The sequence below is a fragment of the Kaistia geumhonensis genome (assembly GCF_030815145.1).
In the GTDB taxonomy this organism is placed as follows: domain Bacteria; phylum Pseudomonadota; class Alphaproteobacteria; order Rhizobiales; family Kaistiaceae; genus Kaistia; species Kaistia geumhonensis.
In genome coordinates this window covers 109,894-224,513 of sequence record NZ_JAUSWJ010000001.1, presented here as the reverse complement: position 1 = coordinate 224,513, position 114,620 = coordinate 109,894, and the positions used below count along the sequence as shown (strand labels likewise).

The 114,620-nt window shown below is 66.2% G+C and carries 98 protein-coding genes, 2 tRNA genes and 1 pseudogene (2 of these 101 only partly in view); 62 read left to right on the top strand and 39 right to left on the bottom strand.

From position 1 onward, the window contains the following. The 4 genes from QO015_RS01070 to QO015_RS01055 form a co-directional block, all read right to left on the bottom strand. On the bottom strand, window positions 1-38 hold the 5' end (the start) of the coding sequence (locus tag QO015_RS01070) for an ETC complex I subunit (RefSeq protein ID WP_266282048.1). It extends 268 nt beyond the left edge of the window; the window shows 38 of its 306 coding nt (coding positions 1-38); the start codon lies at window positions 36-38; the stop codon falls past the left edge of the window. 38 nt (window positions 39-76) lie between these two features. After that, window positions 77-153, bottom strand: a tRNA-Pro gene (locus QO015_RS01065). Between the two features lie 120 nt (window positions 154-273). Then, window positions 274-750: a DUF192 domain-containing protein gene (locus QO015_RS01060; RefSeq protein WP_266282050.1), complete on the bottom strand. Its 477-nt coding sequence runs from the start codon at window positions 748-750 to the stop codon at window positions 274-276. A gap of 2 nt (window positions 751-752) precedes the next feature. Beyond that, on the bottom strand, window positions 753-1,337 hold the full coding sequence (locus QO015_RS01055) for a cold-shock protein (protein WP_266282052.1): 585 nt from the start codon (window positions 1,335-1,337) through the stop codon (window positions 753-755). A gap of 296 nt (window positions 1,338-1,633) precedes the next feature. Between QO015_RS01055 and QO015_RS01050 the strand changes: the two genes are divergently transcribed. The 6 genes from QO015_RS01050 (at window position 1,634) to QO015_RS01025 (ending at window position 7,214) form a co-directional block, all read left to right on the top strand. Then, entirely contained in the window at window positions 1,634-2,053 is a 420-nt protein-coding gene (locus tag QO015_RS01050; RefSeq protein WP_266282053.1) for a VOC family protein, read from the top strand. A 79-nt stretch (window positions 2,054-2,132) separates the two neighbouring features. Beyond that, a tRNA-Glu gene (locus QO015_RS01045) sits at window positions 2,133-2,207 on the top strand. Window positions 2,208-2,698: 491 nt separating this feature from the next. Next, on the top strand, window positions 2,699-4,177 hold the full coding sequence (locus tag QO015_RS01040; protein ID WP_266282054.1) for an ABC transporter substrate-binding protein: 1,479 nt from the start codon (window positions 2,699-2,701) through the stop codon (window positions 4,175-4,177). A gap of 81 nt (window positions 4,178-4,258) precedes the next feature. Further along, complete coding sequence (locus tag QO015_RS01035; protein WP_266282056.1) at window positions 4,259-5,218, top strand: carbohydrate ABC transporter permease; 960 nt, start codon at window positions 4,259-4,261, stop codon at window positions 5,216-5,218. Beyond that, on the top strand, window positions 5,215-6,102 hold the full coding sequence (locus QO015_RS01030; protein WP_266282057.1) for a carbohydrate ABC transporter permease: 888 nt from the start codon (window positions 5,215-5,217) through the stop codon (window positions 6,100-6,102). Before QO015_RS01035 ends, QO015_RS01030 begins: the two co-directional genes overlap by 4 nt. A gap of 14 nt (window positions 6,103-6,116) precedes the next feature. Beyond that, on the top strand, window positions 6,117-7,214 hold the full coding sequence (locus QO015_RS01025; protein ID WP_266282059.1) for an ABC transporter ATP-binding protein: 1,098 nt from the start codon (window positions 6,117-6,119) through the stop codon (window positions 7,212-7,214). Between the two features lie 10 nt (window positions 7,215-7,224). On the opposite strand, the gene QO015_RS01020 is transcribed toward QO015_RS01025, so the two are convergent. After that, window positions 7,225-7,797, bottom strand: coding sequence for a methylated-DNA--[protein]-cysteine S-methyltransferase (locus tag QO015_RS01020; protein WP_266282061.1), 573 nt, complete (start codon window positions 7,795-7,797; stop codon window positions 7,225-7,227). Window positions 7,798-7,952: 155 nt separating this feature from the next. On the opposite strand from QO015_RS01020, the gene QO015_RS01015 reads away from it, so the two are divergent. From QO015_RS01015 to lexA, 4 genes are all read left to right on the top strand, one after another. After that, window positions 7,953-8,543 carry a hypothetical protein gene (locus QO015_RS01015; RefSeq protein ID WP_266282062.1) on the top strand — a complete coding sequence of 197 codons (591 nt, stop codon included), beginning with the start codon at window positions 7,953-7,955 and terminating at the stop codon, window positions 8,541-8,543. Window positions 8,544-8,577: 34 nt separating this feature from the next. Continuing rightward, window positions 8,578-9,213: a L,D-transpeptidase gene (locus tag QO015_RS01010; protein ID WP_266282063.1), complete on the top strand. Its 636-nt coding sequence runs from the start codon at window positions 8,578-8,580 to the stop codon at window positions 9,211-9,213. Window positions 9,214-9,326: 113 nt separating this feature from the next. Continuing rightward, window positions 9,327-10,349, top strand: coding sequence for an amino acid ABC transporter substrate-binding protein (locus tag QO015_RS01005; protein ID WP_266282064.1), 1,023 nt, complete (start codon window positions 9,327-9,329; stop codon window positions 10,347-10,349). 134 nt (window positions 10,350-10,483) lie between these two features. Then, on the top strand, window positions 10,484-11,188 hold the full coding sequence (gene lexA, locus QO015_RS01000) for a transcriptional repressor LexA (protein WP_266282065.1): 705 nt from the start codon (window positions 10,484-10,486) through the stop codon (window positions 11,186-11,188). Between the two features lie 156 nt (window positions 11,189-11,344). Here the strand turns inward: lexA and QO015_RS00995 are convergent, their stop codons facing one another. Further along, window positions 11,345-12,199: a cell envelope integrity EipB family protein gene (locus QO015_RS00995; protein ID WP_266282067.1), complete on the bottom strand. Its 855-nt coding sequence runs from the start codon at window positions 12,197-12,199 to the stop codon at window positions 11,345-11,347. Between the two features lie 209 nt (window positions 12,200-12,408). Between QO015_RS00995 and QO015_RS00990 the strand changes: the two genes are divergently transcribed. The 5 genes from QO015_RS00990 to QO015_RS00970 all read left to right on the top strand — a co-directional run bounded on the left by QO015_RS00990 (window position 12,409) and on the right by QO015_RS00970 (window position 17,111). Beyond that, a complete protein-coding gene (locus QO015_RS00990) occupies window positions 12,409-12,870 on the top strand; it encodes a RidA family protein (protein WP_266282069.1) in 462 nt (153 codons plus the stop codon). An 11-nt stretch (window positions 12,871-12,881) separates the two neighbouring features. Beyond that, a complete protein-coding gene (locus QO015_RS00985; protein WP_266282071.1) occupies window positions 12,882-13,628 on the top strand; it encodes a glycerophosphodiester phosphodiesterase family protein in 747 nt (248 codons plus the stop codon). Window positions 13,629-13,701: 73 nt separating this feature from the next. Continuing rightward, window positions 13,702-14,952: a GNAT family N-acetyltransferase gene (locus QO015_RS00980; RefSeq protein WP_266282073.1), complete on the top strand. Its 1,251-nt coding sequence runs from the start codon at window positions 13,702-13,704 to the stop codon at window positions 14,950-14,952. Next, window positions 14,949-16,634, top strand: a complete 1,686-nt coding sequence (locus tag QO015_RS00975) for a sulfatase-like hydrolase/transferase (RefSeq protein WP_266282075.1) — start codon at window positions 14,949-14,951, stop codon at window positions 16,632-16,634. Before QO015_RS00980 ends, QO015_RS00975 begins: the two co-directional genes overlap by 4 nt. A gap of 48 nt (window positions 16,635-16,682) precedes the next feature. Then, window positions 16,683-17,111, top strand: coding sequence for an HIT family protein (locus tag QO015_RS00970; protein ID WP_266282076.1), 429 nt, complete (start codon window positions 16,683-16,685; stop codon window positions 17,109-17,111). 4 nt (window positions 17,112-17,115) lie between these two features. On the opposite strand, the gene cobT is transcribed toward QO015_RS00970, so the two are convergent. Then, a complete protein-coding gene (gene cobT, locus QO015_RS00965; protein WP_266282077.1) occupies window positions 17,116-18,147 on the bottom strand; it encodes a nicotinate-nucleotide--dimethylbenzimidazole phosphoribosyltransferase in 1,032 nt (343 codons plus the stop codon). A 93-nt stretch (window positions 18,148-18,240) separates the two neighbouring features. Here cobT and QO015_RS00960 point away from each other — a divergent pair, with 93 nt between their 5' ends. Together QO015_RS00960 and QO015_RS00955 are read left to right on the top strand one after the other, a co-directional pair. Then, window positions 18,241-19,089, top strand: coding sequence for an adenosylcobinamide-GDP ribazoletransferase (locus QO015_RS00960; protein WP_266282078.1), 849 nt, complete (start codon window positions 18,241-18,243; stop codon window positions 19,087-19,089). Then, window positions 19,086-19,307, top strand: coding sequence for a DUF1289 domain-containing protein (locus QO015_RS00955; protein ID WP_266282079.1), 222 nt, complete (start codon window positions 19,086-19,088; stop codon window positions 19,305-19,307). The genes QO015_RS00960 and QO015_RS00955 overlap by 4 nt, the downstream gene beginning before the upstream one ends. On the opposite strand, the gene QO015_RS00950 is transcribed toward QO015_RS00955, so the two are convergent. From QO015_RS00950 to QO015_RS00940, 3 genes are all read right to left on the bottom strand, one after another. Next, window positions 19,258-20,241, bottom strand: a complete 984-nt coding sequence (locus QO015_RS00950) for a bile acid:sodium symporter family protein (RefSeq protein WP_266282080.1) — start codon at window positions 20,239-20,241, stop codon at window positions 19,258-19,260. The two genes, QO015_RS00955 and QO015_RS00950, sit on opposite strands and share 50 nt — an antisense overlap. A gap of 117 nt (window positions 20,242-20,358) precedes the next feature. Next, a complete protein-coding gene (dusA, locus tag QO015_RS00945) occupies window positions 20,359-21,309 on the bottom strand; it encodes a tRNA dihydrouridine(20/20a) synthase DusA (RefSeq protein ID WP_370877380.1) in 951 nt (316 codons plus the stop codon). A 50-nt stretch (window positions 21,310-21,359) separates the two neighbouring features. Beyond that, window positions 21,360-22,280, bottom strand: coding sequence for a DUF4238 domain-containing protein (locus QO015_RS00940; RefSeq protein WP_266282082.1), 921 nt, complete (start codon window positions 22,278-22,280; stop codon window positions 21,360-21,362). Window positions 22,281-22,935: 655 nt separating this feature from the next. Here QO015_RS00940 and QO015_RS00935 point away from each other — a divergent pair. The 8 genes from QO015_RS00935 (at window position 22,936) to QO015_RS00900 (ending at window position 32,283) form a co-directional block, all read left to right on the top strand. Further along, window positions 22,936-23,703: a FadR/GntR family transcriptional regulator gene (locus QO015_RS00935; protein ID WP_266282083.1), complete on the top strand. Its 768-nt coding sequence runs from the start codon at window positions 22,936-22,938 to the stop codon at window positions 23,701-23,703. Window positions 23,704-23,779: 76 nt separating this feature from the next. Then, window positions 23,780-24,763, top strand: coding sequence for a substrate-binding domain-containing protein (locus QO015_RS00930; protein WP_266282084.1), 984 nt, complete (start codon window positions 23,780-23,782; stop codon window positions 24,761-24,763). 83 nt (window positions 24,764-24,846) lie between these two features. Next, window positions 24,847-26,754, top strand: coding sequence for a sugar ABC transporter ATP-binding protein (locus QO015_RS00925; protein ID WP_266282085.1), 1,908 nt, complete (start codon window positions 24,847-24,849; stop codon window positions 26,752-26,754). A gap of 41 nt (window positions 26,755-26,795) precedes the next feature. Next, window positions 26,796-27,773: an ABC transporter permease gene (locus QO015_RS00920; RefSeq protein WP_266282086.1), complete on the top strand. Its 978-nt coding sequence runs from the start codon at window positions 26,796-26,798 to the stop codon at window positions 27,771-27,773. Beyond that, window positions 27,770-29,707: a D-apionate lactonase family protein gene (locus QO015_RS00915; RefSeq protein WP_266282087.1), complete on the top strand. Its 1,938-nt coding sequence runs from the start codon at window positions 27,770-27,772 to the stop codon at window positions 29,705-29,707. Before QO015_RS00920 ends, QO015_RS00915 begins: the two co-directional genes overlap by 4 nt. A 27-nt stretch (window positions 29,708-29,734) precedes the next feature. Then, window positions 29,735-30,724 carry a D-erythronate dehydrogenase gene (gene denD / locus QO015_RS00910; RefSeq protein WP_266282088.1) on the top strand — a complete coding sequence of 330 codons (990 nt, stop codon included), beginning with the start codon at window positions 29,735-29,737 and terminating at the stop codon, window positions 30,722-30,724. A gap of 20 nt (window positions 30,725-30,744) precedes the next feature. Next, on the top strand, window positions 30,745-31,512 hold the full coding sequence (locus QO015_RS00905) for an SDR family NAD(P)-dependent oxidoreductase (RefSeq protein ID WP_266282090.1): 768 nt from the start codon (window positions 30,745-30,747) through the stop codon (window positions 31,510-31,512). A gap of 21 nt (window positions 31,513-31,533) precedes the next feature. Next, a complete protein-coding gene (locus QO015_RS00900) occupies window positions 31,534-32,283 on the top strand; it encodes an SDR family oxidoreductase (RefSeq protein WP_266282092.1) in 750 nt (249 codons plus the stop codon). Between the two features lie 15 nt (window positions 32,284-32,298). Here QO015_RS00900 and otnC read toward each other — a convergent pair whose 3' ends face one another. The 3 genes from otnC to QO015_RS00885 are packed head-to-tail and all read right to left on the bottom strand — an operon-like array spanning window position 32,299 to window position 35,240. Then, window positions 32,299-32,943: a 3-oxo-tetronate 4-phosphate decarboxylase gene (gene otnC / locus QO015_RS00895; protein ID WP_266282093.1), complete on the bottom strand. Its 645-nt coding sequence runs from the start codon at window positions 32,941-32,943 to the stop codon at window positions 32,299-32,301. After that, window positions 32,940-34,205 (bottom strand): 3-oxo-tetronate kinase, encoded by a 1,266-nt coding sequence (gene otnK / locus QO015_RS00890; RefSeq protein WP_266282094.1) that lies wholly within the window; start codon window positions 34,203-34,205, stop codon window positions 32,940-32,942. The genes otnC and otnK overlap by 4 nt, the downstream gene beginning before the upstream one ends. A 15-nt stretch (window positions 34,206-34,220) precedes the next feature. Continuing rightward, window positions 34,221-35,240 (bottom strand): LacI family DNA-binding transcriptional regulator, encoded by a 1,020-nt coding sequence (locus QO015_RS00885; RefSeq protein ID WP_266282095.1) that lies wholly within the window; start codon window positions 35,238-35,240, stop codon window positions 34,221-34,223. A gap of 109 nt (window positions 35,241-35,349) precedes the next feature. Between QO015_RS00885 and ltnD the strand changes: the two genes are divergently transcribed. Continuing rightward, window positions 35,350-36,255, top strand: coding sequence for an L-threonate dehydrogenase (ltnD, locus tag QO015_RS00880; protein ID WP_266282096.1), 906 nt, complete (start codon window positions 35,350-35,352; stop codon window positions 36,253-36,255). Window positions 36,256-36,270: 15 nt separating this feature from the next. Then, entirely contained in the window at window positions 36,271-37,044 is a 774-nt protein-coding gene (otnI, locus tag QO015_RS00875) for a 2-oxo-tetronate isomerase (RefSeq protein ID WP_266282097.1), read from the top strand. A 12-nt stretch (window positions 37,045-37,056) separates the two neighbouring features. Here otnI and QO015_RS00870 read toward each other — a convergent pair whose 3' ends face one another. Both QO015_RS00870 and QO015_RS00865 read right to left on the bottom strand, forming a co-directional pair. Next, window positions 37,057-38,700: an alpha-keto acid decarboxylase family protein gene (locus tag QO015_RS00870; RefSeq protein ID WP_266282098.1), complete on the bottom strand. Its 1,644-nt coding sequence runs from the start codon at window positions 38,698-38,700 to the stop codon at window positions 37,057-37,059. Between the two features lie 135 nt (window positions 38,701-38,835). Beyond that, window positions 38,836-39,738: a DUF72 domain-containing protein gene (locus QO015_RS00865; RefSeq protein WP_266282099.1), complete on the bottom strand. Its 903-nt coding sequence runs from the start codon at window positions 39,736-39,738 to the stop codon at window positions 38,836-38,838. Between the two features lie 199 nt (window positions 39,739-39,937). Between QO015_RS00865 and QO015_RS00860 the strand changes: the two genes are divergently transcribed. Next, window positions 39,938-40,285, top strand: coding sequence for a carboxymuconolactone decarboxylase family protein (locus QO015_RS00860; RefSeq protein WP_266282100.1), 348 nt, complete (start codon window positions 39,938-39,940; stop codon window positions 40,283-40,285). 93 nt (window positions 40,286-40,378) lie between these two features. Here the strand turns inward: QO015_RS00860 and QO015_RS00855 are convergent, their stop codons facing one another. Continuing rightward, window positions 40,379-41,416, bottom strand: a complete 1,038-nt coding sequence (locus QO015_RS00855; protein WP_266282101.1) for a C-terminal binding protein — start codon at window positions 41,414-41,416, stop codon at window positions 40,379-40,381. A 68-nt stretch (window positions 41,417-41,484) separates the two neighbouring features. Here QO015_RS00855 and QO015_RS00850 point away from each other — a divergent pair, with 68 nt between their 5' ends. Both QO015_RS00850 and QO015_RS00845 read left to right on the top strand, forming a co-directional pair. Beyond that, window positions 41,485-42,195 carry a GntR family transcriptional regulator gene (locus QO015_RS00850; protein ID WP_266282103.1) on the top strand — a complete coding sequence of 237 codons (711 nt, stop codon included), beginning with the start codon at window positions 41,485-41,487 and terminating at the stop codon, window positions 42,193-42,195. A 157-nt stretch (window positions 42,196-42,352) separates the two neighbouring features. Then, the gene (locus QO015_RS00845) at window positions 42,353-43,624 is read left to right on the top strand and encodes a mandelate racemase/muconate lactonizing enzyme family protein (RefSeq protein ID WP_266282105.1); all 1,272 of its coding nucleotides are present in this window, start codon (window positions 42,353-42,355) and stop codon (window positions 43,622-43,624) included. A gap of 251 nt (window positions 43,625-43,875) precedes the next feature. On the opposite strand, the gene QO015_RS00840 is transcribed toward QO015_RS00845, so the two are convergent. After that, on the bottom strand, window positions 43,876-44,331 hold the full coding sequence (locus QO015_RS00840) for a carboxymuconolactone decarboxylase family protein (RefSeq protein ID WP_266282107.1): 456 nt from the start codon (window positions 44,329-44,331) through the stop codon (window positions 43,876-43,878). Between the two features lie 186 nt (window positions 44,332-44,517). Between QO015_RS00840 and QO015_RS00835 the strand changes: the two genes are divergently transcribed. Then, a complete protein-coding gene (locus QO015_RS00835) occupies window positions 44,518-45,432 on the top strand; it encodes a sigma-70 family RNA polymerase sigma factor (protein WP_266282526.1) in 915 nt (304 codons plus the stop codon). A gap of 494 nt (window positions 45,433-45,926) precedes the next feature. Here the strand turns inward: QO015_RS00835 and QO015_RS00830 are convergent, their stop codons facing one another. The 7 genes from QO015_RS00830 to QO015_RS00800 form a co-directional block, all read right to left on the bottom strand. Further along, complete coding sequence (locus QO015_RS00830) at window positions 45,927-49,223, bottom strand: DUF499 family protein (protein WP_266282109.1); 3,297 nt, start codon at window positions 49,221-49,223, stop codon at window positions 45,927-45,929. A gap of 14 nt (window positions 49,224-49,237) precedes the next feature. Beyond that, window positions 49,238-52,159: a DUF1156 domain-containing protein gene (locus tag QO015_RS00825; protein WP_266282111.1), complete on the bottom strand. Its 2,922-nt coding sequence runs from the start codon at window positions 52,157-52,159 to the stop codon at window positions 49,238-49,240. Window positions 52,160-52,162: 3 nt separating this feature from the next. Then, complete coding sequence (locus tag QO015_RS00820; RefSeq protein WP_266282112.1) at window positions 52,163-52,645, bottom strand: hypothetical protein; 483 nt, start codon at window positions 52,643-52,645, stop codon at window positions 52,163-52,165. A 14-nt stretch (window positions 52,646-52,659) separates the two neighbouring features. Beyond that, complete coding sequence (locus QO015_RS00815) at window positions 52,660-56,913, bottom strand: sacsin N-terminal ATP-binding-like domain-containing protein (protein WP_266282113.1); 4,254 nt, start codon at window positions 56,911-56,913, stop codon at window positions 52,660-52,662. Further along, window positions 56,910-60,413, bottom strand: coding sequence for a DUF8742 domain-containing protein (locus tag QO015_RS00810; RefSeq protein ID WP_266282115.1), 3,504 nt, complete (start codon window positions 60,411-60,413; stop codon window positions 56,910-56,912). Before QO015_RS00810 ends, QO015_RS00815 begins: the two co-directional genes overlap by 4 nt. 25 nt (window positions 60,414-60,438) lie before the next feature. Further along, window positions 60,439-61,323: a WYL domain-containing transcriptional regulator gene (locus QO015_RS00805; protein ID WP_266282117.1), complete on the bottom strand. Its 885-nt coding sequence runs from the start codon at window positions 61,321-61,323 to the stop codon at window positions 60,439-60,441. A gap of 250 nt (window positions 61,324-61,573) precedes the next feature. Next, a complete protein-coding gene (locus QO015_RS00800; RefSeq protein ID WP_266282118.1) occupies window positions 61,574-61,936 on the bottom strand; it encodes a hypothetical protein in 363 nt (120 codons plus the stop codon). Between the two features lie 132 nt (window positions 61,937-62,068). On the opposite strand from QO015_RS00800, the gene QO015_RS00795 reads away from it, so the two are divergent. The 12 genes and pseudogenes from QO015_RS00795 to QO015_RS00740 all read left to right on the top strand — a co-directional run bounded on the left by QO015_RS00795 (window position 62,069) and on the right by QO015_RS00740 (window position 81,366). After that, window positions 62,069-64,270, top strand: a complete 2,202-nt coding sequence (locus QO015_RS00795) for a PD-(D/E)XK nuclease family protein (protein ID WP_266282120.1) — start codon at window positions 62,069-62,071, stop codon at window positions 64,268-64,270. Then, the gene (locus QO015_RS00790; protein ID WP_266282528.1) at window positions 64,270-67,668 is read left to right on the top strand and encodes a UvrD-helicase domain-containing protein; all 3,399 of its coding nucleotides are present in this window, start codon (window positions 64,270-64,272) and stop codon (window positions 67,666-67,668) included. The genes QO015_RS00795 and QO015_RS00790 overlap by 1 nt, the downstream gene beginning before the upstream one ends. A gap of 4 nt (window positions 67,669-67,672) precedes the next feature. Continuing rightward, window positions 67,673-68,851, top strand: a complete 1,179-nt coding sequence (locus tag QO015_RS00785) for a DUF6361 family protein (RefSeq protein WP_266282122.1) — start codon at window positions 67,673-67,675, stop codon at window positions 68,849-68,851. After that, window positions 68,841-70,697 (top strand): phospholipase D family protein, encoded by a 1,857-nt coding sequence (locus QO015_RS00780; protein ID WP_266282123.1) that lies wholly within the window; start codon window positions 68,841-68,843, stop codon window positions 70,695-70,697. Before QO015_RS00785 ends, QO015_RS00780 begins: the two co-directional genes overlap by 11 nt. Beyond that, window positions 70,687-73,839 (top strand): helicase-related protein, encoded by a 3,153-nt coding sequence (locus tag QO015_RS00775; protein WP_266282124.1) that lies wholly within the window; start codon window positions 70,687-70,689, stop codon window positions 73,837-73,839. Before QO015_RS00780 ends, QO015_RS00775 begins: the two co-directional genes overlap by 11 nt. 399 nt (window positions 73,840-74,238) lie before the next feature. Beyond that, window positions 74,239-75,207, top strand: coding sequence for an ArdC family protein (locus tag QO015_RS00770; protein WP_266282125.1), 969 nt, complete (start codon window positions 74,239-74,241; stop codon window positions 75,205-75,207). A 160-nt stretch (window positions 75,208-75,367) separates the two neighbouring features. After that, complete coding sequence (locus QO015_RS00765) at window positions 75,368-77,512, top strand: ParB/RepB/Spo0J family partition protein (protein WP_266282126.1); 2,145 nt, start codon at window positions 75,368-75,370, stop codon at window positions 77,510-77,512. 105 nt (window positions 77,513-77,617) lie between these two features. Then, window positions 77,618-78,034, top strand: coding sequence for a hypothetical protein (locus QO015_RS00760; protein ID WP_266282127.1), 417 nt, complete (start codon window positions 77,618-77,620; stop codon window positions 78,032-78,034). Further along, window positions 77,988-78,365, top strand: a complete 378-nt coding sequence (locus QO015_RS00755) for a DUF8835 domain-containing pootine (RefSeq protein WP_503128751.1) — start codon at window positions 77,988-77,990, stop codon at window positions 78,363-78,365. The genes QO015_RS00760 and QO015_RS00755 overlap by 47 nt, the downstream gene beginning before the upstream one ends. After that, window positions 78,325-78,918 (top strand): annotated as a pseudogene (locus QO015_RS00750) (DUF3363 domain-containing protein); the annotation flags it as partial. The gene QO015_RS00755 and the pseudogene QO015_RS00750, both read left to right, overlap by 41 nt. A 29-nt stretch (window positions 78,919-78,947) precedes the next feature. Then, window positions 78,948-80,936, top strand: a complete 1,989-nt coding sequence (locus QO015_RS00745) for a conjugal transfer protein TraG (protein ID WP_266282128.1) — start codon at window positions 78,948-78,950, stop codon at window positions 80,934-80,936. A gap of 7 nt (window positions 80,937-80,943) precedes the next feature. After that, the gene (locus QO015_RS00740) at window positions 80,944-81,366 is read left to right on the top strand and encodes a CopG family transcriptional regulator (RefSeq protein ID WP_094472262.1); all 423 of its coding nucleotides are present in this window, start codon (window positions 80,944-80,946) and stop codon (window positions 81,364-81,366) included. A gap of 18 nt (window positions 81,367-81,384) precedes the next feature. Here QO015_RS00740 and QO015_RS00735 read toward each other — a convergent pair whose 3' ends face one another. The 3 genes from QO015_RS00735 to QO015_RS00725 are packed head-to-tail and all read right to left on the bottom strand — an operon-like array spanning window position 81,385 to window position 83,476. After that, on the bottom strand, window positions 81,385-81,921 hold the full coding sequence (locus QO015_RS00735) for a gamma-glutamylcyclotransferase family protein (RefSeq protein ID WP_209351227.1): 537 nt from the start codon (window positions 81,919-81,921) through the stop codon (window positions 81,385-81,387). Next, the gene (locus tag QO015_RS00730) at window positions 81,918-83,237 is read right to left on the bottom strand and encodes a type II toxin-antitoxin system HipA family toxin (RefSeq protein ID WP_266282129.1); all 1,320 of its coding nucleotides are present in this window, start codon (window positions 83,235-83,237) and stop codon (window positions 81,918-81,920) included. The genes QO015_RS00735 and QO015_RS00730 overlap by 4 nt, the downstream gene beginning before the upstream one ends. After that, window positions 83,234-83,476, bottom strand: coding sequence for a helix-turn-helix transcriptional regulator (locus tag QO015_RS00725; RefSeq protein ID WP_094472265.1), 243 nt, complete (start codon window positions 83,474-83,476; stop codon window positions 83,234-83,236). Before QO015_RS00725 ends, QO015_RS00730 begins: the two co-directional genes overlap by 4 nt. 302 nt (window positions 83,477-83,778) lie before the next feature. Here QO015_RS00725 and trbB point away from each other — a divergent pair, with 302 nt between their 5' ends. Genes trbB through QO015_RS00670 form a run of 11 tightly spaced genes read left to right on the top strand, consistent with a single transcriptional unit; the run spans window position 83,779 to window position 93,342 of the window. Then, a complete protein-coding gene (gene trbB, locus QO015_RS00720; RefSeq protein ID WP_266282130.1) occupies window positions 83,779-84,768 on the top strand; it encodes a P-type conjugative transfer ATPase TrbB in 990 nt (329 codons plus the stop codon). Then, window positions 84,765-85,097, top strand: a complete 333-nt coding sequence (locus QO015_RS00715) for a TrbC/VirB2 family type IV secretion system protein (protein ID WP_035599872.1) — start codon at window positions 84,765-84,767, stop codon at window positions 85,095-85,097. The genes trbB and QO015_RS00715 overlap by 4 nt, the downstream gene beginning before the upstream one ends. Continuing rightward, window positions 85,097-85,378, top strand: coding sequence for a VirB3 family type IV secretion system protein (locus QO015_RS00710; protein ID WP_266282132.1), 282 nt, complete (start codon window positions 85,097-85,099; stop codon window positions 85,376-85,378). Before QO015_RS00715 ends, QO015_RS00710 begins: the two co-directional genes overlap by 1 nt. A gap of 9 nt (window positions 85,379-85,387) precedes the next feature. Next, a complete protein-coding gene (gene trbE / locus QO015_RS00705) occupies window positions 85,388-87,826 on the top strand; it encodes a conjugal transfer protein TrbE (protein ID WP_266282530.1) in 2,439 nt (812 codons plus the stop codon). Further along, entirely contained in the window at window positions 87,823-88,584 is a 762-nt protein-coding gene (gene trbJ, locus QO015_RS00700) for a P-type conjugative transfer protein TrbJ (protein WP_266282133.1), read from the top strand. The genes trbE and trbJ overlap by 4 nt, the downstream gene beginning before the upstream one ends. Before the next feature lie 10 nt (window positions 88,585-88,594). Further along, window positions 88,595-88,876, top strand: coding sequence for a putative entry exclusion protein TrbK-alt (trbK-alt, locus tag QO015_RS00695; RefSeq protein ID WP_266282134.1), 282 nt, complete (start codon window positions 88,595-88,597; stop codon window positions 88,874-88,876). A 3-nt stretch (window positions 88,877-88,879) separates the two neighbouring features. After that, a complete protein-coding gene (gene trbL, locus QO015_RS00690; RefSeq protein WP_266282135.1) occupies window positions 88,880-90,229 on the top strand; it encodes a P-type conjugative transfer protein TrbL in 1,350 nt (449 codons plus the stop codon). After that, complete coding sequence (gene trbF, locus QO015_RS00685) at window positions 90,226-90,915, top strand: conjugal transfer protein TrbF (protein ID WP_209351220.1); 690 nt, start codon at window positions 90,226-90,228, stop codon at window positions 90,913-90,915. Before trbL ends, trbF begins: the two co-directional genes overlap by 4 nt. Further along, a complete protein-coding gene (gene trbG, locus QO015_RS00680) occupies window positions 90,912-91,892 on the top strand; it encodes a P-type conjugative transfer protein TrbG (protein WP_266282138.1) in 981 nt (326 codons plus the stop codon). The genes trbF and trbG overlap by 4 nt, the downstream gene beginning before the upstream one ends. Then, window positions 91,889-93,088 carry a TraB/TrbI/VirB10 family type IV secretion system protein gene (locus QO015_RS00675; RefSeq protein WP_266282140.1) on the top strand — a complete coding sequence of 400 codons (1,200 nt, stop codon included), beginning with the start codon at window positions 91,889-91,891 and terminating at the stop codon, window positions 93,086-93,088. The genes trbG and QO015_RS00675 overlap by 4 nt, the downstream gene beginning before the upstream one ends. After that, the gene (locus QO015_RS00670) at window positions 93,088-93,342 is read left to right on the top strand and encodes a DUF2274 domain-containing protein (protein WP_266282142.1); all 255 of its coding nucleotides are present in this window, start codon (window positions 93,088-93,090) and stop codon (window positions 93,340-93,342) included. The genes QO015_RS00675 and QO015_RS00670 overlap by 1 nt, the downstream gene beginning before the upstream one ends. Here the strand turns inward: QO015_RS00670 and QO015_RS00665 are convergent. Further along, window positions 93,260-94,258, bottom strand: coding sequence for a LysR family transcriptional regulator (locus tag QO015_RS00665; RefSeq protein WP_266282143.1), 999 nt, complete (start codon window positions 94,256-94,258; stop codon window positions 93,260-93,262). The two genes, QO015_RS00670 and QO015_RS00665, sit on opposite strands and share 83 nt — an antisense overlap. A gap of 413 nt (window positions 94,259-94,671) precedes the next feature. On the opposite strand from QO015_RS00665, the gene QO015_RS00660 reads away from it, so the two are divergent. Beyond that, a complete protein-coding gene (locus QO015_RS00660; protein ID WP_094475218.1) occupies window positions 94,672-94,947 on the top strand; it encodes a helix-turn-helix transcriptional regulator in 276 nt (91 codons plus the stop codon). Here the strand turns inward: QO015_RS00660 and QO015_RS00655 are convergent. From QO015_RS00655 to QO015_RS00620, 8 genes are all read right to left on the bottom strand, one after another. After that, window positions 94,922-96,178 (bottom strand): tyrosine-type recombinase/integrase, encoded by a 1,257-nt coding sequence (locus QO015_RS00655; RefSeq protein ID WP_266282144.1) that lies wholly within the window; start codon window positions 96,176-96,178, stop codon window positions 94,922-94,924. The two genes, QO015_RS00660 and QO015_RS00655, sit on opposite strands and share 26 nt — an antisense overlap. Before the next feature lie 294 nt (window positions 96,179-96,472). Continuing rightward, window positions 96,473-98,035: a glutamine-hydrolyzing GMP synthase gene (gene guaA / locus QO015_RS00650; protein WP_266282145.1), complete on the bottom strand. Its 1,563-nt coding sequence runs from the start codon at window positions 98,033-98,035 to the stop codon at window positions 96,473-96,475. A gap of 105 nt (window positions 98,036-98,140) precedes the next feature. Continuing rightward, on the bottom strand, window positions 98,141-98,416 hold the full coding sequence (locus tag QO015_RS00645; protein ID WP_266282146.1) for a hypothetical protein: 276 nt from the start codon (window positions 98,414-98,416) through the stop codon (window positions 98,141-98,143). 74 nt (window positions 98,417-98,490) lie between these two features. After that, a complete protein-coding gene (locus QO015_RS00640) occupies window positions 98,491-99,804 on the bottom strand; it encodes an RsmB/NOP family class I SAM-dependent RNA methyltransferase (RefSeq protein ID WP_266282148.1) in 1,314 nt (437 codons plus the stop codon). A gap of 24 nt (window positions 99,805-99,828) precedes the next feature. Continuing rightward, window positions 99,829-100,200 carry a DoxX family membrane protein gene (locus tag QO015_RS00635; RefSeq protein ID WP_266282150.1) on the bottom strand — a complete coding sequence of 124 codons (372 nt, stop codon included), beginning with the start codon at window positions 100,198-100,200 and terminating at the stop codon, window positions 99,829-99,831. Between the two features lie 18 nt (window positions 100,201-100,218). Next, window positions 100,219-100,623 (bottom strand): MAPEG family protein, encoded by a 405-nt coding sequence (locus tag QO015_RS00630; RefSeq protein ID WP_266282152.1) that lies wholly within the window; start codon window positions 100,621-100,623, stop codon window positions 100,219-100,221. Window positions 100,624-100,630: 7 nt separating this feature from the next. Continuing rightward, complete coding sequence (guaB, locus tag QO015_RS00625) at window positions 100,631-102,121, bottom strand: IMP dehydrogenase (RefSeq protein ID WP_266282154.1); 1,491 nt, start codon at window positions 102,119-102,121, stop codon at window positions 100,631-100,633. A gap of 184 nt (window positions 102,122-102,305) precedes the next feature. Further along, complete coding sequence (locus QO015_RS00620) at window positions 102,306-103,400, bottom strand: ATP-dependent DNA helicase (protein ID WP_266282156.1); 1,095 nt, start codon at window positions 103,398-103,400, stop codon at window positions 102,306-102,308. A 489-nt stretch (window positions 103,401-103,889) separates the two neighbouring features. On the opposite strand from QO015_RS00620, the gene QO015_RS00615 reads away from it, so the two are divergent. The 3 genes from QO015_RS00615 (at window position 103,890) to QO015_RS00605 (ending at window position 107,785) form a co-directional block, all read left to right on the top strand. Beyond that, window positions 103,890-104,594, top strand: a complete 705-nt coding sequence (locus QO015_RS00615) for a L,D-transpeptidase (protein WP_307288007.1) — start codon at window positions 103,890-103,892, stop codon at window positions 104,592-104,594. 152 nt (window positions 104,595-104,746) lie between these two features. Next, window positions 104,747-106,501, top strand: coding sequence for a YbaL family putative K(+) efflux transporter (gene ybaL, locus QO015_RS00610; RefSeq protein WP_266282159.1), 1,755 nt, complete (start codon window positions 104,747-104,749; stop codon window positions 106,499-106,501). 99 nt (window positions 106,502-106,600) lie between these two features. Next, a complete protein-coding gene (locus QO015_RS00605; protein ID WP_266282160.1) occupies window positions 106,601-107,785 on the top strand; it encodes an alpha/beta hydrolase in 1,185 nt (394 codons plus the stop codon). A gap of 7 nt (window positions 107,786-107,792) precedes the next feature. Here QO015_RS00605 and QO015_RS00600 read toward each other — a convergent pair whose 3' ends face one another. The 3 genes from QO015_RS00600 to QO015_RS00590 form a co-directional block, all read right to left on the bottom strand. Next, window positions 107,793-108,851: an AI-2E family transporter gene (locus tag QO015_RS00600; protein WP_266282161.1), complete on the bottom strand. Its 1,059-nt coding sequence runs from the start codon at window positions 108,849-108,851 to the stop codon at window positions 107,793-107,795. A gap of 107 nt (window positions 108,852-108,958) precedes the next feature. After that, the gene (locus QO015_RS00595; protein WP_266282162.1) at window positions 108,959-112,054 is read right to left on the bottom strand and encodes an efflux RND transporter permease subunit; all 3,096 of its coding nucleotides are present in this window, start codon (window positions 112,052-112,054) and stop codon (window positions 108,959-108,961) included. Next, complete coding sequence (locus QO015_RS00590) at window positions 112,051-113,166, bottom strand: efflux RND transporter periplasmic adaptor subunit (RefSeq protein WP_266282163.1); 1,116 nt, start codon at window positions 113,164-113,166, stop codon at window positions 112,051-112,053. Before QO015_RS00590 ends, QO015_RS00595 begins: the two co-directional genes overlap by 4 nt. Window positions 113,167-113,533: 367 nt before the next feature. On the opposite strand from QO015_RS00590, the gene QO015_RS00585 reads away from it, so the two are divergent. The 4 genes in view from QO015_RS00585 to QO015_RS00570 are tightly spaced (each overlapping or abutting the next) and all read left to right on the top strand, a layout consistent with a single transcriptional unit that may run on beyond the window. Next, entirely contained in the window at window positions 113,534-114,022 is a 489-nt protein-coding gene (locus QO015_RS00585) for a Na+/H+ antiporter subunit E (RefSeq protein WP_266282164.1), read from the top strand. After that, window positions 114,015-114,296: a monovalent cation/H+ antiporter complex subunit F gene (locus QO015_RS00580; RefSeq protein WP_266282165.1), complete on the top strand. Its 282-nt coding sequence runs from the start codon at window positions 114,015-114,017 to the stop codon at window positions 114,294-114,296. Before QO015_RS00585 ends, QO015_RS00580 begins: the two co-directional genes overlap by 8 nt. Beyond that, window positions 114,293-114,604, top strand: coding sequence for a cation:proton antiporter (locus tag QO015_RS00575; RefSeq protein WP_266282166.1), 312 nt, complete (start codon window positions 114,293-114,295; stop codon window positions 114,602-114,604). The genes QO015_RS00580 and QO015_RS00575 overlap by 4 nt, the downstream gene beginning before the upstream one ends. Next, window positions 114,601-114,620: the 5' portion of a hydrogenase subunit MbhD domain-containing protein gene (locus QO015_RS00570; protein WP_266282167.1), read on the top strand. The gene runs 907 nt beyond the window's last position; the window shows 20 of its 927 coding nt (coding positions 1-20); the start codon lies at window positions 114,601-114,603; the stop codon falls past the right edge of the window. The genes QO015_RS00575 and QO015_RS00570 overlap by 4 nt, the downstream gene beginning before the upstream one ends.

Sequence of the window (114,620 nt, the reverse complement as noted above, 5' to 3'; positions counted from 1 at the left end):
ATGGCGTTGCGCGCCGGCTTGAAGATACGTGCAACCATGTCTTCGCTCTGTTCCCAGCTACCGCCCACACCGTCGATGGTCGGGGCAGCAAGATTCGAACTTGCGACCCTCTGGTCCCAAACCAGATGCGCTACCAGACTGCGCTATGCCCCGCGACCGACGTCGGGCTTCGATTAGCATTTCAACGCCGCGCACCGCAAGCGCGGCAAGGCCGTGCAACGCCGTCGAAGACCAGCGCGACAAGGTCGCGCCGAAGCGCGTTCGCAGCCCCCGTCAGCGCTGCGGGATCGCCACCCGGTCGCCTTCCGAGATTCCGAGCGCGTCGGCCCGCCCGCCGTTGATCTCGAACACATAGCGGACCGGCGCGCCGCTCGGGATGAGCCTGTCGGACAGCGGCGTCGCGTTGTGCTCGATCCGCTTGATGACGCCGGTTGCGTCGATGAACAGCATGTCGAGCGGCAGATAGGTGTTGCGCATCCAGAAGCCGACGGTCTGGTCCGTCTCGAAGTCGAACAGCATGCCGTGATCCTTCGGCATGTCCTTGCGATACATGAGCCCCCGGCTGCGCTCATCCGGCGTCGTGGCCCACTCGATCGAGAAGGAGTGCTTTCCCGCCGGGGTCGTCACGACGAGCTTGTCCCCCGTCGCCGCGGCATGTCCAAGGGATGGCGAGAGGGTAGCGACGAGCGCAAGAAAAGCAGCGAGGACGAGGGCGAACCCGCCCGGCCGGCGAAAGGCGACGGCGATCATCGTCAATGCGACGAAGAGGGGCCGCCCGCGGCGCCGTCCGGCCTGATCTCGGCGGCCATCAGGCCCTTGTCGCCCGGCCCGAAACGCACGAGCACGGTCTGACCCGGGCGAAGCTCCATGAGGCCGAAGCGCCGCAGGGTTTCCATGTGGACGAAGATGTCCTCGGTCCCCTCGCCGCGCGAAACAAAACCGTAGCCCTTCACGCGGTTGAACCATTTGACGACGCAGCGCTCGAGGCCGCTGGTCGCCGTCACCACCTGATGGGTGCGCGGCGGACCGGCCTGGGCCGGGTGCACGGCGGTCGACTCGTCCATCGAGAGGATGCGGAAGGCCTGCAGGCCCCGCGCGCCCTTCACGGCCTCGCAGACGATTCGAGCGCCTTCATAGGCGGTCTGGAAACCGTCGCGCCGGAGGCAGGTGACATGCAGCAGCACGTCCTTGCTGCCATCGTCGGGAACGATGAAGCCGTAGCCCTTGGAGGCGTCGAACCACTTGATCGCTCCGACAACCTCGAAGAGGTCCAGCCCGGCAGCATCCTCGCCCGTATCGAGCGACGCCGACGAACCGGCGTTAATCTTGGACCCCATAGGCTTCGGCCCCCAGTCCGGCCGCTCCTGGCGGCCGCAAGTTTACGCACGCATGTCCGGCAACCACAAAAGCGATTCGCTGTTCGAAGCGCCAGTCACCGATTCCTTGCCAAGAGAATAAGCATGCCCGATTCTCCTGACCAGTGACCTTGAGGCCACAAGCCCGGAAATCCGCGCCGGTTCCCAGAGACCATCCCGTTTGTCGATCGCAACCCTTCGCCATATGGTGCGGGCAGCCGGCAGACGGGATCGTTCACGCCTGCCGGAAAGACCCAACCCCGGGAGGCACGCCGCCGATGAAATACCTTCACACCATGGTCCGCGTCACGAATGTCGACGAATCGCTCGACTTCTACTGCAACAAGTTCGGCCTCAAGGAGGTTCGCCGCATCGAGAACGAGAAGGGCCGCTACACGCTCATCTTCCTCGCCGCCCCCGGCGACGAGAGCGCGCAGGTGGAGCTGACCTACAACTGGGATCCCGAGGTCTACGGCGAAGGGCGCAATTTCGGCCACCTCGCCTACCGCGTCGACAACATCTACGAGCTCTGCGACCGCCTGCTGAAGGCCGGCGTCACCATCAACCGTCCGCCCCGCGACGGCCACATGGCCTTCATCCGCTCGCCCGACAACATCTCGATCGAACTGATCCAGGCCGGCGACGCGCTGCCGCCGCAGGAGCCCTGGGCGTCGATGCCAAACACCGGCAAGTGGTAAGCCTCGTCCACAGGCCCTGTTGAAGGCGCGGCGAGGCTGCTTGTCACCTTCGACAATCGCCTCTATAAGCCGCGCCGACGCGCCCTTCGTCTATCGGTCAGGACGCCACCCTTTCACGGTGGAGAGAGGGGTTCGATTCCCCTAGGGCGCGCCAGCTTCCCCACTTTCGAGCAATCGGCCACCGATCGCCTCCGCGGCGATCCCTGCGTCGATCACCGCCGCCGCCATCGGCTATCGCCGGGCGAGCACACGGCTGCCGCACAATTCGCGCGAGCGTGATCACGCTGCGACAAATTGGTGCGATCAGCGTTTGTCGTCAGACAAGTTTCGTGCATTATCGGCCTCTGTTCGATGTCTTGTCGGACAGGCGCCGCGGTTCGTGGCGTCGACCGTGCCTTGGAGGGGGCACGATCGACCAGGGCCGACGGTTGCCCTGCCCGCCGAGCAAGAGGAAGCGGACAGGACGATCCTGCGCCCGCGCGGCACAGCGTGTGGCTCGAATGCTTCGACGCGAAGCCAAGAACGATAACCGCGAACAAGATCAAGGAGATGGAACAAGGCCGTCACGCGCCGCCCGTCGGCGTCGACAGTTGAGAATGCCGCCACCCCACGAAGGGTCGCGGAACGGGAGAGTGGAGGAAGCCCATGACGAGATCGAAATCCGGCGCCGCCATCCGTGGCGCCGTTGTCACCGCATTCATGACGTCGATGATTTCGCCGGCCTTTGCCGCGCCGCCGGTCGATCTGAGCAAGTGGTCGCCCGACTATGTGAAGTCGGTGGCGGGCACCAAGGAGTTCGATACCGCGGCCGATTGCGCGAAGGTCACGCCGCTCGACTACAAGGGCCGCGTGACGCTCTGGTATCAGGGCGTCTTCGAGGGCGACCCGGATATCCTCAGGCAGAACTACAAGGAATTCTTCGAGGCCTTCCGGAAGACGTATCCGAACATCGTTCTCGAAGAACAGGGCATCACCTACAACGATCTGCTCGACAAGTTCCGCACCGCGCTGATCGGCAATGCGGCGCCGATGGTCGTGCGCCTGCAGATTCTCGGCGGAACGGAATTCGCCTCGAAGGGCTATCTCCAGCCGCTGAAGCCGGAAGACATTGGCTATTCCAGCGAGGACTTCTGGCCGGGCGCGATGAAGGCGGTCACCTGGGACGGCGTGACCTATGGCGTGCCGACCAACAACGAGACGATGGGCTTCATCTGGAACGCCGACATCTTCAAGCGCGCCGGCCTCGATCCCGAGAAGCCGCCGGCGACCTGGGACGACGTCGTCAAATACTCGAAGCAGATTCACGACAAGCTCGGCGTTTCCGGATACGGCCTCGTCGCGCGCAAGAATGCCGGCAACACGCCCTATCGCTTCATGCCGCAGCTCTGGGCCTATGGCGGCGGCGTGTTCGACGAAGCCTCGGCCGATCCGACCTACAAGGAGGTCCAGCTCGGCAGCCCGCAGAGCAAGGCCGCGCTGCAGGCTTCCTACGACATGTATGTCCGCGACAAGTCGGTGCCGGTTTCGGCGCTCACCAACCAGCAGGCCGACAATCAGCCGCTCTTCCTGGCCGGCCAGCTCGCCATGATGATCTCGCATCCCTCCGACTACAACGTCATGCTCGATCTCAAGAAGAAGGCGACGGGAGCGGATGCGGAGAAGGCGCAGACGGTCATCGACAACATGCGCTATGGCCTCATTCCCGCCGGCCCTGACGGCAAGCGCGCCGTCGTCTTCGGCGGCTCGAACATCCACATCCTGAAGCCCGAATATGTCGACGGCGGCAAGGTCGACGAGCCGGCCGCCAAGGCGCTCATCTGCATGTGGACCAGCCCGGAATGGTCGCTGAAGCTCGCCTGGGTCGGCTCCAACCCCGGCAATCTCAACGGCTTCCTGACGGGCTGGATGAAGACCCGCCTCGAGACGACGCCGTTCCTCGACGTCACCACCTCGATGCTGCCCTACGGGATTCCCTTCCCGGCCCTGCCGGAATCGCCCGAGATCATGAACATCATCGTTCCGGACATGCTGCAGAACGCATTGACCGGCGCGATGACAGTCGACCAGGCCGCCGACGACGCGGCCAAGAAGGTCGAGGACCTCAAGGCGGGCGGCGGGCTCTAGGCCCCACGACCGACGCAAGATCGACCGGCCACGCTGACCCAGCGTGGCCGGGCCGTCCCCATCCTGCAGAGGTGCGCCACCGTGACCATCGCGACCGGCCGGGCCCAGCCTTCCCGCCAGACGAGATCAGCCGAGCCCGGAGCGCTGCGGCAGATCTGGCAGCATCGCATCGACTATGCCTATGTGCTGCCGTCGATCGTCGTCATGCTGATCGTCATCGCCTATCCGATCTACTATACGATCGACCTTTCCTTCTTCAAGACGCCGCCCAGCCTCCAGCTCCGCGACAAGATCTTCGTGGGCATGGAGAACTACGGGGCCATCCTGCAGAGCGATGTCTTCTGGCGCGTCACCTGGAATACCGTTGTCTGGACGGTGGCCTCGACGATCATCGCGTTCATTCTTGGATTCGGCGCCGCGCTGGCACTGCATCGCGATTTCATTGGTCGAGGCGTGCTGCGCGCGGTCCTGATCGTCCCTTGGGTGATCAGCGCCGTCGCCGCCTCCTATATCTGGAAGTGGATCTACCACTCCGATTTCGGCGTCATCGGCGCAGTCATGGTCGAACTCGGCCTCGCCGACCGGCCGCCCAACTTCATCGACAACGTCAATACGGTCCTGCCGGCGCTGATCGTCGTCAATATCTGGCGCGAGTTCCCCTTCGCCATGATCATGATGATGGCCGGCCTCCAGACCGTGCCCGACCAGCTGCTGCGCGCCGCCAAGGTCGATGGCGCCAACGCCTGGCAGCGGTTCTGGCACGTGACCTTCCCGCATTTGAGCAATGTCTCGACCGTCACGATCCTTCTGCTCGCGGTCGCGAACTTCAACTCCTTCATCATCCCCTGGATCATGACCGGCGGTGGCCCGTCCAACGCCTCGCATATCTGGATCACCCATATCTACGAGCTCGCCTTCGGGCGGCAGCGCTGGGGCGTCGCGTCCGCCTATTCGGTGCTGCTGTTCATCATCCTGATGACGCTCGGATATTTCTATGTCCGCGCGCTCGGGGGCAACGAATCGAAGGATCGGGGCACATGAGCACGACAAGCGAGACCCTCGCCGCGCCCCGCCGCGGACGGAAGCGCATCGACGGCTGGCGCTGGGCGGGCCGCATCTTCCTCGTGCTGATGCTCGTCTACACCGCGGCGCCCATGGCGTGGATGCTGCTGACCTCGATCAAATCCGGCTTCGCGGCGATGCAGTTTCCCCCGCAATGGTGGCCGGAGGAGCCGACACTGGCCAGCTATGCCAAGCTGCTCGACCCGCAGAACAGCGTCGGCGCGGATTTCCTGCGCTTCTTCTGGAACAGCCTGTTCGTCTCGACCATGACGACCATCCTCGCCGTGATCGTGGCGGTGCCGGCGGCCTATGCCTTCTCGCGCTTCAGCTTTCCGGGCCGCAAGTTCCTGTTCTTCGCCGTGCTGCTTCGGAACATGTTCCCGGCCGTCATCTTCCTGGTGCCGCTCTTCATCCTGATGCGCGTGCTGGGTCTCGTGAATACGCACGGATCGCTGATCCTGACCTATCTCACCTTCGGCTTGCCGCTGGCGATCTGGCTGCTCAAGGGCTTCTACGACAACATCCCGGTGCAGCTGGAGCAGGCGGCGCGGATCGACGGGGCGACGCGCTTCCAGGCCTTCCTGCTCATCGTGATGCCACTCTCCGTCCCCGGCATCATTGCGACGGCGATCTACAGCTTCATCGCCGCCTGGAACGAATACATCTATGCCTACACATTCCTCAGCAAGAACGACCAGCTGACGCTGCCGGTCGGCATCCAGCGGTTCTTCTCCGAGAACACGACCGATTTTCCGGGCCTGATGGCGGCGAGCTTCCTGATGAGCGTGCCGGTGGTCTTGCTCTTCCTCGTCCTCCAGCGTTATTTCGTTCGCGCGCTCACCGAGGGCGCCGTCAAGCACTAGTCGAGGAGTTACCGATGGCCCACGTGGTCCTCAAAGATCTCGTCAAGACCTACGGCAGCTTCCATGCGGTCAACCATGTGTCTCTGACGGTGAACGACGGCGAGTTCGTCGCGCTGGTCGGGCCGTCGGGCTGCGGCAAGACGACGACGCTGAACCTCGTCGCCGGGCTGATCCCGGTGACATCGGGCGAGATCATGATCGGCGACCGCATCGTCAACGATCTCGATCCCAAGGATCGCGACATCGCGATGGTCTTCCAGAACTACGCGCTCTATCCGCAGAAATCCGTCTACAAGAACCTCGCCTTTCCCTTGCAGATGCGGAAGCTGTCGAAGGAGGAGATCGACCGCAAGGTGCGCGACGCGGCGCGCGTGCTCGACATGACGCATCTTCTGGAAAGGAAGCCGCGCGAGCTCTCAGGCGGCCAGCAGCAGCGCGTCGCGCTCGGCCGCGCTCTCGTCCGCGATCCGGCCGTGTTTCTCATGGACGAGCCGCTGTCCAATCTCGACGCCAAGCTTCGCGTGCAGATGCGCTCCGAGATCAAGCGTTTCCATCAGGATCTCAACGCCACCATCATCTATGTGACGCACGACCAGCTGGAAGCCGTGACCATGGCGGACCGGATGGCGGTCATGAATGGCGGCTTCCTGCAGCAATATGATGCGCCGGCCGAGGTGTTCGCCAACCCCGTCAACATGTTCGTCGCGAGCTTCGTCGGCAGCCCGGCGATGAGCCTCGTGCCGCTCGAGGCGTCGGGAGCGGGCGATTCGGCGGTGCTCACCAGCGCCGAAGGGTGGACGCTGCCGCTCTCGGCGGAAAACGCGCGCAAGGTAGAGAGGGCGACGAGCCGCAAGATCGTCCTCGGCGCGCGCCATTCCACGATCCGGCTGCACAAGTCGGCCACGCCGGGCGCGGTTCCCGCCAAGGTCTATACGGTGGAGCCGACCGGCGACATCACCTTCGTCCAGGCCTTCCTCTCCGGCTCGATCGTGAACATCAGCGTGCCCGCCAGCGTTCACGTCGCTCCCGACGAGATGATCTTCCTGGAGTTCGACCAGGGACGCATCCACCTTTTCGACGGCGAGACCGAGATGGCGCTGAAGGCGGCCTGAGCCGCGGCCCTCAGCGCCGGCGCAGCGACAGCGGCAGGCCGAGATCGTCGAAGAGGCCTGCCGTCTCGCCGACCCGTGCGCGCTCCCGCGTCAGGATCTCGAGCTTGGTCACCACCCCGCCCGGCGCGGAGAAGCCGCCCGTGCGGCCGCCAGCGGCGAGCACGCGGTGGCACGGCACGATGATCGGGAACGGGTTGCGCCCGAGGGCCACGCCGACGGCTCGCGCGGCGCCGGGCGCCCCGGCCCGCTCCGCCAGCGCGCCATAGGTGATCGTTTGTCCGGGGCCGACGGTGCGCAGCGCCTGATAGACCGCGACGGAGAACCGGTCGAGACCCGACATGTCGAGCGGCGCTTCTCGCAGATCCTCGCGCCCGCCCTCCAGCAGCGAGCGCATGCCCGCGGCGGCGGCGGCGACCGCGCCTGTCGGCTCGCCGGGCTCGGCCTCGGGGAACATGCGGCGCAGAAGCTGCAGCGTGGTCGCAGGATCGCGCTCCGGCAGCAGCGTCCTCCGAATTCCGTCCGCCCCCCAGACGATGGCGGAGCGGCCGAGCGGCGTATCGAAAAGGGCAAATCGGATTGTCATCGCGGCGATCCTAGCATGATCGGAAATTCTGGCGACCATTTGCGCCGCGAGAGGAGGCGGTTGCGTTTGGGCGGACGGCTCTTCATCATGGCGACGTTCCGGCAAATGCGTCTCAGGCGCGACGCCGGCGCAGGACCAACCGCGGGAGGGAACGGATGGTGCATGCGATCAGGGCTCCGGGCAGCGGCCTGGCACGCCGGCATCTGGGATTCTCGGCCATTCTCGCCGCGGCCGCGGCGCTCGCCGCCTGCACGTCGGAAAATGCCATCGAGAGCGCCGCGGTTCCCGCAGCGCCGGCCGTTCCGATGTTCACCTCCGACGAGCTGGTCGGCAAATGGGGCCTCGGCTCGTTCCGCAACGAGGCCGACCTCGCGCGGACGGCCAACGAGGCGCGCCGCTACTGCTCCAACCCCTATGTCATCACCAAGGGTCCGAATGGCGGCGTGATGATGTATCTCGCCGACCAGACGCAACCGTCGGAAGTGTTCGTGAAGAACGCCGGCGGCCGCATCTATATCGGACCGCCCGGCCCGCCCGGCACGGCCAAGGACCGGCAGGTGACGTCCTTCCAGAACGGCGTGCTTGTCGCTGCCTGGGTCGATCCGACGGTCACGGCGCGCTACGGCACGATGGTCTTCGTGCGCTGCGACGCACCGGCCGCTCCGCTCGCCCCGACCGCATCCGCCGCGCCGGCGGCCGGCTCGGCCTTGACCCTGCCGCCTGCCTCGGCGACCACGACCCGCTGAGCCGACACCGCATTCAGGCATCCACGAGGCACGCATGCGAAAGACGACACGACCCTCCTCGCCCGGATCGCTCGCCAGGACGCTGATCGCCGCCGTCATCGGCACGATCGCCGCGACCGCTGCGGCGCAATCGGCGACGACCGACGCCCGGGCTCCCCTGCAGATCGGCGACCAGCCCGGACTGGTGCCGACGCCGGAGCAGTCCCTGCTGCCGCCCGAATTCCGGATGCAGCCCGTCTATTTCCGTACGACGGAGAAGCCGGGCACCATCATCATCAACACCGACGAGCGGTTCCTCTATCTCGTCCAGGGCGACAACCGCGCGCTGCGCTACGGCGTCGGCGTCGGACGCGACGGGTTCCAGTGGTCTGGCCTGCTGAAGGTCTCGCGCAAGACCGAGTGGCCCGACTGGCGCCCGCCGCCGGAGATGATCAAGCGCCAGCCCTACCTGCCCCGCTTCATGGCCGGCGGCGAGGGCAACCCGATGGGCGCACGCGCACTCTATCTCGGCGACACCGTCTATCGCATCCACGGCACCAACCAGCCGCAGACCATCGGTCATGCGCTGTCGTCGGGCTGCTTCCGCATGGTGAATGCCGACGTGATGGATCTCTACGAGCGGGTGCCGGTCGGCACGAAAGTCGTCGTGCTGCAGCGCGCCAAGCTCTGATCAGCGGTTCGGAAGGGCGCGCGCCGCTGGTGCGCGCCTCTGGCCGGCGCGTCGCGCCCGCCGCAACAGTCAACGGCCCGCCGGCAAGGCGGCGCCGACAACGGGGAACCGACATGTCCATCCGATCCGCCCTGACCCTCTTCGCCTCGGCCGCGGCGCTCGCAGCCGGCATCTCCGCCGCCGGCGCCGCAACGCTCGACGACGTCAAGGCCCGTGGCACGCTCAATTGCGGCGTCAACACCGGCCTTCTCGGTTTCGGCCAGCAGGACGCGAGCGGCGCCTGGTCCGGATTCGACGTCGATTTCTGCAAGGCGGTCGCGGCCGCGATCTTTGGCGATCCCGCCAAGGTCACCTATGTGCCGCTCTCGGCGACCGACCGTTTCGAGGCGCTGAAGTCGGGGAAGATCGATCTTCTGTCGCGCAACTCGACATGGACGCTCGGCCGCGAGGCGGATCTGGACATCGCGTTCGCCGGAGTCACCTATTACGACGGCCAGGGCTTCATGGTGAAGCGCGCGAGCGGCAAGACGTCGGCGCTGGAACTCGACGGCGCGACGGTCTGCGTTCAGACCGGCACGACGACGGAGCCGAATTTCATCGACTTCTTCAACACCAACAACATGAAGTTCACCGCCGTGCCGGCGGCGAGTTCCGACGAGGCTCTCGAGGCCTACAAGGCCGGCAAATGCGACACGATCACCTCCGACGTGTCCCAGCTCTACGCCGAGAAGGCGAGCCTCCAGGATCCCGCCGACAGCATCATCCTGCCCGACGTGATCTCCAAGGAGCCGCTCGGCCCGGCGGTCCGCGAGGGCGATCCCGCATGGCGTCTCTTCATTCAGTGGGTGAACTTCGCCCTCATCAACGCTGAAGAGATTGGGCTTTCGTCGGACCGGATTGACGAGGCCAAGGCCTCGACGAAGCCCGAGGTGAAGCGGCTCGTCGGAACCGAGGGCGATTTCGGCACGAAGCTCGGCGTCCCGAACGACTGGGTCGTCGCCGTCGTCAAGGCCGTCGGAAATTACGGCGAGATCTACGAGCGCAATCTCGGCGTCAATTCGAAGCTCGGCATCCCGCGGGGCCTCAACCAGATCTGGAGCAAGGGCGGCATCCAGTATGCGCCGCCGATCCGCTGACGGCGGGCCAGGCGTATCGCCGCCCAATTCGGACGCGCGCTCTGTGCACTAACGCACGGTCCTTGCGGAACATCAGGGGAACGGATAGGTTGTTCGTGTTTTGTACCGGATGATTCTGGCGCGCGGACCCCGAAATGCTCACGAGAAAACAATATGAGCTTCTCCTCTTCATCCAGGAGCGTCTGAAGGAAGCGGGCGTTCCCCCGTCCTTCGACGAGATGAAGGACGCTCTCGATCTGAGGTCCAAGTCGGGCATCCATCGCCTGATCAAGGCGCTGGAGGAGCGCGGCTTCATCCGCCGCCTGCCCAACAGGGCACGAGCGCTGGAGGTTGTCCGCCTGCCGGAGGCTATGTCGCCCGGCCTTGCTCGCCCGAAGAAAGCCGGCTTCGCGCCGAGCGTCATCGAGGGCAGCCTCGGGCGCATGCGTGGCGTCGAGACGCCGGAAGCCGCCAACGATCCGGTCGTCGTGCCGGTCATGGGCCGCATCGCGGCCGGCGTGCCGATCTCCGCGATCCAGACCCAGAGCCACGCCATCACCGTGCCGCCGGAAATGCTGGGGCCGGGCGAGCATTTCGCGCTCGAAGTGCGCGGCGATTCGATGATCGAGGCCGGCATCCTCGACGGCGATACCGTGCTCATCCGCAAGACGGAGAACGCCGATAGCGGCGACATCATCGTCGCGCTGGTCGACGAGGAAGAGGCGACGCTGAAGCGGCTGCGGCGCCGTGGCGCGTCGGTCGCGCTCGAGGCGGCCAATCCCGCCTATGAGACCCGCATCTTCGGCCCCGACCGCGTCCGCATCCAGGGCCGCCTCGTCGGCCTCATGCGCCGGTACTAGGGCAGAGGGCAGAGCAGCCTTTCGATCGGCGATCCCGGCGCGCGTTGGCCGGGTCGCATCGCTGATCGCGCCGATCGGACGAGCGCGCCCGGCCGTTCGCAGCTGCCATCGGGCTCGGCATGCGCTTTCGTCGGGGCTTGCCCCGACGCCCTGCCCTTACCGGCAGTTCTTCGCCGCGACCTTGGTCGGGCTGAGATCGAGCTGCACCAGCTTTCCCTTGAGCGCGAAGTCGCCATAGTCGAGCTTCATGCGCCGCGTGATGCCGTTCTCGTAGATGATGAAAGACAGCTCGTAGGAGGGCTTCTGCTCGCCGTCCGATTTCTCGTCGGTGAAATAGCTGATCGTCACCGGCCAGGAGCGGATATTGGCGAGGCCGGCGCCCCGCGCCGTCGCCTCGTCGCCCAGATCGTCGGTGCCGGCATTCTCCGCGCCGATCACGGCCGAGGTCGCATAGGACTTCTTGCCCTGGTCCGAGCCGTCATAGAGGTCGATCTGCATGAAATGCTTGCCCGCGCGCGCCGCGTCGATGATCGCGGCGAGATGCTGGTTGGGGAAGCTGAAGTTCTGCGGGATCGTGAAATGCGCCGGCTTCGGCTTCGCGATGGTCACCTGCACGTCGCCGGCGCCGCGCGCGGCCGAACCCGAGCTATCCTCCGAGATCGTGCCGTCGACGAAGCTCTTGGTCGAGAAGTTGAAGGTCTTGCCGGCAACATCCTCGAAGGTCGTCGTCGCAACGTCGGTCAGCCGTGCATTGCCGTCCTCGTCGCTGATGCGCGTCACGAAGCGGAGCCGCGTCGTATAGCCGTCGCAGGCCGAGCCGGCGAAATCATAGACCATGCGTCCTTCGGCGTCGCTCACGGTGTCCGAGGAACTGTCTTGGTCGAGCGTCAGGTCGTAGACGGCGCGGTGGGCGACCATCGCGGTGACGCTGCCCGTCGCGGCGAGCGCCGTGCCGGCCGCGCCCGCGAGGGCCGCGAAAAGGGCGGCGGAGCAAAGGGTCCTGGCCGTCATGCGCTGAAGCACCGAAGCGGGCATCGTCTGGGGCACTCCTCCGTCGTCACCGCGACATCATCCCATTTCAATCTCGAAAGGCTGCAAAGTCCACGACGATTCGCGACGATGCCCGGGATGATGAACCGCTTATTGCCTTGCAGCACGGCCGAAATCGGGCGAAACCAGCGCGGTTCCCTTCTGATCCGTTCCTGCCGGAGTCCGTGCCCATGAGCGCCATCGAAGCCCGCCTCGCCTCGCTCGGCATCACGCTGCCGCAGCCGGCCGCGCCAGCCGCCAACTATGTTCCCTTCGTCGAAAGCCGGGGAATGCTCTACATCTCCGGCCAGATCCCGGTCGGCCCGAACGGTGTCGATTATGTCGGCAAGCTCGGCGAGGAGTTCGGCATCGAGGAAGGCCGGGCCGCGGCCAGGCTTTGCGCGATCAACATCCTGGCGCAGGCGCGCGCCGCCCTCGGCGATCTCGACCGCGTCGCGCGGATTGTGAAGCTCACCGGCTTCGTGAACGGCACGCCCGCCTTCACCGATCAGCCGAAGGTCGTCAACGGCGCGTCGGATTTCATGGTCGAGATCTTCGACGAGAAGGGCCGCCACGCCCGTTCGGCGGTCGGCGTCGGTGGCCTACCCTTCGGCGTCGCCGTCGAGGTGGAAGCGATCATCGAGATCGCCTGAGGACGCACCGTATGGCTCCCGCCTGGCTGACCGCGCGTCCGATCGCCCATCGCGGCTACCACGATGCCGCCGCAGGCCGCGTGGAGAACACGCTCTCGGCCGTCCGCGCGGCGGTGGAGCATCGCTTCGCGATCGAGGTCGACCTGCAGCTTTCGGCGGACGGCGCGGTGGTCGTCTTCCATGACGATACGGTCGACCGGGTCCTCGAGGGGACCGGCCGTGTCGACGGCTTCAGTCTTTCGGCCCTCAAGTCGCTCGATTTCCGCAGCGGCAGCGACCGCGTGCCGACGCTCGGCGAACTGCTCGCGACGGTCGCCGGCGCGGTACCGCTGGTGCTGGAGCTGAAGAGCGATTTCTCGGGCAACCGGAAGCTGGAAGAGGCGGCGGCGCCGATCCTCGCCGGCTATGACGGTCCCGTGGTGGTCATGTCCTTCGATCCCGACTCCATGGCCGCCATGCAGCGGCTCACGCCGCAGATCCCGCGCGGCATCGTCGCCGACCGCTACACCGATCTGAACGACTGGGGCTTCCTGCCGGCGACGAAGCGGCGGCGGCTGCGGCACGTCCTCGATGTGCCGCGGGTCGGCGCCGCCTTCGTCTCCTACGACATCCACGGCCTGCCGACCCTCGCGACTTCGGTGCTGCGGGCCATCGGACGACCGCTGATCACCTGGACCATCCGCACGCCGGCCGACCGCGAGAAGGCGCGCCGGGTCGCCGATCAGATCACCTTCGAGGGCTTCGATCCCGACGCCTGAGCGCGGCCCTTCCAAAAGCCGCCCCGACGCCTAGATTTGCAGTCGGCCTCCCGCCGCAGGATGACCCGTGCCGATGAGCGCAACCCACGCGCGCCTCACCGTTCTCTCATCGTTGACCGAGATCGAGCGTGCCGCCTGGGACGGCTGCGCCAATCCGGGATGGGATTCCGTTCGCCCGCTCGGCGAGGATGTCGGCGCGACCCTGCGGGCGCTTCGCGCAGACAGCGGCGGTGGCGACCCGCTGCCTCAGCCCTACAACCCCTTCATCGCGCATGATTTCCTGCGCTGCCTGGAAGCAGCCGGCTGCGCCGTGGCGCGCTCCGGATGGCAGGCGCGCCATCTCGTGCTCGAAGATGCAGCCGGCGTGCCCGAGGCGGTCGTGCCCTGCTACGAGAAGACCCATTCGATGGGGGAATATGTCTTCGACCACGGCTGGGCCGATGCGTATGAGCGCGCGGGCGGCAGCTACTATCCGAAGCTCCAGGTCTCGGTGCCGTTCACGCCGGCGACCGGCCGCCGCCTGCTGACCCGTCCCGATGCGAGCCCGGTCGCGCGCGAGACCCTCGCGGCGGGCCTTTGCGAACTCGCGCGGCGCGCCGGGGCCTCTTCCGTCCACGCGACGTTTCTCGTCGAAGAGGACGCGGCGGTTCTCGAAGGCGCCGGATTCCTCGGGCGTGCCGACCAGCAGTTCCAGTTCGACAATCCGGGCTATCGCGACTTCCAGGATTTTCTCGACGCGCTCACCTCGCAGAAGCGCAAGACGATCCGTCGCGAGCGCCGCGACGCGCTGGCGGGTGGCATCGAGGTCGAGATCGTCACCGGCCGCGACATCGACGAGGCGGCCTGGGACGCCTTCTTCGATTTCTATCATGACACTGGCGCGCGAAAGTGGGGCCGGCCCTATCTCAACCGCCGCTTCTTCTCGCTGCTCGGCGCCGCGATGGCCGACCGCGTGTTGCTCATCTTCGCGCGGCGCGGCGGCAGGCGGATCGCCGGCGCGCTCAACCTCATCGGCTCCGACGCGCTTTACGGCCGCTACTGGGGCGCCGTTGAGGAGGTGCCGTTCCTGCATTTCGAGATCTGCTATCATCAGGCCGTCGAATGGGCGATCGCGCATCGCCTGCCGCGGGTCGAGGCGGGTGCGCAGGGCGAGCACAAGCTGGCGCGCGGCTATCGGCCCGTGATCACCCGCTCGGCGCACTGGATCGCCGACCGAAACTTCCGTGCCGCCGTCGCCGATTATCTGAGGCGCGAGCGGGAGGCCGTTGCGGCAGAGCACGCCTTTCTGGACGAGCATTCACCCTTCAAGGCAAGCGACGCATGAACGGCATCAACATCCTTCTCGCCGGCCTCGCCATTGTCGCGGCGACGGAGCGGAAGCCCCGCCGCGTCGCCATGGGCCTTGCCGGCTACGCGGCGCTGGTCGGGCTGTTCCTGGTTCTCTTCGGCGATCTTGCCCGTTCGGCCCTACTCGCGATCATTCTCGGCGTGACGATCGCCGGCGCCTCGGGCGTCAAGCATCACCACAGCGGCATGAAGCTCGCCGTCGCCGATCTCGCCCTCACTTTCGCCGGCACGATCCCCTTCATGCTGAAGCAGTATCGCGCCACCGCCGCGCTGACGATCGCCGCCGCCGTACTGCTAGCCATCGCCGCCATCGCCGCGATGGCGCTGGCGGCCGGGCCGGTGCTGCCCTTCTCCGAGCGCGCCGCGCTGTTCGCGCTCGGCATCGCGCTCCTCTTCGCGACCTTCTACGCGACCGGCGGCGCCGAGCGCTGGCGTCGCGACGTCACGGCCCGCTCAGGCCTTTTCTCCTTCTTCATGGCGTCGCTGGCCGATATCGCCAGCTGGTGGCCGACGGGCGGGCTACGCATGCTCGATGTGGGCGACGTTCCCCTGCCGCTCTCCCCGCCCCTGCCGGCGCGCGGCGCGGTCCGGCCCGACATCATCGTGATCCAGCACGAGTCGGTCTTCGATCCGCGCAGCTATGGGCTCACCGTCGACGAGCGCGTCGCCGATTTCCTGACGCCGCCCGGCGCCCATTCGGGCCGCCTGCATGTCGATATCTATGGCGGCGGCTCGTGGCAGACCGAGTTCAGCCTGCTCACGGGCCTCTCGTCCGCGAGCTTTGGACCGGACAGCTATTTCCTCTTCAGCAAGGGTGCCGGCCGCTTCGCGCATTCGCTGCCGTCGGAGCTCGCGGCGCTCGGCTATCGCTCGATGCTGGCGACCAGCTGCCGCCGGAACTTCCTCAGCTACGACGCCTTCTATGGCGGGCTCGGCGTCGAGGAGCGCGTGTTCTCCGACGACTACCCCGCCCCCTTCGATCTCGAAGCCTTCGAGGCGACGAATTCCGACGCGGACTTCTTCCCCGCGACGCTCGGTGCCCTCTCTGCTTCCCTCGATCGCGATCCGGCGCCGCGTTTCGCCATGGTGCTCACCAATTACAATCACGGGCCGCACGAGACGCGGCTCGTCCCCGCCGGCACCTATGAGGAAGAGCGCCGAATCGCCGAAAGCGTGCTGCCGGATGCCACCTATGGCGAATATTATGCGCGCCTCTGCGAGACGGCCGACAGCTATGCCGCCTTCCGCGCCGCCCTGCTCGCCCGCCATCCGGAAAGGCCGATGCTCATCGTCCGCTATGGCGACCACCAGCCGACCATGTCGCGGGCGATCGAGCGGGCACAGAACCTACGACCCGACGATCCGCGCCAGTTCGAGACCTTCTTCGCCATCGAGGCGCTGAATTTCGAGGCCGATTTCGAGGGGCTGCCGGAGCGGCTCGACATCGCACAGCTCGGCACGGTGGCGCTGAAGGCCGCCGGCCTGCCGCTCGACGCGGTCTCCGCGACGCGGCTCGACCTCATCGAGGAACTCGGCGACCGCTACGTCGCGACGCCGTCCGAGCGCAAGCGCCGCTTCCACCGCACGCTGGTCGAGGCGGGCCTCATCGACCTCGCCCCGGCGCGCAATCGGCCCGCGCCATCGCCCCGCCGCGCTTGATGCGGCGGGTCTCGCCCGCTACCAAGGTCGCGACCGAGGGAGGCCCCGATGACCGCCTATGACGACGGCAACATCTTCGCGAAGATCCTGCGCGGCGAAATCCCGTCGCATCGCGTCTACGAGGACGACGACACCGTCGCCTTCATGGACGTGATGCCGCAATCGCCCGGCCATCTTCTGGTCCTCCCCAAGGCGCCGTCGCGCAATCTGCTTGACGCCGATCCGGCGGTCCTCGCGAAGCTCCTGCCGGTCGTGCAGAAGCTGGCGCGCGCGGCCAAGACAGCCTTCGAGGCGGACGGTGTCTTCATCGCGCAGTTCAACGAGGCGCCGGCCGGACAGACCGTGTTCCACCTGCATGTGCATGTGATCCCGCGCTATGACGGGATCGCCCTCGCGCCGCATTCCGGCACGATGGAAAAGCCGGATGTCCTGGCGGAGCAGGCCGCGAAGCTCAAGGCGGCGCTCGCGGCCGGCTGAGACGTCAGGTTGCCGCAGGCCCGGCGACATGGGCCTGCGCGAAGGTCGCCATGCCCGTATGGATTAGCGCCGCGGCCTTCACGAGGCCGGCCGCGAGTGCCGCGCCGGTTCCCTCGCCGAGCCGCATGCCGAGATCGAGCAGCGGCCGCTTGCCCATCAGTTTGAGCAGCTTCGCATGGGCCGGCTCGGCCGAGAGATGGCCGAACTGGCAGTGATCGAGCGCCGAGGGGTCGAGCCGGTAGAGAACCGCCGCCGCAGCCGTCGCGACATAGCCGTCGACGATCACCGGAATGCGGCTCATCCGCGCGGCGAGGATCGCGCCGACGATCGCGGCGAGTTCCCGCCCGCCGAGCCGGCGCAGCGCCTCGAGCGGATCCGCGAGGGAGCCCTCGTTGAGCGCCAGCGCCTGATCGACAATCGCGGCCTTGTGCGCGACCCCTTCGGCATCGAGGCCGGTTCCTGGGCCGACCCAGTCCGCGCCCTTGCCGCCGAAAAGGCCTGCCGCGAGCGCCGCGGCCACCGTCGTGTTGCCGATCCCCATCTCGCCGAGGATGAGGAGATCGATGCCGTCGGCCGTCGCCTCCATGCCGAAGGCCATGGTCGCCGCGCAGCCCGGCTCGTCGAGCGCCGGCTCGATGGTGATGTCACCGGTCGGCACGTCGAGCGCGAGGTCGAACACCTTGAGCCCGAGGTCGTGCGCGATGCAGATCTGGTTGATCGCCGCGCCGCCGGCCGCGAAATTCTCGACCATCTGTTGCGTCACGCTGGCCGGATAGGCGGAGACGCCGCGGGCAGCGACGCCGTGATTGCCGGCAAAGATGGCGACGAGCGGCCGTAGCACCGCCGGCTGCGCCCTGCCCTGCCAGGCGCCCAGCCATTCCGCGAGCTCTTCCATGCGGCCGAGCGAGCCGGCGGGCTTCGTCAGCTCGGCGTCGCGGGCGCGGATGGCGGCGACCGCGGCCGCGTCGGGACCGGGCATCGAGCCGAGAAGCGCACGGAAATCGTCGAAGGGAAGGCCGGTGGCGGAGCGGGGCATGGCGGAACTCTGTCTCGGGGGCGACCCATGAACTGGCCGGTCGCAGGCGGGCGATCTATAACCCTCGTCGGGCCGCGCGCAAGGCGGCGGGAAATGACGGCGGGCCATGGCAGCGGTGATGGCGGCGGACGGACGGGGGCGGTGATGGACGCGACGGAGCGAAAGTTCGGGAGATTTCCAAGGGACGTCGCCGTCTCGCTCGCCTTCCTGACGCGCATCCCGGCAGAGCGGCTCGGTCTTGCGCGGACGGATGGAGCGGATCTGCGCGGCGCCGTCCGCTCCTTTCCCGTCGCGGGCGGCTTGATCGGGCTCGCCGGCGGCGTCCTCCTTCTCGTAGTCTCGGCGCTGAAGCTGCCGCCAATGGCCGCCGCTCTCGTGGTGCTGGCCGGCCTCGCGCTGCTGACGGGCGCGCTGCATGAGGACGGACTCGCCGATACCGCCGACGGCCTCGGCGGCGGCTCCGATATGGCCTCGCGGCTCTCGATCATGCGCGACAGCCGCATCGGCAGCTATGGCGCGCTCGCGCTCATCCTGTCGGTGGGCCTGCGCGCCAGCCTGATCGCGGCCTTTCTGCCCGAGGCGCCGCTCGCCGGCCTCTTCGCGCTGGTGACGGCCGAATCGCTCGGCCGCGCCGCCATCGTGCACAACTGGGCCGAGCTGCCCCCTGCCCGCCCGGACGGACTCGCGGGCGGCGTCGGACGGCCGGATCAGGAGACGCTGCGCATGGCCCTGGTCGCGGCGATCGTCATCGGCCTCGTGGCCGGAACCCTCGCCGCCGGCCCCATCGCGGCCATCGTCGCGCTCGCCGCGGCGGCGCTGGTCGCGACCAGCTTCGCGAGCTTCTCGCTGCATCGGCTCGGCGGCCACACCGGCGATACGCTCGGCGCCGTCGAACAACTGACCGCAATTGCCGTGCTCCTGGCGCTCACCGCTTTTCGATGAAGTCACCCTGCGTCCGCATCTGCACGATGGATCCCGATTTCGGCCTCTGCGAGGGCTGCGGCCGCACGCTCGAAGAGATCGCCGGCTGGATGCGCATGAGCGACGCGGAGCGGCAGGCGCTGATGGCGGTCCTGGCGGAGCGCCTCGCCGCCAAGCGCGAGGCGGAGCTCAGGCTTCCGCCAGTGCGAGGCGCGCCTGCCGGTTGGCGATCACGCTGACGATCACCAGCTGGCAGAAATGGTAGAGCATCAGCGGCGCGATGATGAGGCCGAGCGAAGGATTGGCGCCGAAAATGATCGGCGCCAGGGGAACGCCGGTCGCCAGTGACTTCTTCGACGCGCAGAAGAGGCAGGCGACCGTGTCGGCCCGGTCGAAGCGCAGCAGCCGGCACGGGATCATCATTAGGTAATAGATGATGAAGAACAGCGCGATGACGCCGACGATGATCTCGATGATGAGCGTCGCGTCGTGGCCCTGCCAGACGCCCTCGACCATCGAATCCGAGAACGAGTTGTAGACGATCGCCAGGATGATGGCGCGGTCGGCGAGCTTGATCTGCTTGTTGTTGCGCGTCGCCCAGCCGGCGAGCCAATGGCGCGCGATCTGGCCGATGACGATCGGCAGCAGCACGAGCAGCACGATCTTGCCGATGACGGGCAGGAGCGGCATCGAAAGCCCGCTGGTCGCCAGGAACCACGCCATCAGCAGCGGCGTCGCAAAAACGCCGATCAGGCTCGACAGCGTCGCGTTGAAGATCGCCGCCGGCACATTGCCATGCGCGAGCGAGGTCATCGCCACCGAAGACGAGACGGTCGAGGGCAGCGCGGCGATGTAGAAGAAGCCGATCCAGACCGCCTCCGGCACCATGCCCTTCAGAGGCGTCCCGAGCAGCAGCACGATGATCGGAAACAGCACGAAGGTGCAGAGCTGCACGCATAGATGCATGCGCCAGTGCTTGACGCCGGCCTTCATCTTCTCCGGCGCCAGCGTCAGGCCATAGAGGAAGAAGATGACGCCGACGCCATAGGTGGCGACGTCGTTCATGTGCAGGATGCCGCCGGTCGCGCCTGGTCCTGGAAGAATGATGGCGAAGGCGACGACGGCCACCAGCGCGAGAAGGAAGCCGTCGATCGTGAAGCCGCGAATGGTCATCGCCAGGGATCCGGATGGGGAAGCGGAAGTGAGCGGTCGGCAGCCGCGCTGCGCGCGGCGCCCGTCCTCAATAGCGTGCAGCGCGGCAGGGATAAAGGGCGATGCCGGCGAAGCCTCTCAGGCGGCGATCGCCGCAGCTTCGCTCACCGCCGCCATGGCCGCGCGCATGACCTCGGTGCCGGCGCCGCGCTTCGCCCCGTCGACCGTCAGGATCTGGCGGAAGCGTCGCGCGCCGGGCCGGCCGTGGAACAGGCCGAGCATGTGCCGCGTGATCCGGTGGAGCGGCAGGCCGCGGGCCGTCTCCCGCTCGGCATGGCGGATCATCGCCTCCATCACCGCCATCGGATCGGCATCCTCGGCCGCGCCATGGAAGAGGCGGTCGACCGAGGCGAGCAGCGCGGGCTCGTGATAGGCCGCGCGTCCGAGCATCACCCCGTCGACGCCGTCCAGCGCGGCCACCGCCTCGTCGAGCGTCTTCAGCCCGCCATTGAGGCCGACGAAGATATGTGGCAGCCGCGCCTTCAGCCGCCGAACGCGGTCGTAGTCGAGCGACGGGATGTCGCGATTCTCTTTCGGCGACAGGCCCTGCAGCCACGCCTTGCGCGCATGCACCCAGAGGGCATCGGCACCGGCCGCGAGAACCCTGTCCGCGAACTCGTCCAGCGCCGCCTCGGGGTCCTGGTCGTCGACGCCGATGCGGCACTTCACCGTCACCGGCACGCCGACGACGGCCTTCATGGCCGCGACGCAATCGGCGACCCGCGCTGGCTCGCGCATCAGGCAGGCGCCAAAGGTACCCGACTGCACGCGGTCGGACGGGCAGCCGCAGTTGAGATTGATCTCGTCATAGCCGAAATCGGCCCCGATCCGCGCCGCCGCGGCAAGCTTGGCGGGTTCGGAGCCGCCGAGCTGCAACGCGACGGGATGCTCCGCCGCGTCGAAGCCGAGCAGCTTGTCCCGATCCCCGTGAATGACCGCGTCGGCGACGACCATCTCCGTATAGAGCAGCGCCCGCGCCGACAGCTGGCGATGGAAGAACCGGCACTGGCGGTCCGTCCAGTCCATCATGGGCGCCACACTGAAGCGAGAGGCGTATCTAACATCTTGTTTTTTCATGATTATTTCATGATGCGCTTAGGCTGCAATGGGTATGCCAACGTAATATTTCGGACACTCTCTATCACGCTCTGAGACCGAAGCAGATACTGATCGACAAACGCCCTCTCGGCCTCGCCATAGACGAACTGTTTCGCGTTGATGAGCGATGACTGGTTGTTCGCCTTCACCACGGTACGTGCCGGCATTTTCTCGAAGTGATCGATGATGTCAGGAGCGTTGCTGGCAATGAAAAGGCGGGTCGGCGACAGTGGGATCGAGATCGCGGTGCGGGGTCCATATAGGTCCCCCACCCGCTCGAACGGATCGTCTCCGAGTAGCAGGCGCCTAGACGCAGCGGAGACATCATTCACCATCCATTCCAAGTGGATGATACGGTCGATTGCCTTTTCGCTACCTATGAGGCTGACGAGGACCTTCAGGCCTGCATTGGCGACACGCGCCGGTGCGTTTTTGACGGCCCATTCGTACAGCGTCGCTTCTGGCGCGTTCCCCCTGGCCGCGTCGTACGCTGGTGTGTCTTGCGACAGGTCGCGGGTAATTCCCTCTGCAACCTCAGTCTTCACCTTTTCAACGATATGCGGCACCCGGATCAAAGAAGCGTTCAGATAGACCGTCCACCAATAGCGATCTCGAACGCTTAGTCCCCGCGGCCCGGTGCTGATTAGTCTCTCCAGAACGGGCTGCGCCTCGGTTTCTATCTTGCCGAGAATTCGGATTTCGATCTGCTGCGCTTCCTCGTCATTCACCTGCTCAAGCGCGTACAGGCCCGGCACGTATGCCGTCGCCGCGGCTGTAACCGGTTTGCTGACCAGCTTGCCATTGTACGGGATGCGACCCCACTGGGTGATCTTACCCTCATCGTTGGCCCACTTACTCAGGTGAAACTGAGGGACATAGTGATGGTCGCGTTCTTTGCTCAAATCAAACCGACTGAAGCATGTGTTTCACGACGAGAGTATACATCATCACGGCGTTGGTCGCTGGTCACAAGGGCGGTTGTGCCACGCCCCAGCACCCTGTGTTCCAGCCCGCTTCGGCGGGCTGTTCGTGTCCCGGAGTGACTGCACGTTTCGTTGAATCTTTTTTCGTGATCGGCCTTCTTGTTTGCCCAATTTGTGCCAGAGCCCTTAGCGGCAAAAAACATCAATGATTTCAAAAATATATTTTCACGCTTTCCAGTCCATCATGGGCGCCACGGAGGACCTGTACGGGTCGTCGGTCATCGCTTGATCGTGCTGGTTCCGGCGCCGAGCGCCGGCGCGCCGCATTGGTTTCACGGTAATCGGCCCAGCCTATAGCTTGTGGTGCGCCGATATCCAAGGCTCGGCATCAGGGCCTTGAGCATCAGAGGCTCTGGTGAAAGAGACTCGGGCATCTGAGGCTCGAAGCCGTCCTGTGCGTCGGAAGCCGCGCGGCTGGACGGCCCACTCCCCCGTCGCAGGCTGAGCGGAGCGCGCCGGGAGCGGACGCCGCCCCCTGTGGACGCACCCGTCGGCGCTCGCGGAACGGCTTGACAGCGGACCACCGGATCGCTCTATTGCAACTGGTCGTCTGGTCCGACCAGTCGGGGCGTTCATGGCACCACAGAGACATCTTCGCGATCCGGAACACTTGGCGCAGCTCCCGATTCTCGGTGAGGCGATCGTCAAGCGTCCGATCACGAATGCCATCGCCGACAAGATCGCGGGCCTCATCGCCTCTGGCATCCTCCAGGTTGGTGACGCGCTGCCGAGCGAGCGCGAACTGTCCGTCACGCTCAATGTCAGCCGCGACGCCGTGCGCGGCGGCATCCGCATTCTTGCCGCGCAAGGCATTCTCGAGATTTCGCAGGGTGCCCGCACCCGCGTCGCCCGCGCCGATGTCGGTTCGGTCACGGTCGGCTTCGCGACAGCACGGGCGATCGACGCCTATGACCTCGACGCGGTGCATGCGGCGCGGCTGCTCGTCGAGCGGCAGGTCGTGTCCGATGCGGCCGGGCGTATTGATGCGCGGCGGATCGCCGTGCTCGAGTCGCTCCTCGCCGCGCAGAAGGCCGCGCTCGACGATCCCGTCCGCTTCCTGATCAGCGACCGCGAATTCCACGTCGCGATCTATCAGGCCTCGTCGAACCGGCTTTTGGCCGACTTCAGCACCGATCTCTACGCCTACATGATGGAATACCGCCGTGAGGCCGTCGCCCGGCCCGGCGCCATCGCCACCAGCTATGCCGATCACGTCGCCATCGTCGATGCGCTCAAAGCGCATGACGGGGAGGCCTCCGCCGCGGCCTTCGCCGTCCATACCGGGCGGATCTACGCGACGACCCATCTCCTCATGCAGGGAGACACGGCGCCAGCGGATTGAGGATCGCCGGCGCCCCGCAACCACAGTTCAGTTCACGCAAACTCGGCCGCTTCGGCCGAACAATGGGAGGATATGAATGGACCGCAGGACATTTCTTCAGCTCGCCTCGGGCACCGCGATCGCGCTCGGAACCGGCGTCGCCGGCATGCGCGGCGCGCTGGCACAGGGCAAGGACATCGTCTATCTGACGCCCGGGCTCGACCTGCCGTTCTGGCGCTATCTGTCGAAGGGCGTCGAGGCCGCCGCCAAGAAGGGCGGCTACGGCTTCCAAGCGCTGGATTCGCACAACAGCGCCCAGACGCAGCTCCAGAACGCCCAGGATTCGATCGCGCGCGGCGTCGCCGGCATCGTGATCTCGCCGACCGACTCCTCGACCGCGCCGAGCGTGCTCCAGCTCGCCAAGCGCGCGAACATTCCGGTCGTGATCGCCGATATCGGCACCAATTCGGGTGACTACGAGTCCTTCATCATCTCCGACAACTATCGCGGCGCCCATGACGTCGGCACGGCGCTCGCCGCCGCGCTGAAGAAGAAGGGCTGGGAGAACGGCTCGGTCGGCATCGTCGCCATCTCGCAGGCGCGCAAGAACGGCCAGGCCCGCACCAAGGGCTTCCTCGACGGCCTCAAGGAAGGCGGCTTCACCGGCAAGGACGCCGGCATGCAGCAGATGCAGAGCTACACCGCGGACGAGACCTTCAAGTTCGTCCAGGACATGCTCACCGCCAATCCGGACATGCGCGGCCTGTTCGTGCAGACCGACCAGCCGGCCATCGGCGCGCTCCGCGCCATCAAGGCCGCCCGCCGCAATGGCGAGGTGATGGTCGCCGCCTTCGACGGCATCCCGGATTTCGTCGAGCTGCTGAAGTCGGGCGACCTCGTCGTCTCCGGCATGCAGCAGCCCTACCTGATGGGTGTCCGCTCTGGCGAGGCCATGATCGACGCGCTCTCCGGCAAGAAGCCGGAGAAGGAGATCACCGTGCCGATCCTCGCCGTCACCAGCGAGAACATCGAGCAGGAACTGCCGACGGTGAAGGAAACCGTCTTCGCCAACGAGCTCTGAGGCCAAGCGACACCGCCAAGTGGCACCGCGGGTCCGCCCGCGGTGCCACCCTCACCGTTCAGGCCGTCCTCCAGGAGCGATCCTTGGCTCTACCCGTTCCCGATCCCTCGCCCGAAACGGCGGACGCGATGCTTCTGCGCATGCGCGGCATCACGAAGACGTTCGACCGGACCCGCGCGCTGCAGGGTGCCGATTTCGAACTCGTCGAAGGCGAGATCCACGGCCTTCTCGGCGCAAACGGCGCCGGCAAGTCGACGCTGTCGAAGATCATCTCCGGCCACTATGCGCTCGACAGCGGCGAGATGACCTATCGCGGCCGCGACATCCGCCTGCGCGGAACCCGCGACGCGCTGAACATCGGCATCGCGATCGTGATGCAGGAGACGAGCCTCGTCCCCGATCTGACCGTTCTCGAGAACATCTTCCTACCCGAGCTCGGCCGTCCCGGCCGGCTCGACTACCGCGCATTGCGGCGCAGCGGCGAGGAAATCCTCGAGTCGCTCGGCCAGCAGGATGCCCTCCCCTTCGACATCGAGGTGCGCAAGCTTTCCTCCGCGCAGAAGCAGCTCGTCGAGATCGCCAAGGCGCTCAGCGTCCGCGCCAAGCTGCTGATCTTCGACGAACCCACCGCTTCGCTCAGCCCCGGCGAGGTCGAGCGGCTGTTCGACGTGATGAGCCGTCTGCGCGCCTCCGGCCGCGGCCTCGTCTTCGTCTCGCATCGCCTGGAAGAGGTGTTCGCCCTCACCGACCGCGTCACGGTGCTGCGCGAAGGCCGCACCGTCATGGATGCGCGCGAGACCTCTGGCCTCACCCAGGCCGAGCTGATCCGCGCCATGGTCGGAGCCGAACTCGGCGCGATCTACACCGAGCGGCACGAGGACCACAAAGCCACCGGCCCGGTCGCGCTGGAGGTTTCGCATCTCAGTTCCGCGCCGCTGGTGCACGACGTCTCGTTCAAGGTGCACAAGGGCGAGATCCTCGGCCTCGGCGGCCTCGTCGGCGCCGGCCGCTCCGAGACGGCGGAGGCGATCTTCGGGTTGCGTCCGCGCACGGGCGGCACCGTCCTCCTCAACGGCAAGCCGCTCCGGGCCGACAGCCCCAAGACGGCGATCCGCTCGGGCCTCGGCTTCGTCGCCGAGGACCGGCGGACGCAGAACATCGTCCCCGATCTCTCGGTGAAGGAGAACCTGCTGCTCGCCCATCTCGGCGCGCATCGTGGCTTCTTCTGCGGCTATGGCGCACGCACGAAGCGCGTCGACGAGCTTCTCGCGCGGCTCGATCTGCCCGGCGACCGGATGCTCGACGCTTCCATGCTGAACTTCTCGGGCGGCATGCAGCAGAAGATCATCATGGCCCGCTGGCTGCTGCTCGGGCCCAACGTGCTCATCCTCGACGAGCCAACCAAGGGCGTCGACATCGGCACCCGCGCCAGCATCTATGCGATGCTGCGCGACATCGCGGCCGAGGGCGTCGCCCTCGTCATCATCTCGTCGGACTTCGAGGAACTGCTCGGCCTCGCCGACCGTGTCGTCGTGGTCAGCGACGGCCGCTCGACCGCCGATCTGCCGAGCGCGGTGCTCGACGAGGAGAAGCTGACGCTGCTCGCCGCGCCGCGCACCTCGATGGCCCGCAACACGGCGCTCCTCAACGATCTCACGCGCCAGTATGGCGGCGCGGGCTTCTGGGCGCTGATCGAGGACGAGAGCCTCATCTGCCTCAACGCCGTCGTGAAGGACCAGGACCTCGATCCCGGCTTCAAGGCCGGCGAGGCGCGGCGCCTTGCCGAGACGCGGGTCCCGCTAGCCCTGTTCCGCCGCGAGGCCCGTTTCGTCCGCGAGGCCTCGGGCGGCCGCGAGACGCTCGTCGTTCCCGTGACGAGCCCGCGCGGCCACGATCTCGGCTGGGTCGGGCTCAGCCTCCGCGAGGGCACGGCGCTGCCGGCGCCCGAAACCATCAAATCGTCGATCGACAACATGGCGGCGACGCTGTGACGCGCCACCAGTCCCAGGTGAATTCCGAGGAACGTCCTTCCATGGCAACGTCCCATTCCGAACGAAGCGTCCAGCCCTCGCTGGCCAAGAAGCTGACGCGGCGGCTCGAAGTCCGCATGGCGCTGTTGACGCTCGCGATCGCCGCGATCCTGTCGCTGCTGTCGCCCTATTTCCTGACGCATTCCAACGTCTTCAACATGCTCGACCAGTCGGTCGTGATCGGCATCATCTCGGTCGGCATGACCTTCGTGATCCTGACCGGCGGCATCGACCTTTCGGTCGGCTCGGTCGCGGGCCTGACGGGCATCATCCTCGGCCTCGCGCTGCAACAGATGCCGATCGTGCCGGCCATCGGCCTCGCCGTCCTCTGCGGCGCCTTCATCGGCCTCGTGTCGGGCATCCTGATCAACGTCTTCGGACTCGCCGCCTTCGTCGTCACGCTGGGCGTCATGGCCATCGCGCGCAGCCTCGCCTACATCTTCTCGGGCCAGACCGCCATCTCCAACATCCCGGAGGGCATGCAGAACATCGTCTATACGAGCGTTCTCGGCATCCCCACCAATGTCCTGTTCCTGATCGTCCTCTACCTGCTCGCCTGGGCCTATCTCACCTATACCAAGGGCGGGCGGACGATCTACGCGGTCGGCTCCAACAAGGAAGCGGCGCGGGCGGCGGGGCTCAACACGCTCTTCTACTCGATCCTGCCCTATGTCCTGTCGTCGGCGCTGTCGGCGGTTGCGATCACCTTCTCGATCAGCCAGCTGCTCTCGGCCGATCCGCTGATGGGCAACCAGATGGAGCTCGACGCCATCGCCGCGGTCGTGATCGGCGGCGCCAGCCTCTATGGCGGCCGCGGCTCGATGATCGGCACGCTGTTCGGCGTGTTCATCATGGTCATGATCCGCAACGGCCTCAACCTCATGGGCGTCTCGCCCTTCTGGCAGGGCTCGGCCATCGGCACGATCATCATCGTCGCGCTGCTCGTGGAGCGCTTCGTCTCGGCGCGGGTGAGCCGATGACGGCCGCCCCCTCCCTCGCGATCCGCCTGTTCGGCACCGAGGAGCCGGTCGCGCCGCTCCGCATCCTGAAGGCCGGCGCGCTGACGGCCGAGTTCGACGCCGGCAATCTCCGCCACATCCGCTTCGGCGGCGTCGAGATCATCCGCGCGATCTCGTTCATCGTCCGCGACCGCAACTGGGGCACCTACAATCCCTCGCTCGCCAATCTCGTCTTCGACGAGCGGCCGGACGGCTTCACGATCACCTATGACGCACTCGCCGGCGACGGCCAGCAGTCGTTCCGCTTCTCCGCGCGCATCGAGGGCGACAGCGCCGGCCGGCTCGATTTCTCGGCCAGGGGCCATGCCGAGACGGATTTCCTCACCAACCGCACAGGCTTCGTGGTCCTGCATCCGATCGTCGGCGTGTCGGGCCGGCCGGTGACCATCGAGCATGCCGACGGCGTCATCGAGGACGGCCGCTTCCCCGATGTCATCGATCCGGTGCAGCCGATCATGAACATCCGCGCGCTGACGCATGAGGCGGCGCCGGGTGTCTCGGTCACCTGCCGGATGGAGGGCGATGTCTACGAGATGGAGGACCAGCGCAACTGGACCGACGCCTCGTACAAGACCTATGTCCGGCCGCTCGCCCTGCCCTGGCCCTATACGATTGCCAGCGGCGACGGCGTCGAGCAGGCCGTCCGCCTCAGCGTCGACGGAACGGCGCCCGCCGCGACCTCCGGCGCCAGCGCGACGTCGGTCACAATCGGCGAGGTGATCGGCACCGTCCCCCCGCTCGGGCTCGGCCTCGACCCGAGCGAGATTGCCGATACGCTCGCCCGCGCCGACACCCTGCGCTCCGTCGGCGCGAAGGTGCTGGTCGGCTATTACGATCCCGCAAAGGGCCATGACCGCGCGACCCTCGCCGGCATCGCCGAGGTCGCAAAGGCGCTCGGCGCCGAAGCCTGGCTGGAGGCGGTGATCGTCTCCGTCGAAGGCTTCGCGGAGGAACTCGCCGCGCTCGGCCGCACCGTCGCCGAACTCGGATCGCCCTTTTCGACCGTGCTCGTCTCGCCGGCGCCCGATCTCAAATGCACCCTGCCCGGCAGCGTCTGGCCGCCGGCGCCGCCGCCGCGCGCCATGTTCGAAGCCGCGCGGCAGGCCTTCCCCGGCGTGCGGCTCGGCGGCGGCATGTTCAGCCTCTTCACCGAAATGAACCGCAAGCGGCCGCCTGTCGACCTCATCGACATCGTGTCCTTCACGACGACGGCGATGCTGCATGCGGGCGACGACGCCTCGATCGTTGAGGGCCTCGAATCCCTGCCCGCCATCGCGCTTTCGGCCCGGACCATCGCCGGCGAAAAGCCCTATGCCGTCGGCCCGAGCGCCATCGGCATGCGCATGAACCCCTATGGCGAGGCGCCCTTCGCCAATCCGGGCAATATCCGCCAGGCGATGAATTTCAACGATCCGCGCCACCGCGGCCTGCTTGGAGCCGCCTGGGCGCTCGGCTATGTCGCGCGCTTCGCGGAAGGCGGCGCCGAAACGGTCACGCTCGGCGGCACGACGGGCGCTTTCGGTGTCGTGTCGGTTCCGCAGGATTGGCCTCAGCCCTGGTATGAGGGGCGAGGCGGTCTCTTCCCGATATTCCATGTCCTGCGCGGACTTGCCCGTCTCGCCGGCCGCCCGCTTCGGCCGGTCACCGCCTCTCCGGCCATCGAGGGCCTCGCGGCGGATACGCCGGAGGGCGTCGAGCTCTGGCTCGCCAACCGCACGGGCGAAACGCAGACGCTCTCTTTGCCGCGTCCCGCGCGCGATGCCGTCGTGCTCGATGCCGACAGTTTCGTCGCTGCGGCGGCGGATGCCGATGCGCTCGACACCCTCGGCCGTGCATCCGCGACAAGTTCCATCGCGCTCGGCCCCTATGCCGTCGCCCGCCTCCGCCTTTCCTGAAGCAACCGTCCCCCAAGGATCCTTCCCATGCATGTCCTGATCATCGGAGCCGCCGGCATGGTCGGCCGCAAGCTCACCGAGCGGCTGGTGGCCGATGGCGGCCTCGGCGGCAAGGAGATTGCGCGCCTCACGCTCGCCGACATGTTCGAGCCTGCCGCGCCGGCCGGTTTCTCCGGCAAGGTCTCGACCCTCGTTGCCGATCTCTCCGAACCCGGCACCGCCGCGCGGCTGGTCGCCGACCGGCCGGACGTGATCTTCCATCTCGCCGCCATCGTCTCCGGCGAGGCGGAAGCCGATTTCGACAAGGGCTACCGGATCAATCTCGACGGGACGCGCTATCTCTTCGACGCCGTCCGCCTCGAAGGCCAGAAGGCGCCCTATCGCCCGCGCCTCGTCTTCACCTCGTCGATCGCGGTGTTCGGCGCGCCCTTCCCGGACGCCATCGCCGACGACTTCTTCACGACGCCGCTGACGAGCTACGGCGCGCAGAAGGCCATCGGCGAATTGCTGCTGGCCGACTACACCCGGCGCGGCTTCTTCGATGGCGTCGGCATCCGCCTGCCCACGATCTGCATCCGTCCGGGCAAGCCCAACAAGGCCGCGTCCGGCTTCTTCTCCAACATCCTGCGCGAGCCGCTCGCCGGCCAGGAGGCCGTGCTGCCGGTCTCGACCGATGTGCGCCACTGGCATGCCTCGCCCCGCGCCGCGGTCGGCTTCCTGAAGCATGCGGCGACCATCGACGGGGAGACCGTCGGACCGCGCCGCAACCTCACCATGCCGGGCCTCTCGGCGACCGTCGGCGAGCAGATCGAGGCGCTGCGTCGGGTCGCCGGCGAGAAGGCCGTGAAGCTGATCCGTCACGAGGAGGATCCGACCATCGTGCGGATCGTCGCCGGCTGGCCGCGCAACTTTGATCCCGCGCGGGCGCTGTCGCTCGGCTTCAAGGCCGACGCCTCGTTCGACGAGATCATCCGCATCCATATCGACGACGAACTCGGCGGCAAGATCGGGGCCTAAGCCCCGTCGGGAGTCATGCGATGACCGCGAACGCCCATCCCTTCTCGCTTTCCGGCCGCGTCGCCGCCGTCACCGGCGGCGGCAGCGGCATCGGCCTTGCGAGCGCCGAGGCGCTCGCGGCGGCCGGGGCCCGCGTCGCGATCATCGATCGCTCCGAAGTCGCGGCCGAGACGCTGGCGCGGATCGGCGACGGCGCCCTCTCCGTCACCGCCGACGTTTCGGACGAGCCCTCGCTCGAGGCCGCCATCGCGCGGATCGTCGAGGCGTGCGGCGGCCTCGACATCCTGGTCAACAGCGCCGGCACGGCGATCCGCCGGCCCGCCGTCGAACTCGCGCTCGCCGACTGGCAGAAGGTCGTCGACGTCAACATGACCGGCACCTTCCTCGCCTGCCGGATCGCCGCGCGCGCCATGATCGCGAGCGGCCGCGGCGGCGCGATCGTCAATGTCTCGTCGATAATGGGCTTCTCGGGCGGCGGCCTCTACCCGAACATCTCCTATCAGACGACGAAGGGCGCGATCGTCAACCTGACCCGCGCCCTTGCCGTCGAATGGGCGGGCCACGGCATCCGCGTCAACGCCGTCGCACCGACCTATGTCCGCACGCCCTTCATCGCGCCGCTGACCGCCGATCCCGCGCTCGTCGAGAAGATCGAGGCGATGACGCCGATGCGCCGCCTCGCCGATCCCGAGGAAGTCGCCTCGGCGATCCTCTTCCTGGCCGGGCCGGGTGCGTCCATGATCACCGGCCACACGCTGCCCGTCGATGGCGGCTTCCTCGCGCAATAGCGCAAAGCTTCGGAGTTACACATGACCGCAACAGGCAGGATCGCGCTCGTGACGGGCGCCGGAACGGGCATCGGACGGGCCGTCGCGCTCGCGCTTTCCGCCGCCGGCTACAGCCTCGCCGTCACCGGCCGCCGCGTCGAGCCGCTCGAGCAGCTCGCCCGCGAGGCGTCGGGTGAGGTGCTGGTGGCGCCGTCCGACCTGACCGACCCGGCATCGGTCGATGCGCTGTTCGGCGCGGTCAAGGAGCGGTTCGGCCGCCTCGACGTGCTGTTCAACAACGCCGGCGTGAACGCGCCGCCCGTTAACATCGAGGACCTCGCCTTCGAGCAGTGGAAGGCCGTCATCGACACCAATGTCACCGGCGTCTTCCTCTGCACGCGCGCCGCCTTCCGCCTCATGAAGGACCAGTCGCCGCGCGGCGGCCGCATCATCAATAACGGCTCGATCTCCGCCGACCGGCCTCGCCCGAATTCCGCGCCCTACACGGCCTCGAAGCATGCCGTTCTCGGCCTCACCAAGTCGACCGCTCTCGACGGGCGCAAATACGACATCGCCTGCGGCCAGATCGACATCGGCAACACCGAGACGCCGATGGCGGCCAAGATGAAGAGCGGCGTGCTTCAGCCCGACCTCTCGACCAAGATCGAGCCGACCTTCGACGTGCGCCATGTCGCCGATGCGGTCGTTCACATGGCTGGCCTGCCGCTCGATACCAACATCCTGCAGATGACGATCATGGCGACCAAGATGCCGCTGATCGGCCGCGGCTGACCGCGCCGCCGCCGGTCATGTCCGGCGGCGCAGCGCGTCCACCTGCTCGGACGTCAGCGGACGGATGCGGCGGCCTTCCAGCATAAGGTGGAGCTTGGCCGTCTCTTCCAGTTCCTCGGTCGCGTACTGCGCCTCGCGCAGCGTCGCGCCGGAAACGACCGGACCGTGATTGGCGAGAAGGACGGCGCTGTGCGCCTTGGCCTTCTCGCCGACCGCCAGAGCCAGGCTCTCGTCGCCCGGGGGGTAATAGGGGATGAGCGGCAGCGAGCCGACCCGCATCACGTAATAGGCGGTGAGCGGCGGCAGCACGTCCTCGGGATCGACATCGGCGAGGATGCTCACCGCGACCGAATAGGTCGAATGGAGATGCACCACCGCGCCCGCGCCCGGCCGCTCGCAATACATGCAGCGATGCAGGAACGCTTCCTTGGTCGGCTTGTCGCCGTCGATCTGCACGCCCTCGGCCGAGAAGCGCGACAGCCGCGCCGGGTCGAGATCGCCGAGCGACGCGTTGGTCGGCGTCATGAGCAGTTCGCCGTTCGGCAGCCGCGCGCTGATATTGCCCGTCGAGCCGAAGGTCAGCCCCCGCTCGAAGATCGAGGCGCCCACCCGGCAGATCTCGTCCCGAAGTCGCGTTGCGTCGCTCAAGATCGCGGTCATTCGAGGAAGCTCCATGCCTTCAGGAAGAAGTCGTCGGCGCCGAAATTGCCGGATTTGAGCGCCAGCGCCACCGGCTTCGCATCGCCGAGGCTGAGCGTCCACGGCACGCCCGGGTCGATCTCCGGACCGATGGCGAGCGCCGCGACGCCGAGCGCCTGCACGACGGCGCCCGAGGTCTCGCCGCCGGCGACGAGGAAGCGGGTATAGCCCCGGTCGCGCAGGCTCGTGGCGACCGCGGCGAAGAGGTGCTCGACCAGTTCCCCGGCCCGCTCGCGGCCGAGCTTTTCCTGCGCGCGGGCGACCGCCGCCGGCTCGTCGCTCGCATAGACCAGAGCGGGACCTTCGCCTGCCGCCTCGATGAAGGCGAGAACCGTCCCGGCCGTGTCCGTCCCCTCCGCGATCGCGAGCGGATCGACCTTGAGGGCCGGCATGCCTGCGTCGATCGCCGCCGCCACCTGCCGCCGCGTCGCCGCCGAGCAGGATCCCGCGAGAACGACCGGCCGTCCGGCCGGCGCCGCGAGGCGGGCCGGAGCGCCGCTGCCTTCGATCAGCCCCGCGCGGCGGAAATTCGCCGGCAGGCCGATCGCGATGCCCGAGCCGCCGGTAATGAGCGGCAGCCCTGCCGCGGCCTCGCCGATGGCGCGGAGATCGTCATCCTCGATCGCATCGACGATCAGCATGCGCGGCCCCTCGGCCTCCGCCGCGGCGAAGGCGGCGCGGATCGCATCCGGACCCTTGGCGACGGTCTCGCGCGCCACGAGCCCGACCGGAACGGAGGTCTGCGCCTGCAGCACGCGGACGAGATTGGCGTCGCGCATCGGCGTCAGCGGATGATCCTTCATCGGGCTGTCGGAGAGCAGCAGGTCACCGACGAAGAGATGGCCGCGATAGACGGTGCGCTTGTTGGCCGGGAAGGCGGGGCAGGCGATGGTGACCGCCGCGCCGAGTTCACCCATCAGCGCCTCTGCCACCGGCCCGATATTGCCCTCGGCGGTCGAATCGAAGGTCGAGCAATATTTGAAGATGATCTGCCGCGCGCCATGGGCGCGGAGCCACCGTGCGGCCTCCAGCGACAGCGCGACCGCCTCGCCCGCGGGGATGGTGCGCGATTTCAGCGCGACGACCACCGCCTCGGCCTCCCCTGGGTCGAAGGTCGCCGGCGGCGTGCCCACCACCTGCACCGTCTTCATGCCTTCGCGCGCCAGCATGAGGGCGAGATCCGTCGCGCCGGTCAGATCGTCGGCTACAGCGCCGAGCAGCATGGCATTCTCCTCTTCTCAGGCCGTTTCGCCGGCCTCGAGCACATATCCGGTATCGATGATTTCCGGCGCGTCGGGCCGGTCGCCTTGGCCGACCAGCGCCGCGGCGGCGCGTTCGCCGATCAGCATGCGGTTGGTGCGCACCGTCGAGAGCCGAAGCGGCAGCGCGGCGGCGATGTCGAGGCCGTTGAAGCCGAACAGCGCGATGTCGTCGCGCGGCGCGAGCCCCGCGGCGAGGCAATGGAAATAGCCGCCGACGGCCATGTCGTCGTTGGAGAAGACGACCACGTCGGGCCGCGCGCCGCTCGCCATCAGCGCCGCCAGCATCTCGCGACCGGCGAGCGTCGAACTCGGTCCGGCGATGCGGCGTTCGCCGACCAGCGAGAGCCCGCCCTCGGCGAGCGTCTCGACGAGCCCGTCATAGCGCAGGCGCGCGCGGCGATCGCGGTCCCAGTCATGGCCGACATAGGCGAAGCGGCGATAGCCGCGCGCGATCAGGTGGCGCGCGATATCCCGCCCCGCCCGGCGATGCGACAGCCCGACCGCGACATCGATCGGCGCCGTGTCGATGTCCATGATCTCCGCGACGCGGATCCTCCCCGCTATCAGCATTGCCCGCGTCGCGGCGGTATGCTCGAAGCCGGCGAGGATCATCGCCGCCGGTTGCCAGGCGAGCAGCGAGCGGACGACCCGCTCCTCCTCGTCTCGGTCATAATCGGTGACGCCGACGACCGGCTGGTGGCCGCTTGGGGCCAGCGCGGCGTGGATGCCGCGCAGCACGTCGGCAAAGACGATGTTGGAGACCGACGGTAGCACGACGCCGACCAGCGCCGAGCCGGACGAGGCCAGCGCGCCTGCGAGGCGGTTCGGCACATAGCCCGTCTCGGCGACGGCGCGCAGCACGCGCTCGCGCGTCGCCGGAGCGATCGGCCCCTTGTTGCGCACGACGCGGGAGACGGTGATCTCGCTGACGCCCGAGAGCCGAGCGACATCGGCGAGCAGCGCGCGATTGCCCTGATCCCTCCCCTCGCCCGACATGCACGACCTCCTTCGCGCGATGACAGCGCTAACACAAATGGTTTGCATCATCTCGGCGGCTATGGCAAGGGATAATGACAGCGCTGTCATAGCCGCAGGGAGAAAGCCGATGGTCACGCCAGTGGATGTCGCCGTCGTCGGCCTCGGATCGATGGGGCTCGGCATGGCCGGGTCGCTGATCCGCGCCGGGCTCTCCGTCAGGGGCTGCGATCTCTCCGACACCGCCCGCGACCGGCTTCGGGACTTGGGCGGTCATGCCGCTGCGACGCCCGCCGAGGCGGCGCGCGGCGCTTCTGCCCTCCTCGTCGTCGTCGTCAATGCGGCGCAGACCGAGGCGGTACTGTTCGGAGAAAACGGCGCTGCCGCTGCTCTTTCGGCCGGCGCCGTCGTCATCGCCTCGGCTACCATGGCGCCCGCCGATGCGCGCCGGATCGCCGCTCGCGTGGAGGCGACGGGCCTCCACTATCTCGACGCGCCGATCAGCGGCGGCGCCACGCGGGCGGCCAGCGGCGAACTCACCGTCATGGCCTCGGGCTCGCCCGCCGCCTTCGCCGCCGCCGAGCCCGTGCTCGGCGCGATCGCCGCGCGGGTCCATGCGCTCGGAGCGGAAGCCGGCGTCGGCTCCTCTTTCAAGATCGTCAACCAGTTGCTCGCCGGTATCCATATCGCCGCGGCCTGCGAGGCGATGGCCTTCGCGAAGAGCCTCGATCTCGATCTTTCCCGCGTGTTTGAGGTCATCACGCAGTCGGCCGGCAACAGTTGGATGTTCGAGAATCGCGTGCCGCATATCCTTGCGGGCGACTACAGCCCGAAGAGCGCCGTCTCGATCTTCACCAAGGATCTCGGCATCGTCTCGGATATCGGCCGAAGCGGCAGCTTCCCGCTTCCGGTCGCGAGCGCGGCGCTGCAGCTCTTCTTGGCCACGGCGGCCGCCGGCATGGCGCAGGACGACGACGCGTCCGTCGCGCGGCTCTACGCCATGATCGCCGGGCTCGACCTCCCCTCAAAGGCCTGATCTGGAGACCGCCCGATGCCGCGCTTCGCCGCGAACCTCACCATGATGTTCAACGAGCATGCCTTTCTCGACCGGTTCGGGGCGGCGGCCGAAGCCGGCTTCGACGCCGTCGAGTTTCTCTTTCCATACGAGTTTCCGGCCGAGGTGATCGCGGAGAAGCTGACCGGGAATGGCCTGCGGGCCGTGCTCTTCAACATGCCGCCCGGCGACTGGGCCAGGGGAGAGCGCGGCATCGCCGCGCTCGCGGGGCGCGAGGACGAGTTCCGCGCAGGCGTCGAGAAAGCCCTTGTCTATGCGAAGACGCTCGGCGTTCCGCGCCTGCATCTGATGGCCGGCATCGCGAGCCGCGCGGATGGCGCGGCGCTGGCGCGCTATCGCGACGCCCTCGCCTTCGCCGCCGATGCCGTCGGCGCCGAGGGGCTCGATCTCCTGATCGAGCCCCTCAACCGCCGCGACATGCCGGGCTATCTCCTCGACGACTTCGACTTCGCCGCCGGGCTGATCGAGGCACTCGGCCGGCCGAACCTCAAGCTCCAGTTCGACATCTATCACCGGCAGATCCTGCACGGCGACGTGCTGAAGGGGCTCGAGGCCATGATGCCGATCATCGGCCACGTCCAGACCGCATCGGTGCCGCTGCGCAACGAGCCCGGAACGGGCGAGCTCGACGATTTCCGCATCTTCGCGGCCCTCGACGCGCTCGGCTATGGCGGCCATGTCGGCTGCGAATACCGGCCAGCCGCCGGAACGCTGGCCGGCCTCGACTGGCGCCGCCGACTGCCAAGCTGACGGCGGATCGCGTCAGGCCTTGTAGATGGCCTGCATCGCGTCGTGCAGCTTCAGCGCCAGCTCCGAGGATGCATAGCGGTCGGTGACCACCTCGATATAGACGCCGCTCGTCGCCGTCCGCGCCTTGTCCATCGCCGCGTCGAATTCGGCGCAGGTCGTGACGCGGAGCGCGAGCCAGTCCTCGCAGCCCAAGGCATGCGGCAGCTCGGTGTAGTTCCAGGGCGCGAGGTCGTTGTAGGCGATCTCCGGGTCCTTGCAGAGCAGGCGCTCGATCAGATAGCCGTCATTGTTGAGCACGAAGATCACCGGCTTCAGGCCGAGACGCCCGAACTGGCCGATCTCCTGAACAGTGAGCTGGTGCGAACCCTCGCCGGTGACGAGCACGGTGCGCCGGTCGGGCGCCGCCACGGCGGCACCGACGGCGGCCGGCGTCGCCCAGCCGATCGACCCCCACAGCGTCTGGTTCTGGAAATAGGCGCCCTCGGGCAGCCATGCGAAGGCGAGCCCCATCGAGGCCGTGCCCGTTTCCGCGATGACGATGTCGCCCGGTGCAAGGAAGGCGGCCCAGCGCGGATAAAGCGCCGCCGCGTCGATCGGATCGGAACCCGCTCCCTTCACCGGCCCCAGCGATCCCGGCGTCCGGCGCGGCCAGTCGCGATGCGCGAGCCGTGCGGAGAGCGCGTCCAGAAGATCGGCCAGTTCCACGTTCGCATGCGTCTTGCTGCCGATCCGGACATGGTGATGGCCGACGATAATGGTGCGGTCCGGGTCGAGCTTGGCCGTGAACACGCCGCTGTCGAAATCGGTCATCGGCGCGCCGATGTCGATGACGAGGTCGGCACCCTCCACCTGCGCGCGGACCTCCGGCTCGAGCAGCGCGCCGTCATACATGCCGATATAGTTCGGATGGCGCTCGTCGAGCACCGACTTGCCGGAAAACACCGTGGCGAAGGGCAGGCCCGATCCTTCCACCAGTCGCGCAAGCGCATCGGCATGTCCGGCCCGGCCGACCAGCATGCCGGCGACGATGACGGCCGACTTCGCATTGTCGAGCGCGGCGACGATCGCATCGGTCACAGTGGCGAGCGCGGCGGCGTCGCTCGGCGGCATCGGGATCGGCTGCGCGGTGCCGAGCACCGGCTTCAGCGCGAGGTCCGCCGGGAAGCCCATATAGACCGGCCTGCGGTGATAGAGCGCGGCATGGATCAGCCGCTCCGTCTCCTGCGCGACATTCTCCGGCGTCAGCACGGCATGGGCCACGACGACCGGTTCGCTCATGCGGCGAAAGAGATCGAACTCGCCATTGCCGAGCGAGTGATGCACCAGCTTGCGCCCCTTGAGCGTCGCCGTGTTGGGCATGCCCACGAGATGGAAGACCGGCAGATGCTCGGCATAGCAGCCGGCGATGCCGTTGATCGCGCTGAGCTCGCCGACGCCATAGGTCGTGCAGACCGCGCCGACGCCCTTCACGCGCGCATAGCCGTCTGCGGCATAGGCGGCGTTCAACTCGTTCGTGCATCCGATCCAGCGGATATCGGCGGAATTGGCGATCGCATCGTTGACGGGGAACGAATAGTCCCCCGGAACGCCGAAGACATCGTCGATGCCGATGTCCTTGAGGCGCATGAGGACGTGTTCGATCACGGAAAGGGTCACTGCGATCTCCGGGGAGGATGCGAGGAAACGGGCGGCGCGGATGGTGCCAGCCCGCCGCGCCGGCCGGAAGGGCCTTTCTCACCGGCCACGGCATCGCGCGCGGCTATGGCAAACGAGCCGTGCAGCCGCGCTTGCTCACGCCGCGGCGTCGCGATTCTCGGTTCTTTCGCCGACCAGCGCGGCGAGCCGCCTCGCATCGTCTGGAGCGTGCAACTTGTCGGTATTGTCGAAGAAGACGAACACGTCGCGCGGCCGCGCCAGTGCCTCCTTCGCTCCGGCGAATTCCCCGTCGCCCATCGGCCGTCCTTCGGCCCAGGCCGTGACGCGAGCCGCCCATTGCTCGATTGCCGCATCCTCGTAGCGCGAGCGATAGAGCTCCGTGGAGCCGTGAAGCCGGCAATAGGCGAAGTCCGCCGTCAGATCCATCAGACGCGGCCATTTCACGGTGTCGGCGCAGACGAGCGCCACGCCATGAGTACGAAGCAGCTCGATGAATGCGGGATCGCGGAAGCTGTCATGGCGGATCTCCAGCGCATGGCGGAGAGGTCCGGACACCTTTGCCGCCACGCTGGCGCGCCCGCCGACCCGCTGGTCATGCCGGGCGGCGAAGGCCGCCGCGCCGTCCATGTCCTTCGGTAACGTCTCAAGAAACGTGCCGATGATCTTGGGATCGAAAGAGAAGTTCGGCGGCAGCTGCCATAGCAGCACACTAAGTTTGGCCCCGAGCTCCAGAAGGCCCGAGGCAAGGAAATTGGCGAGCGGCGCCTCGATGTCGCGCAGCCGCTTCACATGGGTGATGAAGCGCGAACCCTTCACCGCGAAGACGAAATCCTCCGGCGTCTCCTCCGCCCAGCGGGCGAAGCTCTCGGGCCGCTGCAGCCCATAGAAGGTGCCGTTGATCTCCAGCGCGTTGAACTGTCCGGCCGCGAAGGAAAGCTCGCGCTTCTGCGGCAACCCCTCCGGATAGAAATGTCCCCGCCAGGGCGCATAGGTCCAGCCGGAAACACCGATCCTTGCCGCGCCGCGCCGTCGCTTCATGGGCCTGTCCCTGTCGCTGCCGCCTTCGTCCGTCGGCAGCCGAACCGCGGCGCCGCGGCGAGGTTCCGCTCCGGCCGGTCGCCACCCAGAAGGGGCGGCTGATCCACCGCAATGACGAGCACGGCCAAACCGATCAGACGAGAAGGGAGCAATGGACCGGCTGCCGACAGGTCGGAGCCGGCGAAGCGGAGGCGATGGAATGATCCAGGACTGGCAGGCTCTGATCGAGAACAGGAATGTTGGCGTCCGGACCCTGAGACAGGGTGCGCCGGACGTCATGAAAGCCTTCTCGGAGATGTCGCGCGCCGCCCATGGCGGCACGGCGCTCGACGGCAAGACCAAGGAACTCATAGCGCTTGCGATCAGCGTCGCCGTGCGCTGCCAGCCCTGCATCGCCTATCACACCGAGGGCGCCATCAAGGCCGGCGCGACGCGCGAGGAAATCGCCGAGACCCTGGCCATGGCCGTCTATATGGGCGCCGGCCCGTCCGTCATGTACGCCGCGCAGGCACTGGAAGCCCATGACCAACTGGCGGCAGGGGAATGACCCACCCCTGCCCGCCTCGTCGGAACCGCCACGCGCGGCCTCGCGCCCGGACCGGATGCCCCGTGAAGCGAGCCGGCTTCGCAGGGCCGGACTTCAGGACGGCCGCCCCGTTGTCTTGCCCCCCTTCAGGAACTCGCGGTTGACGCAATTCGTCAGACGGCCCTCGTTCACATAGGCGAGGATGACCTCGACGGCCTTACGCTGCATGTCCTTCATCGCATCGGGGCTGTAGAAGGCGGCGTGCGGCGTCAGGATCAGCCGCCCGTCCAGCCAGCTCTCGCGGCTCGTCCAGGCCTTCACCAGCGGATGATCGGCATCCGCCGGCTCCTTCGGCAGCACATCGAGCCCGGCGCCGGCGACGCGGCCGTCGACCAGCGCCTCGTGCAGCGCGTCGAGGTCGACGATCGGCCCGCGCGCCGTGTTGACGAGGATGAGGCCGGGTTTCGCCGCGGCGAATGCGGCCCTGCCCAGCAGGCCGCGCGTTTCCTCGTTGAGGGGGGCATGAACGCTGACGATATCGCTCGTCGCCATCAGCTCGACGAGGCTGTGCACGCGCTCGTAGCCGACCGACAGCTCCGTGCCGTTTGGCAGATAGGGATCGTAAAACACGACCCGCATGTCGAACGCCGCCGCCCGGCGCGCGGCGGCGAGGCCGATCCTGCCGAGCCCCACGACGCCGAACGTCGCCCCCTTGTGGCGGCGGATCAGCGGCGCCGCGGCGAAGCGCCAGTTCGCAACCGGGTCCCGTCGCAGCACATCGCCATAGGTGGCGGTGCCGCGCGTCAGCGACAGCATCAGGGCGATCGCATGATCGGCGACCTCGGTCGTTCCGTAGTCGGGCACGTTGCAGACAGGCACACCTCGCGCGCCCCACCCCGCGAGGTCGAGATTGTCGTAGCCGACACCCTCGCGCACGACGATGCGGCAGTTTTCGAAATCGGCGATGTCGGCGGGGAGGAGATGCGTGGCCGAACAGTTGATCACGGCATCGGCGGCGCGGCTCCGCTCCGGCGCGATGCGATAGGACGGATCGGTCGGGATCGGGTCGATGTCGAACGTGACCGTCTCGCCGAACAGGCGGGTCAGTTCTTCGCTCTGCGGCGGATACCAATTAACTTTGAAAATACGCATGATTATGTTTCCAAAACCCCTGTGATCAACATTTGCGTCAACAAGATTGTTAACAGTAGGCGATATGCATGAGCAAGAGTCCCTTGGCCCCTCACCTGCAGCGGCGCGAGCGCCGGGTGCTCACCGACGATGTCGCGGACTCGATCCGCGAGGCGATCCTCTCGGGCCGACTGAAGGGCGGAGATCGGCTGATCGAGGACGAACTCGCCGAAAGCCTCAATGTCAGCCGAGGCCCTATCCGCCAGGCGATCTTCCGCCTGGAACAGGAGGGACTGGTCGTTCACGAGACCCATCGTGGCGCGACCGTGGCACGGGTCTCGGTCGAGGACGCCGCGGAAATCTACAGCCTGCGCCGCGCCCTCGAGGCGCTTGCCGTGACCTCGGCCTGCGAGCGGGCGACCGAGGTCGATTTTGCGCCGCTTGAGGCAATTCTGACGCTCTTTCAATCGGTTCCCCGCGCGTCCATGACACGCCGGCGGGTGGCCGAGCTCGATATTGACTTCCATGACGCGCTGTTTCGCGCCGCCCATCACGGCCGCCTCTACCGCGCCTGGGAAGCACTACGCTCGCAGATCTTCGTCTTCCTTCTGCTCCGCGACGGACTGCCGAACGACTACCTCGTCTCCTGGTATCGTGACCACGCGCGCCTGCTCCAGCTCGTCAAGGACCGGGACAAAGCCGCGGCGGCGGCCTGCATCGAGGAGCATATCGGCGGAGCCTACGAGCGCCTGGAGGCACATATGGCGGAGCGCGACACCCTGCAGATCGAGGCCGGCTGAACCGGCGGCGCGAGCTTGACACCCCCGCACTGCTTGATAGCGTCGATTGTTAACAATCAACTGAGGTTGGACTGAGCCGCCCTCACCTTTAGGGTGGGGCGGGCTTACGGCGACGAACCGATAAGTATACTTTGCGCCTGTCGCGTGGGGGACGATCATGAAGATCACCAGGATCGAGACGCTGTGGTTCGAGGCCCTGCCGCAGGCTGAATGGGCCAAGCTCAACGCGAAAGCCCGGCAGGCACTGCCAAATAATCTCTGGGTCCGCATCCACACGGATACTGGACTGATCGGCATCGGCGAAACCTATTATCTGCCGCGCGCCGTCTCCTCCGTCATCCACGACGTCTTCGCCCCGCTCCTCATCGGCCGCGATCCCCGCGACATCGAAAATCACTGGCAGAATATGTTTGCGCTGGTGAATTTCTGCGGTGCCTATGGTGCCGAGATGCGCGCGATCTCGGCGGCCGATGTCGCGCTCTGGGATCTCTTCGGCCAGCATGCCGGCGAGCCCATCTATACCCTGCTCGGTGGACGCAGCCGCGATCGCATCCGCGCCTACAACACCTGCGTGGGCTTTGGAAAATACGACGATCTCACCGCCTGGCTGAATGGCAGGGCCGGCGAGCTCGCGAGCGATCTCCTCGCCCAGGGGATCACGGCCATGAAGATCTGGCCGTTCGACCAATTCGCGCCGACGCTTTCCGGACCGGTCGACATACGCAAGCCGATGGTCATCTGGGGCGCCCAGTCGGCCGCCGGCCCGCGCGGCCACGCGCTGTCGAACGACGAGCTCAAGGCCGGCGTCGCGATCATCGAGGATATCCGCCGCGCCGTCGGCGACCGGATGGAGATCGCGATCGAAGGTCATGCGCGCTGGGACGTCGGCACGGCCGTCAAGATCGCGCGTGCCATCGAGCCTCTCGACATCCTCTGGCTCGAGGAAATCATGCCGCCGGACAATGTCGAGCCTTATGTAAGGCTCAAGCAGACGACAAATATCCCGATCTGCCAGAGCGAACGCGTCTTCACGCGATTCGGCTTCCGTCCCTGGATCGAGCGAGGCGCCACCGACATCGTCATGCCTGATCTTTCATGGGGTGGCGGTTTGACGGAGGGGCGCAAGATCGCCGCCATGGCCGACACCTATTTCCTCCCCGTGACCTGCCACGACACGATCGGCCCCGTCGCCTTGTGGGCGGCGACGCACCTGATGCACCACATCCCCAACGCGATGATCATGGAAACCGTGCGCGGCTATGTTGACGGCTGGTACGACGACGTCGTCACCGACCGCATCGAGATCCGCGACGGCCATATCCTGTTGCCCGATCGGCCGGGCCTCGGCACGAGGCTGCGGGAGGATCTCTTCACGCGGCCGAACGCCCGCGTCGAGACAACGACCGAAGAGACGCTGAAGCGGTGGTGAGATGATGCGGCCGGTCGTCATCGCGTCACGCGGGGAGCGCGAGGGAACCGACCCAGTCGATATCTGCGGTGATGCATCGTAACGGTAACGTCGATCGATTGCTGACACGCGCCTCTTGGCTCGAATGTCCTGTCCGATTGTCCGGCACAGCCCGAGCTTCGCGTGCCCAGACTGTTCTCAGGAACAATGTCCTCCGGCGTGCGGAGAGTGCGGACTTTGCGATCAGTGCGAGGATCGCTTTGAAAGCTTGGTCAGGCCAGCGCCTTTACGGGCAGGCGGAACGGCGCGCCGAGTCGATTGAAGGCATTCATCGCGGCAATGGCGACGGTGAGATCGACAAGGTCCTTTGGCTCGAATGCAGCTGCAGCCGCCGCATAAGCTTCGTCTGACGCATGTGTGTCACTGACCAACGTCACCTCTTCGGCCCAGGCCAGCGCAGCGCGATACTGTTCTGGGAAAAGATGAGGCACTTCTGCCCAGACCGGCACTAGCGCGACCTTGTCGATGGACATCGTCTTAAGTAGGTCCCGCGTGTGAAGGTCGATGCAATGGGCACAGCCGTTGATCTGCGAGACCCGCAGGAAGACGAGATGTATGAGTTGCTCCGTCAGGTTGGTGCCCGTGGTGATATAGTGATGGATGCCGAACAGCGCCTTTGCGCCCTGCGGTGCAACCTCGTGCCAGATCAGCCGTGTGGTATCGCTCATGTTTATTTCCTTCTTCTGGGGCGCCGTTCAGCGACGCTCGCAGACTTGACGAGGCATCACGGATGACTGTGACGTGCCCAGGAAATTTCTCGCGGGTGGCCGGATGCATGTCACAGTTGGGCACGCTGCCTCGTCTTGTGGCGTGACCACACAGAAGAGACGGAGACATCAGTGCCAGCGGACGTTATCGGAGGTGCCGCGGATCAGCGAAGGGGACGGAGCGATCAACGCACTGCCGATTTTCAGGCAGAACGCAGTCGATTGCTGCGCCTTGCCTACCGAATGCTCGGTTCACTGAGCGACGCCGAGGATGTCGTACAGGATGCGTGGCTGCGTTGGGAGCGGACCGCGGGTGATATAGAGTTCCCCACCACCTATCTGACCCGCATAGTTACCCGCTTGTGCCTCGACCAGATAAAATCGGCACGCGCGCAACGCGAGATCTACGTCGGGCAATGGCTGCCCGATCCGCTGATGGGGTCTGCCGAGCCCGACGAAACGGTCTCCGACGATATCACCGTTGCGCTGATGCTGGCGATGGAGCGCCTGTCTCCGCTGGAGCGCGCGGCTTTCCTTCTCCACGACGTGTTCGACATGCCCCTTCCTGAGGTGGCAGTCACCTTGGGGCGCGAGCCTGCCGCCGTCCGCCAGCTCGCATCACGTGCCCGTAAGCATGTTCAGGCGGCGCGGCTTCGCTTCGCCCTGGAGCCAGCCGAAGCGGACCGGATCGCACGCGCTTTCTTCACCGCCGCGCGCGATGGCAACACCGCACAACTCGCTGAACTGCTGGCGCAGGATGTCGAGATCCATGCGGACGGCGGCGGCAAGGTGCTTGCCCTACGCAATGTGGTACGCGGAATCGACCGCGCGCTACGCTTGTTCGTCGGGTCCCGCCGGAAGAATCTGCATGCGCCGACCTTGTTGCGCACTGTGATGATCGACGGCCTGCCAGGCTATATCAGCGTCGACGGTAGCGGCCTTCTGCAGACTACAGCGCTCGATATTCGCGATGGCACGATCGCCGCAATCTATATTGTCAAGAACCCCGACAAATTGGCTCACCTTTCGTCCGCCATAGTAGCGGGCGACGCGGAAAATTGAGTGGCGGCTAAGCCCCAGCCGCTAACCGAGATATGGGGCAACTCTCGCCAATGAAAGCCCGCTGGTTCACGTCGCTGCGCGATTTTCCTCTGGGAGTCGATGTTCCCTGTCGTTAGTGCGGAACTGCACAAATTGATGATCAGCTGCAAGCCAAAGAGCGGCCACGAAGCAAAGGCGAAAACGACCGCCTAAACTAAACCATTGCCGCCGCTCGTATCCGTCACTCCCACTCGATTGTCTGAATTCCCCATAAGTCTTTGAAAATTCGATGGTAAGCGCCCATTCTGACGGCCATTCTCCGACCGTGAGGCCGTCAAAATGCTACGCTCTTGATTTCATTTAGAAAACGGCCAGAAAAAATATTTTCGCGGTTCCAGCATCTATCGGCTTCGATTGCCTCTCCGGGCACCTCTCCGGGCCAAAAGCGGCGTCGGCGCAGGCCCCCTAAAAGTACCGTCAGCGACATAGCAAAGTTCTTCCTTATGCGCGAGAATCTACTCGACGGACTTCTCGATGAACCCGAGCGTATTGGCGTTTTCTACCAACGTCCGCACCTTTGCCCGGTCGAGCCCCGATGGAACTTCGGCGTCGATCTCTAGCTTCAGCTTCACCGAACTCCCCGGTAGCGTCGTGAGCTGCTCGACGATCGCTTCGACAATCTGATGGATCTCGCGCGCTGGTCGTTCCGAAGAGATCATCACGCTGCCGGTGAAGCGAGTTGGCTTCCTCTCGGGAGGCGGAGGCTGGGGCGTACCGCCGTCTGGCTGCGACCCTGTATCCGGAGACGTCTCGCCTGGGCCTTGCGCACCCCCGCCACTACCAGGCTGCACCGGAACCGGTCGATGGGCCTCGGCCACAGCTGGCTTAACAATGACACTGTCGCTGTCGATCACGACTGCCGCGTTCGCGGCGCGCTCGATGGCAAGACCCAGATAGATGTCCGACTTCTCGTCCCATCGTTCGGCATAGGCGAAGGGCCCCGGGATCATCCCGCTCACGGACGCCTGCACAGCCTTGATCAGAACCTCCTGGTTCTTCAGGCGTGGCAGGTAGATGTAGCGATTGAGATACTCCCGCAGATCCTTGAGCGAGAGATGCGGCTTGCCGTTCCAGATGTACTTCTGGAGGTCTCGATCGAGGCGCGTCGGCCCCAATTCCGTCAGCAACCCTTCCTCGGCCACGAGCTTCTTGCTAGCCCGCGCCAGCAGCCCGTCCTGAGCCGGGATCTTGCCCGAGACCCATTCGACATCGGCTTGCGCGCTTTCCTGCGCCGGATAGTGAAGATAGCACCACGCCTCTTTCAGGCGTGTCTTCATCGTCTCGTTCGATTCAGCCAGCTTGGCCTTGGCCAGCGCGCTGTCGCTCTGCGTCAGGTTGAGCCGCTCGGTGTCGCGGACAATCTCGCCCCAGGCGAGCGACGCTCGCACCGCGTCTTTCAGATTGTCGAGCTGGCGAGAATCCGCGGCAATGAACACCAGCATGTTGCGATAGACGCGCGGCGTGCTGCCGCGCTGCATCAGGATGTCCTTGGCTTCGACCAGCGCCTCGGAACCCTCGCGGCCATTATGCGGATGCGCGACGCCCAGGACGACTGCCCGCACGCCTCCAGCTTCGTCCGGCACTTCCGCCGACGAGGCCGGCGCCACCTGAACGGCATCGAAGTGCCCACGATCAGCAAGGCTGTTCACATACTTGCTCAGCTCGGCGTCGATCGTCATCAGGACGAGCGCGGTCTCGATTTGCGCTGCCTTGTCAGCTGCAATGCGGTTGAGGCTCGCCGACATCGAGTACCAGTAGCGCCCGAGATCGGCGTGCATGAACTTGGCCTGGTTGGTAAGCCGTCGCAGTGCGTCGCCGAAGATCGCGGGCCGCTCGCCCGGCTGCACGACGCCGAGGTTGATCTGCTTGTCGTCGAGACCGGTGTTCTGCTGCTGGTGCGTCGGTGCCGTCCCCATGAAGATCGCGCGCGCCACGCGCCGAGTCGCGGAGTAGCGGTTCAGGTTGGGGGCCGACTGGTCAATCTTGTAAGGCGTGGACGCTGTGCCATCGACATCACCGGCGATGATCGACTGCCAGGTCACGTCGAGATAATGGAGCAGCTCAGGCTCAACCCGCGGCGAGCTCACCGCGACGCTGCCCGGCATGATCATCACCGACGGGTCGCCGTTCATCCAGAGTTCGTGGATCGCCTGCGCCATGAGGCGCAGCACGCCGCGCGTGCGCTGGAACTTCTCCAGCGATCCCCAGCTCGTGTAGAGTTGGTCGAACAGCTCGGGATGGATCGGATAGGCCTTCTCCAGCTTGCGCCGATAGTCCTCGTCGGCGCAGCCCTGCGGGAAATCGTTGGCGTTCTCCCGATAGAGCTTGGCGAACTGCTTCAGCGTGTTGTCCCGGTGATGGAACTTGTCGCCCGGAATCTCCTTGAACAGCCGACGCCGCACGATCTCGTAGCTCTCCTCCTGGCTGGCGGGCCGCCATGAGGATTCGACACGGCTGAAGGTCTGCTTGAGACGCGCGAGCGCCTCCTGGCCGCCCTCGCCGCCAACCTCGATCTGCGACGCCGGCAAGGATGCGACCAGCAGCGTTCCGGGGCTCGCCTTGACCGCTTCGGTGAGCGACTGGACGAACGACAGGTTCGCATCGAACGAACCCGAGGGCAGCCCTTCGACCCGATAGATCTGACGCAGATACGCCACCCACTCGTCGATCAGGATCAGGCATGGGGCGTACTTCTTGAAGATTGTCTCGAGCAGGTGGGAGCCTGGCGCAATGCCGTTGGCATCATTCTCGGCGATCATGTCGAAGGCTTCGGCGCCGCCGAGCTGATACGCCAGTTCACCCCAGGTCGTCCGGATCTTGCGGCCACCCTCGGCATTGAGGACGTCCTGCGGCCCGCGTGAAGTGCCAACCAGCACCGCGCGCTTGATGTTCTTGGGCACGGTCAGCTCGTGCCTTTCGAGCAGCTGATCGAGGCCCGACAGGTCCTGGACCGGCGTCGGTCCCGCCATGTGATAGAGGGCCAGCATCGAGTGCGTCTTGCCGCCGCCGAAGTTGGTTTGCAGTTCGACGACCGGATCGCCGCCGCTGCCCGACAGCCGCTTGGCCGCGCCAACCAGAAGCGCACTCAGCCCCTCGGTCAGATAGGTGCGGCTGTAGAACTGGCGCGGATCGCGATACTCGGCCGGCGCGCTGCCCGAATGCACCTTGGCGAGGTCGGCCGCGAACTCAGCCTGCTGGAATTCCCCGGTGGCAACATCCTGGTGCGGCTCGACCACCTCGCGCCAGGGAAGCAAGCCCGCCACCGTCTCGACTGAGATTTCCAGGCGCTGGGTTTTCCGGCGCTCCTCATTGCGCTGAAGCTCGGTGAACTTTGTGCGCAGGATGGTGTCGCGCATCTTCGAGAGCTGCTCGGCGGTCTCGCCGGCGCTGATCGCCTCCATCAGGCGACGCATGGAATCGAGCGCGCGCTCCGCGTCGTCGTAACTGAAAGTCTCATTGTGCGAGAGCTTGTTGCGGACGTCACTCAGCTCGTTGACGAGCGAGCGCTCAGCCCGCCCCAGCACCGCTTTGAAGGCTTCGCTCCAGAAGCGGTCCATCGCGTTGAACAGCGCGGCCTGGTCCCAGCCGACCTCGCCGTTGCTGTTGGGGCGCAGGCTCGGGAGCTTCTCCAAAACCTGGACCTGCCAATGCCCCTTCAGCGAGCTTTCCAGCCGCTTCTCGACGAATGGAATGAGGGCTGCGGGCAGCAGCTCCATGCCCTCGAAAACATACTGGCGCGTGCTCTTGGCCACTGTCCCGTTCCCCCTCAGATATCCAGGCGGATCTGACGATCCCCGCTCGTGTCGTGGATGGCCGCGGCCTGCCGTGTCAGCTCCGTCCAGTCGGCGATCAGCGCGTTGTAGGCCGTGGCCTCCTTCGCATCCTTCCGCTTGTTGGCACTGATGTCGTAGAGGCAGTAGGCAAGGTCCTTCACAGCCTCGGCCTTCGCGTCGATTTTCTTCAGCAGAACGGCAGTCTCATGCGAAATGCCGTCCTTCTCGTATTTGCGGACGAGATGCTGAAGGCACTCCCATACCGTGAGGTGACCGTCGGCTTCGGGCCCCCAATCATCGTCGAGTTCATCGCGGGCCAGTATGCGCACCTTGCCGGCAGCGCTCTCGACGATCCCGGCGTGCTTCACGCTCTCGACAGAGATGCCGCGTGCACGCGCGAGGTTATCGGCGGCGCCATAGTCACCCTTCGCCATGCCGTGCTGTTCGAACCAGGTGATTGCAAAGCGCGTGTCAGCATCGAACTCGCCCTGGATGCCACCCAGATATTCGTCCAGCTCACGATTGATGAGCTGAAGCGCGGTCTTCACGCTCATTGGGCTGTCGTCGGACTCCAGCACTGCCTTGTAGCGCGAGAAGACGCCCATGCCCGGGCCGATCGCCGACTGGGGCATGTCCGCCGGAGCAATGTTGGCAGCCTGAAGCTCGGCAATAGCCGGGGGCAGCTCGCGCTTCAGCGCACGGATGAACTCAGCGCGTGTAACGACTTCGGCTGCCGCCTCCTTTTTGCGGCAAACAAGGACGACAGAGTTGGCGAGGGCGTTGGAACCCGACGCCCTCGTGCGATTCGCCAACTCGGTGCGCACCGGCCAAGTACCAACCACCGAGTAGCCAGCGTCCATGATTGCCTGAAGGAAGGTTGCCCACCCCGTTGAGCTGATGCCCTCTTGCTCGACTTCACTTTGCTTAAAGGCATAGTAGATGGCCGCTGGATAGTCGGGGCTTGAGTGGCCGCACATGCGGCCAATCGCTGAGGTCATGCCGGTCAGAAAGAAGGCTTCAGCCGCATCTGCGCCGCCGTGACGCATCCGATCAGCAACCAGTTCCTCCATCTTGGGAACGGCGATCGTGTTCAATTGATCTGGAAATGTTGTCCGAAGGGTACCGCGAAGCCACGAGTAGAAGAAGTCGGAGATATCTGCATAGGGAATGCTGTCGTAGTAAGGAGGATCGGTCGAAATGACTGAACCTGCCGGATATTCCACACTTTGAGCATCAACTTGGCGAATTTCGCCACTCGTCGCGCTCGGCAGCTCACGGACAACGCGTACTATCCAGTCCAAGGATGTAAGAAAATTGCCTGAGGACTTTGAAAATGGATTCGCTTCGGCAAAATCCCAAACCATTGGAATTGCTTGCCTCGCAAAGACGTGCCCCACCCCTAAGTTCTTAGGGTCAGACCTCCATGTGCACAGATTGGACCAATAATCAGCTGACTTACTAACGCAGAAGCCGAGGTAAACTGAGACCGCATCTGCATATCCTTGCGCCCCAAGCCCACCCAAGCGCAGTGGTTCAGCATCAGCCGGCAAGCCTGCGGCCACTGCATCAGCCAAAATCTGCGCACGAACTTCTTCAACCAGATCGGAAAACGAGTTCAGCGCAACGAGCTGCCGACTCGAGAACAGATCGCCGAAGGTTTCAAAGCCGTATCCGAGAACTCCGACATACTGGCTATGGTTCGGCAAGGCGATTCCGGGTGCCCTTTGCCGTTCCACGTCAACGGCAACAGTCTCTTGGTCGGCCGTTGGCGATACAAAGACACGCCCATTTTTGCCCTCTGTTGCGACGGCAATAAGCATTTGCCCCATTCCGCCAGATTGAGCGATTTTTTTGACATATTCAGACGTAATCGCGGAATCAGAAAGCAAACAACGGAAGTTTGCACCACGTCCAGCTTTTGTGCCCTCCTTGGCCTTCGCAATCTCCGCCTTTGTCCCAGCATTGTGGGCAACAAACGCTATGGCCTTTTTGGTCCGGTCAACTTTCGGCTCAATCCAAGCTTCCTTGCCGGGCTTTGAACTCAACATGAAGCTTGTGGTGATTGGCACATGGACATCTGCATATGCTGGGTCGGGACTCGGCACCGTCCGCGCCCATATCCAAGCAATCGCGGTACCTTTGCCGCTACCATATTCCTTCGGCAGGTCCACCTGGGGGTAGAGATGCCCGATGCGCTCCCACGCCTTCTCGCGCATCCATTCGCCGTAGTACTTCACATCCTCGGCCAGCCCTTCGGCGTTGCGATAGAACGACCGTTCCTTTGCGCCGGGGTGGATGGGGGGCATGTCCTTAAACTTCGGCGGGATCTCGATCATCGCCTTGCCGATCATCACCGCCACCGGGTTCAGATCGGAGCCGTAGGCAGGCAGGCCTAGCCGCTGCGCCTCCAGCGGGATCGATCCGCCGCCCGAGAAGGGGTCATAGACCGGCGGCAGCACGCCGCCGCAGCTACGCCGGATTTCTGCGCGCGCGCGCTCCAGAACTTCTTCGTTTGTCGAGTTCTCCCAAAGCACCAATTCTTCGATGATCTCGAATAGACGCTTGCGCTCGATGTCGGCCGCGCAATCTTTGAGGGTCGGTTCCGGCGTGTCTGGCACATTCCCCTGAACGTCCGGCCTTCGATCGCGCCACGCCTTGAGGCGGATGGCCAGGTCTGCCTCTGCCTTCTCGCGGATCTTCGGATCGTCGAGCAGCTTGTCAGCATACTCAGAGGGGTCATCGACGAGCTGCGCGAACAGCACCGCACGGCACGCAGCAAGCGGCCGCCGCGCCCACCACAGATGCAGCGTGGACGGATGTCCGTGCCGGATCGACTTCTCCCGCGCGGACGCCGCGTTGATCGCTTCCAACGGGATGGCGACCTCGATGAGCTTCTTCTTGTAGGTTTGAGACACGGCTTACTCCGGAAATTCGATGAACGTGGGCAGAGCGACAAGCTCGGGTCCGCGCGGCGGGGCGTTTTTGCGCCAACCGCCTTTGATGGTTTGCAATTTCGAGATCGCGAAACGATCCTTGGCATCCAGCGGCAAGAGTTGCTGCACATGCCAAAACACCGCCCAGTGCCCCTTGTTGTCCGCGATGTACTGGCCGGTCGTCGGGGGGCGATGCTCCATGCCCAGCGAGTGTCGCCCGTTATGGGTTTCTTCGCTTCCGACATACCAACCGATCCATGACACCATCGAAGTGACCTTGGCCGGATCGTCCTCATGCGAGGGGTAGATCAAGACTGGAACGGGTTTGCCGTCACAGCGCTGATCGATGTCACGGAAGAGTTCGAATTTCCGCGAGCCGAAAGCAACGAAGCCCTTCGCTGCAGCGATCACTTGGCCGGACTCAAGGTGCTCCAAGGGAACGGGGGCGAGGATTGCGAAATCGGTCATCTTGGAACCTCCGTTCACGCTGAGTCTCCGCCCACTTCCGAGAGCACTAGCCTGTATGTTGCGGGGTGAATGGTGATCTCGCCGCCATCGCGTAGTGCGCGCAGGCGAGCACCCGTCATTTCGACGGGTTCACCTTCCGGGTTGACGAGAATGAATGAGTAGGCGTCGGGCTTCTGGTCCAGCAGGCCCCAGACGTCCGCCTCGATCTGAAGCGGCTCGCGTTCCAGGCAGTGCTCCTTCGGATAATAGTGCCGCTGCACCTCGCCACTCGCTGAGCGACGCTCCCACGGGAAGCGCGCGCCGTTGGCGCGACCGATCCAGCTGCCATTCGAATGGTAGAAGCGATCCTCGCCATCAGGCTTGTAGCCGAGCGCCAACGCGAAGCGGGCGATGACGCTGGGCCGCGCTGGCTTCTGCGGCGGGCGCGGACGGCTGCCGGTCTCCGGCTCCAACAAACGGCCTTCGGCCTCCTGGGGCGGTGCCTCTAGTTCCGGCGGGTTCGTGGGATCCTCGTCCTCGGACAAGTCCTCGTCGATCACCGACCCGGCCTCGCCATCGTCCGACGCCGCCTGCTGAGAGTGCTCGGCCGGCTCATCGACCGCGTCGCCTCCCACAGGGGCAGCCGTAGGCGGAACCCCCAGCACAGGCGCGACCGTCGTCTGCTCTGGGCCGAGCGTGAAGTTCTCTTCGAGATAGTCCTTGATGTCAGCAGGTGACCGCTCGAACGCATAGGCCAGCGCGGCACGAATATCGGCGTTCAGGCCCTTGCCGATCTCTTCAGGCACGCGCTTGGCAAGCTTCGCCTTCGACAGCGGGCTGACGAACAGCTTGCCGTCCAGCCACAGAATATCCGTGAGCCGCGCCGTGCCAGCCGGCACGCCGTCCAGATAAGGGATCACTTCCAGCTTCGGGGCGGCGACCCAGCTTGTCGCCGCGATCGCCGCTGCGACCGTGCGCACGCGCTCGGTTTCGGCCGGGTCGGCCAGTTCGATCCGCACAAGCTGCGTGCCGAAGGCCGTGAGCCAGGCTCGCCGGTCTTCCAGACCCGGGAACAGGGGCGGCTGGTTGAAGCGCTCCTCGACGAGATCGGACAATGCCTGAAGCGACGCGAATGGCGGATTGCGCACCGTTTCGGCCGAGAGCTGCCGGAAATCGGCTGTCTTGCGCTTCACCCAGTCGTGGAGATGCCCGTAGGTGAACAGGCTTTGCATGCTGAGCCCATAGGCGAGCGCGTCGGTTTCGACCCATTCGCCGGACATGTTCACCCAATGCCCGCACTCTTCCCAGATGCGGGTCGGGTATCGGGACATGAGTGTCCGCACACGGCGCGCGTCATCAGGCGAGAGCGCCTTGCCGGAGGGAAGAGCACCTAGCCATTGCAACGCCAGATCCGCGGACGGCCGCTCAGCAACACCGATACGGCGCCACAGACTGAGATCGAGCACCGATGCCCGGATCACCGCACCGCCCGGAACATCCTCTTCATCCCCAGCCAGGAATACCCCGCCCGACGTCACCCAGGTCCCGTCCTGTGCGAGGATCAGCTTCTCTGCCTTGAACGCGTCCTTGATGCTCTGGGCGTCAGGCGTGGAAGCGGCATCGAGCATCTGGTCGAGGCGGCGATACCATTTCTCGACCTCATGGGCCGGCGCCTTATCCGACTTCGCCAGCGCGCGTAGCCGGTCGAGCAATCGACCTGGCCCGCTCGGCGCGCTGCGGACGCCGAGCAGATCGAGCAGCGGCCGCGTCGTCTCCCGGTCGAGGAGACCGTGAACGAATGGCTCGACATCCATGAGCGATTCCGTCTCCGGCGTCCTCCGGAGCAGATCGGCAGGGACATGGATCATGTCGCGCGTATCGGGAAGGCAGGGCTTCGACCTGAGCTTCAGCAACCAGTCCGCCAGCAGGGACTCTGACGTCAGCGAACGGGTCGACCCTGTGGTCGCGACCTGCGACAGGCGCGCACTTGAGGCACGGGACCAGTAGCTGTCCCGCTGCTCCAAAACCCGCCCGGCGACCTTGGCCCAAATCCGTGGGTCGGACTTCGACAGCGCCTCCCAGTGCCGCCAGTATTCGGCCGGGAAATCCCAATCCTCAACGACGAACTGGCTCGTCACATAGGGGTAATAGAGCGCGCTGCGAAGGCCGCGCTTTTTGGCCTCGGCGTCGACCTGCTGGCGCCCATAGACGTTTGTCCGCTTTGCAGTCAGCGGCGCGAAGGTCTGCAGACCGGAACGGCCGGACGAGACCCACCGCAGCCAATCCTCACGCGAACAGGAGGTGAAGCTGGCCACATAATCGGGATGCAGGAGCTGGGTCTGCCGAGCAGTCTCCGGCAATAGGTCATCGAGGGCGCCGTCTTGGTCGTACAGGATCGCCTTGGCGATCGGCCGAAGCTTCAAATCGGCGCACGCGTAGCGGAATGCTTCGCCCGCAGACGCGCCAAGCTTTGCCGCGATCTGGGCCAGTTGCACGCACTCGGCCAGCTTGATGCCACTTGATCCAAAGAAATCGGCGGCGACCCGTTCGATCACGGCGTTGACGTCGCTCGTGTCGTCGAGGCCGATTTTCTTGAGCACCGCAAACGCGGCTTGGGTCGGATCAGTTCGGCCATCGCCGTCGCCCTTGTCCCGGCGTTGCTCCGCCAGAAAGCGGGTCCAGTTCTGATTTAGGACGATCAGATGCCCCGCCAGAAACTCCCAGTCATCATCCGACTGGAGCAGCTTCTTCTCCCCGAGCCGCACCACCTCAGACGCCGAATAGAGCACTTCCTTGCCCTGGACGGGAACGATGCGGAGTCGCTCCGGTTGATAGCTTTGCCACCCCGTCACCTCGGGCGCGATGTACGTCCAAAGGTTCAGAAGATGCCGCCATGTGGACGGCCGAGGCAGGTGGCTTGTGCGGAGGCGGGCGAGAAGGTCGCTCTTCGAAAACTCCTCGACCAGGTTCCAGTGAGCCAGCTTGGTCCGGTCGGCAGCCGAGACATGCCGACACAAGGCGGGGCGCGACTTCTCATCCAACAGAGCCATCGCCTGCTCCGCCGGCCAGATATCGAAGATCGGCAGCGGGATCATGATCGCCGCGTCGGCGGCAACCAGCTTGCCGTCATCGGTCAGCAGGATCGGCCGATCCTCGACCGAATCGGCGAACGCCAGCTCGACGATGGCCGCGCAAGAGCCCTCAAGCGTGCTGGCCTCTCGGTCAACGTCAGGCAGCAGGCCATAGGCCGCAGCTCGATCCAGAACACCGGTCTTGGATTGTTCGAGCCATTCCACCATCGCCTTGGCCGCGAGTTCGCCGGCACGTTTCAGAAGCCAGCGGTTTGTCGGCGAGGTCTCTGGGTCCTTAATCTTGAGGCGGGCGGGATCCTGAATGAACGGAGCGTTGCAGGCGAACGGGAGCGGCGTCTCAACACCCGTTGGCAGCACGACATAGAGCCGGCCCTTCGCGCCCAGGACGATCTCGACCCGGCAGGGCGGAAAGTCGCCGCCGTCCTCGGCACCAAGCATCCGTTCCTTACGGATTTCGTCCAGCGCATCAGCGGGGAACGCTTCTTCGGCCGACCGGACCAGGAGAAAGGCGTCATCGCCCTTGTCGTCCAGCGACATCCACTCGCTCTCGGCGACAGGGCCTGGTCCAAGGCTTTGCCAGTGGACCACCCGATCACCGATCTGAAGACGCCGAATTTTCTTGAAGAACAGCAGCGAAACCGGGCTCTTCAGCCATTCATCGAGGTTCTTCTCAACCTCGCGGCAGAGAAGAGGGTTGGCGATCGCCACCTCGACGCGCGTGACCCCCTGCGTCGTGCGACGACCGTCAATCCAATGCGGCTCGGTGAACCGGTTACGCTCGAAGGCAACGGACAATGTGGGGGTGAACAGCTCGACGCGATCACCCAGGCTGAACGTGCTTTTGAAGCCGATCCCTCGGAACCCGATGGTGTGAAGCGCACGTTTGTTCGAGTAGCCGAAGCGGCAGATCGAGGCGAAGTGCGCTTCGACAAAGTCTTCGCCATTGTGCTCAAACACGAAACGCTGGTCGTCGATCGAAACCCGGGCCTCGGTCGCGCCGGCATCGTCGGCATTCTGCAGCAGCTCGGACAGGATATGGCGCGGGCTCTGCACCTGCTTGAACAGCTGGTGCCACGGCCCGGCAAGCTCGGGGTCGGCCTCAAGCTGATTCCAGCGCTTCGACGCGCCGTCCCTGATCGGATGGAAGTAAGCCGGTGGCTCAGCCACTACAGGCGCGGATTGGCGCTCCACACTCATGATGGCGGCACCGCGCGTTCGAGCAGACGCCGCAGGTCAAACTGGATCGCTGTCTCCAGGAAGGACGGCTCCCGCTCAATCAGCGGCCCGCGCACATATCGCGGCTCGTGCGCAAACCCGCCGTTGACGGCCACGACCGCGAGGATGAACTTTTCGGGCTCATGCAGCGAGGTAATGATTTCCTGGCGCGTGATCATCACAGAATCCGCGCCGTCGATCCGGCCCTTGACCTCGATGAAGCGAAGGTGCCCGGACTTCGGATTGTGCGAGGCGATGTCGTAGCCAATCTTTTGGGCGGAAACGTCGAGCGGTTCGTGCCCAAGCGCTCGCTCGGCCGCCATCACAGCCTGCATGGCCGCGAGCTCGATCTCTCTCCGCGCCGCCGGATCTTCGGCAAAATGATTGGGCACCGTCGGATTCTGCCGGGCACTGAGGAGCCCGCGCGGAATGACGACCATGCCGCCGCGCACTCGCGGCGGCTGCGATGAGATGAACCGCTCCCGTTCGAGCTGATCCATCCGCCGCTTCTGCCGCTCCGCCAGATCCTCGGCGCGCCGCTGGGCGTTCTGCCAGCTCAGCCGCGTCTTCTTGCCGGCCTTCTCCTCTTCCTTCAGTTCGAAGGCCCTCGAGTCCCAGTAATTGATTTCCTTCTTGAGGCGGGCACGTACCTCCTGCTCGACCTTCTCGATTTCAGGAATTCGGCGCGCCTTCACCTCCGCGACATGTCCTTGCGCCAGCTCCACAGTGGCGAAGCGGATCGCCGTCCTCTCAAGCTCGGTGGTCAGCCAGTCCTCGTCCAGGAGATCACGAACTTGGTGGACTTCCTCTGGCGCGGCGGGCCGGAGATTGAGATGAGGCGCGATGCCCGCGTTGCTGGCGTTCCCCGCTTTGTCGATCGCGGCAAACTGCAAGCGCTGGGAGATGATATGCGGCTTCCCGGCACTCGTCGTGCGGGCGTCCTGGACGGTGTGCTCCAGCAGGAAAACGGCAGACAGCGCCTCGCCAGCATCGGTCTCGTCGACCAGAATCGCGCCCTGTCGCATGATCTGCTCGTACTGCTCCCGGATGAGGCTGATCACAGCCTCCAGCAGCGGATGCCCTGGGCAGATGAACGCGGCGACCGGCTGTTGATTGATATTGCTCTTCTCGAAGCAGACCCTCTCGTACTGCTTCTGGATGGGCGCGCCTGTGCCGATCTGGCGATCGCGCTCCCTGATCCGCACTGGCACGTGCGTGATTTCCCAGCGACCCTCTTCACGGCGCTTGAGACGGCCGCCCAAATGCTGGAACGCCTCGACGAAGAAGCTCTGAATGTGGTGCGGCTGCAGGCGCAACGCTTCGGCCCGCTCCATCTCGAGCCGCAGCTCTTCGACCTTGGCCTGGGGCATGGTGTCGTTTGTCAGCGCGCGTCGACGCAGAAGTTCCAAAAGATGCGTCTGATCGACCGCGCCATCGACTTGGCGGAACAAGCGCGCCCTCACCTCCTCCTGCTCGCCATACTGGATTGCCTGGAACAAGAGGTCCTTCAGCGCGGTCCCTTCGAAGAGTTCGCCGAGCACATCATAGACGCGCCCACCGAGAGCCTCCCGCGCCGCCTCAAGCTTCTCGAGCAGACGTCCATAGACTTCGCCCTCACGCGTGTCGGCCGCCACAAGATTCCAGAGGTGGCAAACTTCGGTCTGCCCGATGCGATGGATGCGGCCGAAGCGCTGCTCGATCTTGTTGGGGTTCCAAGGCAGGTCGTAGTTGACCATCAAGTGGCCGCGCTGGAGGTTCACGCCTTCGCCCGCCGCATCGTTGGCGATGAGCACCAGCAGGTCCTTGTCCTGCATGAAGCGCTCGATCACCTTCCTGCGCTCCTCGCGAGAAACCCCGCCATGGATGACGTCCACGGCTTCGGGGCTTCCGAGACGCGCGCGCACCTTGTCGAGAAGGTAGTGGAGCGTGTCCTTGGGCTCGGTGAAGATGATCAGCTTCCGGCGATTTCCAGCGCCGTCGATCATGAGATCGTCGTCGAGAATGCGGTTCAGCTGGGTCCACTTCGTGTCGACACCGGAGCGCAGGACGCCGAGCGCCATCGACTCTAGCCCCTTGAGCGTGTCGACTTCGAGAGCCAGCTGCTCGACAGTCTCTGCCGTCGTCGCGCCGGTCGAAATCAGCTCTTCGAGCTCATCGATCTCCTCCTGTCCGTACTCGTCGATGTTGCCGAGAACATCGGAGCTCACCGACGGCTCGCCGATACCGGCACGCCGTCCCTTGGCCGCGAGCCTTGCTTCGCCCAGCTCGGTCTCGAGGCGTTCACGGCGACGTTTCAGCGACTGGTAGATGGCAGCCGGTGAGGAAGCGAGGCGACGCTGAAGAATCTGTAGGGCGAATCCGACATTATTGCGCTTCTTGCCATCTCCCTCGGCAAACCGCTGAACCCGGTTCATCTCGGTTCGCACATATTCGGTAACGGCGGCGTAGAGCGCGGCCTCGCCTTCCGAGAGCTGGTATTTGACCGTGCGGGCTCGGCGCTCGGGAAAGAGCGGCCGACCGTCAAACCTCAGCAGCTCTTCCTTCGTCAGGCGCCGCATCATGTCTTCCGTATCGGCATAATGGACGCCATCACGGAAACGCCCCTCGAACCGGTCACCGTCGAGCAGCGCCATGAAGAGCTGAAAGTCCTCTTCCTTGCCGTTATGCGGCGTCGCCGACATGAGCAGCAGATGCCGGCAGACCTGGCCGAGCTTCTGACCAACCTGATATCGCCGCGTGTATTTGACCTCGCCACCGAAATAGGTTGCCGACATCCGGTGGGCTTCGTCGCAGATGACGAGGTCCCACTCACGGGCGCTCATGAGCTTTTCTTGCAGGCCTTCGTTGCGGGCCAGCACGTCGAGGCGGACGATGAGGCGGTCGCGGTCGTTGAACGGGTTCCCCGAACGAGACGTCTCGATCATGTCACGCGTCAGAATGTCGAACTCGAGATTGAACTTCTGACCCAGTTCGTCTTGCCACTGCTCGACCAGGCTGCCGGGGGCGACGACAAGGCAGCGTTCCAGATCGCTGCGTGCGATCAGCTCCTTTATCAGCAAGCCGGCCATGATTGTTTTGCCGGCGCCAGGGTCGTCCGCGAGAAGGAAGCGCAGAGGCTGCCGCGGCAGCATCTCGCCATATACAGCCGAGATCTGATGAGGCAGCGGATCGACGAGGCTGGTGTGGATGGCCAGATAAGGATCGAAAAAATGGGCAAGCTTGATGCGGTTGGCTTCGGTCACCAATCGCAGCAGCGCACCATCCGCGTCGAACGACCACGGCCGCCCGTCCTGCTCAACCTCAAGACGATGCTCGTCGTCCCTGTAGAGAACAGATTCCGCGACCGAGCCGTTGTGGTCGCGGTAGACGACATTGATCGCCTGATCTCCGATCCAGTCCACAGACACGATCTGCACGGGCTGCGCAGACGCGATGCCGCGAACGGAGGCGCCGTTCTTGATGCTTTCGAGCTTGGCGGTCATCAGCCGGCGCTCCCCCACAATATCGTCATATCAGAAGCTCCGCTTTGTTGAGCGCAGCCTCGGTTTCCTTGCGGTTTAGCGCGACAATATGCTGTGTGCGAGCACTCTGCTTTGCGGCGTCCCCAAGCAGGCCAAGTCGCTTCAGAACATAGAAAAGCATCGCATACCGAACGGACAGCACACCATTGCCTTGGTCCAGCCCATAGTCCTTGGCGACCACCTTCTTCTGACTTTCCGTCAAATCCGGATGGGGTCCGATGACTACATCGAAGAAGTTGTTCCAGAGCCAATCTTGCTCGCCGGTCGCCCCAGGCTTGCCCTTACCCCGCACCTCGAGGATCCGTGGCAGCAGGAAGTCTTTGAACCTGTTCTCGAGGTGGCAATAGGCACGCGCATGCCACCGGAAGCCGTCGAAACCGAAGGCATGCGGTGTGATTCGGCGCCAGATGGGATCTGGTCGAACCTTGTTCATCGACTGATAGAAGATTTCCAGCGACTCCCTCTCTCGCACCGCGTCGAGCACACGGCGCAAGACCTGGATGTCGATGTCCCGTTTTGGGGTTAGCGCCACATCCGCATTCGGCAGAGTGGCGATCCAAGAATCGTGAGTTGGCACCGTGCCTTCGGCGACCGATCGAAGCTGCGCAAGATAGACATACGGGTCGGGATCAAGAAAACGCAGGACGAACTTGTCGGCCGCTACATACCGTTTCCCACGCGTGTCGTAGTCCACGTTTCCAGGCGCGCGCTCCTGATAGAGGGTTAGGTCTTTCGACGCTTGAGGAACGGAAACGCCGAAGAATTCAACGAGATCGGCGCGATTGATCGACCCCTCCCAGAACAGCCGGAACTCGATGAACTCGAGGCGGCGCTCCACCCCCCACTTTAAGGCCGCTGCAGCCGCTCTCATTGCATTCCGCCTCCGCCGCCCGTGAGCATTAAAACTATATGGACAGATCCATATGATGCGTGTAATTATTAGTCCCATCAGGGCGACGGGTCAATGGTCAATGAGGACCCAGATTTCGGGAGCAAGCGATGCCAAAACGCGGACCCAATAGTGAAGTCACCAGCAAACGGGCGGCCAGCGCCGCAGCGAAAGTCCTGCGCGACCCGAAGAGCAGCAAAGCCGCGAAGACTGCCGCTGCCTCAGCGCTGACTCAGCGCTCGAACCGCAAGTGATTTCTGAGAGGTTGGCGGTCATGGCAGGCGCAAATCGATCCACCCTTGTCGTTCACGGTCGTCTCGCCATGCGGGAGCGCCGGCTGGCGGCTGGCCGTGACCGTCGTCACGGCCTTCAGATCATGTCGTTCGAGCAGGCCGCCGTCCGACTGGCTGGCGGCTTCGTTCGCCCTATCGACGAAGAGAGCCTGCGTGCGGCCATCCAGGCCGTCCTGCCCGCCACGCCGATGGGCGAACTTGAAGGCATCAAAGCTCTTCCCGGCATGATCGGCGCGGCGGCCGACACGCTCCACAAAGTCTGGCGCGCGGGGGTCGATCTTGCCGCATGCGCGGGCGTCCATCCGCGTCTCGCCGCCATCGCGCGCCTAGAATCGGCCGTCCTCGACCAGCTTCCGCCCGGGATGATGCGGCCTCACGACATCGTTGCAGCCGCGACCGCCCGCATCGCTCATGCGCCAGCCGTCCTCGGACCAATGGAAATCGTCGGTCTTACCGAACTCTCGCCCTGCTGGCGGCCACTGCTCCAGGACCTAACTGCCCATATCCCGGTGCAGTGGACGGCCGGCCCGAGAAGCGTTCCCGCCTGGCTTGACGGCATCGGCGTCACGGTCGCGCATGCACCGGCGCAAACGCCAGGGACCAGAGCCGTCAGCGCCGCGACCGCCTATCATGAGGCCATCGAGGCGATGCGCTGGGCGCGCAGCCTGCTCGCCAATGGCGTCTCGCCCTCGGATATCGCCATCGCGACCGCATCGCCAGCCGACTATGACGATCATTTCCTGACCCTGCGCGCCGACGCCAATATCGACCTGCACTTCGTCCACGGCGTCCGCACGGTCACCACCCGCGAGGGCCAGACGGCCGCAGCGCTGGCCGACATCGTGGTCCGTGGCCTGTCGCAATCGCGGCTGCGTCGCCTCGCGGCGCTCTGCCGTGACAGCGCGCCATTCGAGACCCTGCCTGAAGGCTGGCTGCGTGTCCTGCCGACCGATGCGCCGCTCTCGACGCTGGGCGCCTGGAACCGCCTCCTGAGCCGGTTGGCACCCGAAGACTGGCCCGACGGCGCCGACCATGTTCCGGCGCTGCGCACGGCGGTCGAGACCCTTGTGAAAGGATCGGAGGCCGCCAGCGAGATCGGAGAAGCCTTCCTCAAGGGCCGCGCGCTCGCGATCTGGCGCAAGGCTCTGCTCGCCGGCCCCGCCGCCTCGATCGACGCCACGCTGGAAACCCTGAAGCAGGACGACGGGCTGGAAGCATGCGTCTGCGTCGCTTGGATGCCGGCCAGCGCGCTCGCGGCGTCGCCCCGCCGCTTCGTGCGGCTCCTCGGGCTTAATTCCTCGCGCTGGCCGCGCGGGATCGCCGAAGACCGACTGATCCCGGACCATATCATCCCGACTCCGGTGCTCGATCCGCTGCCGGTCAACCTCGCCGACCGCCGCGACTTCGAGACGATCCTCGCCACGACGGCCGACACCGTCGTTCTGTCGCGCGCCCGGCGCGACAGCGACGGGCGTCTCCTGGGTCGCAGCCCTCTGCTCGCCGGGCGTGGTGACGAAGCCTATCTGCGCCGCAACGCGACGCCGGCGCACGCCTTCAGCGAAACAGACCGCCTCATGGCCCGGCCTCAGGAGTTCGCAGCCGATCCGCAAGCGGTCGGTGCGCAGGGCTGCTGGCGCGACTGGCGGCAGGCCGAGATTACTCCCCATGACGGGCTCGTGCGGGCAGATCATCCGCTCGTTCTCGCCATCCTCGGCCGCACCCAGTCGGCCAGCTCGCTGCGCCGCCTGCTGCGCAATCCGCTGAGTTTCGTGTGGGTCTATGCGTTCGGATGGCGTGAACCGCAGAGCAGCGCTGAACCGCTCGTGCTCGACGCGCTCGGGATCGGCGATCTCGTCCACTTGGTTCTCGACCGCGCCTTGCGCGACCTCGAAACCGGAGATGGTCTAGCCTCCGCCGACGCCGAGACCGTCGAAGCCGCGGTGGCGCGGGCCGCGCAAGCCGTCGCCGCCGATTGGGAAAGCGAGCGTCCGGTTCCGCCGGCCGTCATCTGGAGCCGCACGATCGACGACGCCCGCGTGATGGCGGGCCGAGCCCTTTCCTATGGTGAAGATGTCCTGCCGGGCGCACGCTCCTACGGAGAGGTGCCCTTCGGTGGATCGGAGCCAAAATCCGACGCGGAAACGCCTTGGGATGCGCGCAAGCCGGTCACGATTCCCGGCACGGGCTTCAACATCGCCGGTTATATTGATCGGCTCGACATCTCGGGCGACGGCAAACGTGCGCTGGTGCGCGACTACAAGACAGGCCGCCCCCCGCGGAGCGGCATCCGGCTGAACGGCGGGCGGGAGCTTCAACGCTGCCTCTATGCTTTCGCGGTGAAGGCGCTCCTCGGCGACGACGTCGCCATCAGCGCCTCGCTGCTCTATCCGCGCGAGCCCGTAGATCTTCAGCTCGACGATCCCGAAGCCGTGCTGGCCGACATCACAGGCTATCTGCGCGCGGCAAGGGCGAGTCTCGCCGGCGGTGCGGCACTGCCTGGCCCGGACACCGGCGGCGACTATGACGACCTCGCCTTCGCCCTGCCGGCCAACGCGGGCGCCACCTATTGCAAACGCAAAATGCCGGCAGCCACGGAGCGGCTTGGCGAGGTCGCTCAGGTCTGGGAGGCGGAATGATGAGCAGCGTGTCCAAGGTGCTGAAGGACGACGGCGCGCGCCGCGATGCGATCAGCCTGCATGATCGCTCGATCTTGGTCGAGGCCGGCGCAGGTTCGGGCAAGACTGCCGTCATGGCTGGCCGCATCGCCGCGATGCTGGCCGAAGGCGTCGCGCCGCGTTCCATCGCCGCCGTCACCTTCACCGAACTCGCCGCGAGCGAGCTACTGTCGCGTGTCCGCGAGTTCGTCGCAGATCTCTCGGCCGGCACGATCGCGACCGAGCTGCGCGTGGCGCTGCCCGATGGGCTGTCCCAAGCCCATCGCGACAATCTCGCCGCCGCCAGCGCCGCGATCGACGAGATCACGTGCTCGACCATCCACGGCTTCTGCCAGCGCCTCATTAAGCCCTATCCCGCGGAGGCCAACATCGATCCCGGCGCAGGGGTCATGGATCGCAACCAGGCCGACCTCACCTTCCTTGAGATTGTCGATGTCTGGCTGCGCGAACGCCTGTCCGGCGGTCAGGGCGGTATCCTGGCCGAGATGGTGCTGCACAGCCCCGGCGAGACCGTGGCGCTCATCCACAAGATCGCCGAGAATCTGCGCCGTCGCCCCACGCTCGCGGCCCCGGCCGTCTCCCCGATTGACGGCCACCTGACGGCGTTCCGGCAGGCCGCTGCGGATTTCAAAGGCTTCATGGATGGTGTGACTGCGGCCGAGCCGGAAACGGCGGCGATCGTCGAGCGGCTGGCCGAGATGGCGACCGCCTTGGCCAACGGTCCCGATCCCGCAACGCCTGCGGGCCTCGTCCGCCTCCTGACCTTGCGGCCACATCCGGACCTTTGCACCAAAGCAGGGGCCTTCGCCTCCTACCGCAAGAAGGGCAAATGGGCCGCCGCGGCGAAAGAGGTCGGCCTCTCCAAGGCCGACGGCGATCGGCTGAACGACGCCGCCGAGGTCCACTACACCGCCTGCTGCGGCGCCTGGGTCTCGCTTGTGCAGGCCGCCGCCAGCCACGCCCTGGCGGCGCTTATCGACGAAGCGCGTCCGATCCTGCAGCGCTATCGCGACCACAAGCGCGCCAGCGCCCAGCTCGATTTCGACGATCTGATTTTCGCCGCGCGCGACCTGCTGCGCGACCATGACGACGTTCGCCGAGCGCTCGGGCAGCGTTTCGCCCACGTCCTCGTCGACGAGTTCCAGGACACCGATCCCCTGCAAACCGAGATCTTCTGGCGCCTTTGCGGCGAACCGGCCGATGGCGATGACGACTGGACCGGGTTCCGCATCCGGCCGGGCGCGCTCTTCCTGGTCGGCGACCCCAAGCAGGCGATCTATCGCTTCCGGGGCGCCGATGTCGGCGCCTATGTGCAGGCGCGCGACGCCTTCCGCGACCAGGACCCCGGCAGCCTCCTGTCGATCTCCACCAATTTCCGCTCCTGCGCCTCGATCCTCACCTTCGTCAACGAGCGCTTCGAGGTCGCGCTCTCAGCCGATGGGCAGCCCGGCTTCACCGCGCTCGACCCGTTCCATGACGATCGCGGCGGCCTGTGCGTGGCGGCCCTCGACATCGCCGTGGCCGATGAAAACGGCAAGGCCAGCGCCGAGCAGCAGCGCGATGCCGAGGCCGACGCCATCGCCGATCTGTGCGCCCGGCTGATCGAAAGCCACCCAATCATCGACCGTCGCAGCGGCGCCGAGCGCCCCTGCCAGCCGGGCGACATCGCCTTGCTGGCGCCAACCGGCGCGGAGCTGTGGCGCTATGAGGAAGCCTTGGAACGCCGCGGCATCCCTGTCGCGACCCAAGCCGGCAAGGGGCTGTTCCGCCGCCAGGAGGTCCAGGATCTGATCGCGCTGACCCGCGTTCTGGCCGACCGCCGCGACACCCTGGCGCTCGGCGCATTGCTGCGCGGCCCTCTGGTCGGCCTCACCGAAGAAAACCTGCTGGATATCATCTGGGGACTTCCGCGCTCGGAGGAACAGCCGGATCGGATTCCGCGCCTGGATCTCAGCATCGATCCCGCCGTCATCGCGCACCCGCTCGCGCGCGACGTCATCGAGCGGCTGCAATCGCTCTCCCGGCGCGGCAACAGCACGACCCCGCATGAGTTGCTGTCGCAGGCCGTGGACGTGATGCGCGTCCGTCCGCTCCTCCTCGAGCGCCATCGCGGCCAGGCCGAGCGCGCGCTCGCCAATGTCGATCTCTATCTCAGCCTGTCGACCGGCTACGCCGTGCGCGGTTTGCGCGCCTTCGCCGAGGCGATGACAGCGGCGTGGTCCGACGAGGCCCGCGCCGTCGAGGGACGGCCCGATGCCCAGGAGGAAGCGGTCGCGCTCTTCACCATGCACGCGGCCAAGGGGCTGGAATGGCCGATCGTCATTCCGGTCAACACCATGACAGGCGTCATGGCGCCCGACAGCGCCGTCATCGACCGCCAGGCCGAGACCTTCTACTGCCCGGTCCTGGGCGTCACGCCTGAGGGCTACGAAACCGCCCGCCAAGCGGAAAAGGAGGAGCTGGACCGCGAACGCATCCGGCTCTGGTATGTCGCAGCCACCCGCGCTCGCGAACTCCTCGTCCTTCCCCGGCTCGACGCCACACCGTCGAAATCAGCCTGGATCGGCCTCGTCGATCTGTCGCTCGCCGGCTTGCCCGGACTGGACGTCTCTCACCTGCCTGTCGGCCTCACGGCGGCGGGTGCCGGCGCGGGCAACACCCAAACGCGCGCTAGCTTCGCCGCCGAAGCCGAAGCCATCGCGGCTGCGCAGACGCGGTTGACCCGGCTTGCGCCCAGTCGCGATGAAAGCGCCGCCCAGACCGTCGTACGGGAAGAAGAAGGCGCGCTCTGGACGGGGGCGGCCGACGAGCAGCCTCCCGAATTGGAAGCCGCGACTCTCGTGCAGGGCGGCCGCGAACGTGGGCTGATCCTCCATAAGCTCATGGAAGAGGTTCTGACCGGCGAAGTCCTTGAGACGGAGGCTGCCCTCATCGAACGGGCAGCCGAGCTTATCCGCGCTCTTGGCCATTCTCCGGTCGCCGACCCGGCGACGGGGCTGTCTGCTGAGGAACTTGCTGCCTGTGTCGCCCGGACCTTGGCCTTGCCCGACATCGTGGCCTTGCGGCCGGGTCTTCTGGCCGAATTTCCCGTTTATGCCGCACAAGCAGCCGACGGCGTGGAGGCCGTAACGGCCGGGATAGCCGATGCCCTGACCCTGACAGCCGAAGGTCGCCCTGCCGTCGTCGTCGACTGGAAAAGCGATGTGACGCCGGCACCGGAAGCGCTCGATCACTATCGCGCGCAAGTGCGGGCCTATCTCGGCATAACTGGCGCCGAGCATGGACTGATCGTGCTGATGTCCTCCGGCACTGTCATTCCAGTCCTCCCGACGCAGCCGACCGCGAGCAAGGCGGCCTGAGCCCATGTCGTCTCTAGCTTGGATCGATTTCGATGAAGCCGAGCGGCAACGGGCGCAGCGCATCATGGCGCTCTTTCAGGAGCGCGAGACCCGCGATGAGCTGGGGCTGGGAGCGATCCGCGATTCCATCGCCGATCATCTCTTTCCAGGTACGAGCACGATCCAGACACGCCTGCGATACATGCTGTTCATTCCCTGGCTCTATCGAGAGCTGGAAAAGCGCGAAGCCCCCGAGGCGCAGCTTCGCATCGAAGCACGCGACACTGAGATCCGGCTTGCCGACGCCCTGAAAGCGGGCGGTGAGTCTAACGGCATCATCGGCCGAGATGCAGGACCACGGCTCCAGCGATTGCCGAGTTCCGTCTATTGGGCCGGGCTGGGCGCGTGGGGCATCCGGGTTTTTCCTGGCTCGCTCGACAGCCTATTCGTCGCCTTGCGAGGCCGCGGCCGTTCGCGGAGAGCATCCAGCGGCGAAGACGCCCTAGCCGATGCCGAGGCACTTAGCGTCTGGAATCCGGCCTTGCCGCCGATGCCCGGCGACCTGCTCGAGCGCGCTGTCTTCCGCCTGACCACAGATGAGGCGCAATTCCTCATCGACCGTCTGGTCGCCAGCCAGCCCACCGCGCTGCTCACGATGCTCGCCCGCGAAGGGATCGACGCGGACTGCGACTATATCTGGACGCATCCCCATCTGTCGGCGTTCCCATCCGCCGCGCGCCGCCTCGTGCGGCATGGCGAAATCTTCTCGCAAGTGATGCACGGTGCCGCGCTTCTCTACAACCTCGCGCTCAGCGAGCTGCGGCAGCGCGACGACTGGATCGACGAATATCGCGGTCGGCTCGAAGCGTGGAGCGACGAACTCGACGCCGGCGCGGTCCGAGCGTGGTCGCTCGATGACTTCTGGTATGTCGTAGAGCATCCGGCGCATGCTGTCCGACCCGCCGCAAAACGGTTCGTGAGCGAGTGGCGCGATCTGGTTCTGACCGAGACGGCGCAGCTGATCTCGGCGCCTGCGGCGCGGCGGCTGATCGAAGAACGCGAACGCCGGCTCAAGACCAGCCAATCACGCTACGCCAATCACGCTGTCCGCGACCGTTGGACCGGCGCATCGGGCGCTGATCGCCTCAGCTTCCGCTGGGCACAGGCCAAATCCCATCTGCGGGATCTCGCCCATGCTGAATAGACGCAGCCTCGACCCCGAACAGCGAACGCTCTACGGCGCGAATCTTCAGCCGCCGGCGGGATATGTCTTCGACGCGGCGGTCGCCACGACGTTCTCGCTCGACTTCGAGACCGCGCTCGCCGTCCCGGTCAGTCTGGTGCTCTTCGCTGCCGAGAACCGGGACGACATTCTCGCTCATCCTCTGGCACTGCTCGAGGGTGCCGAGCGCATCGCCGGCCGCCTCGTCATCTTCACCGACGCTGGCCATATCCAGGCGAGCGCCCGGCCGCATTCCCGCCTTTGCTCGCTACTCGAACGCATCATCGTCGAGGTCGCTGCCCCCCAAGGCGGGGCCTTCCACCCCAAAATGTGGGCGCTGCGCTTCACTCCACTACGGCCCGAAGACCCGGTCCGCCTGCGTCTGCTCATTCTCTCCCGAAACCTGACGCGCGACCGCTCGTGGGACATCGCCGCCACCCTCGACGGCGTGATCACCAGGCAGCCCAAAGCAGTCAATCGCCCGGTCGCCGACTTCCTTCGCCAGCTCCCCGACCTCGCGACCGTAGGTGTTCCCGACGGAACGAAGACGCTTGTCGATGACCTGGCCGAAGACATGCGCCGCGCCGAATGGAGCCTGCCGGAACCGTTCCAGAGCGTCTCCTTCGCGGTGAACGGCCTCGGCGGAAAGCCATGGCGCCCGGAACCCTGCGTTCGGCTGGGCGTCGTGTCGCCCTTCTGCGACGATCAAACCTTGTCGATGCTCGCCGGCCTGGCCAGCGCCGAAAAACCCATCTTCATCGGGCGATCCGACGAACTCGCCCAGGTGCCCGGGGCCACGCTCGATGGCTTTGCCCGCGTGGCCGTGCTCGACGAGATGGCGGCCACGGAAGATGGTGAGGAAGAAGACGCAGCGGCCCTGCAAGGGCTCCATGCCAAAGCGTTCATCGCCGAACGCGGCTGGGACACTGAGATCACGGTCGGCTCAGGAAACGCGACGCGGCCGGCTTTGCTGACCGGCAGCAATGTCGAGATCTTCACGACCCTGACCGGCAAGCGGTCGCGGGTCGGAAGCGTCGAGGAAATCCTTGGCGACAAAGGATTCGGCCGGCTGACGCGGCCGTTCGTCCGCGACGAGACGAGCGCCGCCGATGTCGCACAACGAGCCGCCGAGGCGCGTTTGGACCAGGCCCGGCGCGAGATTTGCCGCAGCGGCCTCACGCTCCGCTGCGAGCGCGGCGAGCCCGCCGCCGATGGCTCGCCAGTCTGGCGGGTCTGGCTGGTCCCGTCCGAACAGCTTCCGCTTGCCGGGGTCGGCGTCTTGCGTGTTTGGCCGATCACGCGGGGCGAAGGGCATGCACGCGATGTGCTGGAGCCGCTTCGGCAGGGACAACCCGCCGACCTTGGCGCAATGCCGTTAGTCGACCTCACGCGATTCCTCGCTTGTCACCTGACGGACGAGACGGAAGACGTCTCGATCCTGTTCAGCACCGGGCTCATGATGGAGGGACTGCCGGCCGAGCGTCACGCAGCCATCCTGCGCTGGGTGATCGACAGCAAGGACGCCTTCTTCCGCTATGTCCGTCTGCTCCTCTCCGAATTGGGCGATCCCTTCGCAGCCGCCCTTGCAGCGCAGGACGGGGCGGGTCAGGGCGCCTGGCGCGTGGCAAGCGATGACGCGCCCATCCTCGAGGAGATGGTTCGGGCCTTCTGCCGGGGCGGGGATCAGCTTCGCGCCATCGAACGACTGATCACACGGCTGGAAACCGGCGACGGTGACGATACCGATCCGGTTCCGGCCGAGTTCCGCGCTCTCTGGAACACATTCCGAATTGCACTCGCCACGCAGGATGCCGCGCATGCCGAATGAACGGTTTCGCGCCGACGCGGCGCTCTCTCCTCTCAAGGTCTTTCAGCGGCGGACCGTCGACTACGTCTTCGATCGGCTCTACGGCCAGAACGATCCTGTCCGCCAGTTCCTGGTCGCCGACGAAGTTGGCCTCGGCAAGACGATGGTGGCGCGCGGGGTCATCGCCCGCATGATCGAACACCTGTGGGACAGCACCAAGCGGATCGACATCCTCTACATCTGCTCGAACCAGGCGATCGCCGCCCAGAACCTCAACCGGCTGAACGTCCTCGGGCGGCGCGAGCTGGCCCTGCCAACCCGCATGACGCTCGTTCCTCTGCAACTACGCGACCAGGCGGGCCTCGACGCCAACAAGGTGAACTTCATCAGCCTGACGCCAGGCACGACCTTCGATCTGCGCTCATCGACAGGCGTGACGCAGGAACGCGCCTTGCTGCTCCATCTCCTGCGTGACCTCGTTACGCGCCCGCGCGGCCTGCACAACCTGTTGCAAGTCACGGCTGGCGTCGAGGGCTGGAACCGCGCCGTGGACAATCTCACCCTCGAAGGCGTCGACAAGCGCATCATCGAGCGGTTGCGCCGCGACGTGCAGGCCGATCGCGATCTCTTCGAGGAACTCGAACGGGTTTGCGAACTCTTCCCGCGGCGCCGGGACGCCTATCCCGTAGAAATGACACAGCCCCGCAACAGCCTGGTCGCCCGGCTCCGCGCCAAGCTGTCTCACGCCTGCGTCGATGCGCTCCAACCCGACCTCATCATCATGGACGAGTTCCAGCGGTTCCGGGATCTGCTGCATGGCGACAGCGACGCGGCGATCCTCGCACGCGAGCTTTTCGACTACTCTGGAGGGGACGGGCACGCCGCCCGCACCCTGCTGCTCTCCGCCACACCCTACCGGATGCTCACGCTCGCCGGCGATGAGCCCGACGAAGGCGACCACTATCAGGATTTTCTTGAGACCTTGAGTTTCCTCTACGGTCGCGAAAACGGTCCGGAGGTAGCCGCCACTCTGGCGCAGGAAATGCGCGCCTTTCGTGGTCTCCTACATGCCCTGCCGCAGTCGCATGCCTCTGCTGTCGAAACTCGCCAGGCTATCGAACAGCGCCTGCGCAAAGTGATTGCTCGAACCGAGCGGGTCGCATCCACAGTCGAGCGCGACTCCATGATGAGCGAACCCGCCATCACGGTCTCGATCGCGCCCGCCGACCTCGTGCAGGCATCGGCCTTGTCGCAAGTGGCGCGCACGCTCGATGCCCCAGAAATCATAGAATACTGGAAATCGGCACCTTACCTGCTCAACTTCATGCGCCACTACAGCCTGAAGCAACTTCTAACGAGCGAAGCGGCGGCGCCTTCGGCGACCCTCCGCGACGCCATTCGGGCGGCGCGGCCGGCAATGCTCGATCACGAGGCTATCAACACCTATGCGCCGTTGAAGCCGGCCAATGGCCGCATGCGCGCAATCATGGACGACATCTTCGGCCAGAACCTCGAGCAAAATCTCTGGATACCCGCAGCCATGCCCTACTACGGCGACGCACGATCTGGCGCGCCGCTGACCAAGGCGCTGATATTTTCGTCCTGGTCGATGGTGCCCGATGCGGTCGCGGCCCTGCTGTCCTACGAGGCTGAACGCCGCATGGGAGTCGGGGCATCCGGCAGGCGCTATTTCGAGCAGCATCGTCTGCGCCCCTTGCAGTTCCGACAGGATCAGGGCCGGCTCGTGGGTCTGCGCGCGCTGCTGCTGATCTATCCATCGCCAGCTCTGGCCGAGTTAGCCGATCCGCTCGCAGTTTTCAGTGAGACCGAGACTGCCTTGTCGCAGGAGGGTATGCGCGCCGCCATAAGCGATCGCCTCAAGCCCGCTGTTGAGGCCCTGAGCAAAGGGGCGGTGTCGCAGCCGGACGCCAACAGCGCCGAGTGGGCCGCTCCCGCAGTGATCGATGACCTGCTGGGCGCGCGATCCCGCGTTTGGCTGGAGGCGCCCCACGGCATGCGCGCCCTGGCGAGCGAAGACGCCTTTCAGGATCATGTCGCCGAGCTGGCGGCAGCGGTGAAGGCACACGACATCGGCGCTTCGTCCGCCGATCTCTCGGATCTGCTGGTTGACGTGGCGCTCGGCAGCCCAGCCGTCTGCGCGCTTCGCGCCCTCAAGCGGATCGCACCGGAGCTGTCGTGGGACGACCCACGTTTGCTCAGCGGCGCCGCTGAAGTCGCCTGGTCGTTCCGGGCACTGTTCAACCAGCATGATGCGGTCGCCTTGCTACGGCGGGATACCGACGATCACTACTGGCGTCGCGTGCTGGTCTATTGCTCCGAACACAATCTCCAGGCCGTCCTCGACGAATACGCCCACTACCTTGTCGATGCCGAGGGCCTTGGCGCGCGCCCTCCCGAAGAGCGCGCGATGGGTGTCGCCCGCGCCATGGCCCAGGCCCTGGCTATCCGCCCGTCGCAGATCGACGTCGACGACGTGCATGTCGATGGCGAGACCCTCTCCATCAGCAAATTCCAGATGCGCGGGCGCTTCGCTATGCGGCTCGCCGACTACAAGGACGAAGACGGTGCCGTCGCGCGGCTCGGAGGCGTGCGCGATGCGTTCAACTCGCCGTTCCGGCCATTCATTCTCGCCACCACGTCCGTCGGCCAGGAGGGACTGGATTTCCATCCCTATTGCTATCGCGTCTATCACTGGAACCTGCCCGGCAATCCGGTGGACCTCGAACAGCGTGAAGGCCGCGTCCACCGCTTCAAGGGCCACGCCGTGCGCCTCAACCTCGCCGAGCGCCAAGCTGCTGTGGTCCGGGGAAGTGGGAAAGCTCCTGACGATCCGTGGAAGTTGATGTTTGAACGCGCGCGATCCGAAGCGCCGATCGACAGTGATATCATCCCATACTGGATCTACGAAGGTTCCGTGCGGATCGAACGGCGAGTGCCGATGTTGCCGTTCAGTCGGGAGGTCGCGCGTCTCGCCTGGCTGAAACGCAGTCTCACCGTTTATCGTCTGGCATTCGGACAGCCACGCCAGGACGACCTAATTGACTACCTGCAAAATCTGGCGGGCGAGGGCATGGAAGCCAGTCTGCTCAGCGACTTGCAAATCCGCCTCGAGCCCGACCTATCTGATAAATCACGACGATAACCGAGCAAAAGCGGCTGCCCGCAATCGCACACTATCCACCGATTTCCGCGCCATGCTGCCTTCGGCTGCTTCATGAACGCGATGATGCACGTCTGAATCCCATCTCGCGTCATTGGGCCATCCCGTCGGAAACCACATTTTCTTCAAGAGCAGCGAGTCAGAGGCCATCCGAAGGATCGGCAGATTTGTAGTCAACACCCCGCTGATTGGTATTGTCAGCGGCGTAATATGGGAATCGAGGGGAAAGCCTTCCCCTGCGGCCGAGCCAAAGTCTCTGCCGACCCCTTCTGCGGGGAGCCCCCCGCAACGCCCCCCCTAGAGTGAGAGTGCAGGCCGGGTGTTCCGTGACGGGTTGAAGGCTGGGAGAGAGGCTTCCGGCGCCCGTCGCGGAGACCCGCGATGTCGAAACGTGATCCACGCGGCCGGCCGAGCGCCGACCGGACGAGCCTGTATGACGAAATCACCGGCAAGATCCTAGCCGAACTGGAGGCCGGACGGTTGCCCTGGGTCCAGCCCTGGGGGACGGCCGCGGCCAAGGCGCCACTCGCCATGCCGACCAACGCCGCAACCGGGCGCGGCTACTCAGGCGTCAATGTGCTGATCCTCTGGGGCGCGGTAATCTCTCTTGGCTTCCCGAGCCAGGGCTGGCTCACCTTCCGCCAGGCCTTGTCGCTCGGCGGCAATGTCCGGAAGGGCGAGCGCGGCACCACCGTCGTCTATGCCGACCGCTTCGTGCCGGACGATGAACGCCGTCGTGCGCAAGAGACCGGCGACGAGGCACAGGCGATCCCGTTCCTGAAGCGGTTCACGGTCTTCAACGTCGCTCAGTGTGACGGCCTGCCTGAGGACCTCGTGGCCGCCGTGCCGGCGCCCGAACCCGGGCTGATCGAGCCCACAGTCGACGCACTGATCCGGGCGAGCGGGATCGACTTTCGCATCGGCGGCGACCGGGCTTACTACGCGCCGGCACCTGACTACGTAATGGTGCCGCCGCCCCAGGCCTTCTTCGAGCCCATCAACTGGCATCGCACCGCGCTGCATGAATGCGCCCATGCCAGCGGCGCCGCCCATCGGCTGGCGCGCGATCTCACAGGATCGTTCGGCTCCAAGAAATACGCGTTCGAGGAGCTGGTGGCCGAAATCGCCTCGGCCTTCTGCTGCGCCGCCCTCGGCATCGCCCCGACCGTCCGCCACGCCGACTACGTCGGATCCTGGGCAGAGGTCCTGCGCGAGGACAATCGCGCCATCGTCCGTGCAGCCAGTCAGGCAAGCAAGGCAGCGGACTGGTTGCTGGCCTTCGCCCCAAATGCGGGCGAACCGGGTCAGGCAATTGCCACCACCCCCGAGGCCGCACGCCAGGCGGCCTGACCCACTCGCTACCACTTCAAGCATCGGCGCAGTCCCGTCTTTCCGCCTCTACGGCGTTCCGGCTTTCCGGAAGCGATGAGAGGAAGAGGGCTGCGCCGATTTTCGTGACGGGTTGGAGGTCGGGAGAGAGGCTCCCGGCCGCCCGTCGCGGAGACCTGTCATGGCCACTGCCATTCAGAAGATCACCCTGTCGCCGTCGCGCGACATCCCCTTCAACAAGCTCACGCTCTCGCAGGCGAACGTCCGGCGCATCAAAGCCGGCATTTCGATCGAGGAACTGGCCGAGGACATCGCGCGCCGCGGTCTCCTGCAGAGCCTCAACGTCCGGCCCGTCCTCGATGCCGACGGCGCAGAGACCGGCCTGTACGAAATCCCGGCCGGCGGGCGTCGCTACCGGGCGCTCGAGCGTCTGGTGAAGCAGAAGCGCCTCGCCAAGACTGCTCCCGTGCCGTGCGTGGTGCGCGATCCCGCGACGCCGATCCTGGCCGAAGACGACTCCCTCGCGGAGAACCTTCAGCGTGCCCCGCTCCACCCGCTAGATCAGTTCCGGGCGTTCCAGGCGCTGCGCGACAAGGGACAGTCCGAGGAAGACATCGCCGCGGCTTTCTTCACCTCCGCCCATGTGGTGAAGCAGCGTCTGCGCCTTGCCGGCGTCTCACCGAAGCTTCTCGACATCTATGCCGAGGACGGCATGACACTGGAGCAGCTGATGGCCTTCACGGTCAGCGCCGACCATCAAAGGCAGGAACAGGTCTGGGAGACGATCGCAGGCTCCTGGTCCAAGGAGCCTTATCAGATCCGCCGGATGCTGACCGAGAAGACGGTGCGCGCGTCGGACCGCCGCGCCATGTTCGTCGGGCTCGATGCCTATGAAGCCGCTGGCGGCACGGTCCTGCGCGATCTCTTCCAACAGGACGATGGCGGCTGGCTCGCCGATGTCGCCCTGCTCGATGCCCTGGTTGCCGCCAAGCTGAAGACAGAGGCCGAGGCCATCGCGGCCGAAGGCTGGAAGTGGATCGAGGTCGCTACCGACTTCCCTTACGGTCACACCCACGGTCTGCGCCAGATCGAGGGCGTCGCCGCCGAACGATCGGCTGACGAGCAGGCCACGATCGACGCACTCAACGCCGAGTATCAACGGCTCGAGGCCGAGTATGAAGATGCGGACGAACTGCCCGACGAGGTCGATGCGCGGCTCGGCGAGATCGGGGCCCTACTTGGCGGGCTCGACAACCGGCCGGTGATCTTTGATCCGAGCGACATCACCCGTGCAGGCGTCTTCGTGAGCATCGGCGCGGACGGCAGGCCCGTGGCCGACCGCGGCTATGTTCGCCCGGACGACGAGGCGCCCCTCGTCCTGCCCGATGCCGAGACCGATGGCGCTACGGCGACGACCAGCGGCCAAGCCGGCGAACCCGGACCGAGTGGCACATCCCGCACCGTCATCACGGTCGGCGGGCAGCCGATAGAAAGCGAGGACGACGAGGACGACGTGATCAAGCCGTTGCCCGAGCGCCTGGTGATCGAATTGACCGCCCATCGCACGCTTGCGCTGCGCGACGCCGTGGCGAGCAACCCGCAGATCGCGTTGACGGCGCTGCTGCACAAGCTCGTCATCGACACGTTCCAGCGCACCAACACCGGGGGCGGATGCCTCGAAGCGTCCGTGCGGCACGTCTTCTTCCCAGCGCAGGCCGCCGACCTCAAGGACAGCCCCTCCGCACGCGCGATCGCGGAGCGTCAGGACGCCTGGAAGGCCGATCTTCCGCAGGACGATCGGGCGCTCTGGGACTGGCTGTCGGCACTCGACGATGCGAGCCGACTCTCGCTGCTCGCTCATTGCGTGAGCTTCGGCGTCAACGCACTTTACGAGAAGCCGAACCCCTACGGGGGGAACGGCGTGTCCCAGCACGGGCTCCAACGCCGTCTCACCCAGGCCGACCGGCTCGCGCGGGCGACTGGTCTCGACATGGTGGAGGCCGGATGGCGTCCTTCGGTCGACAATTATCTCGGCCGGGTGCCGAAGCGTCGCATCGTCGAGGCCGTGCGTGAGGGCGCGGGAGACCGGGCGGCGCAGCTCATCGAGCATCTGAAGAAGGCTGAGATGGCCAAGGAAGCCGAACGCCTTCTCGCCGACGCCCGGTGGCTCCCCGAGCCGCTGCGGCTCGCTGAGACGCACACATCGTCCGAAGCGGGCGAACCCGAAGCTCAGGCAAGCTCCATGGATCTTCCGGCGTTTCTGTCTGGCGACGAGGAAGCCTCGGACGAGGATGCGGAGCCGCTCCCGGCCATTGCCGCCGAGTAGCCGATCCAGGCGGGACCGCTCCGGCGGTCCCGCATCTTTCCTCACACGCCCGTTCCATCAGCCCGGTCGCCACGCCGGGCTTTTCCATGTTCGTGGGAGACTGTCATGGCAGACTATTTCACGCACTTCTCGTGCCTGCTCGACGTCGGCACGCCACAAAATGCCGCGCGTGCGCTCGATCTCTACAATGCCTTGTCCGAGGCTGGCGCGTCAGAAGAACCGCCGTCGGAGGGCTTCCTTCTCTCCATCCAGCGGGAGCACGGCGGCTCGCAGCTCTGGTTACGGGATGACGTCTCCGGCGATCCCGAACGGCTGATCCAGTTCGTGAAACTCTGCGCGGCGGAATTCAGCCTGAAAGGCCGTTGGGGCTTCCAATACGCCAATACCTGCTCGCGGCCCCGGCTCGGTGCGTTTGGCGGCGGCGCGCACGTCCTCGACCTCGGGACGGGCGAGACCGTCGGATGGATCGACACCGATGGCTGGCTCGCCGCAACGGTGGATGGAGGTGATTCCGATGCCTGAGATCATCGAAACCATCGTCTATCGCCTCGACGAACTTTCCGAGGCGGCGAAGGGCGCCGCGCGCCAATGGTACCGCGAGGGCGGCTTCGATTATGACTGGTTCGAGTTCGTCTATGACGACTTCGAACGTATCTGCGCGATCCTCGGCATCAGCCTCAGGACGCGCTCCGTCCGGCTGTTCGGCGGCGGCACCCGCTCGAAACCCTGCATCTGGTTTTCGGGCTTCTGGAGCCAGGGCGATGGGGCCTGCTTCGAGGGCGACTACAGGCATACGAGATCCGCCGCCCGCCGAAGCCTTCGAGCATGCGCCTGCGATCGGCGGCATCGTTGAGGTTCGGCGCTTTGGCCGAGCCGATGAGCCGCGCCCGACGCTTGTTCTCGCGAGCCGGTCAGACCTCGAACTCGGCCAGCAGATCAAGGCGCCGGGGGCCACCTGGCTGGACCATCGGCTGGTGGAAGCGGACCCTATACCGCTGTCGATGGGGGGCTTCGGCCGCGAGGTGCGCGACGCTCTGCAAGCGCGGGCTGAGCATCTCGCAGACCAAGGCCTCGGTCGCCGCCAAGGCCAGCGGATCATCCTGCAACGCGACCTCCTCGCCACGCTGCGGCGGCGCGAACTGGATGCGGTCGGGGCGCGCCTCTCCGCCGAGACCGGTCTGGCGCACATGAAACCGACCGCCGGTGATCAGGTCGCGGGCACCTATCGCCAGCGTCTCGACCTCTCCTCCGGCCGCTTCGCGATGATCGACAACGGCCTCGGCTTCCAGCTCGTGCCCTGGTCCCGCGAGATCGAGCGCAAGCTCGGCCAGCATGTCGCGGGCGCCGTGAAGGACGGCGGCGGCATCGAATGGGGCCTCGGTCGCAAGCGCGGGCTCGCCCTCTAGCCAACAAGGAAGAAAGGACTCCGCCGCCGATGTCTGCGACGAAAATCCTCTGGGGCCAGATCACCACCGTGTTCCTCATCGTGCTGCTCACGACCTGGGGCGCGACCCAATGGACTGCCTGGCGGCTTGGCTTTCAGGCGCAGCTCGGCACGCCCTGGTTCGAGCTGGCGGGTTGGCCGGTCTACTACCCCCCCGCCTTCTTCTGGTGGTGGTATTTCTACGACGCCTATGCCCCTCCGATCTTTGTCGAAGGCGCGGTGATCGCCGCCTCAGGCGGCTTCATCTCCATCGCCGTCGCCATCGCAATGTCGGTATGGCGTGCCCGTGAGGCGAAGAACGTCGAGACCTACGGCTCGGCCCGCTGGGCTGAACTCCGGGAGGTGAGGGCAGCGGGCCTGCTCGGACCCGATGGCGTCGTCCTCGGCAAGCTCGGCGACGCCTATCTCCGGCACGACGGGCCTGAGCATGTCCTGTGCTTCGCGCCGACCCGATCGGGCAAGGGTGTCGGCCTCGTCGTTCCCACGCTCCTCACCTGGCCGGGCTCCGCTATCGTCCACGACATCAAGGGCGAGAACTGGCAGCTGACCGCCGGCTTCCGCGCCAGGCACGGCCGCGTCCTGCTGTTCGATCCCACCAACGCCAAGTCGGCCGCTTACAACCCGCTTCTGGAAGTGCGTCGCGGCGAGTGGGAAGTCCGCGACGTGCAAAACGTCGCCGACGTGCTCGTCGACCCCGAGGGCTCACTCGACAAGCGCAATCACTGGGAGAAGACGAGCCATTCTTTGCTCGTCGGCGCCATCCTGCATGTGCTGTACGCGGAAGAGGAGAAGACGCTCGCCGGTGTCGCCGCCTTCCTGTCGGATCCGCGCCGCCCGATCGAGGCGACGCTGAAGGCGATGATGACCACGCCGCATCTCGGCCCTGGCAGCCCTCATCCCGTGGTGGCGTCGACGGCGCGCGAACTCCTCAACAAGAGCGACAACGAGCGCTCAGGCGTCCTGTCCACCGCCATGTCCTTCTTGGGCCTCTATCGCGACCCGGTGGTGGCGGAAGTGACGCGCCGCTGCGACTGGCGGATCGCCGACCTCATCGCCGATGAAAGGCCAGCAACGCTCTACCTCGTGGTTCCGCCATCCGACATCTCCCGGACGAAGCCGTTGATCCGGCTCGTGCTCAACCAGATCGGCCGACGCCTGACCGAGGATCTGCATGCGCGAGACCGGCGGCATCGCGTGCTGATGATGCTCGACGAGTTCCCGGCGCTCGGCAGCCTCGACTTCTTCGAGAGCGCGCTCGCCTTCATGGCGGGTTACGGCCTGAAGTCATTCCTCATCGCCCAGTCATTGAACCAGATCGAGAAGGCCTATGGCCCGAATAACGCGATCCTCGACAACTGCCATGTGCGCGTGAGCTTCGCCACCAATGACGAACGCACCGCCAAGCGCGTCAGCGACGCGCTCGGCACCGCGACCGAGATGAAGGCGATGCGGAACTATGCCGGGCATCGGCTCAGCCCCTGGCTGGGTCATCTGATGGTCTCGCGCTCGGAGACGGCGCGGCCGCTCCTCACGCCCGGCGAGGTGATGCAGCTGCCCGCGACAGACGAGATCGTCATGGCCGCCGGTGTCCATCCCATCCGAGCCAAGAAGGCCCGTTACTTCGAGGATCGCCGCTTCAAGGAGCGCGTCCTGCCATCGCCGGACCCGGCGAAATGCGGGCGTTCGACCCGAAAGGACGCCTGGTCCGAGTTGAAGCCGCAGCGGCCGGACGCAGACCTCGCGGCCCAGCTCGACAAGGCGGAAGATGCCGCCAATGGCGGGCTGCGGCGCGAGCCGGAGCTGCCCGACCATGTCGCGATCGCCAAGGAAACAACCGGACCTGCCGCGGCCGACGAGTTTTCCATCATGCTGGACGATGAGCCGGAAGACGCAGCGCGGCAGCGGCAGGCGCTGCGGCAGCAGATGCGCGGCGTCGCGCGACAGGTGGCGCTCGATCCTAATGATGGCATCGATTTGTGAGGCGGCCATGCGCGACCGGATGAACGTCTATTTCCCGCCCGAGATGCTCCGCCAGATCGCCGATCTCGCCGACCGCAAGAAGCTCTCCCGCTCCGCGATCGTCGAAGCGGCGGTTGCGTCGTTCCTGTCACCCGATGGCGCCGACAAGCGCGAGGCCGCGTTCGCGCGCCGCCTTGATCGGCTGTCGCGTCAGGTCCAGCGTCTCGAGCGCGACCTCGGCGTCACCGCAGAAACCCTCGCCCTGTTCGTCCGGTTCTGGCTGACGATCACGCCGCCTTTGCCGAACGATGCTCAGGCGTCAGCACAGGCCAAAGGGCGGGAACGCTATGAAGGCTTCATCGAGACGCTGGGGAGGCGCCTGCAGAAGGGGCAAAGCTTCTTGAGGGAGATTCCGGACGATATCAGCGGGGTGGACGCACAAGATGGCTAAGGTACCGTTCGGAACGGCTCATCCCAGGCGTTCAAGAAGCGTTCGGTAATCCTCAATGCCATGCTCTCGCATCGCCTCAATGGCTTCGACGCGAGTCCTTCGACCCAATTCAGTATCCTCGACGAAGCGCGTGCCCCTCAGTGCGGCGACATGAGCTGTATCCAGCCCATGATATTCCGCGCCGGCAATGACGGTCGCGAGGTACCAATCGAAAGGCCGCAATGTGTTGTCCAACGAGGTGCCAAGATAGCTGCTCGCCGGAACGCTGCTTCCCTCGATGGCGAAGGTGTCGTCGCGCCGGTAGCCATAGCCGACCCCCTCGTGCCGGTCCAACTGCTCTCGTTCGGCCAGATCAATCTCGAAAATGACTCCGGGCACGGCCGAATTCGGGTCGGTCACCAAGGTCGCTTTTCCTGAGCCGTCCTTACTCGCCTTCGAAAACGCAAGACTCCAGGCGCGTGCAACTCCCGTCCCTACGACCCTCGCAGACGGGCAGCGGCCAAGCAGGCGGGCCGGCAACATGTTGGAGCCATACGCGAAGTAGAGAAATGTCATTCGCCATTGCTCCCTTCGACATTCCCTCCATCGCGCTGTTGATTGGCCGAGCGGCCGGATTCCGCTACCGTCAGCGCGCAGCGCTCCGCTCGTTCGCGGACCATCGCGGCAAGACTTTCGATCGACGTCCGATCGAAGCCAGGGCGGACCAAATCGGCCGCAACCTCGCCTGTTCTCGCGATCACGCCCTTGCTGATCTCCGCGACCCGCCTGCGTATCAGCGGCAGGCCGACACCCGCGTCCGCCGCGAACGCTGCCCACCCCCTCGCGTCCAGTTCGGCAAGCGTCGCCCGTTTCCCAATCTTCATGGCGAATTTCGGCGAGAGATCGGGGTAGGCAACCGTTGCCAGCAAGTCGTAGAGCGGGGCGAGGCGTGGACCTTCGGCGTCATAGAGGATCGAGAAATTCTTGCCGTGGGCGTCGGCGTTCCCGGCGATCACATTGAAGATCACGGCATCGAGGAGCTTCAGCACATCCACAGCGGGCCTTGCGGCAACGCGGCGGAGCAGCGCGAAGCAATCCTTGAACGTAGGGCCGCCCTCGCTGGCGTACTTGGTCTCCGGCGGCACGCCGAGCGCTTGGCAGAAATCCTCCTGATGGATCCGGCGCACGAAGCCATCGTCGCCGGTGGCGCGGTCATAGCGCTGGACCAGCAGAAATGTTCGATCCTTGACGGTGCGCGCTTCCACCGGCGCGACATCGAGACCAATGGCGGCGGCAAGACGCATCACGAAGGCCTCGTTCTCGGTCGTGGCCGCAAACCGCGATATCGGAGGCTTCAGAATATGCGTCGTCGGCTGGCCCGGCGCAGGCAACGCCACAGCTTCATCCAGCAGAACCACCGGCACCTTCGATTGCGCGCCGGCGAGCGAGAGACGGAGGCCTTCCTCGCCTGCGAGCAGTGGGCGGACGGGCAGCGCGTCCAGAACCCGGATCAACCCTGCATCGTCAATCGGGGTTGGCCGTTGATCGGGGACAAGAGGGGCCGGACCTTCGCCGGGCGGCAGAAGCTGGAGCGCGCCCGCCACATCGCCGCCGAGGCGATCAAGAAGGGCGAAATCATTGGCGCGCGACACGCCAAGTGCCTGAGCCGCGGCATCGCGCTGGCTTTCCTCCGGCAGAAGACCGCCGAAAAACGGGCGGCACTCGCGACGGGTGAACGGCTCCGCCCGCTTGGGCAGCGAGGCGGACAAGGGCTGCGTCGCCTCATCACTCAGCCATTCCGGCGCGTAGGCAAAGCCGAGTTCACCGTGCTTGTCCTGCGTCAGCTGGCCTACCAGGCGCCCGTCCCACCAGATATCGAGGGTGCGCGTCATGCCTTGCGCGCTCCTTTGGTGTCGGGCGGCGGTGTGATATCGAGTGAGCATCCGAGCGCCGCCAGGACCTGAAGCGTCTTGCCGATCTGCGCGGTCGGCTTGCCGGCCTCGAGATCGACGATGAAGCGCAGGCCGACGCCCGCTGCACCCGCAAGCTCGTCCTGCCGCAGGCCAGCGGCCTTGCGGGTGGTTCGGACGATGTCGCCGATCTCGGCGGTGGTGAGGTTGCGTCTGGCCATGATATTTACCGAACGGGAAAGTATCATGGATTCCTGAAGAATGTCTATCAGAATTTCCCGCTCGGGAAAGCCTGCGCTTGGGGGTGGCTCCCGCACCTGAATTATTCCCGCTCGGGAAAATGGACTCATCGGAAGCCTCAGACGCTGCCGTGGCTCGACGCCGGTCCGCCGATCACCTGTCTTTCTTCGCCACAGTACGATGACCCCTTGAGCGTTGTTGCAACGCCCCAATTCCTGCCTTTCTTACTCATCCCCGATCCAGGGTCGCGCGTCGCGCGAGCCCGCAAGCGAAAGGGGACGACGTGGCGGTCAACCATCAGCAATCGGAAGCAGCCTCCCGCGGTGCACGCATGTTGCGCACCGCGCTGGGGCCTGCGGTCGCCCGATTCCTGGAAGACCCCGCGATCGTCGAGGTCATGCTCAACCCAGATGGGCGGCTCTGGATCGACCGGCTCTCTGACGGCCTGTCCGATACGGGAGAGCGACTTTCGGCAGCCGATGGCGAACGCATCATCCGCCTCGTCGCCCATCATGTCGGCGCCGAGGTGCATGACCGTAGCCCGCGCGTCTCGGCCGAGCTCCCCGAAACCGGCGAGCGCTTCGAAGGCCTGCTGCCGCCGGTCGTAACGGCACCGGTCTTCGCGATCCGCAAGCCCGCGGTCGCCGTCTTCACGCTCGACGACTATGTCGCCGCCGGCATCATGACGGCGGAGCAGGCCGTCATCCTCCGGCAGGCGGTCGCAGCGCGCGCCAACATCCTCGTCGCCGGCGGAACCAGCACCGGCAAGACCACGCTGACCAACGCCCTGCTGGCCGAGGTCGCGAAGACTACTGACCGCGTCATCGTCATCGAAGACACCCGCGAGCTGCAATGCAGGGCGCAGAACATCGTCGCCATGCGCACCAAGGACGGTGTCGCGACGCTGTCAGACCTGGTGCGCTCCTCGCTGCGGCTGCGGCCGGATCGGATCCCGATCGGTGAAGTGCGTGGGGCCGAGGCGCTCGATCTCCTGAAGGCCTGGGGCACCGGCCATCCCGGCGGGATCGGCACGATCCACGCCGGCACCGCACTCGGCGCGCTGCGCCGCCTCGAGCAGCTCATCCAGGAAGCTGTCGTCACCGTCCCCCGGGCGCTCATCGCCGAGACCATCGATCTGGTGGCCGTGCTCTCCGGCCGCGGCGCTGCGCGGCGTCTTGCCGAACTCGCCCGCGTCGAAGGGCTCGGGACGGACACCGACTACCGCCTTTCCCCCGCAACCCAGCCTCCCGACCCACAAGGAGAACCCGCATGATCCGACATATCGCGCGCGGCCATCAGCGCCTCGCGACCGCCGCCACGGCGTTGACCCTGAGCTTTCTTCTGGCGCCCGCCGCCCATGCATCGGGCTCCTCGATGCCCTGGGAAGCGCCACTGCAGTCCATCCTCCAGTCGATCGAGGGGCCAGTCGCCAAGATCATCGCGGTGATCATCATCATCGTCACCGGCCTGACGCTGGCATTCGGCGACACGAGCGGAGGATTTCGGCGCCTCATCCAGATCGTCTTCGGCCTGTCGATCGCCTTCGCGGCCTCCAGCTTCTTCCTGTCGTTCTTCTCGTTCGGCGGCGGGGCGCTCGTCTGATGGCGGGCCTCCTGAATCATCCCGATGAGGTCGCGGGCTTCTCGGTTCCGGTCCACCGCGCGCTGACCGAGCACATCCTGCTGGGCGGCGCACCGCGCAGCATCGCCATCATGAACGGCACACTCGCCGGCGCTGTCGGTCTCGGCTTGAGGCTATGGCTGGTCGGTCTCCTCATCTGGGCGATCGGCCATTTCGCCGCCGTCTGGGCAGCCAAGCGCGATCCGCTCTTTGTCGAAGTCGGCCGCCGGCATCTGCGTATTCCGGGCCATCTCACGGTCTGAGGCGTGGCCATGATGAACCTCGCCGAATACCGCCGCACCGCAACCCGCCTCGCTGATTTCCTGCCCTGGGCGGCGCTGGTCGGCGAAGGCGTCGTGCTCAACAAGGATGGCAGCTTCCAGCGCACCGCGCGCTTTCGCGGTCCCGATCTCGACTCAGCTGTGGCCGCCGAACTGGTGGCCGTCGCCAGTCGCCTCAACAACGCCTTCCGGCGTTTGGGGTCGGGCTGGGCGATCTTCGTCGAAGCGCAGCGTCACGAAGCCGCCTCCTATCCGGCAAGCCGCTTCGCGGACGCCGCCTCCGCCCTCGTCGATGCGGAGCGCAAGGCTGACTTCGAGGAAGCAGGCGCGCATTACGAGTCGAGCTACTTCCTGACTTTCCTGTATCTCCCGCCCGCCGAGGACGCCGCGCGGGCCGAACTCTGGCTCTACGAGGGTCGCCAACAGTCCGGCGTCGATCCCCATGAAGCCCTCGCGGCCTTCATTGACCGCACCAACCGTGTCCTCCAGCTCGTCGATGGCTTCATGCCGGAATGCCGTTGGCTCGATGACGCCGAGACCCTGACTTACCTGCACGCGACCATCTCAACGAAGCGCCACCGCGTCCGCGTGCCCGAAACGCCGATCTACCTCGATGCGCTTCTCGCCGACGAGCCGCTGACCGGCGGCCTCGAGCCGCAGCTCGGCGCGGCCCATTTGCGCGTGCTGACGATCAACGGCTTTCCGACGGCGACGACCCCAGGAATTCTCGACGATCTCAACCGGCTTGCCTTTCCCTATCGCTGGTCCACGCGGGCGATCCTTCTCGACAAGACGGACGCCACGAAGCTGCTGACGCGGATCCGGCGGCAGTGGTTCGCCAAGCGCAAATCCATCGCCGCGATCCTCAAGGAAGTGATGACCAACGAGGCATCGGCGCTCGTCGACACGGATGCTGCGAACAAGGCGGCCGATGCCGACATGGCCTTGCAGGAACTAGGAGCGGACTATGCCGGTCAGGCCTATGTGACCGCCACCGTCACCGTCTGGGACGCCGATCCGCGCACCGCCGACGAGAAGCTGCGCCTCGTCGAAAAGGTGATCCAGGGCCGCGACTTCACCGCGATGTCCGAGACCATCAACGCCGTCGATGCCTGGCTCGGGTCGCTGCCCGGCCACGTCTACGCCAACGTGCGGCAGCCACCGATCTCCACCCTGAACCTCGCCCACATGATTCCGCTCTCGGCGGTCTGGGCCGGGCCGGAACGGGACGAACATTTCGGTGCGCCGCCACTGCTTTACGGCAAGACGGAGGGCAGCACGCCGTTTCGCTTTTCGCTGCATGTCGGCGACGTCGGCCACACGCTGGTGGTCGGACCGACAGGCGCGGGCAAGTCTGTGTTGCTCGCGCTCATCGCGCTTCAGTTCCGGCGCTATCCGGACGCCCAAGTCTTCGCCTTCGACTTCGGCGGCTCGATCCGCGCGGCAGCGCTCGCGATGGGAGGCGATTGGCACGACCTCGGTGGCAGCCTGACGGACGGCGCTACGGCGTCTGTGTCCCTTCAGCCGCTCGCCCGCATTCATGAGACTCATGAGCGTGCCTGGGCAGCAGACTGGGTCGCGGCGATCCTTGCCCGCGAGGGCGTCACGATCACGCCGGAGGTCAAGGAACATCTCTGGACCACGCTGACCTCGCTTGCCTCCGCACCGATCCCGGAGCGCACGTTGACGGGCCTCGCCGTCCTTCTCCAGTCGAACGATCTCAAGCAGGCGCTGCGACCCTATTGCGTGGGCGGTGCCTATGGACGGCTGCTGGATGCCGAAGGCGAGCAGCTGGGGGACGCTGCAGTCCAGGCCTTTGAAACCGAGGGGCTGATCGGCGGCGGCGCGGCGCCGGCGGTCCTCGCCTATCTCTTCCATCGGATCGGCGACCGTTTGGATGGACGGCCCACGCTCCTGATTGTCGACGAAGGCTGGCTCGCGCTCGACGACGAGGGCTTCGCGGCGCAACTGCGCGAATGGCTGAAGACGCTGCGCAAGAAGAACGCGTCCGTTGTCTTCGCCACGCAGTCGTTGGCCGACATCGATGGGAGCGCGATCGCTCCGGCCATCATCGAAAGCTGCCAGACCCGCCTGTTGCTGCCGAACGAACGCGCGATCGAACCGCAGATCACCGCGATCTACCGGCGCTTCGGCTTGAACGACCGGCAAATCGAAATCCTCAGCCAGGCCACGCCCAAGCGCGACTATTACTGCCAGTCGCGGCGCGGCAACCGGCTGTTCGAGCTGGGGCTCTCCGAAGTCGCCCTCGCGCTCTGCGCGGCATCTTCGAAAACCGATCAGGCCGCGATCGAGGCGATCCTCGCCGAGCATGGCCGCGACGGCTTCCTGCCCGCCTGGCTGCGCGCCCGCGATGTCGGATGGGCTGCCGATCTCATCCCCGACCTCACCAACCTGGAGCCCAAGCCATGATGATCCGACGCTCTCGCGCGGCGCTGTTCGCCGCAACCATCCTGTCGCTGCCCGTCGCCTTCTCGCCGGTGTTCGTCACCCCGGCAGCGGCGCAGTGGATCGTCTATGATCCGACCAACTACGTCCAAAATGTCCTATCGGCCGCGCGGGCGCTCGAGCAGATCAACAACCAGATCCAGAGCCTCCAGAACGAAGCGCAGATGCTGATCAACCAGGCCCGCAACCTCGCGAGCCTGCCCTATTCCTCCCTTCAGCAGCTCCAGCAATCGGTGCAGCGCACGCAAGCGCTGCTGGGTCAGGCACAGCGCATCGCCTTCGACGTGCAGCAGATCGATCAGGCCTTCCAAAGCCAGTACGGCAACATCTCGCTGTCGACTTCGGATCAGAGGCTCGTCTCCGATGCCCGATCGCGCTGGCAGAACACGGTCGGCGGCCTTCAGGACGCGCTGCGCGTGCAGGCCGGTGTCGTCGGCAACATCGACACCAACCGCGCCGAGATGGCGGCTCTGATCGGGCAGAGCCAGGGTGCGACCGGCGCGCTTCAGGCAACCCAGGCTGGCAACCAGTTGCTCGCATTGCAGGCGCAACAACTCGCAGACCTGGTCGCCGAGGTCGCTGCAAACGGCCGGGCGCAGGCACTTGTCGATGCCGAGCGCGCCGCAGCCGCCGAACAAGGCCGTGAACAGCGCCGCCGGTTCCTGACGCCCGGCTCCGGCTATCAGCCCGGCAACGCCCGGATGTTCCCGAACGGCAACTGAGGGCAGCGGGATGGACAGCAAAACGCTGGCTCGGGTGAGCGCAATCATCTTCGTCTCCGTCGCTATCACGGCAACGGCAATCGAAATGACCCGGAAGGAGGAAAAGCCAGCGGTTCGCCCGACGCCCGTTCTTGAGGAGGCGCCGGACCCGTTGCGCGAGGGCCAGCGCCGCTGCCAGCAGATGGGGGAAGCCGCGGCCAGGGACAGCGAGTGTCTGCGCATCTGGGCCGAAACTCGCGACCGTTTCCTTGGCACCCGCACCGCGCCGCAACGCGCCGACGAAGGGCGTTGAACCATGGGCGGCAGCGGCGTCATCGACAATTTCCTCGGGGTCTTCACCTCCTACATCGACAGCGGGTTCGGTCTGCTCGGCGGCGAGGTAGCGTTCATCGCGACGACGCTGATCGTCATCGACGTCACGCTGGCCGCCCTGTTCTGGAGCTGGGGCGCGGACGACGACATCATCGCGCGTCTGGTGAAGAAGACGCTGTTTGTGGGCGTCTTCGCCTACATCATCGGCAACTGGAACAACCTCGCGCGGATCGTCTTCGAAAGCTTCGCCGGCCTCGGACTGCAGGCGTCTGGCACGGGGTTTTCCATCCAGGACCTGATGCGTCCGGGCCGGGTTGCGCAGACGGGCCTCGATGCCGCGAGGCCGCTGCTCGAATCCATCTCAAACCTGATGGGCTGGATCGCCTTCTTCGAAAACTTCATCCAGATCGCCTGCTTGCTCTTCGCCTGGGCGCTGGTGCTGCTCGCCTTCTTCATCCTCGCCATCCAGCTCTTCATCACGCTGATCGAGTTCAAGCTGACCACGTTGGCCGGCTTCGTCCTGATCCCGTTCGGCCTGTTCGGAAAGACCGCCTTCATGGCCGAACGCGTGCTGGGCAATGTCATCTCGTCTGGGATCAAGGTGCTGGTGCTCGCCGTCATCATCGGCATCGGCTCGACTCTGTTCAGCCAGTTCACGGCAGGCTTCGGCGGGCAGCCACCGACGATCGACGACGCAATGGCCGTCGTATTGGCGGCGCTGTCGCTTCTCGGTCTCGGCATCTTCGGTCCGGGTATCGCCAACGGCATCGTTTCCGGCGGCCCGCAACTTGGCGCAGGCTCCGCCATCGGCACCGGCCTCGTCGCGGGCGGCGCAGCCATGGCTGCCGGCGGCGCGGCCGGGCTCGCCCTGCGCGGTGGCGCCAGCGCCATTTCCGGCGGCGCCGCCGCCGTGCGCGGTGGAGCCAGCGCGGCGGGAGCCGCCTCCGCAGCCTACAGTCTCGGTTCCCTCGGCCAGTCGGGCGCCGCCGGCGTCGCTTCAGGCCTCGGTGGCGTCGCACGAGCGGCCGGCGGCGCGGCAGCCTCTCCGCTGCGCCGGGCGGCGCAAAGCGTTCGCTCGAGCTTCACCGACGGCGTCAAAAGCGGCTTCGGCGCCACCGGCGGCACCTCGAGCATGGGAACGGTCGCGAATGATGCCGGTTCGGCCGCACCGGCAGCCACAGGCTCGGCCGCCAGCCCGCCGGCGTGGGCGCAGCGCATGCGGCGTGGGCAGACCATGAGCCACGGCGTCACGCTCGCGGCACACGCGATCCGATCGGGCGACAGCCATGGCGGCGGCTCTTCCATCAATCTCTCCGGAGGCGACCGCACATGAGCTTCTTCAAGCGACCCGCAACCCACTATGGCAAGACGCCTGAGCCCGAGACGCCGTATCAGCGCGCCGCGCAGATCTGGGACGATCGGATCGGCTCGGCGCGTGTCCAGGCCCGAAACTGGCGGCTCATGGCCTTCGGCTGCCTGATTCTCTCCGCCGGCTTCGCCGCTGCGCTGGTCTGGCAGTCGGCGCGAGGGACCATCGTCCCGTGGGTGGTCCAGGTCGACAATCTCGGCCAGGCGCAGGCGGTCGCGCCAGCGCAGGCCGACTACCGCCCGACCGACCCGCAAGTGGCCTGGCATCTGGCGCGGTTTATCGAGCAGGTCCGCTCGATCCCCGCAGACGCCATCGTCGTGCGGCAGAATTGGCTTCGCGCCTACGAGTTCACGACCGATCGCGGCGCGGCGGCCCTCAACGACTTCGCCCGCGCCAACGATCCGTTCACCCGCGTCGGGAAGCAGCAGGTATCGATCGAGGTGTCGAGCGTGATCCGCGCGTCGCCTGATAGCTTCCGCGTCGCCTGGACCGAACGCCAGTACGAGAACGGCCAGCTCTCCACGACACAGCGCTGGACGGCCATCCTGACCATCGTAATCCAACCCCCGCGCGATGCAGAGCGGCTGCGGGCCAATCCGCTCGGGATCTACGTCAACGCCATCAACTGGTCGCGGGAGATGGGGCAATGAGAGATCATCTCCGCCGACCCGCGAGCCGTGGCGTCCGCCTATCAGGCTCTGCGCTTTTACTGATTTCCGGATTGACGCTGGCCGGCTGCGCGACCAACCAACCGCCGCAGATCAGTTATGACGCCGATGTACCGCCGCTTCCCCCGGTGCCGGCTGCCGTCACGGAGGCGCCCCCTAGGCCGCTTCACACACCGCCCGCCTGGACACCCGCGCGCGGTGGTGCTGCCGCAGGGACCCCAGCGGGCCGCGTTGAGAATGCCAATGCCGCCGCGCGCGTCGAGCCACGTCGCGAGGGCTACTTCAACTCGATCCAGATCTATCCCTGGAGCGAGGGCGCGCTCTATCAAGTCTATGCCGCTCCCGGGCAGATCACCAACATCGCGCTGGAACCCGGCGAAAGCCTGACTGGCGCCGGCCCGATTGCTGCGGGTGACACGGCGCGCTGGATCATCGGTGACACCGAGAGCGGCTCGGGCATCACGCGCCGCGTCCATGTTCTCGTAAAGCCGACACGGCCAGACATCACGACTAATCTGGTCATCACCACTGACCGGCGCATCTACATGATCGAGCTGCGCTCGGGCGAACGCCCCTATATGCCGGCCGTCGCCTGGGCCTATCCGCCGTCGCCCGCCTCGCAGAGACAGGCGGTGCCCGCAACGCCAGTGATCCCGGCCGTTGCGGTACGGAACTATCGTTACGGCCTCACGGGAGACACGCCGCCGTGGCGGCCAATCTCGGTCTACGACGACGGGCGTCGCGTCTATGTCGAGTTTCCGCGCGGGATCGTTCAGGGCGAGATGCCACCGCTCTTCGTGATCGGCGCCGATGGCGAACCGCAGATTGCCAACAGCCGGATTCACCAGAACATCCTGATCGTCGACCGCTTGTTCGGCGCCGCCGAGCTCCGTCTCGGCAGCGGCGAGCGCCAGCAGACGGTCCGGATCGTTCGCACCGATGGGAGGCACGCGTCATGAGCGAGCGCGACACGCAGAGCGGTGCCGACGCACCGCTGGTTGGCACACAGCCCGGCGACGCCGCTGCGCCCATGCGGCTGCGCGGCGAACCGCCCCGGGTCACCCGACTGTCGCGCAAGGTGCTGGGCGGTGTCAGCCTCGTCGCCGCCCTCGGGATCGGTGGTGCGCTCATCTATGCGCTTCAGACACGCAACATCGGCCCTGGCAGTGAGGAGCTCTACTCCACGCAGAACCGGCGAACCGCGGATGGGCTCGCCGGCCTACCACGCAACTATACCGGTCCGGTGCTCGGGCCTCCGCTGCCCGGGGATCTGGGGCGCCCCATCCTCGATGCGCAGAATCGTGGTCAGCCCGTCACGCCGCCGATGGCGGCAGCGCCCACCGTCGATCCGGTCGAGCAGCGCAGGCGCGCGGAAGAAGAAGCTGCCCGAACGAGCCACGTCTTCTTCCAGACGGAGGCGCGCGTCGCAGCTCCGATTGCGACAGTTGGCGGACCGGGCAGCCCGAGCCTCGCCGGGCTGGGCCTTCCGGGCCAGCAAGGCGCACCGACGGCGCAGGATCGCCAGCTCGCATTCCTGAATGCGGGCGTGGACCGCCGCACCGTCTCGCCCGATCGCGTGATGGCTCCGGCATCGCCCTATGTGCTTCAGACCGGCGCCGTCATCGCCGCGGCCCTCATCACGGGCATCCGATCCGACCTGCCGGGCCAGATCACCGCGCAGGTCACGGAGCATGTCTACGACAGCCCCACCGGGCGCATCCTGCTCGTCCCGCAGGGCACGCGGCTGATCGGCGAGTACAGCAACGACGTCGGCTTCGGTCAGCGCCGGGTGCTGCTGGTCTGGAAGCGGCTCATTCTGCCGAACGGCCGTTCGATTGTCCTGGAACGTCAACCCGGAGCCGACGCGCAAGGCTATGCGGGTCTGCAGGATGGCGTCGATTATCACTGGTGGGATCTCGCCAAGGCTGCCGGCCTGTCGACCCTGCTGTCGGTCGGCGCCGAACTCGCTGTTGACGATCAGGATCGGCTGCTCCGAGCGATCCGCAACGGTGCACAAGACACGATCAACCACGCCGGCCAGCAGATCATCCGTCGGCAGCTCAATGTCGCGCCGACCCTGACGATCAGACCGGGGTTCCCCGTGCGTGTCATCGTCACCCGCGACCTCGTGCTCGAACCTTATGGAGGGTTGTGATGACCAAGCTGAAGCTCGGCCCGATCATCGACGACAAGCCGGTGAAAGTGACGATTGAACTCCCTGCGCAGTTGCATCGCGACCTCGTCGCCTACGCCGCAGCACTCGGCCGCGAACAAGGCCAGACCATCGGCGACCCGACAAAGCTGATCGTGCCCATGCTCGAGCGCTTCATTGCAACCGATCGGGGGTTCGCCCGCGCGCGCCGCGATAGCGGTCAGCACGCACCTCGCGCCGCAGCTCATGGCGGATGAGGCGCTGGCGGACGAACCTCGCCTGGTCCTTCTCTGAGAAGGACTTCGACAATGTCAGCAGATGTTCGAGATCCCTGTGGAGAGTCCCACGCGAATGGACCGCGCCATAGCGAAGCATGGCGTCCTCAATCGGACGGAAGGTGACGCCGGATAGGCCAGAACGGACATGAGCGCTGCCCGCGATGGTGACGCCGCCGCCGTGGGCGACGATCTGCATCAACGACTCTCGCGTCACAGACAACTGCTCGACGTGCAGTGCATTACGCGGAACCTGGAGTTGCCGCTCGAGATACGCCTTCGCGAAATCGCCCGTCACCAGGTCAGTCACCACGAAGAGGCGACCGCGCAGCTCGCACCATCGAATTGCCTTCTGGTCGGCGAGCGGGTCACCTTCCGGCATGGCCAGGTAGACGGGTTCTTCCCACAGATGGGTGATGGCATAGCCCTGCCCAGGCGAAGCCTCGGCTACAACACCGATATCCAACTGCCCGCGCCGCACGGCCGCGATGAGGTCAGGCGTGCTCGCTTCGCTGAAGCGCAGGCGGGTGCCCGGCCTGTCGCACCGAAAGGCGCCGAAGAGTTCCGGCAGAAACCCCATGGTCAGTGGCCCGAAGACGCCAACCGTGAGATATCGCCCTTTCGCCGCCCCGGTCCGCGCGCGTGCGAGTGCCGAACCGATCTGATGTGCGCCGGGGCTGGCTTGGTGCAGAAACTGCCTGCCAATGTCCGTCAGGTCGACGCCGGCAGGATGACGGCGGAAGAGCTGGGCCCCGATCTCATCCTCGACATCGCGGATGCGGCGGCTGATCGCCGACTGCTCGACGCCGAGATCTTGTGCCGCGCGCCGGAAGCTCCCCCTTTCCGCGGCAGCGATGATATAGCGCACATGGCGCAGCTCGATCTTCGATCTCGGCACGATGGTTCCCCATTATGCAAAGGTCTTTGCAAACGTCGCCCCGTCAGCCCCCGAGAACTGTTCCGATCAGATTATGGGTCGTCTCCGTCTCCTCGCTACCGCCGCCCACGAAATCCTTAAGCGTTGCACCCGCTATTGTTGATACGGCGCTTGCGAACGTCCGGATCGCGTCTTGGTCGGTGCGACCAGTAAATGGTGCGTGATCTGAACAGCGCAATTACGGCGCGGGACGCCTGCGGCGAGTCGTGCAGACTCTGTGGGCTGACGGATGTCCGGCCGCGCTGTCAGGACTGAAAATGCCCCGCCGATTTCTACGCCAGAGCCCGAAATTGCCGCACGCCACTCGGGAGGGACTTCCGGCATCGGCACCTATCGTTCTCAATCGCCAGCGACAGCCGCGAAGGAGATTAGTTATGGGTCAGAGCGAGCCTTTGGAGATCAGGAGGACCATCCGGCGGCACCAACTGCGCGAGATGGTGCCCCTGGCCGACAGCACAATCTACGAGATGGAGCAGCGCGGTGAATTTCCACGCCGCTTCGCGCTGTCGCCGCGCTGCATCGTCTGGGATCTCGCAGAGGTCCACGCCTGGTTGCTGGCGCGGCGCGCGAAGCCGATCCAGCGCGCACAGCACCCCGACGTGACCAAGCGCAAGTCCCGCCCGGTCAAAGGGCAGGATCGAGCGCGATAGGCGGCATGACTGTCGGCAGCAGCGTGGGAACATACTTCCGGCCCTCGACCCACGCATCGACGGTGTCGGCCCATTCCTGCATCATGTGACGACGCTGAACCTCATATTCCGCCTTGTTGTACACGCCGCGAGATGAACGCCCGTCCTCGTGCGCCAGGCACTTTTCGATCCAGTCGCGGTTGAAGCCCAACTCATTGAGCAGCGTCGAGCCTGTGCGGCGCAGATCATGCACGGTGAATGGCTCCAGCGGCAGCCCTTCCTTCTTGGCCTGTTCGACGACAGCGTAGGTGACCCGGTTGAAGGTCGCCCGCGACATCGGCGCGTCCGCGTCGTAACGGGACGGCAGCAGATACCTTGAATTGCCAGCGCAGGTCTTGAGCGCGATCATGATGTCTAGGGTCTGCCGGCACAGGTAGACATTGTGCGGCTTCGACCGCTTCATGCGCTCCTTCGGGATCGTCCAAACGGCGTTCTCGAAATCCACCTCATCCCAGACCGCGTCCTGCAATTCGCTCTTCCGGACCATGGTGAGGAGGTAGAGCTTCATGCCGAGACGGATCGTCGGCAGCGTCGCGACATGCTCGAGCTGCTTGAGCATGATGCGGATCTCGGTCGGCGACAGCGCCCTGTCCTTCGGCGTAAAGGTGGCGATCGAGGCAGGACCAACGTCATCGGCCGGGTTCGCGACCTTTTCGCCGTGGAGAATGGCGAAGGCGTAGATCTGCTTCAGGATATCCCGCACATGGATGGCCGTCGCCGGCGCGCCCCGTTCCACGATCTTGGCGCAGTGGGCGCGCAGGTCGTCAGGCGTGATCTCGGTCAGCAAACGGTTTCGCCAGACGGGCTTGAGTTCACGCTCGAAGATCGCGCGGCGCATGGCTCGTGTGCTGTCGGCCATCGGGGCGCCCGTCAGCCACTTCTCGCCGAACTCGCCGAAGCTCTTAGCCTCCTTGATCCGGCGCTTCTCCCGCTGCTTCTCGATGGCGGGGGACCGCCCCTCGGCGATCATCCGTTTCGCGTCCAGGCACAGTTCGCGCGCCCGGGCAAGTGTGATCCCATCTCGGGCATACTTGCCGAGATGGACCGTCTCCCGCCTGCCGTTCAGCCGGTAGTCGAGCCGGAACGAGATGCCGCCTGTCGGAGCGACGCGCACATACATGCCGTCACGATCGGTCACCTTGTACATTTTGGCTTTTGGTTTCAGGTACTTGAGTACTGCGTCCGTCAACATTTGGGCCTCCTCGCGGAAAAAGGACCGTCACGCGGTTTTTGGAGGCGTCAGGCGGAGAAATATGATTAATTTCAGCGTATTAGGCTGAAAAAAGTACCGTCATTTGCCTCGGTCGCTCTGACGGTACTTTCGATTTTCCGGATGATCAACGGGGGGCGGGTCCGTCACCAGACCCGACAGACGCGTTCTATGCCCACCGATAGACCTCGATAGGCCTCGGCTCAATTATTTTTGCTTTTCAGTGTGTTAGAGCGTATTCTGGCGTAGTTTCGGATACCCTCGGATGGGCAAAAATTATTCCCACTCGATGGTTCCCGGAGGCTTCGAGGTCACGTCGTATACGACGCGGTTGATGCCCTTGACCTCGTTGATGATGCGGGTTGCCGCGTTGGCGAGGAAGGTCATGTCGAAGTGGTAGAAGTCGGCCGTCATGCCGTCGACCGAGGTGACCGCGCGCAACGCGCAGACGGAATCGTAAGTGCGGCCGTCGCCCATGACGCCAACGGTCTGAACCGGGAGCAGCACCGCGAAAGCCTGCCAGATCGTGTCGTAGAGGCCAGCCTTGCGGATCTCGTCGAGATAGATCGCATCGGCCTTGCGGAGGATGTCGAGCTTCTCGCGCGTGATGCCGCCGGGGCAGCGAATGGCAAGGCCGGGACCGGGGAAGGGGTGGCGGCCGACGAAGAAATCCGGCAGGCCGAGTTCGCGCCCGAGCGCGCGCACCTCGTCCTTGAAAAGCTCGCGCAGCGGCTCGACCAGCTTCATGTTCATGCGCGCCGGCAGGCCGCCGACATTGTGGTGCGACTTGATCGTCACGGAAGGGCCGCCCGAGAACGAGACGCTCTCGATGACGTCGGGGTAGAGCGTCCCCTGAGCAAGGAACTGCGGTGCGCCGCGCCCGTCGGCGGCGATCTTCCTCGCCTCCGCCTCGAACACATCAATGAACAGTCGGCCGATGATCTTGCGCTTCGTCTCGGGGTCGCTGACTCCCTCGAGCTCACCGATGAAGAGATCGGACGCGTCGACATGGACGAGCGGGATGTTGAAATGCTCGCGGAACAGCGAAACGACCTGCTCGCTCTCGCCGAGCCGCATCAGTCCGTGATCGACATAGACGCAGGTGAGCTGCTCGCCGATCGCCTCATGGATGAGCACGGCCGCGACGGCGGAATCGACACCGCCTGACAGCGCGCAGAGCACCCTGCCCTCGCCCACCTGCGCGCGGATCTTCGCGATCATTTCGGCGCGGTAGGCGGCCATGGTCCAATCGGATTTGAGGCCGACGACATGATGCACGAAATTGGCGAGAAGCTTGCCGCCATCCGGCGTATGCAGCACCTCGGGATGGAACTGGACGCCGTAGAGGCGCCGGCGCTCGTCGGCGATCGCGGCGAAGGGTGCGCCCTCCGACACGGCGATGACCTCGAAGCCCTGCGGAATGGCCGTGATCCTGTCGCCATGGCTCATCCAGACCTGATGGCGGCTCCCCGGCTCCCACAGCCCCTCGAAGAGCGCCGAATTCCTCTTCACCTCGATGAAAGCACGGCCGAACTCGCGGTGATGGCCCGTCTCGACCGCGCCGCCGAGCTGCGCACTCATGGTCTGCTCGCCATAGCAGATGCCGAGCACGGGAATTTCGGCTTCGAAAATCGCATCCGGCGCCCGCGGCGAGCCGATATCGACGGTGCTTGCCGGGCTGCCTGAGAGGATGACGCCCTTCGGTTTCAGCCGCTCGAACGCCTCCTCCGCCTTCTGGAACGGATGGATCTCACAATAGACGCCAGTCTCCCGAAGCCGCCGCGCGATGAGCTGCGTCACCTGGGACCCGAAATCGACGATGAGAATGGTGTCGGTCATGAGCGTTCCGGTCGAGGAGTGGATGGCTTCCGGTTAAGGGATCGGCGCGGCGACTGCAATTGAAACACGAAGGCCGGCGCGGGGCCGGCCTTCGCGGAAGTGATTTCAGGGCGACGTCGTCGACGCACCCGGCGCAGCGGGCTGGGGCGCTGCCGGCGCGCCCGCCCAGCTCGGGAACGCGGCGCAACCCTCCGGCGCCGAGATCGGGCCGAAGCGCTCCTTGAGCTTGTCGCAGGCGAACTGGCGCGCCTGATCGGGCATGTATTTGTTGATGGCGACGCCGAAGCGGTCATTCGGGTCAGCGGCGGCGAAGACATAATAGGCCCAGTAGCCGCCGACGACGATGATCGCGAGGACGATGAGCCGGACAAGCCCGCGCATGAGGAACTCCGTTTCTGGAAGTCGATAGTGCCCCGCCCTTCTAGAAGGGCGACGGCATGGTGTCGAGGCGAGCTTCAGCTGCGCAGTGTCATCACCGAGACGAAGAAGCCGTCGGTACCGCTTCGAAGCGGCGTCATCATCAGCCCCTGCGGCAGCAAGGTGACGGCCTCTCCGAGGACCACCATGGCCTCGGCCTCATAGGCGGCGACGACCGAAGCCGGATCGACGACCGAGAAGCCCGGATGCCGATCGAGGAAGGCGGCGATCTGGTCGCCATTTTCCGATGGCAGCAGCGAGCAGGTGATGTAGGCGAGACGGCCGCCGGGCCTGACGTAGCGCGCCGCCTGGTCGAGCACTGCGACCTGGTCCTTGATCCGCTCGGCGAGACTGCCCGGCCGGATGCGCCATTTTGCGTCGGGATTGCGCCGCCAGGTGCCGGTCCCGGTGCAGGGCGCATCGACGAGGACGAGATCCATCCGGTGCTCGAGGTCGTCGAGGACATCCGTGTTCGGCTTCGGCGCGCGCACCTGCACGTTGCGGATGCCGGCGCGGGCGAGGCGGTCGTGGATCGGGGCGAGCCGCCGGCGATCGGAATCATAGGCGAAGATCTGGCCGTGATTGCCCATGGCCGCGGCCATGGCGAGCGTCTTGCCGCCACCGCCGGCGCAGATGTCGAGCACCTGCATGCCCGGCCGCGCGCCGGCAAACTCCGCTGCGAGCTGGCTGCCGAGATCCTGGATCTCGATATGGCCCTTCAGGAAGCTCTCGGTGGAGGCGATATGCGGCTCGCCGCGCTCCGGCTCGACGGGAAGGCGCAGGCAGAGCGGCGCCAGCGCCGGACGCTCGGGCTGCCGGCCGAGCTCGGACGCAAGCTCGCGGGCGGCGCGGTCGGCGTCGCATTTGAGCGTGTTGACGCGCAGGTCGAGCGGCGCCACCTCGGCCATCGCCCGCATTTCGGCGACGGTCGTCTCGCCGAGAACGCGGCCGAGTTCATCCGCCAGCCATTCCGGATAATCGCCGCGCACAGGGTCCGGCGCGGCGGCGAGCCGATCCTCGGCGAGCGCGGCGCGCTCCTCGGCCGATAGCGGCTCCGGCGCGAACCGTTCTCCTGAGATCTGGCGCTCGATCCCGGCGACGTCGAGCCCGCGATGGGTGCGCATGAGGCCGAGCATCACGGCACGCCCGTCCTCGCCGCCGGCTGCCCAAGCGGCGGAAGCGCGGTGGCGAAGCGCATCGAAGACGAGATCGCCGATCGCCCGGCGGTCCTTCGATCCGGCGAAGCGATGCGCCAGTCCCCAGTCCTTCAGCGCATCGGCGACGGGACGGCGTCGCGAAAACACATCGTCGAGAACCTCGATGGCAGCGGAGATGCGGGCAACTGGCGTCATTCGGTCAAATAATCCCTGCCGCCGTCACCACGGATAGGCGGCCATCACGAGGAGCCCGCCGACCACGAGGCCGTGCACGAGCACATGGTTGATCTCCTGGGCTTGGGCCGGACCCGCGAGCTTCCAGAAATCATGCACCATCGCCGTCGCGGCGATGACGAAGAGCGCCATGGCGAGGAAGGTCGCCCGCGGCGCCAAGCCGGCGACCGCCGCGGCGCCGAGAGCGATCTCGATCACCCCGCCGGCGATGGCTACGAAAAGCGGCAGCGGGATCTTCTTCGCGGCGAGAAGACCGGAGACGGGCTGGCGCGCCATCAGGAGCCGCACCCCGATGACCACGAAGAGAAAGCCGACGATGACACGTCCGGCGAACGCCAGTGCGGTTGTCTCCAGCATTCGTCCCCCCGCCGAACCCTAGATCAGCCGGACCGCGAGATCGATCCAGAGCGCCACCACTATCAGAAAGCCCGCGGCGAAGCTCGCATGGCGGAGCATCAGGGCGTTGGAAAAGATCGCAACGAGATGCACGGCGCGCGTCGCCACGAACAGCCAGGCCAGAGCCAGTTCCAGGATCGAGACGCCGTCGATCAGGAAGAGAAAGCCGATCACGACGAAGAAAAGGACCGGCAACTCGAACTGGTTGGCCACTGCGCGGCGGCCGGCGGCGGATTCGGGCGGCTCGCTGCCCGGCGCGAAATCCGTGTCGCGGACAGCCCCGGAACGGACCGCACCGGAGCGCGCCATGCCGAGCCGGACATAGGCGAGGAAGATGAGCGCGGCCTGAACAATGGCCGGCCAAAAAATGACAGTTTTCAACATAATTCAATCACCCGATGCCCGGATAGTTCGGGCTCTCGCGCGTGATCGTCACGTCATGCGTATGGCTCTCGCGCAGACCCGCGGTCGAAATGCGGATGAAGCGCGCCCGTTCCCGGAAGGTCTCGAGATTCTCCGCGCCGACATAGCCCATGGCGGCGCGCAGACCGCCGGCGAGCTGATGGAGGACGCCGCCGACCGGACCCTTGTAGGGGACCTGCCCTTCGATGCCCTCCGGCACGAGCTTCAGGGTGTCGCGCACCTCGGCCTGGAAGTAGCGGTCGGCCGAGCCGCGGGCCATCGCGCCGACCGATCCCATGCCGCGATAGGCTTTGAACGAGCGGCCCTGATGGAGATAGACCTCGCCGGGGCTCTCCTCGGTGCCGGCCAGGAGAGAACCGATCATCGCGCAGCGGGCACCGGCCGCGAGCGCCTTGGCGAGATCGCCCGAATATTTGATGCCGCCATCGGCGATGACGGGAACATCGGCGCCCTCGGCGGCGGCGACCGCCTCCATGATCGCGGTCAGCTGCGGCACGCCGACGCCGGCGACGACGCGCGTCGTGCAGATCGAGCCGGGGCCGATGCCGATCTTCACCGCATCGGCACCCGCGTCGATCAGCGCGCGGGTACCATCCGCGGTGGCGACGTTGCCGGCGATGATCTGGACGCGGTTGGAGAGCTTCTTCACCCGCTCGACGGCGTCGAGCACGCGCTGCGAATGACCATGGGCGGTGTCGACCACGATGAGGTCGACGCCGGCATCGATGAGCCGCTCCGACCGCTCGATCCCCTGCTCGCCCACCGTCGTCGCGGCGGCGACGCGCAGCCGCCCCTGCTCGTCCTTGGCGGCGTTCGGGTGGAGCTGCGTCTTCTCCATGTCCTTGACGGTGATGAGGCCGACGCAGCGATAGGCTTCGTCGACGACGAGCAGCTTCTCGATACGATGCTTGTGCAGCAGGCGCTTCGCCTCAGCCTGGCTGACGCCTTCCTTCACCGTGATGAGATTCTCGCGCGTCATCAGCTCGTAGACGCGCTGGCCGGGATTGGAGGCGAAGCGGACGTCGCGATTGGTGAGGATGCCGACGAGGCGGCCGGGCGTCGCGGTCCCCTCCACGACCGGAATGCCGGAGATCCGATGCGCCTTCATCAGCGCCAGCGCCTCGGCGAGCGTGGCGTCGGGCCCGATGGTCAGCGGGTTCACGACCATGCCCGATTCGAACTTCTTGACCTGACGGACTTCCTCGGCCTGCTGCTCGGGCGAGAGATTGCGGTGAATGACGCCGAGGCCGCCGGCCTGCGCCATCGCGATGGCGAGGCGGGCCTCGGTGACGGTGTCCATCGCCGAGGAGATGATCGGGATGTTGAGCTCGATCTGGCGGGTCAGACGGGTGCGGATATCGACCTCGCCCGGCATGACAAAGGAATGTCCGGGCTGAAGCAGCACGTCGTCGAAGGTCAGCGCCTCGCGGCCGGTGGAGAGTTCGACGATCTGGGCCATGCCAACGCTTCCCTTCGAGATGCAGCGAACCGGCCGGCGGCTCGGCGAGCCATCGGCGGGCGGGGGAGGAAAATGAGGTTGGCGCGTGCCATTAGCATGACAGACCTGCGCTGGGAAGCGCGCAGGTGGCGCCAATTGCGCAGTGCTGCCATGCGGCGCGCGGATGCGGCCGCGCGGGCGGGCCTCAGCGAACGACGGTGAGCCGTTCGGCGGCGCGGGTGATGCCGGTATAGAGCCAGCGGCTGCCATGGTCGCGGAAGGCCCAGCTCTCGTCGAAGAGGACGATGTCGTCCCATTGCGAGCCCTGGGCCTTGTGGACGGTCAGCGCATAGCCGTAGTCGAATTCGTCGGAGGCGCGGCGCTGGGCATAGGCGAGGCTCTCGCCGCCATTCTCGAAGAAGTCGGGATGCACGGCGACCTTGACCGCCTTGTTCCCGGGATCCTCCTCCGGCACGACGTCGAGCCTCAGCAACGTCTTGCGCGGCGCACCGAGCCGGCTCACCGTCCAGGTGCCACCGTTGAGCAGACCCTTCTGCTTGTCGTTCCTGAGACAGACGAGCTTGTCGCCGACGGCCGGCATCGGCGAGAGCAGGCCCTTCAGCTCGCGGATGCGCTGGTTGTAGGCGCGGCGCGTCTTGTTCGTCCCGACAAGCACCTGGTCGCTTTCGAGGATCTGCGCCGCGTCGATGTCGCGGCGGCCGATGATGCGGCTTTCCCCATAGCTGCCAAGGGCGAGCGGCCTCCCCTCGCGCACATCCATCGAGAGGCGGATGATCGGATTGTCCTGAGCCTGGCGGTGCACCTCGGTCAGCATCGCGTCGGGCTCGGCCTCGGTGAAGAAGCCGCCGCCCTTGACCGGCGGCAGCTGCGCCGGATCGCCGAGCACGAGAACGGGCGTCCCGAAGGAGAGGAGATCGCGGCCGAGTTCCTCGTCCACCATCGAGCATTCGTCGATGATGATCAGCTCCACCTCGGAAGCGGCGCTGTCGTGATTGATCGCGAAGACCGGCTGCTCCTCGTCCTCGCCGGCGCGCGGCCGATAGATGAGGCTGTGGATGGTGCCGGCGCCCTCGCAGCCCTTGGAGCGCAGCACATGCGCCGCCTTGCCGGTGAAGGCCGCGAAGGCGACCTTGCCGTCGATGTCCTCGGCGATGTGCTTGGCGAGCGTCGTCTTGCCGGTCCCGGCGAAGCCGAACAGGCGGAACACCGGCGAATCGCCGCGACGCAGCCACTCGGCGACGGCGCGGAGAGCATCTTCCTGCTGCGGCGACCAGCGCATGGGAGCGGCCTCTTCACCAATGACGGACGATCGGGCGGCGCGGCCCGGCGCCGCGCGAAGCGGTCAACTACCCGATTCCGGCGCCCGGGTGACAGCAAAATGTGGCATCGGCGCAACATCCGGAAGGACAACGGCGATCATGGCCGAACCAAGGCGGTCCTGCCTTCGTTTAGGCCTATGCGTCGACCAGACAGGATCGACGCCGCCCCGCTCGCCGGCCGGCCGGACATGTTGCCGATTTGCCATCCACCCGCATTTTCGCGGGCGACCGGCCGGTTGGTTACCATTCCTATGATATGGCGAACGAAAATGGCGGAGATGGTCGTCGCGCACGCTGCGCCGGCGCCAATCCGGATCAGGAAGTCCATGCTTAGTCGAAAGGGTCAGGCTTTGAACGAAACGAAGCCTCGCGAGACGACTGGAAGGCTCAGCCGTCGCAGTTTCATGATCGGTTTGCCGATCGCTCTGGCCGGGTGCCAATCCGTCGACATGTCGTCCCCGGTCGCGACGCCCGTCGCCGGCCCGGTCCTCGACCAGGGATGGGCGCAGATGTACGCCGCGATCGATACGGAGCCGTTCCCGGTTCCGGCGGTCAACATCTCGAAGATGGACACCCAGTTCCTGCGCCAGGTGGTGAACGTGCCGCCGGAAATCGCGGCCGAGCCGGGCACCATCGTCATCGATCCCTACAATCATTTCCTCTATCTCGTCTTCGAGAACGGCACCGCCATCCGCTACGGCGTCGGCGTCGGCCGGCAGGGCTTCGCCTGGTCGGGCGATGCGAGCATCCGCGCCAAGCGCGAATGGCCGATGTGGCATCCCCCGAAGGAAATGCAGGCACGCGATCCGGAAGCCGCCAAGTGGCCCGACGGCATGCCGGGCGGGCCCGGCAATCCGCTCGGCGCGCGCGCGATGTATCTCTATCAGGGCAAGGTCGACACGCTCTATCGCATCCACGGCACGACGCAGCCCTGGTCGATCGGCAAGTCGCTGTCCTCCGGCTGTATCCGCCTGATCAACCAGGACATCATCGACCTCTACAGCCGCGTGCCGCTCGGCACCCGCGTGCGCGTGCTCGGCGACGCCCAGCCCGATCCGCAGGCGGTCTACAACAGCCAGGGCGGCGCGGTTCCCGACCCGACACCGCCGCGCACCTCGGCGAACGGCTTGCCGCCCTATCGCAATGCCGGCTGACCGACGCTCACAGCGTTAACGCATCATGGGCCTCCGCTTGCGGAGGCCCTTCTTTTTTCAGGGCTTTCGACGATCGGCGGTTGATCCGCGCCGGCGATGGCTCCACCTTGGCCGAGGATCCCCGCAGCGCGACAGAAGAGGACCGTCGACCCTTGCCCCACTACACGCCGCTGATCGCGACGATCGTTGTTGGCCTCGTCCTGGCCTTCATACTCGGGGTCATCGCGCATCGGCTGAAGATATCCCCCCTCGTGGGATATCTGCTTGCGGGCGTACTGGTCGGGCCGTCGACTCCGGGTTTCGTCGCAGACCAGAAGCTCGCCAACGAACTCGCGGAGATCGGCGTCATCCTGCTGATGTTCGGCGTCGGGCTGCATTTCTCGCTGAAGGACCTGATGTCGGTGAAGGCGATCGCCGTGCCCGGCGCGGTGGTGCAGATCGGCGTTGCCACCGCGCTCGGCATCGCGCTCGGCTGGACCGTCGGATGGCCGATCGCCGGCGGCCTCGTGTTCGGCCTCGCCCTGTCCGTCGCCAGTACGGTCGTGCTGCTGCGCGCCTTGCAGGAGCGGCGGCTCATGGAGACCGATCGCGGCCGCATCGCCGTCGGATGGCTCATCGTCGAGGATCTCGCGATGGTGCTGACGCTGGTGATGCTGCCGGCGCTGGCGGAGATTCTGACCGGCGGCAATGTCCCCGCCTCGGGCCTTGCCGGGTCGAGCGGCTTCGGCCTCGTCGGCATCCTGGCGCTCACGATCGGCAAGGTCGTGGCCTTCGTCGCCTTCATGCTGATCGTCGGCCGCCGGATCATCCCCTGGGCGCTGCACTACGTTGCCCACACCGGATCGCGCGAACTGTTCCGCCTCGCGGTGCTCGCGATCGCGCTCGGCGTGGCGTTCGGCGCAGCCGTCCTCTTCGGCGTCTCCTTCGCGCTCGGCGCCTTCTTCGCCGGCATGATCCTCAGCGAATCGCAATTGTCGCAGCGCGCCGCCGAGGAGACTCTGCCGCTGCGCGACGCCTTCGCCGTGCTGTTCTTCGTCTCGGTCGGCATGCTGTTCGACCCGCATATCGTGATGAAAGAGCCGCTGCTCCTCATCGGGACGCTGGCGATCATCCTGATCGGCAAGTCGATCGCGGCGTTCCTGATCGTGAAGGCGTTCCGCTATCCGACCTCGACGGCGCTGACGATCTCGGCCAGCCTTGCGCAGATCGGCGAATTCTCCTTCATCCTGGCCGCGCTCGGGGTCGATCTCGGCCTGCTCAGCGAGACGGGCCGCGACCTGATCCTTGCTGGAGCAATCCTCTCCATCCTTTTGAACCCGCTGATGTTCACGCTGGCGCGGCTCCTCATCGCCCGGGCCGCCAAGGCCGAGCCGGCGGCTGCGGGCCCGGCCATGGCGGCACCGGCTCCGCACGCGGAAGAGGAGCTGAAGCCGACGACGCTGTCAGGCCATTCCGTCGTGATCGGCTATGGCCGCGTCGGCCACATCGTCGCCGAGGGATTGCGAAAGGCCAGCCGGCCCTATCTCGTGATCGACAACGACGAGGCGCGGGCCCGCGAGGCGCGCGCCGACGGCGCCGAAGTGATCTCGGGCAATGCCGTCTCCGCCGAGATCATGACCGCCGCCAATGTCGCGGGCGCGTCGCATCTGCTGGTCGCCGTGCCCGATGCCTTCGAGGCCGGCCAGATCGTTTCCAAGGCGCGCGCGCTCAACACCCGCATGCAGATCATCGCGCGCGGCAGGTCCGACGCGGAGGTCAAGCATCTGGTCGATCGCGGCGCCAATTTCGCGATCATGGGCGAGCGGGAGATCGCGCTCGGCATGCTCGCCTCCGTCTCGGGCGATCCGGCGCCGCGTCCCACAATGGTTGTCGTTGGCGCCGACGCCGCGGCGACGGGGGCAGTTTGACGTTTCACCGGCAGGACGGTGCCCTGGCGTCTTCACGCTGACAGGACCAGCCTGTAGGCTCCCGCTGCGCAAGAGCAGGGCCGCCGCGGGGAAAGACGAGTGCCGACGAAGAACCCGACCGCGCCGGTGGGCCGAAGACGCGCCCCCGGGCTCGTGATCCTGACACTCGTCATCGCCGCGTTGGCCGGATGTGCCTCGCGCCCTTCGGGCACGCTGCAACCGGTCGCTCCGGAGCCGTCGGTCGCGAGCACCGTCGACATGCTCGTCGCCACCAGCCGTCAGGCGGACCCGGCGCCGGGCGTCCTCTTCAACGGCGAGCGCGGCCGCGGCCTGTCGCTCGCGGATATCACGGTCTCGATCCCCAACCAGCGGGCCGTCGGCACGGTCAACTGGCCGCGCTCCGTGCCCGGCAATCCCGCCCGCGACTTCGTGGTGACCTCGGTCGATCCGCTGCCGGCCAAGGCGATCGGCTCCTGGTTCGGCGCGCTGAAGGGCAAGCCGCGGCCGGTGCTGATCTTCGTCCACGGCTTCAACACGCCGTTCGACGCCTCGGTGTTCCGCTTCGCGCAGATCATGCACGACAGCGGCGAGAAGGCGGCGCCGGTGCTCTTCTCCTGGCCCTCGCGCGGACGGCTGCTCGACTATGCCTATGACCGCGAGAGCGCGAATTTCTCGCGCAGCGACCTCGCCTTCGTCATCCGCGCGGCGGCACGCAGCCCGGCCGTCTCCGAGGTGACGGTGATGGCGCATTCGATGGGCGGCTGGCTCGCGGTCGAAGCGCTGCGGCAGATCGCGCTCGAGGACGGGCGCATCCCCTCGAAGGTCGACAATCTCATCCTCGCCTCGCCCGACCTCGACGTGGACGTGTTCCGCCGCCAAGTCGAGGAAATGGGGAAGGATCGGCCGCATATGACGATCTTCGTCTCGGCGAACGATCGGGCGCTGCGCGCCTCGCGGCTCATCGCCGGCGGCGTCACGCGGGTCGGCGCGATCGATCTCACGCGCGAGCCCTATCTCTCGGCATTCGAGAAGGCGACGGGCGTCACGGTCATCGACCTCACCTTGCTCAACAACGGCGACCGCCTCAACCACTCGAAATTCGCAACGAGTCCCGAGATCGTGCAGCTGCTGGGCGGGCGGATCGCGGCGGGACAGCTGATCTCGGACGCCGATGCACCCGGCGCGAAGCTCGGCACCTCGGCGCAGGAGGCCGGGCAAGCGATCGGCTCGGTCGCCGGCGTCGTCCTCTCGGCGCCGGTCCTCGTCTTCGAGAGCCGCCGGTAGCCGCCCTTCAGGCCTGGCGGTCGCCGAGCCAGTCCTCGACATAGAAGCGGATCAGCGCGATTCGACCGACCGCCATCAGCGGCATGGCGAGCGCGACGCCGAGCGTTCCGAACAGCGTTCCGAACAGCACGATGCCGATCAGCGTCCAGGCGGAGGGCACGTCGGCCGCGCGCTTCTGGATCATCGGGCCGATGATGTAGCCCTCGATCGTCTGGATGACGGTGTAGATGCCGACCGCCCAGATCAGCATCGGGGTGCCGAGCGGCATGGCCACGAGCGCGATCGGGATGGCGGCGACGATGGGCCCGAGATAGGGGATGAAGTTGAGCAGGCCCGCCTGGATGCCGAGAATGAAGGCGCCCGGCACGCCGAGCAGATAGAGCGACAGCCAGACCACGACGCCCATCAGCAGCATGCGCACCGCCTGTCCCAGCAGCCAGGCGCGCAGCACCGAGCCCATTTCGTCGAGGACGGAGCGGACGCGCGGACGCGCGCGCGGCGGCACCAGGACAAGCGCGCTGTCGCGATAGCCGGCCGGATCGAAGGCCAGCGTGACGCCGACGAAGATGATGACGATCGTGGTGGTGAGCACGCTCGTCGCCGTGCCGACCGCCACCGTCGCGTGGCCGAAAAGCTGGCCCATGTCGGGCAGCAGGCCCTGGAAATTGCGGCCGCCCTCCGGCCCGAGCGAGTCGATGCCGAAGGCGAGAAGACGCTCCTGCAGCACGTCGATCTGCGCATCGATGATGGCGATCAGTGCGCGCACCTGCTCCGGCAGCTTCGCGGCGCCCCGCAGCAGGGCGAGAACCGTGATCGCCGTCAGGATCACGATGACGATGCTGAGCCGCCACGTCCGGCCGATCGGCAGGATCGGCCGCAGCCCGCGGGCACAGGCGTCGAGAAAGGCCGCGAAGAGCACGCCGGCGAAGACGACGAAGAGGCTCGAGGCCGTGAACCAGAGGAAGGCGAGGCCGAGACCGACCCCCAGGACCACCAGAAGTCCGACGGCGATGGCCCGCCAGCCGCCGCGCTCGAGCAAGGCGAATTTGGGCGGCGTCTCGGGCATGGCGGGCCTATCGGTGGGAGGATGTGGGCCCCGGCGCCGTGGCAGAAGCCCTGCCCGCTGCCGGGACGATCAGGATCGACGATCGCGGCGCCGCGGGCAACCGCCCGTCAGGCCGCCGCGGGTTCGCCCACAGGCGGCGTTGGTTCGGAGGCTTTCGGCGCGCCCTCGCCTTCCTTCGCGCGGAAGAAGGTGACGTAGAGCGTCGGCAGGAACACGAGCGTCAGGAGCGTCGCGACCAGGAGGCCGCCCATGATCGCGAAGGCCATGGGGCCCCAGAAGATGGTCGGCGCGATCGGGATCATGCCGAGGATCGTCGAGATCGCCGTCAGCATGATCGGCCGGAAGCGCGACACCGTCGCGTTGACGACCGCGTCCCAGACCGGCTGTCCGCTCCGCCGTTCCGATTCGATCTGCTCGATGAGGATGACGGCATTCTTCGCGATGAGCCCCATCAGCGACAGGATGCCGAGGATGGCGACGAAGCCGAGCGGGCGGTTGAAGATGAACAGCGCGCCGACGACGCCGATGAGCCCGAGCGGCACCACGCTCATGACGAGCAGCAGCCGCACGAAGCTCTGGAGCTGCACCATCAGGAAGGTGATCATCAGGAACAGCATGAACGGCACGACGACCATGACGGAGGCCTGCGAGGAGGCGCTCTCCTCGACCGTGCCGCCCACGGCGATCTGATAGCCGGCGGGAAGCGAGGCCGAGAGCTCGGCGATCTTCGGCGCCAGCCCGTCCACGACGGCTTCGGGCGAGCTTTCGGGCGCCACATCGGCCTGGACCGTCAGCGTCGGGACGCGGTCTCGCCGCCAGATCAGCGGATATTCCTGGCTGAACTCGAATCGCGCGACCTGCGAGAGCGGCACCGTGCGGCCATTGGCGAGCGGCACCTGCAGCGTCTGGAGGTTGGACAGCGAGAGGCGGTCGGCGCTCGTGGCACGCGCGACGACGTCGACCAGATAGATGTCGTCGCGGACCTGCGTGACCGTGGTGCCGGAAACGACGGAATTCAGCGCCGAGGCGAGCGAGGCCGACGAAAGGCCGAGCAGCCGCGCCTCGTCCTGGTCGATGCGGACGCGCACCATGCGCGCCGGCTCCATCCAGTCATAATTGACGCGCAGCGCATCGCGGTCGGACGAAACGATGCCGGCGAGCTTCTGCGCGATCGCGCGGACCTGTTCGACCTCCGGGCCGCTGACGCGATACTGCACCGGCCAGCCGACCGGCGGACCGAGCTCGAGCGGCGAGACGCGCGTCACGGCGCCCGGGAAATCATCGGCCAGCAGCTTCTCGAGCTTGTCTTGCAGGCGCAGCCGGGCAGGAACGTCCTTCGCGATGACGACCGCCTGCGAGAAGAACGGATTGGCGAGCTCGACATTCAGCGGCAGGTAGAAGCGGATCGCGCCGCGGCCGACATAGGTGCTCCACTGCGCGACGTCGGGGTCGGACGCGAGGAAGGCGTCGAGCCGCGCCGAGGCGTCGGCGCTGGCCTCGATCGACGCATTCTGCGGCAGGCGGAGGTCAACGAGCAGCTCGGCCCGGTCCGAGGACGGGAAGAACTGGCGCGGCACATGCGGCAGCGTGATGAGCGCCACCACGAAGGCGGCGACCGCGATGCCGATCGTCACCCAGCGCATGCGCATCGCGGTGATGAGCACGGCACGGAAGCCCGCGACGATGCGGCTCGGCCTGGCGTCGGCCTTCTTCGGCTCCGGCTTCTTCAGAAGCACGGCGGCGATGAGCGGCGAGAAGGTGACGGCGCCGATCCACGAGACGACGAGGGCGATGCCGACCACGGCGAAAATCGAGAAGGTGTACTCGCCGGCCGAGCTCTGCGCGAAGCCGATCGGCACGAAGCCGGCGGCGGTCACGAGCGTCCCGGTCAGCATGGCGAGCGCCAGCGTCTTGAAGGTGTTGGATGCCGCCTCTTCCTTGCTCTCGCCCGCGGCAAGCCGCGACGAGATGGAATCGACCGTCGTCATCGCGTCGTCGACGAGCAGGCTGAGCGCGATGATCAGCGCGCCGAGCGAGATACGCTGAAGATCGATGCCCGTCGCGTCCATGACGACGAAGACCATCGCCAGCGACAGCGGGATGGCGAGCGCCACAACGGTGCCGGCGCGGATGCCGAGGCTGACGAAGCTGACGACGGCGATGATCGCGATCGCCTGCCAGAGCGAGGTGGTGAATTCGCCGATCGCGACGTCCACAACCTCGGCCTGGTCGGCGACGAGGTTCGGCTCGATGCCGATCGGCAGCTCGGCGGTGATCGCCTGCATGGACGAGCGGATATTGGCGCCGAGCGCGAGCACGTCGCCGCCATCCTTCATCGAGATGGCGAGGCCGATCGCCGGCTTGCCGTTGACGCGGAACATCGGCTGCGGCGGATCGGCATAGCCGCGATGCACCTCGGCGATGTCGCGCAGGCGGATCAGCCGCCCGTTCGAGACGAAATTGATGTTGAGCAGGTCCTGCTCGGATTCGAAGGCGCCGGAGACGCGGACGGCGATGCGCTCGTCGCCCGTCTCGATCGTGCCGGCGGGGCTGACGACGTTCTGCGCCTGCAGCGCCGCGATCAACTGGCCGCGGTCGATGCCGAGACCGGCGAGCTGTTCCGTCGAGAACTCGACGAAGATGCGCTCGTCCTGCGCGCCGAGGATCTCGATCTTCGAGACATCGGGCAGAGAGAGCAGCTTCGAGCGGATATTCTCCACATAGTCGCGCAGTTCGCGCTGCGTGAACCCGTCGGCGGTGAAGCCGTAGATGGTGCCGAAGGTATCGCCGAAATCGTCGTTGAAGACCGGGCCCACGACGCCCTGCGGCAGCGACCCGCGAATGTCCCCGATGCCCTTGCGTACCTCGTACCAGATGTCGGGAACCTCGGCCGAGGTGATCTCGTCCTTGAGGTTCACGAACAGCGTCGTCCGCCCGGCGGTGGTCTCGCTGCGGACGTCGTCGACCTCCGGGATCTCCTGGATCTTGCGCTCCAGCCGTTCCGTCACCTGCTGCAGCGTGTCGTCGAGCGTGGCGCCCGGCCACGCGGCGCCGACGATCATCGTCTTGATGGTGATCGCCGGATCCTCGGCGCGGCCGAGATGGATGAAGGCCGTCACCCCGGCGACGATGAAGGCCACCATCCAGTAGACGATGAACTGGCGATGCGAGAGCGCCCAGGCCGAGAGATTGAGGCCTTTCATGGCGTCGTCCCGGACGGGACCGTCGCGGCGACGGTGCGCACGACCTGGCCCGGATGCAACGCCTGCACGCCGGCGGTCACCACGACCTCGCCGGGCGTGATGCCGTCCGCGACGATCACGGTGCCCGGATCGTGGCGGACGAGCTCGATATTGCGCAGCGCCACGGTCGAATCGGCCGGATTGACGACGAAAACCGCCGGCTTGCCTTCGGACGTGGTCAGTGCGGTGGCCGGCAGGGCCATGACGGGCCCATCGCTGACCTTGACCGTGCCGCTGACCGTCGATCCGAGAAGCATCGCGGCCGGCGGCTCGTTGATGCCGACGCGGACCGCGAAATTGCGGGTCTGCGCGTCGGCCTGGGGAGCGACTTCCCGGACGCGCCCGATCGCCGTCACCGACGGGTCGGAGGTGAGGCGGATCGTGATCTCCGAATCGGGCGGCGTCGTGCGCAACACCTGCGGCGGCACGTCGAACACGGCGTCGCGGCCGTCCTGCTGCGCGAGGCGGACGATCATCTGACCGGCCTGGACGACCTCGCCCGGCTCGGCGCCGCGCGCGGTCACGGAGCCGTCGACATCGGCGTAGAGCTCGGTGAAGCCGACACGGTCCTGCGCGATCTGGAGCTGCGCCTCGGCATCGTCCAGCTGCGAGCGGGCGGCACGCAGCGCCTGATTGGCCTGGTCCCAGTTGGCCCGCGTCGTGAATCCGCTGGCGAGCAGGCGGTCCTGCCGCTCGAAAGCGTTCTCGGACGTGACGAGTTGCCCCTCGGCGGCGGCGACGGCTGCCTGCGCCGAACGCAGCGCGTTGAGTTCGTTGGCGGGATCGAGCTTGGCCAGAAGCTGACCGGCCTTGACGCGGTCGCCCACATTGACCGGACGCTCGATCATGCGCCCGCCGATGCGGAAGGCCATCGCCGCCTCGTTGCGCGCCTGAACCTGGCCGGTGAGGACGACGGTCTCGACGGCTGGAGCACGCTCGACCGTGATGGTCCGCACGGGCCGCGGCGCCGCTGCCTGCTTCTCTTCCTCGCGGCCGCAGGCCGAGAGCAGCGGCAGCGCCAGCGCCATCACGGCGACGCCTGCGAGGCGCCGCTTACCCCATGCGGTGCTCATGTCTCTGTCTCTCACGACTTTGCCCCCGCCTTGCATTGCGCGGCAGTGAGGCACGCCAGCCCCCGCCTTGCAAGCCGTCTGCGGCAGAGCGCCGCCGGTACGGGAAGTCGCCCTTCGGCCGCGGACCGGCTTTTCGCGCGGACCCTATCCACTCCGCCGTCCGAAGTGATGAGCCGCTCGTCCCGGACCTGTGCGCAGTATCCCAATCCGCCGCGACCTGACCCTGTCGGCTCGCCTCTTCTTGTCAGCGACGGAAAAGTGTCGTCATCCTCGCGCGAGCGCCGCCGGCGAGACCGGCGGCATGGAAAGGCGCTGGCGCCGACCCGGGGGAGCGATCCGCGCGATGGCCCGCAGCATGCGGAACTGGATGAGGCGACACGCGCGATCGGCCGGCCGTTTCGCTGCGTTTCTCGCGCTCTGGTGCATCCTCATGGGCCTCGATCCGAAGGATCTCATTGTCGGCCTGTGCGCGGCAGCGTTCGGCACGCTGGCGGCGGGCGCCCTCCTGCCCGATTCGGCACGGCGACCCTCGGCGCGGGGGCTGATGCGCTTCACCGCGGCCTTCCTGAAGCAATCGCTCCTCGCGGGGATCGACGTCGCCAAGCGGGCCTTCTCGCCGCGGTTGCCGCTGGCGCCCGGCTTCGTCGCGTTCCGCCCTTCCCTGCCGGCAGGGCTCTATCGCGACGCCTTCGTCAGCATATCGGCCATGATGCCGGGAACATTGCCGGTCGGCGGCGATGGGAAGGACGGGGTCGTCGTCCATTGCCTCGACGAGCACCAGCCTGTGCTGCGCGAGATGGCGAAGGACGAGGCACGGCTGCGCGCCGTCTTTTCGGGGGGCGGAAAGCATGGCTGAGGCGCTCACGCTCGCCGCGATCGCGGTTCTCGCGGCGGTCGCGGTGGGACTCGTCCGCGTTCTCCGCGGCCCCTCCCGGCTTGACCGGATGATGGCCGTGCAACTCCTCGGATCGGGCGGCGTCGCCGTGCTGGCGCTGCTGGCGGTGGCGAGTGCGACGGAGGCGATCCTCGACGTGGCGCTGACGCTGGCGCTGCTCGCCGCCTTCGCCTCGGTGGCGCTCGCCCGCGCGCTCGGGCAGGCCCGCGCGGATGGCGAGGAGGCAGGGCGATGAACGCGCTTGTCGGACTCTTCAGCACGGTCGCCATCGCGGCCGGCATCGTCTTCTTTGTCGCCGGGACGACCGGCTTGCTGCGCTTCCCCGATGCGCTGACGCGTCTGCATGCGCTCACCAAGGCCGACAATCTCGGCCTCGGCCTGATCGTGCTCGGCCTGCTGCCGCTCTCGGGAAGCCTCGGCGCCGCCCTGAAGCTCGTCGTGATCTGGGCGCTCGTGCAGTTCGCCGGCGCGACGGTGGCGCAGATGATCGGCGCCCTGGCGGCGGGCGAGCATCCGCCCTCCGGGGGGCGCAGGCGGCGATGACGGCGCTCGTCCTCGA

Excerpts from the sequence above, each read along its gene's own strand:
- QO015_RS01025 (WP_266282059.1), top strand. The coding sequence starts at position 6,117 with ATGGCCCACGTGGTCCTCAAAGATCTCGTCAAGACCTACGGCAGCTTC.
- QO015_RS00675 (WP_266282140.1), top strand. The coding sequence starts at position 91,889 with ATGAGCGAGCGCGACACGCAGAGCGGTGCCGACGCACCGCTGGTTGGC.
- trbJ (WP_266282133.1), top strand. The coding sequence starts at position 87,823 with ATGATGATCCGACGCTCTCGCGCGGCGCTGTTCGCCGCAACCATCCTG.
- QO015_RS00985 (WP_266282071.1), top strand. The coding sequence starts at position 12,882 with ATGGCTCCCGCCTGGCTGACCGCGCGTCCGATCGCCCATCGCGGCTAC.
- QO015_RS00710 (WP_266282132.1), top strand. The coding sequence starts at position 85,097 with ATGGCGGGCCTCCTGAATCATCCCGATGAGGTCGCGGGCTTCTCGGTT.
- QO015_RS00920 (WP_266282086.1), top strand. The coding sequence starts at position 26,796 with ATGGCAACGTCCCATTCCGAACGAAGCGTCCAGCCCTCGCTGGCCAAG.
- QO015_RS00930 (WP_266282084.1), top strand. The coding sequence starts at position 23,780 with ATGGACCGCAGGACATTTCTTCAGCTCGCCTCGGGCACCGCGATCGCG.
- cobT (WP_266282077.1), bottom strand. The coding sequence starts at position 18,147 with ATGCCCCGCTCCGCCACCGGCCTTCCCTTCGACGATTTCCGTGCGCTT.
- otnK (WP_266282094.1), bottom strand. The coding sequence starts at position 34,205 with ATGCTGCTCGGCGCTGTAGCCGACGATCTGACCGGCGCGACGGATCTC.
- QO015_RS00970 (WP_266282076.1), top strand. The coding sequence starts at position 16,683 with ATGACCGCCTATGACGACGGCAACATCTTCGCGAAGATCCTGCGCGGC.
- QO015_RS01060 (WP_266282050.1), bottom strand. The coding sequence starts at position 750 with ATGATCGCCGTCGCCTTTCGCCGGCCGGGCGGGTTCGCCCTCGTCCTC.
- QO015_RS01015 (WP_266282062.1), top strand. The coding sequence starts at position 7,953 with ATGGTGCATGCGATCAGGGCTCCGGGCAGCGGCCTGGCACGCCGGCAT.
- QO015_RS00735 (WP_209351227.1), bottom strand. The coding sequence starts at position 81,921 with ATGACATTTCTCTACTTCGCGTATGGCTCCAACATGTTGCCGGCCCGC.
- QO015_RS00575 (WP_266282166.1), top strand. The coding sequence starts at position 114,293 with ATGAACGCGCTTGTCGGACTCTTCAGCACGGTCGCCATCGCGGCCGGC.
- QO015_RS01030 (WP_266282057.1), top strand. The coding sequence starts at position 5,215 with ATGAGCACGACAAGCGAGACCCTCGCCGCGCCCCGCCGCGGACGGAAG.
- QO015_RS01005 (WP_266282064.1), top strand. The coding sequence starts at position 9,327 with ATGTCCATCCGATCCGCCCTGACCCTCTTCGCCTCGGCCGCGGCGCTC.
- QO015_RS00955 (WP_266282079.1), top strand. The coding sequence starts at position 19,086 with ATGAAGTCACCCTGCGTCCGCATCTGCACGATGGATCCCGATTTCGGC.
- QO015_RS00810 (WP_266282115.1), bottom strand. The coding sequence starts at position 60,413 with ATGACCGCCAAGCTCGAAAGCATCAAGAACGGCGCCTCCGTTCGCGGC.
- QO015_RS00740 (WP_094472262.1), top strand. The coding sequence starts at position 80,944 with ATGCGCGACCGGATGAACGTCTATTTCCCGCCCGAGATGCTCCGCCAG.
- QO015_RS00855 (WP_266282101.1), bottom strand. The coding sequence starts at position 41,416 with ATGCGTATTTTCAAAGTTAATTGGTATCCGCCGCAGAGCGAAGAACTG.
- QO015_RS00600 (WP_266282161.1), bottom strand. The coding sequence starts at position 108,851 with ATGCCCGAGACGCCGCCCAAATTCGCCTTGCTCGAGCGCGGCGGCTGG.
- trbL (WP_266282135.1), top strand. The coding sequence starts at position 88,880 with ATGGGCGGCAGCGGCGTCATCGACAATTTCCTCGGGGTCTTCACCTCC.
- QO015_RS00755 (WP_503128751.1), top strand. The coding sequence starts at position 77,988 with ATGGCTGGCTCGCCGCAACGGTGGATGGAGGTGATTCCGATGCCTGAG.
- QO015_RS00995 (WP_266282067.1), bottom strand. The coding sequence starts at position 12,199 with ATGACGGCCAGGACCCTTTGCTCCGCCGCCCTTTTCGCGGCCCTCGCG.
- QO015_RS00800 (WP_266282118.1), bottom strand. The coding sequence starts at position 61,936 with ATGGACGCCCGCGCATGCGGCAAGATCGACCCCCGCGCGCCAGACTTT.
- QO015_RS00730 (WP_266282129.1), bottom strand. The coding sequence starts at position 83,237 with ATGACGCGCACCCTCGATATCTGGTGGGACGGGCGCCTGGTAGGCCAG.
- QO015_RS00640 (WP_266282148.1), bottom strand. The coding sequence starts at position 99,804 with ATGACGCCAGTTGCCCGCATCTCCGCTGCCATCGAGGTTCTCGACGAT.
- QO015_RS01040 (WP_266282054.1), top strand. The coding sequence starts at position 2,699 with ATGACGAGATCGAAATCCGGCGCCGCCATCCGTGGCGCCGTTGTCACC.
- trbG (WP_266282138.1), top strand. The coding sequence starts at position 90,912 with ATGAGAGATCATCTCCGCCGACCCGCGAGCCGTGGCGTCCGCCTATCA.
- QO015_RS00915 (WP_266282087.1), top strand. The coding sequence starts at position 27,770 with ATGACGGCCGCCCCCTCCCTCGCGATCCGCCTGTTCGGCACCGAGGAG.
- QO015_RS00785 (WP_266282122.1), top strand. The coding sequence starts at position 67,673 with ATGTCGTCTCTAGCTTGGATCGATTTCGATGAAGCCGAGCGGCAACGG.
- QO015_RS00745 (WP_266282128.1), top strand. The coding sequence starts at position 78,948 with ATGTCTGCGACGAAAATCCTCTGGGGCCAGATCACCACCGTGTTCCTC.
- QO015_RS00950 (WP_266282080.1), bottom strand. The coding sequence starts at position 20,241 with ATGACCATTCGCGGCTTCACGATCGACGGCTTCCTTCTCGCGCTGGTG.
- QO015_RS00595 (WP_266282162.1), bottom strand. The coding sequence starts at position 112,054 with ATGAAAGGCCTCAATCTCTCGGCCTGGGCGCTCTCGCATCGCCAGTTC.
- QO015_RS00655 (WP_266282144.1), bottom strand. The coding sequence starts at position 96,178 with ATGTTGACGGACGCAGTACTCAAGTACCTGAAACCAAAAGCCAAAATG.
- QO015_RS00715 (WP_035599872.1), top strand. The coding sequence starts at position 84,765 with ATGATCCGACATATCGCGCGCGGCCATCAGCGCCTCGCGACCGCCGCC.
- QO015_RS00660 (WP_094475218.1), top strand. The coding sequence starts at position 94,672 with ATGGGTCAGAGCGAGCCTTTGGAGATCAGGAGGACCATCCGGCGGCAC.
- QO015_RS01050 (WP_266282053.1), top strand. The coding sequence starts at position 1,634 with ATGAAATACCTTCACACCATGGTCCGCGTCACGAATGTCGACGAATCG.
- guaA (WP_266282145.1), bottom strand. The coding sequence starts at position 98,035 with ATGACCGACACCATTCTCATCGTCGATTTCGGGTCCCAGGTGACGCAG.
- QO015_RS00780 (WP_266282123.1), top strand. The coding sequence starts at position 68,841 with ATGCTGAATAGACGCAGCCTCGACCCCGAACAGCGAACGCTCTACGGC.
- QO015_RS00580 (WP_266282165.1), top strand. The coding sequence starts at position 114,015 with ATGGCTGAGGCGCTCACGCTCGCCGCGATCGCGGTTCTCGCGGCGGTC.
- trbE (WP_266282530.1), top strand. The coding sequence starts at position 85,388 with ATGATGAACCTCGCCGAATACCGCCGCACCGCAACCCGCCTCGCTGAT.
- QO015_RS01020 (WP_266282061.1), bottom strand. The coding sequence starts at position 7,797 with ATGACAATCCGATTTGCCCTTTTCGATACGCCGCTCGGCCGCTCCGCC.
- QO015_RS00615 (WP_307288007.1), top strand. The coding sequence starts at position 103,890 with ATGTCGTCCCCGGTCGCGACGCCCGTCGCCGGCCCGGTCCTCGACCAG.
- QO015_RS01010 (WP_266282063.1), top strand. The coding sequence starts at position 8,578 with ATGCGAAAGACGACACGACCCTCCTCGCCCGGATCGCTCGCCAGGACG.
- QO015_RS00630 (WP_266282152.1), bottom strand. The coding sequence starts at position 100,623 with ATGTTGAAAACTGTCATTTTTTGGCCGGCCATTGTTCAGGCCGCGCTC.
- QO015_RS00980 (WP_266282073.1), top strand. The coding sequence starts at position 13,702 with ATGAGCGCAACCCACGCGCGCCTCACCGTTCTCTCATCGTTGACCGAG.
- QO015_RS00790 (WP_266282528.1), top strand. The coding sequence starts at position 64,270 with ATGAGCAGCGTGTCCAAGGTGCTGAAGGACGACGGCGCGCGCCGCGAT.
- QO015_RS00900 (WP_266282092.1), top strand. The coding sequence starts at position 31,534 with ATGACCGCAACAGGCAGGATCGCGCTCGTGACGGGCGCCGGAACGGGC.
- QO015_RS00850 (WP_266282103.1), top strand. The coding sequence starts at position 41,485 with ATGAGCAAGAGTCCCTTGGCCCCTCACCTGCAGCGGCGCGAGCGCCGG.
- QO015_RS00905 (WP_266282090.1), top strand. The coding sequence starts at position 30,745 with ATGACCGCGAACGCCCATCCCTTCTCGCTTTCCGGCCGCGTCGCCGCC.
- QO015_RS00975 (WP_266282075.1), top strand. The coding sequence starts at position 14,949 with ATGAACGGCATCAACATCCTTCTCGCCGGCCTCGCCATTGTCGCGGCG.
- otnI (WP_266282097.1), top strand. The coding sequence starts at position 36,271 with ATGCCGCGCTTCGCCGCGAACCTCACCATGATGTTCAACGAGCATGCC.
- QO015_RS00815 (WP_266282113.1), bottom strand. The coding sequence starts at position 56,913 with ATGAGTGTGGAGCGCCAATCCGCGCCTGTAGTGGCTGAGCCACCGGCT.
- QO015_RS00795 (WP_266282120.1), top strand. The coding sequence starts at position 62,069 with ATGGAAATCGTCGGTCTTACCGAACTCTCGCCCTGCTGGCGGCCACTG.
- trbK-alt (WP_266282134.1), top strand. The coding sequence starts at position 88,595 with ATGGACAGCAAAACGCTGGCTCGGGTGAGCGCAATCATCTTCGTCTCC.
- otnC (WP_266282093.1), bottom strand. The coding sequence starts at position 32,943 with ATGACCGCGATCTTGAGCGACGCAACGCGACTTCGGGACGAGATCTGC.
- QO015_RS00990 (WP_266282069.1), top strand. The coding sequence starts at position 12,409 with ATGAGCGCCATCGAAGCCCGCCTCGCCTCGCTCGGCATCACGCTGCCG.
- QO015_RS00775 (WP_266282124.1), top strand. The coding sequence starts at position 70,687 with ATGCCGAATGAACGGTTTCGCGCCGACGCGGCGCTCTCTCCTCTCAAG.
- QO015_RS01055 (WP_266282052.1), bottom strand. The coding sequence starts at position 1,337 with ATGGGGTCCAAGATTAACGCCGGTTCGTCGGCGTCGCTCGATACGGGC.
- QO015_RS00820 (WP_266282112.1), bottom strand. The coding sequence starts at position 52,645 with ATGACCGATTTCGCAATCCTCGCCCCCGTTCCCTTGGAGCACCTTGAG.
- QO015_RS00840 (WP_266282107.1), bottom strand. The coding sequence starts at position 44,331 with ATGAGCGATACCACACGGCTGATCTGGCACGAGGTTGCACCGCAGGGC.
- QO015_RS00635 (WP_266282150.1), bottom strand. The coding sequence starts at position 100,200 with ATGCTGGAGACAACCGCACTGGCGTTCGCCGGACGTGTCATCGTCGGC.
- trbF (WP_209351220.1), top strand. The coding sequence starts at position 90,226 with ATGAGCTTCTTCAAGCGACCCGCAACCCACTATGGCAAGACGCCTGAG.
- ltnD (WP_266282096.1), top strand. The coding sequence starts at position 35,350 with ATGGTCACGCCAGTGGATGTCGCCGTCGTCGGCCTCGGATCGATGGGG.
- QO015_RS00670 (WP_266282142.1), top strand. The coding sequence starts at position 93,088 with ATGACCAAGCTGAAGCTCGGCCCGATCATCGACGACAAGCCGGTGAAA.
- QO015_RS00585 (WP_266282164.1), top strand. The coding sequence starts at position 113,534 with ATGAGGCGACACGCGCGATCGGCCGGCCGTTTCGCTGCGTTTCTCGCG.
- QO015_RS00645 (WP_266282146.1), bottom strand. The coding sequence starts at position 98,416 with ATGCGCGGGCTTGTCCGGCTCATCGTCCTCGCGATCATCGTCGTCGGC.
- guaB (WP_266282154.1), bottom strand. The coding sequence starts at position 102,121 with ATGGCCCAGATCGTCGAACTCTCCACCGGCCGCGAGGCGCTGACCTTC.
- QO015_RS00865 (WP_266282099.1), bottom strand. The coding sequence starts at position 39,738 with ATGAAGCGACGGCGCGGCGCGGCAAGGATCGGTGTTTCCGGCTGGACC.
- QO015_RS00960 (WP_266282078.1), top strand. The coding sequence starts at position 18,241 with ATGACGGCGGGCCATGGCAGCGGTGATGGCGGCGGACGGACGGGGGCG.
- denD (WP_266282088.1), top strand. The coding sequence starts at position 29,735 with ATGCATGTCCTGATCATCGGAGCCGCCGGCATGGTCGGCCGCAAGCTC.
- QO015_RS00805 (WP_266282117.1), bottom strand. The coding sequence starts at position 61,323 with ATGAGAGCGGCTGCAGCGGCCTTAAAGTGGGGGGTGGAGCGCCGCCTC.
- QO015_RS00590 (WP_266282163.1), bottom strand. The coding sequence starts at position 113,166 with ATGAGCACCGCATGGGGTAAGCGGCGCCTCGCAGGCGTCGCCGTGATG.
- lexA (WP_266282065.1), top strand. The coding sequence starts at position 10,484 with ATGCTCACGAGAAAACAATATGAGCTTCTCCTCTTCATCCAGGAGCGT.
- QO015_RS00725 (WP_094472265.1), bottom strand. The coding sequence starts at position 83,476 with ATGGCCAGACGCAACCTCACCACCGCCGAGATCGGCGACATCGTCCGA.
- QO015_RS00620 (WP_266282156.1), bottom strand. The coding sequence starts at position 103,400 with ATGCGCTGGTCGCCGCAGCAGGAAGATGCTCTCCGCGCCGTCGCCGAG.
- QO015_RS00765 (WP_266282126.1), top strand. The coding sequence starts at position 75,368 with ATGGCCACTGCCATTCAGAAGATCACCCTGTCGCCGTCGCGCGACATC.
- QO015_RS00845 (WP_266282105.1), top strand. The coding sequence starts at position 42,353 with ATGAAGATCACCAGGATCGAGACGCTGTGGTTCGAGGCCCTGCCGCAG.
- QO015_RS00885 (WP_266282095.1), bottom strand. The coding sequence starts at position 35,240 with ATGTCGGGCGAGGGGAGGGATCAGGGCAATCGCGCGCTGCTCGCCGAT.
- QO015_RS00770 (WP_266282125.1), top strand. The coding sequence starts at position 74,239 with ATGTCGAAACGTGATCCACGCGGCCGGCCGAGCGCCGACCGGACGAGC.
- QO015_RS00935 (WP_266282083.1), top strand. The coding sequence starts at position 22,936 with ATGGCACCACAGAGACATCTTCGCGATCCGGAACACTTGGCGCAGCTC.
- dusA (WP_370877380.1), bottom strand. The coding sequence starts at position 21,309 with ATGATGGACTGGACGGACCGCCAGTGCCGGTTCTTCCATCGCCAGCTG.
- QO015_RS00760 (WP_266282127.1), top strand. The coding sequence starts at position 77,618 with ATGGCAGACTATTTCACGCACTTCTCGTGCCTGCTCGACGTCGGCACG.
- QO015_RS00860 (WP_266282100.1), top strand. The coding sequence starts at position 39,938 with ATGATCCAGGACTGGCAGGCTCTGATCGAGAACAGGAATGTTGGCGTC.